We start from the raw sequence: 115343 nt of genomic DNA, 5'->3' as shown, positions 1-115343 counted from the left end.
ACCGCCGGAGTCCGCCTGGTCCGCGCCTCCGGCCGGATCCTGCTGGAGGCCGCGCCCTCCGGCGTCGAACCGGACGAGGTGGGGGACCGCCTGGTCGCCGACCCGAGGGTGGCCGAGGTCCACGACCTGCACGTCTGGCAGATCACCTCGGGCGAGGTGTCGCTGTCCTGCCATGTCCTGGTCGCGCCGGGCGGCGACTGCCACGCGGTGCGCGAGCGGCTGGAGCAGGTGCTGCGCGAGGAGTACGGCATCACCCACACCACCTTGCAGGTGGACCACGTACCCGACCAGCGGCACTGTGTGACGGCTCACGGCCGTGTGCACCGTGCCGCCCCGGCGATCGCTGAGTGACAGACGGACATGTCGGCGGCCCGGAGCGAACATCGCCGCGGGCCGCCGATACGTTTTTGCAGACTACGGAATCGGTGCGCCTGTCGGCATGCAGATGGCCAGTGCGGCGGTGGACATCAGGCAGGTGACGACGACCGTCGTGACGGCCACGGTGAGTACGGCGACCGCACTGCGAGCTCGGAACATGTGCTGAGGAAACCCTTCGACTTCGCGGGGGTATCGAATGACGTACCTGCTGCCGGGGCAGTCCTTGATCGCCCGCGTGCAGGGAGGTCATTTGATACCCATCACCGCTCGAAGATCAAGCTCTTGTTCGGGGTTCGCTCGGCACTTCGATCGAGATGATCGGGATGTATCGATCAGGCGCCTATCGCGCCATCCTTTGATCGATTGAGTCTGTTAATGATCGACTTGGCGTCTTGGCGCAGCGTTGCTGCCGTGTCGGCTCGATCGCGCCCCTCCCAGAGCTGAGCAAGAGCCTCAAGGGTCCTGGCCTCTTCGGCCGGGGCCTGGATACGTCGGGTCACGGCGAGCGCGGCTTCCAGGTGCTCGGTCGCCTTGAGCGTTCTTCCCGTCCGCAGTTCCACTTGGCCCAGGTCCCTGAGCGCCTGGGCCTCTTCCGCGGCGGCGCCGATGCGCTGCGCCAGTTCCAGCGCGGCCATGTGGTGCGCCATCGCCTCATCATCGCGTCCCGCGGCGGCCAGGGTGCGCCCCGCCTCGTTCGCCGCCACGGACTCGCTGCGTCTGTCGCCGAGTTCACGGAAGATGACCAGTGCCTCCTGGCATACGTCAAGGGCCCCGCGCAGGTCGCCGGAGCTGCGCAGCGTGTCCGCGAGGTTCATCTGGACCGTCGCCTGGTCCCAGCGGCTGCCGTTCGCGCGTGACAGGGCGAGAGCCTTCCGGTACGCGCGGCAGGCGTCATCGATACGGCCCGTCTCCCGGTAGAGCTCGGCCAGATTGTTGAGCGTGCGGCACTGACCGCGCGGATCGTCCATCTCGCGGAATCTGGTGAGCGCGTCGCGGAAGCACCCCAGCGCCTCATGATGCCGGCCGGCGCCGAGCAACATGATGCCCATGTTGTTCAGGCAGCGCGCCTGCTGCAATCGGTCCGGCTGGCCCATACGGATCGTCAGCGCCTCGTTCTCGAGCGGCAGTGCCTCCAGGCAGCGCCCCTCGTGCCAGTACGTGATGGCGAGCTGATGCAGTGCCTCGGCCTCGACCTCCCGGTCCCCCGAGGCCCGCGCGAGGATCAGTGCCCGGTCGGCGCAGGAGATGGCCGAGGGGTAGTCCCCGCTGAGCGCACGTACCTCGGCCAGGTCCACCAGGGCGTGGGCCTCGGCCCGTCCGTCGCCGACGTCATGCCAGTAGGCGACAGCCTCTTGGTGGAGCGGCGTGGCGATGTTCCAGTACCCCTCGGTCCCCAGGAAGCCGGCGAGTACGTTGGCGTAGTGGGCCTGCCGCCGCGGTGAGCCGTGCATCCGGACGTACTCCAGGACCGCGAGCAGATTGGCACTCTCCGCGCTGAACCAGTCCTGCGGACCGGCGCGGTCGAGCCAGACCGGAGACTCGGGCGGCGGGTGCGCGAGATCCAGGTCTGTGCGGCAGCGATGGGGACGCAGCATGTGGTCGGCCCGGTCGGCGGTGGCGGCGTAGAAGTCGAGCAGGCGCTCCAAGGCGAGGTCCCGGACCGTGCTGTCGTCCTCGGACATCGCCAGGATCTGGGCGTACTCGCGCAACAGGTCGTGAATCCGGTACCGATGGGGCGAAGGCTCCAGGAGGAGGTGGCAGTTGATGAGGTCTTCCAGGATCCGCTCGGTGTCCTCGAGTGACCGGCCGGTGAGCGCCGCGGCGGCGTACGCGCCGAACTCCGCGCCGACGTGCAGACCAAGACGGCGGAACGCGCTTCGCTGCTCGGCGGTCAGCGAGCGATAGGAGAACTCGAATGTGCGGGCGATCTCCCGGTATCCGTCGCGGATTTCGGCGAGCCGCCCTCCCTCGCGCGCCAGCCGCCGAATCAGGTCCTTCGCGCCCCAGGACGTACGTGCGGTGAAGCGGCTCGCGGCGATTTCGATGGCGAGGGGAAGACAGCCGCACAGACGGGCGATGTGAGCCCCCTCCTCCGGCGTGACCGAGCGCTCGACGCCGACGCGATGGTTGAACAGCGCCACCGCGTCGTGCAGCGGAAGCACATCGAGAAAGATCGGCCGTACGCCTGGGAGGCCGGTGAGACGGCGTCGACTGGTGATGATCACTACTGACGGGGAGGCGCCCGGAAGCAGCGGCCGCACCTGCTCCGGGTCGGCCGCGTCGTCGAGTATCACGAAGGCGCGCCGGTCGGTCAGCAGGGTGCGCCACATCGAGGTCAGTTCGTCGAGCCCGTGGGGGATCTGCTGCACCGGTGTACCGAGGAGGCGTAACAGCTGGTGCAGCGCGGCGGTTGGGCTGAGCGGTTCCTGGAACGACGAGTGCGCGTGCAGGTCGAGGTAGATGCGGCCGTCGGGGAAGCGTTCGCGCAACTGGTGTCCGATGTGCACGGCAAGCGATGTCTTGCCGACGCCGCCCATCCCGTCGATCGCCTCCAGCGTGACGACGGAACGCGGGAGGGTGGAAGACGCGGCCAGGGCGGCGGACAGTTGACGCAGCTCGGCGTCGCGGCCCACCCAGGGGACATCGCGCGGCAGATTGTCGGGCGCGCAGACCCGCCCCGCGCCGGTGCCCTTCGCCGCCTTCGGCGGTGACAGGAGTTCGGAGGCCGGCACGCCGTTCAGAACGCCCTGCTGCAGCCGTTGGAAATCCGCCCCCGGTTCGGTGCCGAACTCGTCGCGCAACCGGCGGCTGGTCCGCTGGAGGATACCGGTGGCCTCGGCGGTGCGACCGCAGCCGTGCAGCGCGAGCACGAGGTTTCCGATGATCGTCTCGTTCGTCGGATGCGCGTTGATCAGGGCGGACAGGTTCTCCACGACCTCCTCGAAGCGGCCGAGCCGCAACTGGATGGTGCTGTAGGTCGAGGCGGCGGCCAGGCTCCGTTCGGCGAAGGTGGCGCGGATGTGCTCGACCCACTGTCCGGACAGCCCGGCCAGCGGTTCGCCGCGCCACAACCCGGCCGCCTCGTCGAGGAGGCGAAGACACCGCAGGGGGTCGTCGCCCTCCGCGAGCGCGCGGGCCTCGGCCGTGAGCCTGAGGTAGTGGTGCAGATCGACCGCGTCCGCGTCGACTTCAAGGGTGTATGTATGCGCCTTTCGGACCAGCGGCGGCGCGTCCGGCCCGCCCACCTCCTGCAGCGCGCGGCGGATGCGGGAGGCGTAGGTGTAGAGACTCGCGTGGAACCGCCGCGGCGGGGAGTCGTCCCAGACCCGGCCGGCCAGAGCGTCGAAGCTCACCGGCCGGCCCGCGTCCCACGACAGCGCGGCCAGCGTGCACCGCTCCTTCTTGGAGTTGAGTTCGCTGCGCCGGTCACCGGAGCGCAGTTCGATCGTGCCCAGAATTCGGAACTCCACCAGCGCCCCCCGGCCGGTTCGGATCCCCGCGCTGAAATGATCATGCCATGACGCCAACTTGAACAGGGTAGTGCTCAGGACAGGGGTTGTCAGCGGGGGAGGAGGGCGGGGCTGGTGACGGAGCCTGAGTTCGTCGACGAGAGCCGGGCGAGGGTGGGGAGTCCAGTGGATTCCGAGACCTCGACGGCCGGTCACAGGAACGAGATCGGCGGCGGCCATTTCTGGGGCCCTGCCGTGCAGGCGCGGGACGTGGCGGGCGGCATCCACGTGTACCAGGGCACGGCCGCACCGCAGCGGATGCCGCTGCCACGCCAGCTCCCGCCCGTACCCGCGCACTTCACCGGCCGACGACGGGAGTTGGCAGAGCTGGAGGCGCTGCGGGCCGCCCGGCACCGCAGCGCGCCACAGGTGGTGATGGTCAGCGGGCCGGGCGGCGTGGGCAAGACCAGTCTGGTCCTGGTGTGGCTGCGGCAGATCGCGCACGAGTTTCCCGACGGAGAGCTGTACGTGGATCTCGGCGGGTACTCCCCGGCGGGCCCCATGAGCCCTGGCAGCGTGCTGGACCGCTTCCTTCGGGCGCTGGGTGTCTCGTCGGTGCCGACGGAGACGGCCGAACGAACGGCTCTGTGGAGGTCGATGACAGCCGATCTGCGGTTGATCGTCATGCTCGACAACGCGTTCACCGCCGCGCAGGTACGTCCGCTGCTCACCGGGGCTCCGGGCAGCCTCGTGGTGATCACGAGCAGGAGCCGGCTGAGCGGCCTCGTCACCGACGGTGCCGGCCTCCATCAGCTGGGTATGCTCGACCCCGCGTCCGCGGTGGAGCTGCTCTCACGGGCGATCGGCGTCTCCCGGATGTCCCAGGACCCGACGGCGGCCCGCCGGGTGGCGGAGCGCTGTGCGTTCCTCCCGCTGGCGCTGTCCCTGGCCGCCGCGCATCTGGCCGCCAGGCCCCGCCATCCGGTGGCGGCGGTCGCCGAGGCGCTGGCCCGGGGCGGCGGACCGCTGGAGGCACTGAAAGTGGAGGGGGAAACCGCTGTGGGCACGGTTCTGGACGCGTCCTACCAGCAGCTGCCCGATGACGCGGCCGGCGTGTACCGGCGCATGGGAGCGCTGCCGGTCGCCGTGTTCGACCTCTCGCTCGTCACCGCGGTGAGCGGTCTCGGCGAGGAGGAGACGGAACAGCTGCTGGATGTGCTGGTCGAGGCGAACCTCGTCGAGGACCTCGGTGTGGACGCCTACCGCTTCCACGACCTCGTACGGCTGCACGCGGCCCGGCGCGGCGAGACCGACGACGGTCCGGAAGCGCGCGACACCACCCTGCGCCGCTTCGTGGACTGGTGTCTGGCGCGGGCCACGTCGGCTGAGGAACTGCTCTCGCCCAGCCACCGCAACCTGGCGCGCACCTTTGCCCACCCGCCCTCGGTCCCGGTGGCCTTCCCGGACCAGGAGACGGCTCTGGCCTGGCTGGACGCCCGTCGCTTCGACCTCATGGCGGCGGTACGGCTGTCAGCCGGGAAGGGGTGGGACGCGAGCTGCTGGCAGCTGGTCGATGCGATGTGGCCCCTGTTCCTGCGGTTGCGCCCCTACGACCTGTGGGTCGAGGCACACGAGACAGGGCTCGCCGCCGCTCGTCGCGCGGGAGACCGCGCGGGCGAGGGCCGGATGCTCACCTCCGGCGGCAACGGCCTGTGCAACGCCGGACGTGCCGAGGAGGCCTCGGCCTGGTTCGCCGAGGCGTTCGAGCACGCGAGACGTGACGGGGACCTCCGGCAGCAGGCGCAGGCTCTGCACGGGCTCGGCAAGTCCTCCCTGGGAGCGGGTTCGCTGGACAGAGCCCGGGCGTACTTCGCCCGTGCCCATGTGCTGCGCGAGTCGATCGGCTACCGGCGTGGCGCGGCACTGTCCCGGCTCTGCCTGGGCGAGGTCGCCCTGACACAGGGCGATGTGACCGGGGCTGTGGACCACCTGACCTCCGCTCACGCCGCGCTGCTGGCCGAGGGCGATGCCTATGACGCGGCACGTGCCCTGGCCCATCTCGGCCGTGCCACCGTCGGCGCCGGGGACTACGCGACGGGCGCCGGGCACCTTCGCCGGGCACTGGCGGAGTTCGAGGCCGCGGGATCCCCGCACTGGCAGGCCCGGACGCTGGAACTCCTCGGGCAGTCCGCCCAGGACTGTGCCGACCACGCGGAAGCCCGGCGGTGTTTCGCACGGTCCCTCGAGATCTACGAGCCCATCAGCCCCGCGGACTCCCGGCGGCTGCGCGACCGGCTCCGCTCGCTCGACCCGGACACGCGGCCCGGGACCTGACCGGCATGGACGTTTCCCCGGTACGACCATCGGTTGTGCCGGGGAAACGCGAAGGCTCAGCGCACGGACCGCGCGGCGACGGCGCGACGCGGAACAGGAGCCGGCGGCCCGATGCGGAGCCTGCTCGCCGTACCCGCTCTCGCCACGACGGCCGCCGCCAGCGTCGTCAGCGGGCGACCCGCCACGAGCCACCCGTGGAGGAAGGACACCAGTCCCGCGCACCGACCTGCCTCGCCTGACGGGTTGGAGCCCGGCTCGGGCAGCGCCGCGACTATCTCACCGCTCCGGGCGCCGACCACGCAGCCGCCGCCCCGCACCGCCACCGAGGCGATCAGACAGCCGGGGTGGCGGTCGAGCAGCCACCGCACCCGGGCGAACGCGAGGCCGGGGGGCGAGGAGCGCGCCCAGTGGAGCACATCGGCGCATGCCGCCCAGGCGGGATCCTGCCGTACGCCGGGATCGACGCTCAGATGAACGTCCACCGCGCCCCCGGGGGCGGCTGCGACCTCGACCGACCAGCGGGACGGGTCCGAGAGCCGTACGACCGCGCTGTGCCGCCCGGTTTCGGACGTGACGGATACGGCCAGTGCCGGGGCGGGACCCCGGATGAGGGCCCGCGTATCCGCCGGCCGGCCGGTGACCGGCGCGACCACGGCCATGCGCCGTCCCGGATGCGAGGGACCGGTGAGCGTCATGCCACTGCCTCCCCGGTCCACGAGGAGAGGGGCGGCGGGGCGGGGAGCTGCCCGGCCGCGGGGAGATACGCGGGCTGGCCCAGCCGCAGGAGCCGGTACAACAGCGCGCGCATGTTCCGGTGGAAACGGCCGGGTTCGGAGGAGATGAGTCCCGCCACGCGCGCGTGCTCCTCCGAGCGGTACTCGGCTGCCGCGTACCGCAGCTGCTCCTCCAACGGGTGCAGCGGCGACAGGGCGGGGGCGGTGAGGGCCAGTGCGGCGGCGGGCGAGGCGGGATGCACTTCCCGGTCCGGGGAGCGGGCGAGGAGGATGGGCGCGCCGGCGAGCGTGGCGTACGAGGTGACCGAGCCGTGGTCGCCGATGACCCAGTCCGCGGCGATCAGGAGCGTCTGCCAGTCGGCCTCGGGAGGCACGACCGCGACGCCCCGGCGGCGGAGGGCGGCCAACCATGCCTGCATCTGCCAACTGCTGTGTCCGGCCCACACGTTCGGGTGGACCAGCAGCGCCGTACGGTACCCGTCCCGCGGCAGCTCGCTGAGCAGCCGGGGAAGCAGGGCGTCGAAGTGGCCGAACGATGACGAGCGCCCCCATGTGGAGGCGACGACCACCAGTCCCTGCCGGTCGCCGAGACCCAGGGCCCGACGGTACTCGGCCCGGTGCGGCAGGCTGGCCGCGATCCGGTCGTAGCACGGGTCGCCGACGACCGCGGCGACGGGCAGCGCCTCGGGACACGACTGCGCCAGCTGCTCCCGGTCCTGCTCGTGCCCGAGCGCGATGGCGGCCGGCACCACCCGCCCGTCACGGACCAGATACCGGCGACTGAGCATCCCGGGCGGCCGGATGGGGTCGGCCGCCTCTGGACTCTCCGTCTCACGCAGCAGTTTGATGTGCCCGGCTCCGTGGGACAGCCGCACGAGCGGGGCGCGCACCTGCTCGATGCCGCGCGATCCGGCCGCCAACGCCAGATCGAACTCGGTCCGCACCGCCTCCTCCCAGGGCAGCACGGCCGTTCGCAGGTCCTGGAGGAGGCGGCTGACGCCGTCACCGAAGACGTGCGGTGCGATCGTGAAGGCGACCTGGATCCGCAGATCGGACTCCAGCAGCGCGCACACCTCCCGCAGCCGCTGTGCATACGTCATCGTGTGGGCGACGACCAGGACCTGCTTGCAGTCCGGCAAGGTCAGCCAGTGCCCCCGGCGGATCAGTGCGGTCCCCGTCCGCCTGCTGGCAGCAGACATGACATCCCCCCATGTCTCTCGATGCCTCTCGGTGGATGCGACTCCGTCGAGCCGCTCAGGAGGGATGCCCCGCCGCCGGGACGGAAAGCTCGCCGGGTTCTCGACGAATTCTTGCAGGCCCCCTCGGTCCCGTTTCGGTCAGTCCTCAGCCCTCACCGGCAGCAGGTTCGCTCGCCCGGCGCCACGCCGACTCGCGGAGCAGCCGCAGCCCGTTGAGGCCCACCAGTACGGTCGACCCCTCGTGGCCGGCGACCCCCAGGGGCAGCGGCAGATGACCGGCCAGGTCCCAGACGACCAGCGCGCCGATGCACACGGACGCGATCACCAGGTTCTGCACGACCAGGCGGCGGGCCCGTCGGGAGAGGGCGACGACCGCGGGTACGGTGGCCAGTTCGTCGCGGACGACGACGGCGTCGGCGGTCTCCAGGGCGAGGTCGGAACCGGCCCGGCCCATCGCGATCCCGCTGTGCGCCGCAGCCAGCGCCGGCGCGTCGTTCACGCCGTCGCCGACCACCAGGACACGCCGGCCCGCGTCCGCCCAGCTGCGTACGGCCGCCACCTTGTCCTCCGGCAGCAGTCCGGCCCGTACGTCGGTGATGCCGGTCTCGGCGGCGAGCCGGGCGGCCGCGCGTTCGTTGTCGCCGGTCAGCAGGGCCGGGGTGGTGCCGGTCAGCCGACCGAGGGCGGCCACCGCCTCGGCGGCCCCCGGGCGCGGCCGGTCGGCGAAGGCCAGCACCGCGACGGGCACGCCGTCCGCCAGCACCACCACGGCGGTACGGCCCGCCTCCTCGGCCTCGGCGACGGCGCGGCGCGCCCGGGTGAGCCGTACCCGGTCCGTGCCCGTCCCGTCGGACAACAGCGCGTCAGGGCGGCCCACCTCGACGGTGACGCGCGCGACCCGCGCTCGGACGCTCCGGCCGGGCACCGAGGAGAAGTCGCGCGCCCGCTCCAGAGGCAGCCCCCGGTCGCGCGCCGCGGCGACCACGGCGCGTGCCAGCGGGTGCTCACTGCCGTGCTCGGCGGCCGCGGCGAGGGCGAGCACGCCGTCCTCGTCGAGGAGGGCCTTCTCGTCGACTACGGAACCCTCGTCGACCACGGACCCCTCGTCACGTGCGGAACTCTCGCCGAGCGCCCTGTCCCCGTCGGACGCGGATCCGGACAGCACCTGTACCCGCACGACGACGGGCGCGCCCTCGGTGAGCGTGCCGGTCTTGTCCAGCGCCACGTGGTCCACCGCGCCCAGCCGCTCCATCACCACCGCCGACTTGACCAGGACGCCGTGCCGCCCGGCGTTGGCGATCGCCGACAGCAGCGGCGGCATGGTGGCCAGCACCACCGCGCACGGCGAGGCCACGATCATGAAGGTCATGGCCCGCAGCAGCGTCGGCGTGAAGTCCGCGCCGAACGCCAGTGGCACCGCGAACAGCGCGAGGGTCGCGGCCACCACGCCGACCGAGTACCGCTGTTCGACCTTCTCGATGAACAGTTGCGTGCGCGCCTTGGTCCCGGCGGCCTCCTCGACCATCGCCACGATCCGCGCGAGCACCGACCCCGAGGCGTCGCGGTCGACGCGCACCCGCAGCGCACCGGTGCCGTTGAGCGTGCCCGCGAACACCTCGTCGCCGGCGCTCTTGGCGACCGGCAGCGGTTCGCCCGTGATGGTGGCCTGGTCCACCTCGCTGGCGCCGCCGACCACGGTGCCGTCGGCGGGCAGCCGTTCCCCGGGACGTACCAGCACCGTGTCGCCGACGCGCAGAGCGGCGACGTCCACCTCCTCCTCGCCGTCCGGTGCGGACAGCCGTACCGCCCGCGCCGGGGCCAGATCCAGCAGGCCGCGTACGGAGTCGGCGGTGCGCTCGGTGGCGAGCGCCTCCAGCGCGCCGGACACCGCGAAGATCACGATCAGCAGTCCGCCGTCGAGGAACTGGCCGATGGCCGCGGCCCCGAGCGCCGCGACGACCATCAGCAGATCGACGTCGAGGGTTTTGTCTCTCAGTGCGCACAGCCCGGCCCAGCCGGGCTCCCAGCCGCCCGCCGCGTAGGCCAGCGCGTACAGCGGGCCCCAGGTCCAGGCGGGGGCGCCCGCGAGATCCAGCGGCAGGGCCAGGAGGAAGGCGAGGGCGGACAGCGCCGCCCAGCGGACTTCCGGCAGCGCGGCCGCGCGGGTGCGGCGCGGGGCCACGGGCGCCGGGTGGCGCGGGACGGACAAGGGCCGGTCGTCGACCAGCTCGGAGGTCATCGAGGGGTACCTCTTCCTGGGTTCCTGGCAAGGGCGGGGGCATCCGTCGCCACGGGGCGACGGGACACCGCCACCATAGCGGAACACATGAAGAGGTCTTCAAGTGTTGCCATGGATACGATGACCTGCATGGGACATGGAGTAGACGGCCGCACCACCCCGGTCACGCTGCTGGACGCGGAGGCCGCCGCCACGATCGCGGCGACGCTGCAGGCGCTGGCCACCCCCTCCCGGCTGATGATCCTCACGCGGCTGCGCCAGGGTCCGTGCCCGGTCACCGAGCTGGCCGAGGCGGTCGGCATGGAGCAGTCCGCCGTCTCCCATCAGCTGCGGCTGCTGCGCGCGCTGGGGCTGGTCACCGGCTCCCGCCGGGGCCGCCGCATCGTCTACAGCCTCTACGACAACCATGTGGCGCAGTTGCTGGACGAGGCGGTCTACCACATCGAGCATCTGCGGCTCGGCGCCCGCGACCTGCCGGCGGAGAGGGACTGACGGGCCGTCGGCGTCATTCGGCCGCGTGCTCGCGCCGCACCGGCGGCAGGAAGTCGCGGATGAGCGTGCGGTGCCACCAGGCGCCGGTCGCGCGCAGCTCGCGCCAGGTGGTGAACCGGTACAGGTAGACGCGCGCGCGGACGTACCGCGGCGGAGCGCCGGGGAAGGGGTTCACCCGCAGCAGCCGCAGCGTCGCCCGGTCGTTCTCCAGCAGCCGCGCGACCAGCGGTACGAACCAGGAGCTCGCATAGACCGGGGAGAGCCCGGCGAACCACATCAGCCAGTCCAGCCGCAGGTGGTACGGGGCGAACTGGCGCGGCACCCGGCGCACGTCACCGGGCTTGCCCTTGAACTCGTACTCCTTCCACACCGTGTCCTCGGTGACCACCACCTCGTCGGTGCCCTCGATCACCACCTCCTGCCGGGTGCGGCTGATGCTGCCGAACGCGCCGTAGGCGTTGACCAGATGGAGCGGAGTGAAGGAGTAGTTCATCAGTTGGCCGCCGGACATCAGGTTGCGGGCGGGCCAGTAGCTGAGCACGAGCACGAACGCGGTGAGCGCGAGGACCAGCACCTCGTACCAGACCGGGGCGTCCGGCAGCCCCCGCGGCTCGGGCAGCGGCAGCACCTCGGCGGCGCGGCGGCCGTCGACGGCGGACAAGGCGAGCAGGATCGTCAGCCAGTTCAGCCAGGAGAAGTTGCCCGAGAGCACCAGCCACAGCTGCGTGACGACCATCAGCCCGGCCGCCACGCTCGCGACCGGCTGCGGAGTGAACAGCAGCAGCGGCATGCCCAGCTGCGCCACGTGGTTGGCGCCCGTCTCGACCCGGTGCAGCGGCCGCGGCATCCGGTGGAAGAACCAGCTCAGCGGGCCCGGCATCGGCTGGGTCTCGTGGTGGTAGTACAGGCAGGTCAGATCGCGCCAGCAGCGGTCGCCGCGCATCTTGATCAGCCCGGCGCCGAACTCGACGCGGAACAGCACCCAGCGCAGCAGCCACAGCACCAGCACCGGCGGCGCGACCTCGTCGTTGCCGAGGAACACCGCGAGGAACCCCGTCTCCAGCAGCAGCGACTCCCATCCGAAGGCGTACCAGACCTGCCCCACATTGACGATCGACTGGTACAGCGCCCACAGCGCCGTCCACATCAGCATCGACACCCACAGCGGCACGGCGTCGGCGGCGCCCGCCATGACGGCCGCGGCCAGCGCCGCGCCCAGCCAGGCGCACCCCGCGAACAGGCGGTCCGAGTACCGCAGATGGAACAGGCTGGGGGAGCGGCGGAACGGCGTGCGGCTCACGAAGTCGGGCACCGGCAGCATCCCCCGCTCGCCGATCAGCGCCCGGAACTGGAGGGCCGCCGCCACGAAGGCGACCACGTAGACGGCGGCCAGGCCCCGCTGGAAGACCAGCCGGCTCAGCCAGTAGTCGGATGACGTGAACCACTCCATGCCCTGGTGCCTACCATCCCCGCCGCACCGGGGGGACGCGGTGCGACGGGGCGGCAGGGAAGTTCATTCACACGGCTTCACACGGCTGCACACCGCTTCACGAGGCGGGGGCGCCCGGCTCCGGAAGTCCCGGGCCCTGGCAGCGCACATCGGCCGCCGGTACCGACCCGCCGACCAGGTACGCCGCCGCGGCGGCGTCCACGCAGACGTTGCCCCGGCTGGCGAAGACGCCGTGCGAGTAGTCGTCGTACAAGGTCACCAGCCGGGAGCCGGGCAGCGTACGGCGCAGCTCCCGGGCCCCCGCGATCGGGGTGACCGGGTCGTGCTCGGAGGCGATCAGCAGCAGCGGCGGCACGTCCGGGCCGCCGAGCGGGGTACGGCGCGCGGGTCGGTGCGGCCAGAAGGCGCACACCGACGCCTCGATGCCGGTGAGCACCGGCTGCGGATCGGCCCGGCGCAGCCGGCGGATGTCGGGCAGCAGCCGGTCCGGATCAGGGCCCGGCCCGTCGGCGCACTTCACCGCGCGGTTGGCCGCCTCGTACGTGCGTGAGTCGGGGCCGTCGAACGGCGCGGCCGGGCGCAGTCCGGCCACGGTGCCGTCCCGGAGGTAGGCGCGCAGGGCCTCCGCCAGCGGGGTCCAGCGCTCGGTCCGGCCCAGCGCCCGGTAGACCGCCCGGTCGAACCCGGCCGCGCCGAAGCCGTCCACCGGCCGGTCCGCGAGGCCGTCGCGCACCCGCTGGTACGCGGCGCGGACGGCGGCCGCGGTGCCGCCGAGCCCGAAGCGCTCGTGGTGTTCCGCGATCCAGCCGAAGAGGACCGCGCGCTGGTCCAGCAGCGCCCGGCTCTGCCGCAGGTCGAAGTCGTACCAGTCCCACGGGCCGACGACGCTGTCCAGCACCATCGCGCCGACCCGCCGCGGATACCGGGCCGCGTACGCCGCGCCCAGGTAACTGCCGTACGACACGCCCAGAAAGGCGATCCGGGGCTCGCCGAGGGCGGTGCGTATCGCGTCCATGTCGCGGACCGTCTCCGCCGTCGACAGATGCGGCAGCGCCTCGCCCGTTCCCGCCGCGCAGTCGGCGGCCATCCGGTGCAGCGCGTCGAGGTGGGCCCGCTCGGCGGTGCGGCCGCGCGGCACCGGATCGGCCCCCGGGCTGTCGAACAGCCCGCCCATCGGTCCGCAGTCCGCGGGCGCGCTGCGGCCGGTGCCCCGCGGGTCGAAGCCGATGACGTCGTAGGAACGGCGCACGCTCGCGGGCAGCTTGGCGCGCTTGGTGACGGCGTACGGCAGCCCCGAGCCGCCCGGGCCGCCGGGGTTGACCAGCAGGACGCCGCGCCGCTCGGCGGGGGTGCCGGAGGCGGGGACGCGCGAGACGGCGATGTCGATGTGGCGGCCGCCGGGGTGCCGGTGGTCCAGCGGGACGCGCAGGGTGCCGCACTCCACCCGGTCCGGCGGGGGAGGGGCGGGGACGGAGGCCGGGCAGGGCCCGAAGGCGATGGCGGGGGGCTGTGGTCCGGCGACGGCGGTGGGGGTGAGGACGGTCGCGCCGACGGCAAGTGCGCCCAGCAGGGCGGCGCGTCGGGTGGCGGTGGGGGTCACGGGTCTCGCAATCGGGGCAGGCATGGTCCAGTCAGATGACAATGAAAATGATTATCGTTAATGTGGGGGCTCGGTCAAAGCTTCGAAACGAAGCTCCGGGACCAATCCTCGAGACGAAGGAGAGTCGTGGGTCATCTGCTGATGGTCGAAAGCTGGGTCGGGTCGATGAGCAGGCTGCTCCCGCGGGCGCTGCGCGAGAGCGGCCACGAGTTCACCTTCCTCACTCGCGACCTGCACCACTACCTGCGCTCGGCCCCCGAAGGAACGGCCCACCCGCTGCTCTCGGCGCGCAACGTCCTCACCGCCGACACCAACGACCTCGACACGCTGCTGCCCCGCATCGGCGAGCTGCACAAGGTGCTGCGCTTCGACGGCGTGCTGACCTCCTGCGACTACTACCTGCCGACCGTCGCCCGCATCGCCGCGTACCTCGGCCTCCCCGGACCCGCTCCCGACGCCGTCGCCGACGCCTGCCGCAAGGACGCCACCCGCCGGGCCCTGGCCGCCGCGGGCGTGCCCGGCCCGCGCTTCGCGGTCTGCGACGACTGGGCGGCCACTGTCCGGTCCGCCCGCGAGATCGGCTACCCTCTCGTCCTCAAGCCGGTCGACCTGTGCGCCGGGATGTACGTACGCCGCGTCGACGACGAAGCCGCGCTGTCCGCCGCCTACCGGGCGCTCGCCGACTTCCCCGTCAACGCGCGCGGCCAGCGGCGCGCCCCCCAGGTGCTCCTCGAAGAACTCCTCGACGGACCCGAAGTAAGCGTCGAGACCGTCTCGTTCCGCGGCGCCGCGCACGTCGTCGGCGTGACCGACAAGAGCGTCGGCGGCGCCCCGGCGTTCATCGAGACCGGCCACATGTTCCCCGCCCCGCTCGCCGGGGCCGACGCGGCCGCGGCCGCCGACACCGCGCTGGCCGCCCTGGCCGCCCTCGGCCTGGACGACGTCGTCGCCCACACCGAGATCAAGCTCACCACCCGCGGCCCGCGCGTGGTCGAGGTCAACCCACGGCCCGCCGGCAACCGCATCACCGAACTCGTCCGGCACGTCACCGGCATCGACCTTGCCGCCGCCTTCGTGGACGTGGCCCTGGGCCGCGAGCCCGACCTGGCGGTACAGGAGACCGGCGCGCGCAGCGCCGCCATCGGCTTCCTGGTGCCCGCCACCGCAGGCGTGCTGGAGCGCATCGACGGCACCGGCGCCCTCGACGGCGCCCCCGGCGTGCTGGAGGTCCAACTCGCAGAGCCCGGCACGGATGTGAGGGCCGCGGGCAGCAACAACGAGTACCTGGGCCACGTCATGGCCACCGACCCCGCCGGCGGCGGCCGGGCCCGCGCCCACGTCGAGTCCCTCATAGCCGGTCTGCGGCCCTGTGTGGTGAGTCGATGAGTGCCTACGAGGACCTCATACGCCGGGTGCGGGCCGGGGCGCTCGGCCCCGACCCGGCCGGGACGTACGTCTCCGTCGCCTTCACCACCAGCCAGGCCGTACGCCACGAAGGCCGAGACGGCGGCTACCGCAACGAGGTGCTGAGCCTGCGGCTCGCCGAGGCCGTCGGCTCCTGCGCCGTCGAACCCGGCGAACTGCCCGCCACCACCCTCGACGACTGCGTCGGCACCGACATCGCCACCCTGCTCGACCATCCGCTGCCGCCGGTCAGGACCGCCGCCCTCGACGCGTACCTGATGCACGCCGCCCCGCACACCCGACCCGGCAGCGGCGCCCGCCCCTGGCCGCTGCCCGCCGGCAGCTCGCTGGAGAAGTCCCGCGCCCGCGCCCACGCCGTCGTCGGCCTGCTCGACCTGCCGCCCGGCAGCACCGTCCTCGTCGTCGGCGTCGTCAACTCCCTCCTCGAGGCGCTGCGCTCCCGCGGGCTGGCTTACGTGCCCTGCGACCTCAAGGGCGGAACCACCGAATGGGGCGAGCCGGTCCGCACCGACGCCGCCGCCGAACTCGCCCGCTGCGACGGGGTCCTCGCCTCCGGGATGACCCTGGGCAACGGCACGTTCGAGACCCTGCGCGCGCACGCCGCCCGGCACGGCACACCGCTGGTGATGTTCGCCCAGACCGGCAGCGCCGTCCTGCCGCACTTCCTCGGGGACGGGGTCACCGCCGTCTGCGCCGAGCCCTACCCGTTCTTCTGGCTCGACGGCGGCCCCGGCTTCGTCTACCGCTACGGAGGTGCCCCGTGACCGCCGCCGCGCCGACCGCCATCGCACCGTGTACCACCGCCAACCCCGACCTGCTCGCCCTCCTCGGCCGCACCCCGCTCGCCCGGATCAGCTGCGACCTGCCCTGCCCCCAGCCCGGCTTCTGGGCCAAGCTCGAAGGGCTCGGCGCCGGCGGCATGAAGGCGCGCGCCGCCGTCTCCATGCTGCTCGGCGCCCGGCGGCGCGGCGAATTGCGCCCCGGCGCGCCCGTGGTGGAATCCACCTCCGGCACCCTCGGCATCGGGCTCGCCTTCGCCGGACAGGCCCTGGGCCACCCCGTCGTCCTCGTCGGCGACGCCGAACTCGAACCCTCGATGCGGCGGTTGCTGCGCGCCCACGGCGTCCGCCTCGAACTCGTCGACCGCCCGGCCGCCGCCGGCGGCTGGCAGGCCGCACGCCTGGCGCGGCTGCGCGCCCTGCTCGCCGAACTCCCCGGCGCCTACTGGCCCGACCAGTACAACAACCCCGACAACGTCGCCGGATACGCCTCACTCGCCACCGAACTCACCCACCAGCTCGACCACATGGACATCCTCGTGTGCAGCGTCGGCACCGGGGGCCACAGCGCGGGCGTCGCCGCCCCGCTGCGCCGCCGCTGGCCCGCGCTGCGGCTCATCGGCGTGGACGCCACCGGCTCGACCATCTTCGGCCAGCCCGCCCGCCCCGCCTGATGCGCGGCCTGGGCAGCAGCATCCACCCGCGCAACGTCGCCTACGACGCCTTCGACGAGGTGCACTGGGTCGGGCCCGCCGAATCCGCCGACTGCTGCCGCCGACTGGCCCGCGACAACTTCGTCAGCGGCGGCTGGAGCACCGGCGCCGTCGCGCTCGTCTCGGCCTGGGCCGCCCGCGTGCACCCCGGCGCCGTCGTCGCCACCGTCTTCCCCGACGGCCCCCAGCGGTATCTCGGCACCGTCTACGACGACGACTTCACCGCCGCCCACGGCATCGGCCCGGGCAGCGCCGCCACCCGGCCGGTGGAGCTCCGGCACCCGCACGCCGCCGAGGCCGCCGGCTGGGCCCGCTGCGCCACCGTCGTCGACCCGCTGAGCGGCGGCGAGGTGCCGTACCCCCACACCGCACCGGAGTCCACCTGATGAAGACCACCCTGCGCACCGTACGGCTGGAGCTGACCGAGCCGCTGCGGATATCCCGCTCCACCATGGCCGCCCGCGACGCCGTCTGGATCAGCGTCGAACACGGCGGCCTGCGCGGCTGCGGCGAGGCCGTCGCCAGCGCGTACTTCGGCCTCGACGCCGCGACCCTGACCCGGTTGATGAGCGACGCCGCCGTCGAGCTCGGCCGCTTCCCCGACCCGGAGACGGCGCTGGCCGCCTTCCGCGACGGCGACCTGATCGCGGACGGCACCCCGCCCGCGGCCGTCGCCGCCGTGGAGTCGGCGCTGCTCGACCTCGTCGGCAAGCGCGCCGGATGCGCCGTCCACCAACTGCTCGGCGGCTTCACCGCCCCCGCCGCCGCGACCGCCCGCACCATCGGCATCACCGAGCGGGCGCGCGCCGCCGTCCAGGCCCGCTGCCTGGCCGACAGCGGCTTCACCCTGCTCAAGGTCAAGGCGGGCACCCCCGACCCGGACGACGACCTCGCCCGCGTGGCGGCCATCCGCGACGCCGCCCCGCACGTGAGGCTCCTGCTGGACCCCAACGGCGCCTGGAGCCCCGCCGACGCCGAGACCCTGATCCCGCGCTTCGCCGACCTCGGAGTCGAGGCCGTCGAGCAGCCCACCGCCCCCGGCGACCCCGAAGCCCTCGCGAAACTCGCCGAGCGCTCCCCGCTGCCCGTCATCGCCGACGAGGACGCGGTGGGTTACGAGGACGCCCGCCGCCTCGCCGGGCGCGTCCACGGCGTCAACGTCAAGCTCGCCAAGTGCGGCGGCGTCCACGCCGCCCTGCGGATCGCCGAACTCCTCGCGGGCAGCGGCACCGACCTGATGCTCGGCTGCCTCACCGCCAGCTCGCTGGGCATCGCCCCCGCCGTCCACCTCGCCGACCGCGCCCGCTGGACCGACCTCGACGGGCACCTGCTGCTCGCCCACGACCCGTGGACCGGCATCGGCGGCACCGACGGCACCGTACGGGCGAACGGCCGCGCCGGACTCGGCGTACGGCCCAGCGGCACCGGCCACCAGCACCAGCCCACAGCCCTCGGAAAGGCACCCAACCCGTGAAGACCTGGCGTGAGATGCGCGGCTTCCCGCTCGCCATCCGCCTCCTCCTGATCAACCAGCTCGGCGTCAACACCGGCTTCTACCTGCTCATCCCCTATCTCGCCACCCACCTCGGCGAGGACCTGGGGATGTCCGCGGCGGTCGTCGGGATCGTGCTCGGCGTCCGCAACCTCAGCCAGCAGGGCCTGTTCATCGTCGGGGGCTCGGCCGCCGACCGGCTCGGCGCACGCGGCGTCATCATCGCCGGCTGCGCGCTGCGCACCGCCGGCTTCGCGCTGTTCGCCCTCGGCGACGGGCTGCCGGTGCTGCTCGCCGCCTCCGTGCTCAGCGGACTGGCCGGAGCCCTGTTCAACCCGGCCGTCCGTGCCTACCTCGCCCAGGAGGCCGGAGACCGCAAGGCCGAGGCGTTCGCCCTGTTCAACGTCTTCGCCACCACCGGCGCGCTCATCGGCCCGCTGCTCGGCAGCGCGCTGCTCCTGGTGGACTTCCGGCTCTCCGCGCTCACCGCCGCCGCCATCTTCGCCGTGCTCACCGTCGCCCAGGCGCTCGTCCTGCCCGCCCGCGAGGTGCCCCCGGCCGGCGGCAGCGTCCTCGGCGACTGGCGCGAAGTCCTCGGCAACCGGACGTTCCTCGCCTTCTCCCTCGCCATGGTCGGCATGTTCACCATGGAGAACCAGCTGTACCTGCTGCTGCCCGACGGAGCCCGCCGCGCCACCGGCTGGGACGGCGCGGCCGGGCTGGTGTTCCTCGTCGGCACCGCCGCCAACCTCGCCCTCCAACTGCGCATCACGCGGGCGCTGAAGGAGCGGGGCAGCCGCGCCCGGTGGATCGGCGGCGGACTCGCCCTGATGGGGCTGGCGTTCCTCCCGCCGCTGCTGACCGCCGCCGGGAGCGGCGCACCGGACGGCACCACCGCCGCCGCCCTCGCCCTGCTGCCCGTCCTCGGCGGAGCCCTGCTGCTCTACCTCGGCGCCATGATCGCCCAGCCGTTCGTGATGGAGCTCATCCCCGCCTTCGGGCGCGCCGAACTCACCGGCACGTACTTCGGGATCTTCTACGTCGTCTCGGGCGTCGCCGCGGCCCTCGGCAACACCGCCGTCGGCTGGGCCATGGACGCGGGCGACCACGGCGGCGCGGCCTGGCTGCCCTGGCTGTGCTGCGCGGGCTTCGGGCTCGCCTCCGCCGCCGGGGTCGCCTGGCTGCACCGGCTGCGCGCCCTCCCGGCGCCGCCGGCCCCGGTCCCCGTACCGGCGACGGCGTGAGAGGAACCCCATGACCGCCACGCACCGCACGAACGGATCTCCCGTGACCGCGCCGAACGGATCTCCTGTGACCCCCCGGAACGGCACGAGCGGATCCCGCCTGACCGCCACGGACAACACGAGCGGAAACCTGCTCACCGACCACCCCGCCCTGTACGAGGCGCGCTTCCCCGACCCCGACCGGCTCGCCGCCCGCTGGGCCGAGGACCGGCTGCGGCGGTACGGCGCCGGGCCCCGCGTCCTGGACCTGGGCTGCGGCACCGGCCGGGACGCCGCCCATCTGCACGCGGCCGGACGGCGCGTCGTCGCCGCCGACGTCTCCGACGCCATGCTCGACCACGCCCGCGCCCACCACCCCGGGCCCGACTACCGCCACGCCGACCTGCGCGACTTCGACCTGTCCGAACTGGGCGGGCGCCCCTTCGACGCCGTCGTCTGCCTGGACAGCGCCTTCCTGTACTGCCACACCAACGACCAGCTCGACGGCATGCTGCGCAGCTGCCGCGCCGCGCTGGCCCCCGGCGGGCTGCTGGTGGCCGAAATGCGCAACGGGGCGTTCTTCCTCGGCAGCACCGAACTCCTCGACGCACCCGCCGTCAGCCGCTTCACCTGGCAGGGCACCGGCTACCGGTCCGTCACCACGCTGCGGGTCGACCGCGCCGCGCAACTGCTCAGGCGCCGGCGCGTGTGGACCGCCGACGACGGCACGCCGCCGGTCGAACAGCACTCCGCGTGGCGGCTGCTCTTCCCCCAGGAACTGCGGTACGTGCTGGCCGCGCACGGCTTCACCGTGCTGGCGCTGTACGACGGCCCCGGCCCGCGCACGGAACCGCCCTGGCGGCCGGGGGACCCATCGACGTCGTCCACGGCCGACGGAGACCGGCTGCATGTGATCGCCCGGCTGGCGCCGGACGGACCCAACCCCCTCTGAGGAGAACCCCGCATGAACACCACCCCCGACCACACCGCCCTCGACCACACCACGCGGTACCCCGGTCTGCGCCGCCGCGGCTTCCTCGCCGCCACGGGCGCCGTCGGTGCCGCCGGGCTCGGCGGCCTCGCGCTCACCGGGTGCGGCTCGTCCAAGCCGTCGGAATCCGGCGCGGCGGACGGCAAGCCCAAGCCAGGGGGCCGACTGCGGGCCGCCTTCGCGGGGGAGGAGCCGGCGAGACCCTCGACCCGCACATGACCAACCTGTTCGCCGACGCCGCCCGCGCCAAGGCCCTGTTCGACAAGCTCGCCGACTACGGCTCCGACATGGCCGCCGTCCCCCGGCTCGCCGCCACGTGGGAGCCGAACGCCACCCTGGACCGCTGGACGGTCACCCTGCGCGAGGCGACGTTCCACGACGGCAAGCCGGTCACCGCCGACGACGTCCTCTCCAGCTACCGACGCATCGCCGACCCGAAGCGGGCCTTCCGCGCCAAGGCGTCCCTGGAACCCATCGACCTCGCCGCCAGCCGCGCCAAGGGCAAGCGCGTGATCGAGTTCCGGCTCAAGCGGCCCACCGCCGAATTCCCCAACGTGCTCGCCGCGTTCGGCGCGTACATCGTGCCCAAGGGCGCCGAGGAGTTCGACAAGCACCCCATCGGGTCCGGGCCCTTCCGCTTCGTCTCCTTCGCGCCGGGCCGGTCCACCGTCCTCAAGGCGTACGGCGACTACTGGGAGGGCGCGCCCCACCTCGACGAGCTGGAGTTCGTCGTCGCCAACGAGGAGTCCGCCCGGATCAACGCGTTGCTCGGCGGCCAGATCGAGTACGCCCACGAGCTCAACCCTGCCACCGCCCGCGCCCACGAGGGCAACGGCCAGGTCGAGATCGTGCGCCTGCGCAACAGCGCCATGCAGGGCTTCGCCATGAAGACCGACCGCGCGCCCTTCGACGACAAGCGCGTCCGCCAGGCGTTCTTCCTCATCGCCGACCGCCAGGAGCTGGTCGACGGCGCCCTGTCCGGCGCCGGCGAGATCGGCAACGACCTGTTCGGCAAGGGGTACCAGTACTACGCCGACGGGCTGCCGCAGCGCGAACAGGACCTGGACCGCGCCCGGCACCTGCTCAAGCAGGCCGGAGCCGAGGACCTGCGGGTCACCCTCGACACCTCCGAGGTCGCCGCCGGGTTCACCGAGGCCGCGGCCGTCTTCCGGGACCAGGCCGCCAAGGCGGGCGTGAAGATCGAGGTCAGGACGGGAGCCAAGGACAGCTACTGGGCCGACATCCTCGACTCCGGCACCCTGTGCTGCTACCGCTCCGGCGCCATGCCCATCGAGTCGCACATCTCCCAGCGGCTGCTCACCGGCTCCACCACCAACGCCACCCACTGGAAGCACAAGGACTTCGACGCCCTGTACCAGCAGGCGCAGTCCACCAAGGACCCCAAGGCACGCGCCGCGGTGTACGAGCGCATGCAGCGCCGCCTGCACACCGAAGGCGGCTTCCTGATCTGGGGCTTCGCCGACTGGATCGTCGGCACCGCGCGCAACGTCAAGGGCGTGGCGCGCAAGGCCCCGGCCAACACCCTGGACTGGGCGCGCTTCGACAAGGTGTGGCTCGCGTGAGGAACCTGCGTTCCTGGCTCGTCCGGCGGCTGATCCTCGGGTGCCTGCAGATCGTGGCCGTCGTGGCCCTGGTCTTCGCGCTCACCGAGGCGCTGCCGGGCGACGCCGCCACCTCGCTGGCCGGCGACCAGCCCGACCCCGCACGGATCGCCGCCATCCGCGAGGCCATGGAGCTGGACCGGCCCGCCCTGGAGCGGCTGGCCGACTGGGCCGCCGGAATGCTGCACGGCGACTTCGGCACCTCGCTGGCCTCCGGTCGGCCCGTCACCACCTACCTGTCCGGCGGATTCGGGCCCACGCTGCTGCTCGCCGGGCTCACCCTGGCGCTGCTGGTGCCCCTCTCGGTGGGCCTCGGCGTGCTCGCCGCGCGCCGCGAGGGCGGCTGGGCCGACCGACTGGTCAGCTCGGCGACCCTGGGGATCTACGCCGTACCGGAGTTCGCCTTCGGCGTGCTGCTGGTCACGGTCTTCGCGCTGCGCCTGGACTGGCTGCCGCCGACCGCCGTCGGCTACGGCACGGACCTGGCGGGCCACCCGGCCGTCCTGGTGCTGCCCGTCCTGGTGCTGCTGTCCCGGCCCGTGTGCTCCATCAGCCGCCTCGTCCGCGCCGGCATGATCGACGCGCTGGCCTCGCCGTACGCCGCCCAAGCGCGCCGCTACGGCGTCTCCGGAGTCCGCGTGCGCTACACCCACGCCCTGCCCAACGCCGTCGTCCCCGCCGCCCAGCAACTGGCCCGCACCGTCGACTGGCTGCTGTGCGGAGTGATCGTGGTGGAGGCGCTGTTCGTCATCCCCGGCCTCGGCACGGTCCTGATGGACGCGGTCGCCGCCCGCGACGTGCCGGTGGTCCAGGGGCTCGCGGTGGTCTTCGGCCTGATCGCCGTCGTCCTCAACCTCGGTGCCGACCTGGTCGCCCACCGCCTCGCCCCAGGTCGGGGGTGGCGGCGTGACCGGCCGTATGTCTTCCGCGAGGACGCGTGGATTCTGGGCGAGGACGCCTACCACTGCCGCGGCGACACGTACGTCGTCCCCCGGCCCTGCCCGCGACGCGCGCGGCGCCGCGACGCGTACGTCTCCCGGCGCGGGCCGCGACGCGCGCGGCGCCGCGACACGCACATCTCCCGGCCCCGGCCGCTACGCGCTCGGCGCCGTACTCGCCGGTGTCCCCCTGCTGCTGGCCCTGATCGGCCCGCTGTTCGCGGGCGAGCCCGGCAGGCGCGCGCCGTCCTTCACCCTCGGCGGCGGGCACTGGCTCGGCACCGACTTCGTCGGCCGCGACGTGTGGCGCCAGGTGCTGCTCGGCGGACAGTCGGTCGTGCTCGTCGCGCTCGCGGCCACCGCGCTCGCCTACGCCGCCGCGCTGCCGCTCGGGCTGGGCGCCGCCCTCACCCACCGGCCGTGGCTGGAGGACCTGCTGATGCGTCCGCTGGATGTGCTGCTCGCCGTGCCCTCCCTGCTGGTGGTGCTGCTCGTCGCCTCCGTCTACGCACCCGGCGCCGCCGGACTGGTGCTGCTGGTCGCGGCGGTCAACGTGCCCGACGCGGCCCGCATCGCGCGCGCCACGGCGGCGGAGGCGGCCGCCCGCCCGGCTGTCGAGGCGCTGCGGATGCAGGGCGAGAGCTGGGCGCGGATCGCCCTCGGCTACGTCGGCCGCTCCACGCTGCGCACCCTCGCCGCGGACGCGGGCGTCCGGCTCACCGGCGTGCTCTACCTGGTGGCCACCGCCGCCTTCCTCGGAGTGGGCGTGGCACCCGACGCCGCCGACTGGGCGGTGATGGTGGACCGCAACCGCACCGGACTGTTCGTCCAGCCCTGGGCTGTCGTGGTGCCCGCCCTGCTGATCGTCGCCCTGTCGATGGGCACCAACCTGCTGTTCGACGCGGCCCTGGCGCACCGCGGACCAAGCCGGCGCCGGCGCACGGGAAAGGAGACACACCGGTGAGCGCGGTGGCCCGGATCACGGACCTGCGGGTCGAGGTCGACGGCAGCGCGATCGTCGACGGGGTGAGCCTCGCGGCCCGGCCCGGCGCGGTGACCGCGCTGGTCGGCCCGTCCGGCAGCGGCAAGACCACGACCGGCCTGGCGCTGCTCGGCGAGTACCCGGCCGGCGCCCGGGTCACCGGCGAGGTCCAGGTGGTCGACGGGCTGGTCGGCTACGTGCCGCAGCACCCGGCGGCCGTCCTCAACCCGGTCCGCCGCGTCGGCGCCCTCCTGCACGACATCGCCCGCACCCAGGTACGGACGCTGCCCCGCGGGCCGCGGCGGGCGGCCGCGCGCGAACGGGTGCTGCGCGCCCTCGAACTGGCCCAGCTCCCGGACGGCGCCGAACTGCTGCGCCGCTACCCGCACCAGCTCTCCGGCGGCCAGCAGCAGCGCGTCGTCATCGCCCAGGCGCTGCTGCTCGGCGCGCGGGTCGTCGTCGCCGACGAGCCGACCACCGGCCAGGACGCGCTCACCAAGCGGCGCATCGTCGACGAACTGGCGTCGGTCGCCGCCCAGGGCATCGCGGTCGTCCTGCTCAGCCACGACCTGGCCGTCGTACGGGAACTCGCCGACGACGTCGTGGTGATGAAGGACGGCCGGGTCGTGGAATCGGGCCCCGCCGACCGGATCTGGAACGCCCCACGGCACGCGTGGACCCGCCGCCTCCTGTCCACCGAGTCCCGACCCTTGCCGACGCCGCGCACGGACGAGCCCGGCGCCGAGGCCCGCCCGGAGCCGCACGCGCAGGAGCTCGGAGTTGAGGCCCGCCCGGAGCCGCCGCCTGCCGGGCTCGCCACTGACGCTCGGCCCCCGCTGCCAGCGCGCGCGCACCAGTTGGGCGCCGACGCCTGCTCTCGCGCGGAGGAGCTCGGGGCATCGCCCGCCCGGAGCCGCCGCGCGAGGAGCCCGCCACCGGCCCGCGCCCCCTGCTGACGGTGCGCGCGCTGACGGCCCGGCACGGCTCCACCGCCGTGCTGCGGGACGCGGCGCTCACGGTCGCCGCGGGGGAGTGCCTGGCCGTCGTCGGGCGTTCCGGGAGCGGCAAGACCACGCTCGCCCGCTGCGTCGCCGGGCTGCACCGGTCCTACGACGGCGAGGTGCTGCTCGACGGCGCCGTGCTGCCGCCCAGCCTGCGCGCCCGCGGCCGGGATCAGCTGGCGGCCGTGCAGTACATCTTCCAGGACGCGCGGGCCGCGTTCGACGAGCACCGCCCGGTGCTGGACCAGGTCGCGCGCACGGCCGTACGGCTCCGCGGCGCCGCGCCCGACGAGGCGGCCGCCGAGGCCCTGCGGACGCTGGCCGAGACCGGGCTGGACACGGGCCTGGTGCGGCGGCGGCCCGGCGAGCTCTCCGGCGGCGAACTCCAGCGCGCCGCGCTCGCCCGCGCCCTGCCGGCCAGGCCCCGGCTGCTGGTCTGCGACGAGATCACCTCCGGCCTCGACATGGTCACCCGCCGCGGCGTCCTCGACCTCCTGGCCGCGCTGCTCCGGGACCGCCGGGACATGGCGCTGGTGCTCATCACCCACGACCTGGACACGGCGGCGGCGCTGGCGGACCGGATCGCCGTGCTCGACGCGGGAGAGATCGTCGAACAGGGCACCGCAGCCCAGGTGCTGACCCGGCCCCGGCACCCGTTCACCACGTCCCTGATGGCGGCGGCCGCGCCCACACCGCCGTACGCAAGGACCCTGGGCGTGTCCACCAGGTGAGGGGGCGAAGCCCCTCAGTCGGTCCGCAGCAGGTGCCCGATCCCCGGATACGTCAGCACCAGCCCCTCCCGGCTGAACTCGATGTCCTCGGCGAAGTCGCCGGAGGTGAAGCGGACCCGGCCGCCGCGCGCGGTCGGGCCGATGTGGGTGTAGGTCTGGAGGGTCGGCCGCACCGTCAGGTCGGGCACCGACACCCACGCCATCAGGAACTCCCGCTCGCCCGGCCCGGTGTGCAGCTGATGGCGGAGCGCCGGCATCGTGTTCGTCAGCGGCGACATGCCCAGATCGCAGTCGAGCGCGCCGTCCAGTTCCGGGAGCGGCTTCCCGTCCGCCGTCCACTCACCACCGTCACGCCGCAGGTCCAGCCGGTACGTACCGTCGGCGGTCTCGGAGGTGACCTGGAGCCGCCGGGTCACATAGCCCTGGCCCGTCTCCAGCTCGTACGTCATCCAGTACGGACGCGGACGCAGTGCCATCACCCGGCCCCGCGCCCGCAGCCCGGTCCCCGACAGGGTGGCCCATGCCGTCTCGTAGCCGCCGGTGCCCGTGATCTCCCAGGTCAGAACGTGCTCATCGGACATCGGGTCTCCTCCTGGGAAACTCATGGCAACGCGCGGAAAAGGGATCAGTTGAGCACAGCCGGACATACCGCCACGGCGCAGGGTACCCGCATCGCCTAAGATCACCTGAATGCCACCGCATGACCCGTTCGTACGCGTCCGCGGCGCCCGCGTCCACAACCTCCGGGGCGTCGACGTGGACATCCCGCGCGACGCCCTCGTCGTGTTCACCGGAGTGTCCGGTTCCGGGAAGTCGTCGCTCGCCTTCGGCACCCTCTACGCCGAGGCGCAGCGCCGCTACCTGGAGTCCGTCGCGCCCTACGCCCGCCGGCTGATCCACCAGGCGGGCGCGCCCAAGGTCGACGAGGTCAGCGGGCTGCCGCCCGCCGTGGCGCTGGAGCAGCGCCGCTCCGCGCCCACCGCGCGCTCCTCCGTCGGCACGGTCACCACGCTGTCCAACTCCCTGCGCATGCTCTTCTCGCGGGCGGGCGGCTATCCGGCGGGCGCGGCGCGGCTGGACTCCGACGCGTTCTCCCCGAACACGGCCGCCGGGGCCTGCCCCGCGTGCCACGGCCTGGGGCGGATCCACGAGGTCACCGAGGAGTCGCTGGTCCCCGATCCGTCCCTGAGCATCCGCCAGGGCGCCATCGCCGCCTGGCCCGGCGCCTGGCAGGGCAAGAACCTGCGGGACATCCTCGCCACGCTCGGCCACGACATCGACCTGCCCTGGCGCGACCTGCCGCGCGAGGCGCGCGAGTGGATCCTGTTCACCGACGAGCAGCCCGTCGTCACCGTCCACCCCGAGCGCGAGGCCCACCGCATCCAGCGCCCGTACAAGGGCACGTACACCAGCGCCCGGCGCTATGTGCTGCACACCTTCGCCGACTCCAAGAGCCAGACGCTGCGCACCCGCGCCGAACGCTTCCTGGTCAGCACGGCGTGTCCGGACTGCCAAGGGCGGCGGCTGCGCCCCGAGGCGCTCGCCGTCACCTTCGCCGGGCAGGACATCGCGGCGCTGGCCGCGCTCTCGCTGACCGCCCTCGCCGACGTGCTGCGGCCCGCCGCGGACGGGGCCGACGAGACCGCCGCGACCCTCGCCCGCGACCTGACCGCGCGGATCGAGGTGCTCACCGAACTCGGCCTCGGCTATCTGTCCGTCGACCGGCCGACCCCCACCCTGTCGGCCGGCGAACTCCAGCGGCTGCGGCTCGCCACCCAACTGCGCTCCGGACTCTTCGGGGTGGTGTACGTGCTCGACGAGCCGTCGGCCGGACTGCACCCGGCCGACAGCGCCGCGCTGCTGACCGTGCTGGACCGGCTCAAGGCGGCGGGGAACTCGCTGTTCGTGGTGGAGCACCACATGGAGCTGGTCCGCCGCGCGGACTGGATCGTCGACGTCGGCCCGGCGGCCGGCGAAGGCGGCGGCCAGGTGCTCTACAGCGGCCCGGTGCCCGGCCTGGAGTCCGTCGCCGCATCGGCCACCCGCCCGTTCCTCTTCCCCGACGGCGCCCGGCCCGCGCCCCGCGCGCCGCGCACCCCCGCCGGATGGCTGCGGCTGCGCGGCGTCACCCGGCACAACCTGCGCGACCTGGACGCCGAACTGCCGCTGGGGGTGTTCACCGCCGTCACCGGCGTCTCCGGCTCCGGCAAGTCCACCCTCATCTCGCAGGTACTGGCCGGTGTCCTCGCCGAGCATCTGGGCCTCGGCGGTGAGGCGAGCGCGGACGAGGAGCCCGGCGGCGAGCGGAGCGCGTACGCCGCCCACCTCGCCGCGGCCGAGGGGCTGGCGGCCGTCCACCGGCTCGTGCAGGTCGACCAGAAGCCGATCGGCCGCACCCCCCGCTCCAACCTCGCCACGTACACCGGCCTGTTCGACGCCGTACGCAAGGTGTTCGCGGCCACCGATGACGCCCGCGCCCGCGGCTACACCGCCGGGCGGTTCTCCTTCAACGTCGCCGGGGGCCGCTGCGAGACCTGCCAGGGCGAGGGATTCACCGCCGTCGAGCTGCTGTTCCTCCCCGGCACCTACGCCCCCTGCGCGGACTGCCACGGAGCCCGCTACAACGCGGAGACCCTGTCGGTCACCTACCGGGGCGCGACCATCGCCGACGTCCTGGACATGACCGTGGACACCGCCGCCGGGTTCCTCGCCGACGTACCCGCCGCCGTACGGGCCCTGCGCACCCTGCGCGACGTCGGCCTGGGCTATCTGCGGCTCGGCCAGCCCGCCACCGAGCTGTCGGGCGGCGAGGCGCAGCGCATCAAGCTCGCCACCGAGCTCCAGCGCACCCGCCGCGGCCACACCGTCTACCTGCTGGACGAGCCCACCACCGGACTGCACCCGGCCGACACCGAACTGCTCCTGCGGCAGCTGCACGGGCTGGTCGACGCGGGCCACACGGTGGTGGTCGTCGAACACGACATGGATCTGGTGGCCGGCGCCGACCGGGTCATCGACCTCGGCCCCGGCGGGGGCGCCGAAGGCGGCCGGATCGTGGCCGCAGGCACCCCCGCCGAGGTGGCCCGCTCGGCGGCGAGCCGCACCGCCCCCTACCTGTCCGCAGCCCTCGCCGCACGCTCCGCCCTGGCCAGCTCCGAGCGCCGGTAGCCGTAGCCGAAGTAGACGACCAGGCCGATGGCGAACCACACCGCGAACCGCACCCAGGTCTCCCACGTCAGATACGTCGTCAGCCAGATCGAGGCGCCGACCCCGACCAGCGGCACGAACGGCATCCACGGGCACCGGAACTCGCGCGGCAGGTCCGGCCGCCGGTAGCGCAGCGCGATCACCGAGACGCAGACGACCACGAACGCCAGCAGAATCCCGATGTTCGTCAGTTCCGCCGCCTCGCCGATCTTCACGAACCCGGCGATGGCCGCGGAGCCGACCCCCACGATCCAGGTCACCCGGGTCGGCACATGCCGCGTCGGGTGCGTCTTGGCGAACCAGTGCGGCAGCAGCCCGTCGCGAGCCATGCTGAACCACACACGGGTGACTCCCAGCATGAACGTGAACATGACGGTGAGGATGCCGATGATCGCGCCGACGGCGATCACGTCGGCGATGCCGCTCAGGCCCGCCGCCTTGAAGGCGGAGGAGAACCCGCTCTCCTTGTCGATCTCCTTGTAGTCCTGCATCCCCGTCAGCACCAGGCACGCCAGTACGTACAGCACCATCGAGACGGCCAGCGAGTACAGGATCGCCTTCGGCATGTGCCGCTGCGCGTCCTTGGACTCCTCGGCGGCCGTGCTCATCGCGTCGTACCCGAAGACGGCGAAGAAGACCGTGGCCGCGCCCGTGAACGCGCCCCCCACCCCGTACGGGAAGAACGGCGAGTAGTGCCCGGTCTCGACGTGGAAGAAGCCCACCACGATCACCAGCAGCACGACCGCGACCTTCAGGGCCACGACCACCATCTCGAACCGGGCCGCGTTCTTGATGCCGAGATTGAGCAGGTACGCCACGAACAGGCACAGGACGACGGCGAACAGGTCCACCTTGTGCCCCTCGCCGGTGCCCGGCGCGCCCAGCATCCAGTCCGGCAGGTCCGCGCCCATCTCCTCCACGAGGAAGGAGAAGTAGCCGGAGATGCCGATGGCCACGACCGCGACGATCGCGGTGTACTCCAGCAGCAGGTCCCAGCCGATGAACCAGCCCGCGAACTCGCCGAGCACCGCGTAGCCGTAGGTGTACGCCGACCCCGCCTTCGGGATGAGGCCGGCGAACTCCGCGTAGGAGAACGCCGCCGCCGCGCTCGCCACGCCCGCGATGAGGAACGAGACCAGCACGGCGGGCCCCGCCGTGCCGTTGGCCACGGTGCCCGCCAGGGTGAAGATCCCGGCGCCGATGATGCCGCCGACGCCGATGGCGGTGAGCTGCCACAGCCCCAGCACCCGGGTCAGCCGCTCGCTCGCGGCGCCCTCCGGCTCCTCGATGTGTTCGATCGGTTTACGGCGCAGTACGCCCTGCCCGATCCGGAGTCCGGCCATGGTGTGTGTCCTCTCCGCCGACGGCGACTGCTGACGGCGGAACATGATGAAGCAGCACCGGGCGTGGGGGAAGCCGCCGCGCGGGACGGCCCACCCGCGGCCCGCCGCTGGACGCGATCGCCGGGCGCGGCGCGCGGTTGCCGCCCCCGCCCGCTGCGGCACACTGGTGCCATGCCGGAGCTGCCCGAGGTCGAGGCCCTCGCCGGATTCCTGGCCGGACACGCCGTCGGCCGGGAGATCGCCCGCGTGTACCCCGTCGCGGTGAGCGTGCTCAAGACCTACGACCCGCCGCTGACCGCCCTGGAGGGCCGCACGGTCACCGCCGCGGCCCGGCACGGCAAGTTCCTGGACCTCGCCACCGGCGGGCCGCATCTGGTCGTCCATCTCGCCCGGGCCGGCTGGCTGCGGTGGCAGGACGGCCTCCCGGCGGCCCCGCCCCGGCCCGGCAAGGGGCCGCTGGCGCTGCGCCTGCTGTTCACCGCACCGCCGGGCACCGGCTTCGACCTCACCGAGGCGGGCACCAAGAAGGGGCTTGCCGTGTACGTCGTCGACGACCCGCGCCAGGTGCCGGGCATCGCCCGGCTGGGCCCGGACCCGCTGGCCGAGACCTTCACCCAGGAGGCGTTCGCCGCGCTGCTGCACGGCGAACGGCACCAGATCAAGGGCGTGCTGCGCGACCAGTCCGTCATCGCCGGGATCGGCAACGCCTACTCGGACGAGATCCTGCACGCCGCCCGCATGTCGCCGTTCCGCATCGCCGCGGACCTGACGGAACACGAGACCGCCGTGGTGTACGAGGCGCTGCGCACCACCCTGCGGGACGCCGTGGAACGCTCCCGCGGGCTCGCGGCAGGAGAGCTGAAAGCGGAGAAGAAGACCGGCCTGCGGGTGCACGGGCGCACCGGAGAGCCCTGCCCGGTGTGCGGCGACACGATCCGGGAGGTGTCCTTCCGCGACTCCTCGCTCCAGTACTGCCCGACCTGCCAGACCGGCGGGAAACCGCTGGCCGACCGCAGGATGTCGCGGCTGCTGAAATAGCACGCGCCCACGGACACACCGCGCACAACCCGCGGACACCCCGCACAACCCGCGGACACACCTGCGGAATCCGGCGATGTGCTGTACGCGCCAGTGGCCGGACGGCACACTGGGACATCCCCACCGCGTCCCCCTTCACAGGGTGCTCGCGCATACCCGCTGCGGATCGATCGACGGCGCCGGCGATCAGAAGGGGAGATCGCCCAGGGGGAGACGACGATGGCATGGAACCCACTGTCCGGACACCAGATCGCGCGCTTGCGGCAGGAGAACGCCATGTTGCGTGCCGAGGCCGCAGAACTCCGCGCCGAGCAGGGCGCCTTGCGCGCCGAGGCGCGGCACCTCCACCCCGTCGTCGCCGAACTCCTGCAACTCGCCGACCGGTTGGCCGACCTCACCAAGGAGGGGGAGCCCGCCGACGCGGAGCAGGCCGCGTCGGCACTGCGCTGGCTCGACCAGCGGCTGACGCGGATCTTCGCCGCCTGTGACGTCGCCGACCTGCGGGACGAGGGGGCCGCCGACCCGGCGCGGCACGAGGTCGTCGGGGTCCGCCCCGCCGACGACGGGCGGCCGGTCGGCTGGATCGCCGAGACCGTCCGGCACGGCTACGTCTGGCGCGGCCAGATCCTGCGCCGCCAGCAGGTCATCGTGTACATCGAGCCCCCCGCGCCCTGAACCGCCCGCGTGCGCCCTCCCGACGCGGTATGGACGGCACCGCACCGGCCTTGACAGCGTTGTTCCGGCACCCGTACCCGCACCCCCACCGGGAACAGAGCGCTTGGAGCAGCATGTCCGACACCGTGATCATCGGCGGCGGTATCGCAGGAGTGGTGGCCGCCATCGCCCTGCGCAAGGCCGGGATCCGCGCGACCGTCTACGAGTCCCGTCCACCCGGAGCCGCCGACGCGGGCGCGTTCCTCGTGCTCTTCGCAGGCGGCCTGGAGGCACTGCGCTCCGTCGACGCCCACCGCGCGGTCCTCGCCCGGTCCTTCCCCGCCCACCGGGTCCACGTCGTCGGCAGCACCGGCAGGCGCCTGGGCTCACGGACGCTCGCGGGCGACGGGGGCGGCGCCCCGGCTCCGCGCACGCTCCGGCGCGCCGCCCTCGACGAGGCGCTGCGCGAGGAGGCGGCGCGGCGCGGCGTGCGCATCGAGTACGGCAAGCGGTTCGTCGCCGCCCACATCGCCCCGGACGGCCGGATCGTGGCCTCCTTCGCCGACGGCGGGCGGGCCCAGGCGGACGTGCTCATCGGCGCCGACGGCATCCACTCGGTCACCCGGAAGTTCATCGACGCGGCGTCGCCCCGGCCCCGGTACACCGGCCTGAACACCGTCTGCGGCTACACCCGCGACCTCGCCGCCGTGCCCGAGCCGTCCCGCCCGGAACCGGGCGCGTACACCATGGTCTGCGGCAAACAGGCGTTCTTCGGCTGCACCGTCGCCCCGGACGGCGCGATCTGGTGGTTCGCCCACGTCCCCGGTCCCGAACTCCCCAGGACCGGCCCTCCTTCCGGGACCGGCACCCTTCCCGCGCCCGGACCCGCCACCACCCCGGAGCAGTGGCGCGGACAGGTCGCCGGGTACTTCGACGACGACGGCACCGCCGGCGGCATCGTGCGCGCCGCCGCCGACGTCGCCGTCGGCAGCGCCTACGACCTGGCGGCCACCCCCGCCTGGTCCGGCGATGCCATGGTCCTCATCGGCGACGCAGCGCACGCGTCCGCCCCCGGTGCCGCCCAAGGCGCCTCCCTGGCCGTGGAGGACGCGGTGGTCCTGGCGACCTGCCTGCGCGACCTGCCCGCGCGCCGCGCCTTCGCGGCGTACGAACGGCTGCGCCGGCCGCGGGTCGAGCGCGTGGCGGCCGCCGGCGCGGCCATGGCCCGCCGGACGGCGCCGGGGCGAGTGGGGCGCGTCCTGCGCGACACGCTGCTGACGCGCCGCCTGGACCGGGGCGGCGCGGGCGCCGACGACTGGCTCACCGGCTACCGCGTGGACTGGGACGGACCCGTCCGGGACCGGCCCCTCCGCTGACGATCGCCCGAACGAGCGATCACAAGCGATCACCGTCGCGTACGCTGCTGTTCAGGCGCTGCGGCGCGCCGGACGGCGCGCGGGCGCACAGCACGGGGACACGGGGGAGACGAGAAGCGATGGCCCGAGGCGGACGCGGTGGCTGAGCCGTACTCAGCAGTGGCTCAGCCGTACGCATCAGGCGTCGGCGGCGCCGGAACCCTCCTCGACGTCCTCCAGGCGGAAGCCGACCTTCAACCCCACCTGGTAGTGCTCGGGCTTGCCGTCCAGGATCTGACCGCGGATCTCGGTGACCTCGAACCAGTCCAGATGGCGCAGCGTCTGCGTGGCACGGCCGATGCCGTTGCGGATGGCGTCGTCGAGACCATGGTGGGAGGTGCCGACGATCTCGGTCACCCGATAGGTGTGGTGGGACATGGCGGCTTTCCCGTTCCGTGCGAGGGTCCGGTGGCGCTTGCTCCTCCCACGGTGCCGCACCGTGCCGGGGTCCGCGAGCCGGACGCGACCACCCGACCGGCACCGACCGTACGACAGGAGAAACCATGGGCGGCACGCACAGGGGCGAGCTCCTCGCCATCAGCGACCTGCATGTGGCCTACGAAGAGAACAAGGCGATCGTGGAGCGGCTGCGGCCGGGCTCCGATGACGACTGGCTGATCGTCGCCGGGGATGTCGGCGAGCTGTACAGCGACGTCGAATGGGCCCTGGGCCTGCTCAGCGAACGGTTCGCCAAGGTCATCTGGTCACCCGGCAACCACGAGCTGTGGACCCACCCCAAGGACCCGGTGCAGCTGCGCGGCGTCGCCCGCTACCAGCATCTGGTCGAGATGTGCCGCGCCAAGGGCATCGTCACTCCCGAGGACCCCTACCCGGTCTGGGAGGGCAACGGCGGGCCGCTGACCATCGCACCGCTGTTCCTGCTGTACGACTACACCTTCCGTATCGACGGCATCCACACCAAGCAGGCGGCGCTGGCCCACGCGTACGAGGCGGGCGTGGTCTGCACCGACGAGCACGTCCTCCACCCCGACCCGTATCCCACCCTGGACGCCTGGTGCCGGGCCCGGGTCGCCGAGACCGAGGCCCGGCTGGCCGCCCGCGACCCCGAGCTGCCGACCGTCCTCATCAACCACTGGCCGCTGACCCGGCTGCCCACCCGGGTCCTGCGGTTCCCCGACTTCGCCCTGTGGTGCGGCACCTCACTCACCGCCGACTGGCATCGGCGCTTCCGCGCCGAGACCGTCGTCTACGGCCATCTGCACATCCCCCGGACCCACGTGGAGGACGGCGTCCGCTTCCAGGAGGTGTCCGTCGGCTACCCGCGCGAATGGAAGCGGCACGGCGGGCTGCCGGAGGACCCGCTGCGCCGCGTGCTGCGGGTCCCGGTGAGCTGATCATTCGACCGGAACCCTGTGGTGGGGCCGCCCGCCTGCCCGTAGCCTGAGGACACCAACCCCCCTGCCGAGGAAGGACGATGACGATGAAGGTGACGGTCGACGCCGAAGGGTGCATGGCCACCGGCATGTGCGTGTTCACCGCCCCGGAGGTCTTCGACCAGAGCGACGACGACGGGACGGTGGTCCTCCTGGCCGAGGCGCCCGCGGAGGACCAGCACGCCGCGGTGCGCGAGGCCGCCCGCGCCTGCCCCGCCCAGGTGATCTCCGTGATCAAGTAGGGGCGGCGCGATGAGCGCGCGTGACACCGGCCCCGTGGCGGTGTTCGACCCCGGGACCTACACCTCCGGCGTGCCGTACGACCTGTACCGCGAACTGCGCGCCACGGACCCCGTCTGCCGGATCGCCGAGCCCGCCGTCGGGCCGTGGCCCGCCGGCCCCGGCTACTGGGCGGTCTTCCGGCACGCGGACGTCAAGCACGTCCTGCGCACGCCGGAGGTGTTCTCCTCGCACCTGGGCGCCACCCAGATCCGCGATCCGGACACCCCGGCCGACCTGGAGTTCGTCCGGGCGATGATGCTCAACCAGGACCCGCCCGGGCACGCCCGGCTGCGGCGCATCGTGGCGGCCGCCCTCACCCCGCGCGCGATACGCGAGCTGGAGAGCGTCATCGAGGAGCGCGCCGAGCGGCTGGTCGCCGACGTCGCGCCGCACGGCCGGACGGACTTCGTGGAACTCGCCGCGGACCTGCCGGTGTGGACCCTGGCCCACATCATGGGCGTCCCCGAGGTCGACCGGCCGCTGCTGTTCGACTGGGCGAGCCGGGTGATCGGCTATCAGGACGCGGAGTACGCGGCGATCGCCACCGCCGACGCCGAAGCGCTCACCCCGATGGGGCGCGCCGCCCTCGCCCTGCGGCCCGCGACCCTCACCCGGCCGGACGGGCGGCCCATGAACCCGCGCTCCCGCCAGGCCCTCGGCGACATGTTCGCCTACGCCCACGCCCTGGCGAAGCGGCCGCGGCCCGGCAGCGTGATGGCCCGGATGCGCGAGGGCGGCCTCACCGGCGACGAGTTCGAGAACATGTTCTTTCTGTTCGCCGTGGCGGGCAACGAGACGCTGCGCAACGGCATTCCGGGCGGGCTGCTCACCCTTCTGGACCATCCCGAGAGTGACGCCCTGCTGCGCGAGCGGCCCGAGCTGACCGGCTCCGCCGTCGAGGAGATGCTGCGTTTCTGCCCACCGGTCATCCACATCCGGCGTACCGCCACCCGCGACGTCGAGCTCGGCGGCCGGCTCATCCGGCGCGGTGAGAAGGTCGTGGTCTACCACGCCTCCGCCAACCGCGACGAGACCGTCTTCCCCGACCCCGACCGGTTCGACATCACTCGCACCCCGAACGACCACGTCAGCTTCGGCTACGGGCCGCACTTCTGCATGGGCGCGCATCTCGCTCGAGTGCAGATGCGCGCCATGCTGCGCAGTGTGCTCGGCGGGCTGCCGGGGCTCCGGCGCGACGGAGCGCCCGTGCGGCTCACCTCCAACTTCCAGAACGGGCTCAAGCACCTCCCGGTCAGCTGGGGAACAGCGCCGTGAACACCTCGGCCGCATCGCCCCCCGACCGGCCGTAGGGGGCGTCGAAGTCCCAGACCAGGAACAGCAGGAACGCGATGAGCATGCTGAACAGACCGGCCAGCAGCAGCTCACGGGGCGACCGGCGGATCTGCAGTGTGAAGATCAGGCCGACCGTCATCACCGCGCCGAGGAGCAGGCCGAACCACACCACCCCCGGCATGGTCGAGCCCGCGCTCTGCTCACGGGCGCCGCGCGCGTCGGACGCGATCGCCACCTGGTCCATCAGCGGCTGGTACGTCTGCGCCTCCACCTCGGTGCGCGGCGCGTACCCCGCCACGTCCTGGCGGACCTTGCGCAGCAGCACGTCCCCCTGCTGGGTCAGCTCCCCATGGTCGGCCATCGCCTTCCATTCCTTGCCGACCACCTGGTTCACGTACGCGTCGACGTCCGCGCGGATCCTGTCGCGGACCGGCTCGGGATACACGGCGGCGCGCTCACTGATCTCGTACAGCGCCTGGGCCTCCACCCGGGCGCCGTCCTGCGCGGCGGAGCGGGCCTCCCAGACCCCGGCGATCGCCAGGCCCAGGACGATGGCGTACACCACGCCGACCATCATCGTCATGTACTCGATGACGTCGGGGGTCTCGGAGGGGTCGTAGTCCTCGCCCACCCGGCGCTCCTTGAGCACCGTGACGATGAGGACGACCGCGGACGCCGCGACCATCGCGAGGACCAGTACCAGCCATTCGGACAACGGTGACCTCCAAGGTCAGGAGCGCCGGCCGCCGCCGGCGACGCTCGAGCGGGGACGGAGAACGGCGGCCGCGAAGACGGCGGGCGCCGTGAGCAGCAGGGTGGAGGTGACGAGCGAGCCCCCGCTGTCGGGCTTCTTGTGGTGCGTGGGCCTGTAGTACGTCCGCAGCGCGACGGGGCGGGGCGGCGGCGGCTCCGGACTGCGTCGCGGCGTGTGCCGCGGGGGCGGCGGCACCGGGGGGACCGCCCGCACGGGGGGAGGAGGCGTGGGCCGCGGCGGGGCGCTCGTCGGCGGCGGGGTCGGGCTCGGCGTGGGGCTGGGCGTGGGGGAGGGGGTCGGGGTGGGGCTCGGCGTCGGGGTCGGGGTGGGTGTCGGTGTGGGGGTCGGCTTGTGCGTGGGCTTGTGCGTCGGCGTAGGGGTGGGCTTGTGTGTGGGCGGGTGCGTGGGGGTGTGTGTGGGCGGGTGCGTGTGGCACGAGCCCAGCCACGCCCACGACCCCCGCGGCCAGGCGGCCGCCACGGCGCACCGGCGCGGGCCATGCCCTACGCCGTCGTGCCCGTGCCCCCTGCCGCCTCCGTCGGCGACGGCTGTGGCTCCGGCCGATGCGACGACGAGCGCCGCGCCGACGACCCCCACACGCCCTGCGTGATTCCATCGGTTCACGTCGGAGATCTTGTACGGCGCTCAGTGCTCGCAGCCGTATGGTCCGGCTTATTCGCCTGAACGAGGGAACGTGCCACGGGGCAGGTGGGGGTCGGCCGGTGGCCGGGCGGCGCGGCGTCGCGGGAGAGCCCCGCCTCAGGCGTCCGGTTCGAAGAAGGCGCCGTGGCGTCCTGCTCCGGCCGCGAAGCGGGCCGCGCCGGTGAGCCCCTCGGCCAGCACCGCCTGACCGTGGCGCAGTTCGGCGGCCATCGCCCGCTCCTCCGGCAGCCCCTGCTGGTCGAGCAGCGAGGCCCGGTCGGCGCGCAGGCACGCCTGCGGGAAGCGGGCGAGTTCGGCCGCGAGCCGCTCCGCCTCCGCCCGCGCGGTTCCCACCGGTACGAGCCGGTTGACCAGGCCCATCGCGTACGCCTCGGACGCGGGCACGGGCCGCCCGGTCAGGACGAGGTCCATGGCGCGGCTCATCCCGATCAGCCGGGGGAGCCGCACCGTACCGCCGTCGATCAGCGGCACGCCCCAGCGGCGGCAGAAGACGCCCAGCACCGCGTCCTCCTCGGCGACCCGCAGGTCGCACCAGAGCGCCAACTCCAGCCCGCCCGCGACCGCGTGGCCGCTGACCGCCGCGATCACCGGCTTGGTCAGGCGCAGCCGGGTCGGCCCCATGGGACCGTCGCCGTCGGCCGCCACCCGGTTGCCCCGCTCGGTGCCCATGGCCTTGAGATCCGCGCCGGAGCAGAAGGTGCCGCCCTCGCCCCACAGCACCGCCACCCGCGCGTCCGCGTCGGCCTCGAAGGCGCGGAAGGCGTCGGCGAGCGCGGCGGCGGTCGTGCCGTCCACGGCGTTGCGCACCTCGGGGCGGGCCAGCACGACCGTGGTGACCGGGCCCTGCCGCTCCGTACGGACGGTGGCGGGCACGGTGCCGCGGCCGCCCGGCCCCGCGTCGGACCCCGGTGCCGTCACCGCGCGTCCTTCACGGGGAGCGCCCGCTCCAGGATCGGCCCGGTGTCGACGCCCGGCGGCAGCGTGCCGAACGCGTGCCCCCAGTCCCCGCCCAGCCGCGAGGCGCAGAACGCGTCCGCCACCGCCGGATGGCTGAACCGCACCAGCAGGCTGCCCTGCAGAACGAGCGTCATCTGCTCGGCGAGCCGCCGCGCCAGCACCTGCGCTCGCCGCGGATCGGCCAGCTGCGGCAGCAGATCGCGGAGCCGGGCCACCGCCGCGTCCAGCCGCGCGTCGGCACCGGCCGCGGCGTCCACCTCCGCCAGGAACGCCTCCAGCGCGCCCTGCTCGCGGCCGAGCGCGCGCAGGACGTCGAGGGCGGCGACGTTGCCCGAGCCCTCCCAGATCGACAGCAGCGGTGCCTCCCGGTACAGCCGCGGCATGCCCGAGTCCTCCACGTACCCGTTGCCGCCCAGGCACTCCAGGGCCTCCGCGGCGTGCGCGCTGCCCCGCTTGCAGACCCAGTACTTGCCGGCCGCCAGGCCCAGCCGGCGCAGCGCCGCCTCCGCCGCGTCGCCCGCCTCGGCCCGGTCCAGCGCGGCCGCGAGCCGCAGCGCGAGCGTCGTGGCCGCCTCGGACTCCACCGCCAGGTCGGCCAGCACGTTGCGCATCAGCGGCTGGTCGATCAGCTCCGCCCCGAACGCCCGCCGGTGCTCGGCGTGGTGCAGGGCCTGCCGCAGCCCGGCCCGCATGCCCGCCGCCGAGCCGATGACGCAGTCCAGCCGGGTGATGTTGACCATCTCCACGATGGTGCGCACCCCCCGGCCCGGCTCGCCGACCCGCCAGGCCACGGCCTGCTCGTACTCCACCTCGGAGGAGGCGTTCGAACGGTTGCCCAGCTTGTTCTTCAGTCGCTGCAAGCGCATCGCGTTGCGCGTCCCGTCCGGCAGGACACGCGGCACGAGGAAGCAGGTCAGCCCCTCCGCCGCCTGCGCCAGGGTCAGGAAGACGTCGCTCATCGGCGCGGAGGTGAACCACTTGTGGCCGGTGAGCAGATACGTCCCGTCCCCGGCCGGTGCCGCCGAGGTGGTGTTGGCCCGCACGTCCGAGCCGCCCTGCTTCTCGGTCATCGACATGCCCGCGATCAGCCCGTGCTTGCCCAGCGGCGGCCGCAGCCCGAAGTCATAATGGCGGGAGGCGAGCAGCGGCTCGTAGGCGGCGGCCAGCTCCGGCTCCGCGCGCAGCGCGGGCACCGCGGCGTACGTCATCGAGATCGGGCAGCCGTGGCCCGGCTCGGCCTGCGCGAAGGCGTAGAACTTGGCGGCACGCACCAGATGCGCGCCGGGACGAGGCTCGGCCCACGCCGCCGCGTGCTGGCCGCTGCCCACGGCGGCGGCCATCAACTGGTGGTAGGCCGGGTGGTATTCGACCTCGTCGACGCGGTGGCCGTAGCGGTCGTGCGTGTGCAGCACCGGCGGATGCTCCTCGGCCATCCGCGCCCAGTCCTGCACCTCGGCGGAGCCGGCGCGCGCGCCCACCTCCCGCACCTCGGGCTCGCCCCAGGCGCCGCCGTCGCGGCGCAGCGCCTCCAGCAGCGCGGCGTCGTCCGCCGTACTGAAATCGACCAGCGGCGGGGCCTGGTTGAGGACCTCGTGCGTTGTGCTCACGGCGACAACCTCCATACGGGCGGGCACGGCGGAGACGGACACGGTCTTACACTTCCATCATGCGTGATGAGGAACTGTAAGGGATAGGGTTCGGGACAGCCATGGACCACACCGCATCCGCCCCTGATACGGACACCGGCACGGGCACGGGCACGGGAACCGGCGCGGGAGCCGGTGCCCCGGCGCCGCGCCCGCTGACCGCCCGCTCCGTCGTGCTGAGCACCCTGCTGGGCCACCATCCGCCGCAGCTGCCGGCACGTGCCCTGGTGCGGGTCGGCGCGCTCTTCGGCACCGCCGAGGGAACCGTCCGCGTCGCCCTCACCCGGATGGTCGCCGCCGGCGAACTGGAGCAGCGCGACGGCATGTACCGGCTCACCGACCGGCTGCTGGCCCGCCAGGCCCGGCAGGACGACGCCCGGTCCCCGCGCACCCGCCGCTGGCACGGCGGCTGGGAGATCGCCGTGGTCACCTCCGAGCGCCGCCCGGCCGCCGAGCGCACCGCCCTGCGCTCCGCCATGGCCGACCTGCGCCTGGCCGAACTACGGGAAGGCACCTGGCTGCGCCCGGACAACCTGCTCCGCCCGCGGCCCGCCGTCGTCACCGAGCAGTGCACGCTGCTCTCCGGCGCCCCGGAGGGCGACCCGGCACGGCTCGCCGCGCGGCTGTGGGACCTGGACGGCTGGGCGCGGCAGGCCCGACTGCTGCTGAGCGAGATGGACGAGGCGGACGGACCGGCCGGCCGGTTCACGGTCGCGGCGGCGATCCTGCGCCATCTGCTCACCGACCCCGTCCTGCCCTCCCGGCTGCTGCCGAAGGACTGGCCGGGGGCCGGGCTGCGCGCCCGCTACGACGACTTCGAACGCGAGCTGCGCGCGCTGCTGCCCCGGCACACGGGCTAGCCGGCCCGGCAGCCGCGGGCCGGCTCAGGCCGACTCGCGGAGCACCAGCTCCGTCGGCAGCACCACCGACGGCTCGATCGCCTCGCCCGCCGCCAGCCGCAGCAACTGCCGCGCCAGTCGGCGGCCCAGCTCCGGGACGGGCTGCCGGACCGTGGTGAGCGGAGGCTCGGCGTACCGCACCGAGTCGATGTCGTCGAAGCCCACGACCGCCACGTCCTCGGGCACCCGCCGCCCCGCCCTCCGCAGCGCGCGCAGCACCCCCACCGCCATCAGGTCGGAGGCGACGAACACCGCGTCCAGCGCGGGCGCCCGCGCCAGCAGCCCGTCCATCGCCACCACGCCCGACTCCTGGGTGAAGTCGCCGACGGCGACGGTCTCCGGCAGGCCCGCGTTCCGCAGCTCCGCCCGGTACCCGGCCAGCCGGTCGATCCCGGCGACCATGTCCTGCGGGCCCGCGACGGTGGCTATCCCGCGCCGCCCGGCCGCGACCAGATGGCGCACCGCGGCCCGCGCGCCGCCCGCGTTGTCGACCCCCACATACGGCAGGGACGCGGACCCCGGCAGCCGTTCGTTGCACACCACGGGGATGCCCATACGGGCCAGCGTGGCGGGCAGCGGGTCGTCGCCGTGCATCGAGGCCATCATGACGCCGTCCACGTGCCGGGCCAGGGCGAACCGCTCGATCCGGTCCCGGCTGGCGGCGGACCGGGCCATCATCAGCACCAACTGCTTGTCGGCCTCCTCCAGCTCCTGGCTGACGCCGCGGACGATGCCGGGGAAGAACTGGTCGTCGGAGAAGACCCGCCCCGGCTCCTCGGGCAGCACCAGCGCGAAGGAGTCGGTGCGCTGCGTCACCAGGCTGCGGGCGGCCTGGTTCGGGACGTAGCCCAGCTCCCGGATCGCGCGCAGCACCGCCTCGCGGCTGCCGTCGGCGACCTTGGGAGATCCGTTGACCACGCGGGAGACGGTGGCGCGTGAGACGCCCGCGTGCAGCGCCACGCTCTCCAGAGTGGGCCGGGTCCGGTGCATGCGCACACACCTCACACTTCGTCGGGCCGCGTCGGAGCGGGCGTCGGTCGTCCGTGCTCCATGCTCCCACCATGGTCTGTCAGACCCCCCTGCCAGGATCAGTCCGTACAGCGTCGTCGGGTTCCGTCCCGTCACGGACGGATGCGGAGGGGAGGACCACATGGGCTTTTTCGACTCTGGTGCCATGCCGGACGAATCAGTGGAGCACGAGGGCGAGTTGACCGCTTTCGCCTGGGGCCCGGCGGATCCCTGGGCGGATGAGCCCAGGGGCGCCCCGCCCGCGGACCGGTTACTCCCGGCCGGGCTGCCGCAGGCTCAGGAGGCGGGCGCGGGCCCTGAGGCGCGGGTGATGTGCAAGGGGTGGTCGGTGTGGCCCGATGCGGCGACGCTGCACCTTGCGGTCTTCCGGCGACAGGCCCGTACGGATGAGGAGCCGCTGCTGGAAGAGTACCCAGCGGTGGGGGGAGGGCTGCGCGTCGGCCTGCTGCTGGCGGACGGGCAGCGGGTGACCACGGTGGACGACCCGTGGGAGGCGGCCGCCACGGGCGGGATCGCGCTGCGCCAGTACAGCGCCCGGGGCGGCCCGTACCACCACGACATCGACCTGTTCCTGACGGGCCTGCCCTCGCGGGGCGACACCTGGCTCGTCGTCGAGTGGCCGGACGAGGACGTTCCCGAGACCCGTACGGCCGTCGACGCCGCAGCGCTGCACGAGGCGGCGGGCCGGGCCGTGGAGATCTGGCCGGGCGATGAGCCCCCGCGGGTTGCCCGCGACGCCGCCGAGTGCGCCGACCTGCTGGTGGGCCCCGCGCGGCTCGCCCTCCGCGCCTCGTTGGAGGGCATCCCGTACGAGGAGTACGTCGCCTCGCTCCGGGAGGACCCGGAGCCCGAGCAGCCGCGCCCCGACTGGGGCCGGATGGGGTGGGAAACCTGGTCCGATCTCGACCAGGTGACGGCGCGGCTGGCCGCCGGTGCGGACCCCGACCGCCTCGACGACGACGGGACCGAGTCCCCGCTGCACCGCGCCGCCGAGCACGGCTCGGCCGAGGTGGTCGCCGAGCTGGCGGGCCGGGTCACGGACGTGGACACGCCGGACGAGGACGGATGCACGCCCCTGTGGCGCGCGGTCTGCCGGACCGACGAGGGGAGCGCCGCCGCGCTGCTCGCCGCCGGGGCCGACCCGTGGCGCCCATGTGTCGACGGCCGCTCACCGGGCCGCCTGGCCCTGACGACCTCGCTGGCGCCGCTGTTCGAGGCGCTGCCGGGGGCCGTGCCTCTGACACTCGAGGAGCGCGCCGCACAGGAGGAGGCGGACCGGCAGATCGCGGTCTTCGCGGACGTCATGACCGAAGGGCTCGGTGCCTTCTTCATCGCGGGCCTGGATGAGGACGAGGTGATCCGCAGGATCGGCGGGGACCCGCGCGCCTGCCCCGCCGTGGAACCGGCCCCGATCGCCTTCGAGCCCTACGACATGGACGGGTACGTCGGTGTGACCGGCGTGGACGGCGGCTGCGTCATCGCGGAATGGACCAGCGGGCTGCCCTTCGACGACGAGGTGCTGCGCCGGCTGTCGGCGGGCACGGTCGCCTACCGCGTCTTCTTCAACGTCAAGGGCGGCACGTTCGGCGATCTGGCCCGCGACGGTGCCGTGGAGCACGAGGAGATCGGCCTGGCGCCGGAGCTCGGGCTGTCCATCGGCGGGATCTGGCCCGAGGGGCACTGGCGGTACCGCTTCTGGCAGAGCGGCCCGGACGCCCCGTACGGAGCGGCGCCGCTCGCCTACGGCTGCGCCGCCGCCGGGCTGCGGCTGGCCGATTCCCGGCCGGTGACCGGGCCGCCCCGGCGGTGGGTGCCCGTGGAGTGAGAGGGGAGCCGGACTGCGGGGCGGACCTTCCTGTGGCAGGATCCCGCCCCGCACCCCGGGCTGCCGTCAGCCGACGGTGTCCAGGAGCGCCGCGTGGTGCCGGCGGGCGACGCCGGGGTGGGCGCGCAGCCAGCCCTTGAGCTCGTTGCGGCCGTACTCGGCGAACAGCGGGTTGGCCGGGTCGGCCGTCGCCCCGGGCGCCTGCTGGGCGTAGCGGAACGGCAGCGGCTCGATCCGCGCGTCCAGCCTCGGGTTGTAGAAGAACGGCACCGAGAAGCGTTCCCGGTCGCCCGGCGGGCTCACCACGCGGTGGTGGGTGGCCTTGAGGTAGCCGTCGGTGGCCACCTCAAGCAGTTCGCCGAGGTTGACGACGAACGCGCCCGGCAGCGGCGGCACGTCGTGGAAGCGGCCGTCGGACCGCTCCACCTGGAGCCCGCCGATGTCGTCCTGGAGCAGCAGGGTCAGGAAGCCGTAGTCCTTGTGCGCGCCCACGCCCTGGTCCGCGCCGTCGGGGGCGCGGCCCGGGTAGCGCACCATCTTCAGATGCAGATGCGGCTCGTCGCCGAACGCGGCGTCGTAGAAGTCCGGGGACGCGCCGATGGATGCCAGCAGCTCGTGCAGGAGCCGGTTCGCGACCGCGCTGAGCCGGTCGATCCACGCGAGGGCGATCGTGCGCAGTTCCGGAAGGGCGGCGGGCCACTGGTTGGGGCCTTCCAGCCACAGATAGGCGGGCTCGCCGGGGCCGGGGACGCGCGGCGGGCGCTCGGCGCCGATGTCGAGCTGGTCGCGCCAGTCCCGGCTGCCGCCGGTGTGCTCGTCGCCGATCCGCGTATAGCCGCGGAAGTGCGGGGACCGGAGGTTGGATATGGCGAGGCGGTCGGCCTCGGGGAGGGCGAAGAACGACCGCATCGCGCCGGTGAGCGCGGCGGTCTCCGCCGGGGTGATGCCGTGGCCGGTCAGTTGGAAGAAGCCGACGTCGTGCGCCGCCGAGTGGAGCTCGGCGTGCAGGCGGGCACGGTCCTGGGGGCCGCGGGAGGCGGCGGAGAGGTCGATCACGGGAAGCTGCTGCGACATGGGTACATCCGGCGAGGTGAGGACCCGGCGGGGCCCGGCGATGGCCGGGCACGCCCGCGACCGTGCCCGGGTAGGGCGGGCCGCGGTACCAGGTGAAGGCTGAAGGAGGGTGAGCGTTCCCGAGAACGCTAGGAACGCTAAGTCAGTGGATGCGGGTCAGCCAGTGCGCAAACAGGACATGCTCGTGACGCGGACGAAGTCCACGTGGCGACGGCGTACGAGCGGAATCATGCCTGCCAGATTACTGCGTCGGACGCGGTGCGTCGGTGACGCACGTCACCTCGCCGCCTCGTCGCCGATCGTGTGCCACACGCCGCCGACCTCCGGTTTCACGGGGTGGCGGGCGGCATGGGCGGCCAGTACGCGGGCGCGGCAGCCTGCCGGATCGCCCCACGCGGACCGCAGGGCGCGGGCCTTGCGCAGCCACAGCGACAGGTCGTACTCGGACGTGTAGCCGATGGCGCCGTGCAGTTGCAGGGCGGCCCGCGCGGCTCCGTACGCTGCCTCGCCCGCCGCGACCTTCGCGGCGGCGACCTCGGCCCCCGCGCCGGGCGCCCCACCCGCCAGCGCGACCGCGGCCCCGTACAGCAGCGGCCGGGCGAACTCCAGCTCGACCAGCACATCCGCGAGCCGGTGCTTCACGGCCTGGAACGAGCCGATCGCCCGCCCGAACTGGGAGCGCTGCCGGGTGTAGGCGACGGTCCGCTCCAGGAGCGCGAGCCCCACGCCCAGCGCCTGCGCGGCCGTGGCGAAGGCCGCCCAGTCGGCGGCCCGCGCGGCCGCCGCGGCCACCGCCGGACCATCCAGCCGCAGGCCGTCCGCCCGCGCCGGGCCGGCGGACGGCCCGGTGGCCTGTCCGGGACGGCCCACCTGTCCGGGGGCGTCCGCCCTCCCGGCCGCCGCCACCGCCGGATCGGGCCGGGGGCCAGTCGCCTGCGCCGGTCCCGCGCACACCGGCCGGAACAGTCTGCGGGCCGGGTCCTGGGAGGGCTGCACCGGGCCGTGGCCGGTGGCCTGCCGCAGTGCGTTCCCGCTGACCACGAACACCGCGTCGGCGGCGTCCGCGTCCAGCACGTACGGACCGGCCTGGGGGGCGCCGAGCGTGACCATCGCCTGCCCCGAGGCGATCCGCGGCAGCCACCGTCCGGCCGAATCCACCGGATCCACCGGATCCACCGGTGCCGCTGGGGCCGCCGGATCCGTCCCGCCCCGCTCGGCGAGCGCGCCGCCCCCTTCGACAAGGGTGCCGTCCCGCTCTGCGAGCGCGCCGAGCAGGACCGCGGTGGCGGCGGTCTCCACCACCGGGCCCGGTACGGCGTGCCGCCCCAGTTCCACGTACGCCACGGCCAGTTCCACCGGCAGCGGGCCCACACTGCCGTACGTCTCGGGGACGGCCAGCGCGAACACCCCGGCGTCGGCGAGCCGCCGCCACAGGGCGCGGCCGGGGCCCGGGTCTCCGGCCGCCCACGCCCGCGCCGCGCCCGGCGCGTCGGCGCCGCCCAGCATCCGGTCCAGCGTCCGGCCGAACGCGGTCTGCTCCCCGTCCAGCGCGAACATCATCCGCGGCGCCCCTTCGGCAGGCCGAGCAGCCGTTCGGCGATGATGTCCCGCTGGATCTCGTTGGTGCCCGCGTAGATCGGACCCGCAAGGGCGAAGGTGTAGCCGTCCGCCCAGCCGCCGCCCGCGGGCGCGTCGGGCGCGGTGTCGGACAGCTCGCCGTACGGACCGAGCAGGTCCAGCGCCGTCTCGTGCAGCGCGAGGTCCAGCTCCGACCAGAACACCTTGGTCAGGCTCGCCTCGGCGCCCGTCGAGCCGCCGGCCGTCGAGCCACCACCTGCCGGTCGGGCTCCCGTCGAGCCACCACCCGCCGGTCGGGCCCCCGCCGGGCCGGTCGCCCGCGTGTACGCGAACAACTGGTAGGCGCGGGCGCGGATCAGCGCGTCGGCGACCCGGTCGCGCAGGCCGCCGCCCGCGCCGCATGGATCCCCGCCGCATGGATCCCCTCCGCCGGGATCCGCCGCCGCGCGCTCCCGCCACAGGTCCGCCAGGCGGTGGGCGGCGGCCGTGAAGCGGCCGGGGCTGCGCAAGGTCAGCCCGCGCTCGTCCCCGGCCGTGCTCATCGCGACCCGCCACCCTTCCCCCGGCTCCCCGATCACGTCCTCGTCGGGTACGAACACCTCGTCCAGGAAGAGTTCGGCGAACCCCGGCCTGCCGTCGAGGCGGCCGAGCGGACGCACCGTCACCCCCGGTGCGTCCAGCGGAAACATGGCATACGTCAGCCCTTGGTGGGGCCGGTCCGCGCCGGGGTGGCTGCGGAACAGGCCGAAGGCGCGGTCGGCGAAGGCCGCCCGCGACGACCAGGTCTTCTGCCCGCTCAAGAGCCAGCCTCCCGTGTCCCGCCGGGCGGTGGAGCGCAGCGCGGCGAGGTCGGAGCCGGCCTCCGGCTCCGACCACGCCTGCGCCCAGACGACGTCGCCGCTCGCCATCGGCGGCAGGACCCGGGCGCGCTGCTCGGCCGTGCCGTGCCGCAGCAGGGTGGGCGCCAGCAGGCTGATCCCGTTCTGGCTGACCCGGCCCGGTGCCCCCGCCGCGTAGTACTCCTCCTCGAAGAGCAACCGGCGCAGCAGGGAGGCGCCCCGCCCGCCGTACTCCAGCGGCCAGGACACCACCGACCACCGGCCCGCCGCGAGCGTCCGCTCCCAGGCCCGGTGCGCGGCGAAGCCCTCGGCGGTCTCCAGCGAGGGCAGCCGCTCGCCGGGGACGTGGGCGGCGAGCCACTCCCGGGCCTCGGCGCGGAACGCGGCGTCCTCCGGGGAGAGTTCGAGGTCCATGGGCTCGCCCGCCTCCTTTTCTAACAAGTGTTTGGTAGGTTACCGTTCGGGTGTGACGGACAACAAGGCGACGGACCACAAGGCGCACACGGGGAACGAGGCGCACACGGGCAGCGAGGCGCAGGCGGACGCCACGCCGCGGTACGTCCCCGGGCACGGCCTGCTCACCGGCCGCACCGCCGTCATCACCGCCGCGGCGGGCGCGGGCATCGGCGGCGCCACCGCCCGCAGGTTCCTGGAGGAGGGTGCGGCCGTGGTCCTCGGTGACGCGCACGCCCGCCGCCTGGACGCCGCCGCCGCGGCGCTCGCCGCCGAGTTCGGCGCCGACCGCGTCGCCGCGGCGGCCTGCGACGTGCGGAACGAGCGGCAGGTCCACGCGCTGTACGACCTCGCCGAGCGGCGCCACGGCCGACTGGACGCCGTGGTCAACAACGCCGGCCTCGGCGGCACCGCCGAACTCGCCGACATGACCGACACCCAGTGGCACGAGGTCGTCGACGTCACGCTGAACGGCACATTCCGCTGCACCCGCGCCGCGCTGCGCCGGATGCGCGCCACCGGCTGCGGCGGGGTCGTGGTCAACAACGCCTCGGTCCTCGGCTGGCGCGCGCAGGCCGGGCAGGCCCACTACGCGGCGGCCAAGGCCGGGGTCATGGCCCTCACCCGCTGCGCCGCTGTCGAGGCCGCCGGCTACGGAGTACGGGTCAACGCGGTCGCCCCGAGCCTGGCCGCCCATCCGCACCTGGCCAAGGTCACCACCCCCGAACTGCTGGCGGAGCTCACCGCACGCGAGGCGTTCGGCCGCGCCGCCGAACCCTGGGAGGTCGCCAACGTCATCGTCTTCCTCGCCAGCGACTACTCCTCGTACCTGACCGGGGAGGTCCTGTCGGTCAGCGGCCAGCACCCGTGAGGCGAGAATGGCCGGGTGCCGAAGAACAGCAAGAAGACCCCGGTGAGGCCGTCGCCCGAGCGGCGCGAGGAACTGCTGGCGACCGCCGCCGAGGTGTTCGCCGCGCAGGGCTACAACGCGACCACCGTCCGCAGGATCGCCGACGCCGCGGGGATGCTCGCGGGGAGCCTCTACTACCACTTCGACTCCAAGGAGTCGATGCTCGACGAGATCCTCTCCACCTTCCTGGACGAGCTGTGGGCCCGGTACGACGCCGTGCTCGCCTCCGGACTCGGCCCCCGGCAGAAGCTGGAGGCGCTCGTCACCGAGTCCTTCCGGGAGATCGACCGGCACCGCGCCGCCGTCGCCATCTACCAGAAGGAGTCCAGGCACCTGCTGGACCAGCCGCGCTTCCACTACCTCGCCGACTCGCAGGTGAGGTTCGAGCAGGCGTGGCTGGGCACCCTGGAACGCGGAGTGGCCGACGGGGCCTTCCGCGCCGACCTCGACATCCGGCTGACGTACCGCTTCGTGCGCGACACCGTGTGGGTCGCCGCCTCCTGGTACCGGCCGGGCGGACAGCACAGCCCCGAGGAGATCGCCCGCCAGTACCTGTCGATGGTGCTGGACGGCATCGCCCTGCGGGAGTGACGACAGCGACGAAGGAGCGGCAGCCATGGCCGAGGCATACATCGTCGAAGCGGTACGCACCCCGGTCGGCAAACGCGGCGGCGGGCTCGCCGCCGTCCACCCGGCCGACCTCGGCGCCCATGTGCTGCGCGCCCTGATGGCGCGCTCGGGCGCCGACCCGGCCGCCGTCGAGGACGTCGTCTTCGGCTGCCTGGACACCGTCGGCCCGCAGGCCGGGGACATCGCGCGCACCTGCTGGCTGGCCGCCGGGCTGCCGCAGGAGGTCCCCGGCGTGACCGTCGACCGGCAGTGCGGCTCCTCCCAGCAGGCACTGCACTTCGCGGCGCAGGCCGTGCTCTCCGGCACCCAGGACCTGGTGGTCGCGGGCGGCGTGCAGAACATGTCGCAGGTGCCGATCGGCTACGCCAGCCGCCAGGCCGCCGTGCCGCTGGGGCTCGACCAGGGGCCGTTCGCCGGGTCCGCGGGCTGGCGCGCCCGGTACGGGGAAGCGCCGGTCAGCCAGTTCCACGGCGCCGAACTCATCGCCGAGCAGTGGCAGATCACCCGCGAGGCGATGGAGGAGTTCGCCCTCCGCTCCCACCGGCGTGCCGTCCGCGCCCGTGACGAAGGGCGCTTCGACCGGGAGCTGGTGCCGTACGGCGAGGTGACCGCGGACGAGGGGCCGCGCCGCGACACCTCACCGGAGAAGATGGCCGGCCTGCGCCCCGTGCTCGACGGCGGCCGGATCACCGCCGCGCTCTCCTCCCAGGTCTCCGACGGCGCCGCCGCGCTGCTCCTCGCCTCCGAACGCGCCGTGCGCGAGCACGGGCTGACCCCGCGCGCCCGCGTCCACCACCTGTCGGTGCGCGGCGAGGACCCGATCCGGATGCTGACCGCGCCGATCCCCGCCACCGCGCACGCGCTGCGGAAGACGGGGATGGCCATCGACGAGATCGACCTGATCGAGATCAACGAGGCGTTCGCCCCGGTGGTACTGGCCTGGCTGAAAGAGACCGGCGCCGACCCCGAACGCGTCAACGCCAACGGCGGCGCCATCGCGCTCGGCCATCCGCTGGGCGCGACCGGCGCCCGGCTGATGACCACCCTGCTGCACGAACTGGAGCGCACCGGCGGGCGGTTCGGCCTGCAGACCATGTGCGAGGGCGGCGGCCAGGCGAACGTGACGATCGTCGAACGGCTCTAAGGACTCCTAACGAAATGATCTTCAAGGTGGTTGGACCACTCCGAAACTGATGATCTGGGGGTGCTGGGTCGCTCGGCCGAAGCCATGGGAAGTCGACGACGAGCTGTGGGCGGTGCACGCTGCGCCGAGGAGAACGACCGCACCACTGCCGTGACCGTGCGCCCCGAGCCGGGCGGTGCCCTGAAAGGTCTGTACCGGCCCGCCCCGAACCGTGTGATCGGAGCCGGTGGAAGGTAAATGCGTCGACAGCGCCCCTCGGTACCCGGCAAAGTGGCCGCCCGTGACGAGCAGTGAGCTGTGGACCCGTGCGACCGCCGACCGCTACGACGCCGAGGAGGCCGAGACGTCTTCGGCCGCCGTTCTCGGACCGACTCTCGCCTTCCTCGCCGAGCTCGCCGGAGACGGCCGGGCACTGGAGTTCGCCATCGGAACCGGACGAGTGGGAGTCCCGCTCCGGGAACGCGGCGTGCCGGTAGTGGGCATCGAACTCTCCGAGCACATGGCAGCGGTGCTGCGGCGCAAGATCGACGAGGACAACCTCCCGGTAGTCATCGGGGACATGGCCACCACCGTCGTTCCCGGCGAGTTCACCCTGGTCTATCTCGTCTACAACACCATCACGAACCTGCTCACGCAGGACGAGCAGGTCGAGTGTTTCCGCAACGCCGCACGGCATCTGGAGCCCGGCGGCCGATTCGTCATCGAGCTGGGCGTGCCGCCGCTGCGGTTCCTGCCGCCCGGCCAGGTCGCGGTGCCGTTCGACGTCTCTGAGCGGCATCTCGGCTTCGACACCTTCGACCTGGTCGAGCAGATTCTCGTCTCGCACCACTTCACCCGCGACGGCGACGACGGCCGCTACCGCCGCGACAACTCCCGGCACCGGTACGCCTGGCCGGCAGAGCTCGACCTGATGGCACGGATCGCTGGGCTCGAGATGGAACGTCGCGTCGCGGACTGGGACGGGGCGCCGTTCACCCAGGACTCCGCGAAGCACATCTCCGTGTGGCGCAAGCCAACCTGAGGTCGGCCACCGGGCCGTCAACGTAAGCCGTGCCTGTCTTGAAACTCCTACCGGGAGTTCAGGCGTCGCCAGCAGATCAGTGCGCATCCGAGGGTGAGGAAGGCTTCGTGGATGTCGTCGCGGATCTCCCAGCGGATCCGCAGGCGGCGGAACCAGTGCAGTTGAGCGAATGCTCGCTCCACGACCCAGCGTTGGGCGCCGGGGCCGCCGACTCACCAACTGAAACGACGTGTTAGGCGCGACGCCGCCGCTGCTCGGCAGCATTTCGAAGCACCGCTCCTCGGCCGGCCCCTCGGCGTCGGGACAAGCAGCACCACGTCGCCCGGTTCCTCATCACCAGCCCCGCCACCGACCGTTGAACTTCCCGCGCCCGGACCGGGGATCAGGCTGCTTACACCTGCGAGAACAGCGCCCCGAAGAAGAACCCCAGTCCAATCACCGCGAAGAGCGCCCCAAGTCCGACGGCGAGCCACCACAAGCTGTTGCTCTCGGCCGGGAGTGTCCAGCGGGAGGGATCCGCTGGGTCGTAGCGGACCTCGACCCGGGCGCCGATGGCCAAGGTCTCGTCGAGGGGGCGGGCTATGTCCGACCTGGTTTCCATGGGCCGGTTGTCGGCCGTGGTCCAGGCGATGACCGGGAAGTACACGGTGGTCCCGGAGCTCCGGATGATGATCGTGGCATCCCCATGCCCCTGCATCTGGGTCGGTTCGTGGCGGGTCACCACGCCCTGCGCCCTGATGCCCGTCAGGACCAGTCGCCGAATCTGCCGGACCTTGAGGTACGCCGCCACGCCGATGACGGCTCCCATCGGGGTGAAGGTCAGGGAAAAGACCCAAAGGACGGCGGAATGGGACATGGAATCTGTTCCGATCAGCAGCGGTGGACAGCGGCAGGGTGCGACACGTTCCTATCGCACGACGCATCATCGGGAAGCCCCCGGGGGCGACCCGGCGCCCTCCTGCCATCGGTTCGTCCGATCTCTCGTGAGGGCTGATCCTGGGTTTGTCAGATGGTGCTGGATGCCCGTGGGTTATCAACGGTGTCCCGTGTGGCCTGGTCAGACGTGTGATGATCACGGTGTGGGTGTGGTGGTGTCCGCGTCGGGGCCGGGCTGGGTGGGGCTGTTCTCGGGCTGAGCGAGCGGCCGTTGCGCAGGCTCGTGGGGCTTGTCCGGGGTCGGGGTGGCGACGGGCCAGCCGCTCGCCGGCAGCCGCCGCGACGCCCGTGCCTACCGGGAGTCGGGCGTCGACCGCGTGGTGAAGAACGCACCTGTCCTCGGCGACGGCGGCCATCGCGGCCCCTCCGCTCTGATGCTGCACTGGCCACGGAAGAACCGGCCCTCACGCCGGAACAGGAAGCCGACAACGCGATACACCGCCGGGCACGGGCCCGCGTCGAGCACGCCTTCTCTCGGACGAAGACCTACGAGATCCTCCGCGACTGCCGCCTGCGCGGCGGCGGAGTCCACCAGGCCATGCTCGGTGTAGTCCGGCTGCACTGGGGGCCGCTGACGGGACCGAATCCGACCGATCGCGGCAAGAGCGGATCGAAGATCCACCTGATCACGGACCGGAACGGACTGCCGCCGTCGCTGGGGATCTCAGGCGCGAACATGCACGACAGCCTCGGCCTGGAGCCACTCGTACGCGGCATCCCGCCAGTCCGTTCCCGCCGCGGCCCCCGTCGCCGACGACCAGGGAAGCTGCATGCCGACAAGGGCTACAACTACGACCACCTGCGCCGATGGCTCCGCGAGCGAGGCATCCGTCACCGCATCGCCCGCAAAGGCATGGAGTCCTCACAGCGGCTGGGCCATCATCGCTGGGTGGTCGAGCGCACCGTGTCATGGCTGGCTGCCGACGCCTGCACCGCCGCTACGAGCGTAAGGCCGAGCGCTTCCTCGCCTTCGTCGGCATTGCCGCAGCCCTCATCGGCTACCGACGACTCACCAAGTGAAACGACGTCTAAAGGGTGTTGCAGAAGACTGTGTTCTGGCAGGTCAGGGCGGGGTTGTGGCTGTTCTGGTCATGCGGCGAGTGTGAGGTTGTGCATGTGGGCGACGGCCTGGACGGCGTGGTGGAGGCCGTTGCCGCGCTGTCGGCAGTCACGCAGGATCTTGTAGTTCTTCATGCGGGCGAAGGTGTGCTTGACGCGGGCGCGGACTCTGCGGTGCTCTGCGTTGTCGTCCTCCTCGCCCGGCAGCAGTGGCCGGCCGGGGCGTTTGCGGTGCGGGGCGATGAGCCCGGTGTTGATGTAGGCGCCGTCGCCCAGCACCGTGACTCCTTCGCAGTGCCGGGCAAGGCCGGAGTTCCGCCAGACATGGGCGTCGGCCCTGATACCCGGAGCAGGGCGGCGGTGCCCACCACGAGCTTCGTGTCGGCGTCGATGATGACCTGCACGTTCGCCGAGAAACGGTAGTTACGGCTGGAGGCACCGACGGTCCGGTCGCGGACCGGGATCAAGGTGCCGTCCACGATCCACAACCGATCCGCGGCATCGGCGGGCGGGGAAGCCGGTTCGAGGGCAAGGAGGGGAGGCAGTCGCTGGATGACGCGGCAGACCGTCGCGGGCGAGACTCCGAACAGCGGCGCGAGCTGTCGCATGGTGAGGTTCGTGCGGTAGTAGACGGCCACCAGCAGCACCCGATCCGCCAGCGGCAACCGCCACGGCCGTCCACCACCGGGACCGTTGCCACCCCGCTCCCGCACCACCCGCACCAGGCCCTCGAACTGTCGCATCCGCAGCCCGGTGAACATCTCCACCCACAACGGTGCAACCCTCAACACTCCAGCCATACACGGGAAATGCCCGGATCACAGCCTTCTGCAACACCCTTAAGGCGGACACAGGCCCGCCGCCTTGCCTTCCGGCCAAGCCCCTCGGCGCTACGGGGCGGGCAGCGCGGCCAGGGCCGCCCGCGCCTCGTCCATCACCCGCCCCACCAGCTCCGCACACGACGGCAGGTCATCGATCCGCCCCACCACCTGGCCCGACGCCATCACCCCCAGATCGGTCCTGCCGTCCACCATCGACGCCTTCAGCAGCATCGGCGTGTTGGCCGCGAGCAGCACCTGGCTCCAGGTCAGTTCCCTGTGGCGTTTGAGCGCCAGGCCGTCGCGCAGCAGCCGCGGCCAGCTCAGCCCGGACAGCCGCCGGAAGGCCGCGGCGTGTCGCACCGCGTGGCCGAGCGCGGCGGCGCGCCCGGACCGCTCCAGCGCCTCGACCAGTTCCCCGCGCAGCATCCGGTGCGGCATGCCGTCGACCCGGGTGGTGACGGCGGCGTCGGCGGCGGACGCGGCCAGATAGCGGGCCTTGACGGCGTCGGGGACGGTGCTGTCCGACGTCAGCAGGAAGCGCGTGCCCATGGCGATCCCCGCGGCCCCGTACGCCAGCGCCGCCACCAGCCCCCGGCCGTCGCAGAAGCCCCCGGCGGCCACCACCGGGATCCCGACGGCGTCCACGACCTCCGGCAGCAGGACGGTCGTGGCGACCTGACCGGTGTGCCCGCCGCCCTCGCCGCCCTGCACCACCACCGCGTCCGCGCCCCAGGCCGCGACCTTCTCGGCGTGTCGCCGCGCGCCGACCGTGGGGATGACGACGACGCCCGCGTCCTTGAGCCGGGCGATCAGCTCCCGGGAGGGCGCCAGCGCGAACGAGGCGACCGCCACCTTCTCCTCGATGACGACGCGGACCCGGTCGGGCGCGTCGGCCGCGTCCGCCCGCAGGTTCACGCCGAACGGCGCGCCGGTACGGGACGCGACCTCCCGTACCGCCGCGCGCAGCCCGTCCACGGTCATGGTCGCGGAGGCGAGGATGCCCAGGCCCCCGCGTTCGCGACGGCCGACACCAGCCGGGGCCCGGCCACCCAGCCCATGCCGGTCTGCACGATCGGGTGCGACACGCCCACCAGCCGGGTCAGCGCGGTCTCCATCAGCCCGCCACCTCCCGCTCGCGCAGCCCCTCCGGATCGAGCACCTCCCGGATCAGCCGCAGCTCGTCCGCGGTCGGCTCCCGGGTGACCGGCACGGCCTGCGGCATCCGCAACGCGAACCCGGTCGCCGCCCGCACCTGATCGGCCGTCACCCCCGGGTGCAGGGACCGCACCCGCATCGTGCGGTCCGGCGTCTCGAAGTCCAGCACCGCCAGGTCGGTGACCACGCGCGCGATGCGGTGGAACCGGGTCGCGGACGGCCCGGCCGCCGCGGCCCGGTCGTACCCCACCCCGCAGACCATGTCCACCCGGGGGACGAACACCCGGGGACTGTGCCGCGGAATCCAGTAACTCGTCGGGTTGTTGAGCGTGTTGACCGGCGCGCCGCGCACCCCCAGCAGCTGCCGCGCGGGTCGCCGCCAGTCCCCGATGCAGGAGATGTTCTGGTTGCCGTACCGGTCGAGCTGGGCGGCGCCCATCATCACGTGCCGCCGGCCGCCGGTCACCAGCGACAGATGCGCGCGGTACGGTAGCCAGCCCTCGGTCTCGCCCGCCGCGTCGACCAGCACCGCCTCCCCGTCGGTGAGCAGCAGCCCGGGGGAGAAGGTCAACCGGGCCAGGCGCGCCGCGATAGCGGGCACCGTGCCCATCGGGCTCGCCAGCACCTCCCCGGCGCCGCGCCACGCCTCGGCGCAGGCCACCACACAGCACTCCGCCCGCGTCGCCGTCATGCCCCCTCCTCCGCCTGCTCCATGGCGAATGCCGCCACCGCGGCCTGGTAGTCGCGCTCGTCCCCGGACAGGAACCGGGCGGTGAACTCCCGCCAGGCGGCCGGATCGGCGGCGGCCCGCACGTAAGCGCGCTGGAACGCCTCGTCGCGCCCGTAGTCGGGGCGCAGGAGGTGAAGTGCGCGCCGTGCGGCGTCTCGATCACCCCGGTCACCGTGTGCCGCTTGACCAGCAGCGTCTGCGGGCCGCCCGCCACGGCCAAGTCGGCGGTGGGCACGACGCGCTCACACGACATGTACGCCTCCGCCGCCGCCTCGCAGAACAGGTCGTCGAAGTACGGGTCGGGCCCCAGGTACTGGCCGTTGCCGCGCGCGTCCGCCCGGTTGAGGTGCACCAGCGCCGCGTCCAGCCGCAGCGCGGGCACCGCCACCAGCTCCTCCCGGCCCGGATACGGGGACCTGACCGTGCGCAGCCCGGGGTTGACGGCCATGACGTCCGAACCGAGCCCGGCCCGCACCGGCATGAACGGCAGCCGGTGCGCGGCGGCGGTCAGCCCCCACATCACCATGGCCTCGTCCAGCTCCGTCAGCTCCAGGCCGCCGCGCTGCCGCGCCGCCCGGAACCACGGCTCCAGCGCGATCGAGTCCAGCGTCGCGAACGCCGCGACGAGCGTGCGGATCTTCCCGGCGGCGGCCAGCAGCCCGACGTCGGGGCCGCCGTAGGAGACGACGGTCAGATCGGTCACATCCGACCGCAGCAGGGCCCGGACCAGGGCCATCGGTTTGCGCCGGGAGCCCCAGCCGCCGATGCCGATCGTCATCCCGCTCGCCAGCTGGGCGACGGCCTGATCCGCCGTCATCCTCTTGTCCCGCGAAGCATCGGAGGCCGTCATTGACCCGGGGGAGGCCGTCATGTCCGCTCCTCTCCGAACGTGTCGCGGACCCGCCGCGCCACGCCGTCCAGCCCCGCCTCGAAGGTGAAGCCCTGCTCGTAGCGGTAGCTGCGGCGCACGTCCACAGTGTCGATGCCGTTGAGCGCGGCCTTGGCGAGCCGCAGGAGCGTGCCGTCCTTCGCCGCGATCTCCCGGGCCAGCGCGACGGCCGCGCCACGCAGCTCGCCCCGGGGAACGACCGCCCAGACCGAGCCGTGCCGGTGCAGCTCGGCCGCGCTGACGGTGCGCGAGGTGTAGTACAACGCGCGCATCAGGTGCTGCGGCACCAGCCGGGCCAGGTGGGTGGCCGCGCCGAGCGCCCCCCGGTCCAGCTCCGGCAGCCCGAACGCGGCGTCGTCACTGGCCACGATCGCGTCGGAGTTCCCGGCCAGACCGACCCCGCCGCCCAGGCAGAAGCCCTGCACGGCGGCGACCACCGGCACCTCGCAGTCGTACACGGCCGCGAAGGCGGCGGCGCAGCCCCGGTTGGCGCCCAGCAGCGCCGTGTGCCCCGGGTCGCGCCGCAACTCCTTGAGGTCCACACCGGCGTTGAAGCCGCGTCCGGCGGCGGCCAGGACGACACAGCGGGTGCCCGGCTCGGCGCCCGCGCCGCGCACCGCTTCCGCCAGGTCGTACCAGCCCCGTACCGGCACCGCGTTGACCGGCGGGAAGTCCACCGTCACGACGGTGACGCCCGGTTCGGGGACGGAGGTGGAGACACCCATGACTGGATCAGCTACCTTTCCACCAAACGTTTGTTAGGCGTACGGGTACGGAGAAGGTAGCAGCGACCGGCCGCGCGCGGGAGGTGCCAGATGGCCGTCACCATCGATCTGAGCGGACGAGTCGCCCTCGTCACCGGCGGCACGCGGGGCGTCGGCGCGGGCGTCAGCCGCGCCCTGCTCGCCGCCGGGGCCGAGGTGGTGGTCTGCGCGCGCCGCCCGCCCGAGCGCCCCGTCGAAGCCGCCGGGCGCGCCGCCCGGTTCCTGCCCGCGGACGTGCGCGACCCGGACGCCGTGCACCGCCTCCTGGAGCGGGTGCGCGCCGACCACGGCAGGCTGGACACGCTGGTCAACAACGCGGGCGGCACCCCGTACGGGCTGCTCGCCGACGCAGGTCCCCGACGCGCCGCCCGCATCGTCGAACTGAACCTCACCGCGCCGCTGATGGTCTCCCTCGCCGCCTTCCCGCTGCTGCGCTCCGGCCCCGGCGGCGGATCCGTCGTGATGATCGGCAGCGTCAGCGGCACCCGCCCGTCGCCGGGCAGCGCGGCCTACGGCGCGGCCAAGGCGGGACTGGAGAACCTCGCCCGGTCCCTGGCCGTCGAATGGGCCCCGCGCGTCCGGGTCAACACCGTCGTCCTCGGCATGGTCCGCACCGAACGCACCGGGCCGCACTACGGCGACGACGCCGGGGCGGCCGCCGTCGCCCGCACCGTTCCCCTGGGCCGCCTCGCCGAACCCGCCGAGGCGGGCGACGCCTGCGTCTTCCTCGCCTCCCCGCTCGCCGCGTACGTCAGCGGCGCGCGCCTGGAGGTCCACGGCGGCGGCGAGCGCCCGGCGTTCCTCGACGCGGCCGCCGCCCACCTGCCCGTCACCGGCACCGGCCGGGAACAGAAGGAGGAGTGAGATGGCGGGACTGTGCCAGGGCCGGGTGGTGGCCGTCACCGGCGCCGGCCGCGGCCTGGGCCGCGCGCACGCGCTGGCCTTCGCGGCCGAGGGCGCCCGGGTCGTCGTCAACGACCTGGGCGCCGGCCCGACGGCGCGGGGCGCTCGGCCGACCCCGCGCAGCGGGTCGCCGACGAGATCCGCGCCCGTGGCGGCGAGGCGGTCGCGCACGGCGCCGACATCACCACGGCGGAGGGCGCCGCGTCCCTGCTGGCCACCGCCCTCGACGCCTTCGGCCGCCTGGACACCCTCGTCAACAACGCGGGGTTCCTGCGCGACCGGATGCTGGTCAACCTCGGCGAGGACGACTGGGACGCCGTCGTACGCGTCCACCTCAGGGGCCACTTCCTGCCGCTGCGGCACGCCGCACGGCACTGGCGCGCCGAGGCCAAGGCGGGCCGCACCCCGGTGGCCCGCGTGGTCAACACCAGCTCCGGCGCCGGGCTGCTCGGCAGCGTCGGCCAGAGCGCCTACTCCGCCGCCAAGGCCGGGATCCTCGGCCTCACCCTGGTCGCCGCCGCCGAACTCGGGCCGTACGGCGTCCAGGTCAACGCCCTCGCACCGGCCGCCAGAACCCGGATGACCGAGGACACCTTCGCCGCCGAGATGGCCGCCCCCGACCGGCCGGACGCCTTCGACGCCATGGCCCCGAGAACGTCTCCCCGCTCGTGGTCTGGCTCGGCTCGGCCGCCTGCGACCAGGTCACCGGACGGGTCTTCGCGGCGGAGGCCGGCCGGATCACCGTGATGGAGGGCTGGCGCCCCGGACCGGCCACGGACAAGGGCGCGCGCTGGACCCCGCGGGAGGCGGGCGCCGCGGCCACCGCCCTGCTCGCGGCGGCCGCGCCGCCACAACCGGTGTACGGGGCACGCTGACGCCGGCCGCCGCGCCCCGCGGGCGGGAGCGGCGGCCGGCGTCAGCCGCTCAGCCCGCGGGGAGGGTGAGGCGCTGCCCGGGGAAGATCACGTCGGGCCGCGGGCCGACGGTCTCGCGGTTGGCGTCGTACAGCGCGCGCCAGCCACCGCTGACCGACAGACGCAGCGCGATGCGTGACAGGCTGTCACCGCTGACCACCGTGTACGTCCCCGATGCGCGGCGCGGCCCGTCGCGGTGGGGGCGCGCCGGTGCCGGTGCGGGTGCGGACGCGCGGGGGGTGGCGCTGGGTGCCCTGTCGGGTGTGGCGGGGGCGGTCCGCGGGGCGGCGGGAGTGGTCCGTGGGGCGCCGCCCGCGGTCCGCGTCAGACCGGCCCGGACCGAGCACGTCGGCCACGCTCCGGGACCCTGCCGGCCCAGGACCGCCTCCGCGATGGCGATCTGCTGGGACTTGGTCGCCAGGTCGGCCCGGGCGGCGAACCTGGTGCCGCCGTACGCCTCCCAGGTCGCCTGGCTGAACTGCAGCCCGCCGTAATGGCCGTTGCCCGTGTTGCTGCTCCAGTTGCCGCCGCTCTCGCACGCGGCGACCCGCTCCCAGGTGTCGGCCGAGGCCGCCGCCGCGCTGCCGGCGCCGGCGCCGAGTATCGGAAGAGCGAGCCCGGCTCCCCACGCGGCGAGAGCCGCGCTCAGCGGAAGGACGCGGTGGCTGGGCGATGCGGGACGGCGGTGGATTCCTCGTACGGCCATAGGACCCGTTCCTCTCGGCTGCGGTATCGGATCGCCCACCCGTCCTCGGGCGGGCTGCCACGAGTACGGCAGCGGAGCGGCGCAGGTCACAAGGCGCAACCGCGCTCGCGGACCGCCTCGCGCCGTCGTGCGCCATCGGCTGGTGTGCTGATGCCCCGTCACTTATGGCGGGTGGGCGCACGGCGAGAGGGCGGGCGCACGGAGCGGCCGGGCCCGGCGGGCCGGCCGGCCGCCCGCGTCCCTGACGAGCGGATTCCCGGACGGCCGGGGAGGTCCACGGCGGTACGCGGAACGGGTGGATGGCCGACCGGGGGCGCACACCGCTCGGCACCCTGCGATGAGACGCCCGGCGAGCCACCCCCGGTCCACCCCCCCGCCGCGCTCTCCCCCGCCACCGTCGGCCGATCGGGCGCCCCGGCGCGCCGGATGCCGACCGGCGCTGCGCTCAGGGCCCTCGCCGCGCCGGATGCCGACTGGCGCCGCGCTCGGAGCCCTCGCCGCGCCCCTAGCCCTCGCCGCGCCCCTAGCCCTGGTCGCGTTCGGCCCGGACCAGCCGCAGCGTCACGATCTCGAACGGCCGCAGGTTCAGCGCGACCCGGCCGCCGGCGTGCTCGGCCGGTCCCGTCGGCCGTTCCAGCAGGTCGCACACCGACGCCGACGCCAGCGGGAACCCCGCCACGAGCCCGCTGCGGACCCGGCCGCCCCGGGACTCGTACAGCCGGACCACCACATCCCCGCTGCCGTCGTCCGCGAGCTTCACCGCGCTCAGCACGACCGCGTCGTCGCCCGCCGTGACCAGCGGAACCACCTCCGCGTCGCCCGGCACCCGCCGCTCCGGAAGGTTGATGCGGTAGCCCTCGCGCACCGCGTCCCCGATCCCGGCGCCCGGTACCAGCGCGTACCGGAACCGGTGCCCGCCCTGGTCGGTCCGCGGGTCGGGGAAGCGCGGCGCGCGCAGCAGCGACAGCCGCACCGTCGTCGTGGTGCCGCCCGCTCCCGATGTCACAGCCTCGGGGCGGACGGCGCGGGTCACGTCGTAGCCGTACGTCGAGTCGTTGACCAGCGCCACGCCCCAGCCCGGCTCCTCCAGATGCACGAAACGGTGCGCGCACGCCTCGAACTTCGCCGCGTCCCAGCTGGTGTTGGTGTGCGTGGGCCGGTACAGATGCCCGAACTGGGTCTCCGCCGCCGTCCGGTCGGCGTGCACATCCAGCGGGAACGCCACCTTGAGGAACTTCTCCGTCTCGTGCCAGTCCACCGTCGTCCTGAACTCCACCCGCCGTTCGCCCGCGGGAAGCGTGATCAACTGCGCGACCCGCGACGAGCCGAAGGCCCGCACCACGTACACCGAATCCTCGTGCAGGGGATCCAGCGACTCCACCCCGTCCGTCAGATCGGTCACCGTGTTGCGGTAGAAGTGGTCGACGTCCCACGCGTCCCACATGTTGGGGAAGTCGGGGTGCAGCTGGAGCAGGTTGCCCACCTGGTCCGGAGCGAGCGTCTCCCGGTCCGCCGTCACGTCGTACACCGACACCAGCAGCCCGCGGCCGTCGATCTCCACCCGCAGCAGCCCGTTGTCCAGGACGAAGCCGCCGCCGTCCCGGGGAACCCTCGACACGGCACCCGGGTCCGCCCCCGCCCCCGGCACCGCGCCGCCCGCCGGCACCCCGCCCCGCTCGTGCGGCGCCGCGTTGAAGACGACCGACCCGCCCGCCGCGCCGTCCCGGCCAGCGCCGCCTGCGCGGCGCCGATGATCCGCTTCAGCTCCTCGGCGACCGCCGCGTACGTCGCGGCCGCCTCCCGGTGCACCCAGGCGATCGACGAACCGGGCAGGATGTCGTGGAACTGGTGCAGCAGCACCGTCTTCCACAGCCGGTCCAGGTCCTCGTACGGGTACGGGAAGCCGGTCCGCACCGCCGCGGTCGCCGCCCACAGCTCCGCCTCGCGCAGCAGATGCTCGCTGCGCCGGTTGCCCTGCTTGGTCTTCGCCTGGCTGGTGAGCGTCGCCCGGTGCAGCTCCAGATACAGCTCGCCCACCCACACCGGCGCGTGGGCGTACTCCGCGTGCGCCTTCTCGAAGAACGCCGACGGCTTCTCGAAGACGACCCGTGCCGACCCCTCCAGATCCGCCAGCCGCTTGGCGCGCGCCAGCATCTCGCGCGTCGTACCGCCGCCACCGTCACCCCATCCGGTGGGCGCCAGCGACCGGGTCGCCGCCCCCTTCTCCTGGAAGTTGCGCACCGCGTGGGCCAGCTCCGCGCCCGACAACTGCGCGTTGTAGGTGTCGATCGGCGGGAAGTGCGTGAAGACGCGGGTGCCGTCCAACCCCTCCCACCAGAACGTGTGGTGCGGGAACTTGTTGGTCCGGCTCCAGGAGATCTTCTGCGTCAGGAACCACTTCGCGCCCGCCAGCCTCACCAACTGCGGCAGCGCGGCCGAGTAGCCGAAGGTGTCCGGCAGCCACACCTCCTCGGTCTCGATCCCGAACTCCTCCAGGAAGAACCGCTTGCCGTGCACGAACTGCCGGGCCAGCGCCTCCGACCCCGGCATGTTGGTGTCCGACTCCACCCACATGCCGCCGACGGGCACGAACCGGCCCTCCGCGACCGCCTTCTTCACGCGCGCGTACACCTCCGGCCGGTGCTCCTTGATCCACGCGAACTGCTGCGCCTGCGACATCGCGTACACAAACTCCGGCTCGTCCTCCAGCAGCGCCGTCATGTTCGACGTCGTACGCGCCACCTTGCGCACCGTCTCCCGCAGCGGCCACAGCCACGCCGAGTCGATGTGCGCATGCCCCACCGCGCTGATCCGGTGCGCCGAGGCGTGGGCGGGCGCGGCCAGGACGTCCGCGAGCAGCGCCCGGGCGCGGGCCGCCGTACCGCCCACGTCCTGGAGGTCGACCGCGTCCAGCGCGCGCTCCACCGCCCGCAGGATCTCCCAGCGGCGCGGGGAGTCCCCCGGCAGCTCAGGCATCAGCTGACCCAGCACCTCCAGGTCCTGGACCAGCTCCCACACCTCCGTGTCGAAGACGGCCAGGTCCATGCGGGCCAGCCGGTACCGCGGCTCGCGGCCCGCCGTCTCCTTGTCGCCCAGCTCGGTCGGCCGGAACGGGTGGTAGTCGAGGATCACCGGATTGGACGCGGCCTCGATGTGCAGCACCACCCGCTCCCCGCCCGCCACCGGGGCCCCGACCCGCACCCACTGGTTGCGCGGGTTGAGCCCCTTCACCGGTGAGCCGTCCGGCCGGTAGACCAGCCCCTCGCACTGGAAGCCGGGCATGTTCTCGTCGAAGCCCAGGTCCAGCAGGGCCTCCACGGTGCGGCCCGCCCAGCCCTCGGGCACCCGCCCGCTGACGGTGAACCAGCTGGTGCCCCACGGCGGCCCCACGCGTCGCCCACCGTGATCGGGGTCCGCGGGGCGGCCAGCCCCTCGGCGACGGGCACGGGCTCGTCCGGCGCGTTCCAGACCCCGACCTCCAGCGGCACGGACTCGGGGTGGACGGCCGGGAGGATCCTCTCCTCCAGCACACGCTTGAGACGGGCTTCGGTGACGTCGCGGTCGCTGTGCATACGGCTCCTTGGGTGGGCTACCAGGTGTACGTGGCAACGGACGGCGCGGACGGGGCGAACAGCTCGTCGACAGCCCGCACCTCGATCCGGGTCACCGCTTCGCCGCGCGTACGGCGCAGCGCGGGGACGTAGAAGGCGGTGCCGCACGTGCCGCCGAGGAACCGGCGGCCCCCGCCGGGCAGCACCTGACACAACTCGTAGTGGCGCAGCGGACCGGGGGAGCGGCCCCAGACCAGCCGCAGCGCGGCCGACCCGTCCGCATTCTTCCCCGCCGCCGCCACCTTGCACGCACCCGGACGCGCCGGGCCGGCGGGGGCGGCGTCACGCACCGCCAGCGCGCCCAGCCGCCAGCGGACGGCGCCGCCGCCGGGCGCGGTCAGCCGCACGCCCAGCGCGTGGACCGTGACGGTGCGCGGGTCGCCGAGCGGGCCCCGCAGCCGCCGCCCCGGCCGCAGTGTCACCGAGGTCCAACCGTCGCCCGCCGCCAGGGTCCCCGCCGGTACGAAGGCGAACCGGTACGGCTCCCCGGGGGCGCCCGGCTCCTCCAGCGCGACCGCCAACTCCACCCGCACCGCCGCCGAACCGGCGTCGGCGCGGTGCGTCAGCTCCACCACCGTCGCCTCCGACAGCGGCAGCCGCACCGCATGCAGTTCGACGGTGGCGGGGGCGGCCAGCGCGCCGTCCACCAGCAGACTGCTGCCGCCGCGCCACGCGTCGGCGAAGTCGAAGCCGACCCGCGGCCGGGTGCCCGCGGTCCGCACCACCCAGCGGCGGCCGGGCAGCCGGTCCTGGAGCCCCAGATGGTTCCACGGGGTCTCGGAGAGCACCTTGCCGCGCTCGTACCAGCGCAGCCCGTGCCCGGTGTTGAAGGCGCACGCGAACGGCAGCGCGGTCACCGTGGACCGGTCGGCGACGGAGAGCGCGGGCGCCCGCCAGGACGCGCCTGCGTCGGGCGCGGACGGATCCAGCGACGGCCCGGTCCAGAACCGGTCGTCGCGGGCGTGGAAGGCGGCGGGCGTGCGCTGGTCCGACGGCAGGCCGGTCCAGGTCCACTCGGGCCGGTAGAAGCCGTACGACACCACGTGCGGCCCGTCCGGCGGGACGATCGCGTCCCAGTCGACCGGGGTGTCCCAGCCGCGCGCCTCGGTGTCGATCCCGGCCCACAGCTCGTAGCGGTCGCGGCCCATGTCCGTGGCCAGCCCGGCGGAGGCGGCCAGCCCCGACCGGCTCCAGCCGAAGTTCACGAACATGCTGTCGGACGCCCGGAAGAAGTCGGCGTTGCGCTCGTTGAGCCGGTTCTGCCAGCTCACCGCGCCGGTGTCGATCATGGAGTCGTACCAGGTCACCCGCAGCCCGCCGGACCGCTCCCGCAGATGGCGCAGGAAGCCGCGCATGTCGGCCGCGAGCGCCGCGTCCCCGCCGCCGGTCTCGGCGTTGACGAACCAGCCGTCGAACCCGTACGCCCGCGCCACCGCGATCAGCTTGTCCGCGACCGGGAACCCGCCGTCCGCGCCGCGCCGCACCAGGTCCCGGGTCCATCGCAGCTGCCCGCCGTACGCCGCGGGCGGCAGAAACACGGTGCCCAGGACCGGCACCCCGTTGCGGTGCGCGGCGTCCACCACGGGCGCGTTGGGCGCCAGGATCAGGCCCTCACCGGAGGAGCCGCCCCAGAAGACGAGCTCGTCGAGGTACGCCCAGTGGGTGAGCGCGTAGCAGTCCGCTGTCGGCGCGCCCTGGGAGGGGTTGCGCGAGGTCGGCGCGAACGCGGCGAGCGCCTGGACGCGGGCCTGCCCGGCGCGGGCGGTGGCGTTCGGGGGTACGGGCGCGAAGCGATCGGCCAGGGGCACGGTCGCCGTGTTGTACGGCAGGTCCCCGTCGGACTCGGGCGTCCATTCCTTGAGGCTGCGCCAGACGACACCGGGGTCCGGGGTGCCGCTCGGCAGGCTGCCGGGGAACCAGTACGAGGCGTACGGCTGGAGGTCGGCGGCAGTCCGTGCGGGTGCGGGTGCGGGTGCCGGTGCCGCGCCGACCGCGGCCGCGCGGCCCGCCGCGAGGCCGAACGCCGCGGTGGCCGCCCCGGCGGCGAGCAGGCCGCGCCGCGCGGGGCCGGTCGACGGGCGGTGTGCGTGGGGTCTGTCGCTCACGGGGTGCTCCTCTGCTCGGGGTTGGCGAGTGCGGGTGGGACGGCCGCGCGCGGTGCTCTCACCCCCACCCCGCCCCTTCCCGTAACCGGGGCAAGCCCCCGGGCCCCCAGCGCCCTCCAGGCGGCCCTTGGCGGAGCGCCCCGCATCAGTGTCGGCCGTCCGGCGCTTGGGAGGCCCCTGCGGGCGTGGGGACCCCAGCGCGCTTCCGAGGGGGTCGGGGCCTCGGCCTCCTCGGACCCGGGGTCCGGGGCGGAGCCCCGGTATCGGGAAGGGGCGGGGTGGGGGAGGGGCCCGCCGTGGGCGGCTGCGCATGCGGCTAGCCGACGCCGTCCGGGGTGACCAGCTCCGTAACGCCGCGCGCGGCCAGATACGCGGCGTCGCCGATGCGCTCGGCCAAGACGCAGGCCGGCCGCCCCCCGGCCCCCGCCAGCCGCATCCACGCCTCGAAGTACGCGCCGCCCGGCGCGCACACCGCCCGCCCCGCCCCCGGCTCCAGCACCAACGCCGTCGTGCGCGGCTCCGGCCGCGGCGGGCGGTCCCGGTACGCGCGGACGACCGCCGCGATGGCCTCCCGGCGGGCTTGACGCGCCGGTCGTTGGTGAGCAGGCCCAGGCCGTACTCCAGCTCGGGGAAGTCGGCCAGTGCACGGTCGACGTCATGCGAGCACCACCACGTCACTCCCCACACGTCCGGGCAGTCCAGCGCGTGCCGCACGGTCGCCTCCGTGAAACGCGCCGCTCGGTCGGGCGGGATGTGCGGGGCGGGGGCGCCGACCTCCTGGAGCCAGACGGACCGGTGCGGATCGTCCGCCCACGCCTTCGACAGCTCGATCAGGTACGCGGCGTGCAGCTCGGTGGCGGCGCCGTCCGCGCCGTGCCGCTGGGCGGTGCCGTTGAAGACCCAGGAGTGCACGGCGGTGACCGCTCCGATGCCCGCCGAGTGCGCCGGGGTGAAGGGGTGGCCGTCCCGGTACCAGGCGACGTCGTACGAGGCGTGCACATGCCGCCGACCGGGCGCGCCCCGCTCGCACGCGTCCAGCATCCGCCGCAGCCACGCCCCGGCCTGGTCCGGCGTGACCGGGTCGGGGTCGGGGTGCGGGGCGCCGGAGAACTGGTTGAACTCGTTGCCGACGGTCATGCCGAGGAAGTTCGGCCGGTCGGCCAGCGCCGCCGCGAGCGTGCGCAGGTAGTCGGCCTGGGCCTCGACCACCTCCGGGTCGGTGAAGAGGTTGCGGCGGTGCCAGGTGGTGGTCCACGACGGTACGAAGTCGAAGCTCGACAGGTGGCCCTGGAGGCCGTCGACGCCGACGTCCAGCCCGCGTTCGGCGGCCGCGTCGACCAGTCGGCCGAGCTGGTCGACGGCACGCGGCCGGATCAGCGTCCGGTTCGGTTGGAAGAGCGGCCACAGCGGGAAGACCCGGACGTGGTCCAGGCCGAGCGCGGCGACGGAGTCCAGGTCGGCGCGGACCGCGTCGAGGTCGAAGTCCAGCCAGTGGTGGAACCAGCCCCGGGTGGGGGTGTAGTTGACGCCGAAACGCAACGTAAGGTCCTTTCCTTCTCGGCCTGACGGTCGGCACGGTCAGCCCTTTCGGCAGGGTCAGCCCTTGACGGCGCCCTCCACGACGCCGCGGAAGAAGTACCGCTGGAGGCAGAGGAACAGCACGAGCAGCGGGGCGACGGCGATGATCGTGCCCGCCGCGACCAGCCGGGGGTCGCCCGCGAAGGTGCCGTGCAGATAGGTGAGGCCCACGGTCAGAGTGAACTTGTCGGAGTCGGAGAGCACGATCAGCGGCCACAGGAAGTCGTCCCACGCCCCCATGAAGGCAAAGATCGCGACCACCGCGAGCGTGCCCCTGACGGACGGCAGCGCGATCCGGGTGAACCGCTGCCAGACGTTCGCGCCGTCGATGACCGCGGCCTCCTCGGTCTCGTACGGCACGGCGGCGAACGCGTTCCGCATCAACAGCACGTTCAGCGCGCTGACCGCGCCCGGCAGCACCACGGCGATGAGCGTGTTGTTGAGCTCCAGCTCCCGCATGGTGGTGAACTGCGCGATGACGATGGACTCCAGCGGTACCAGCAGCGCCGCGACGAACGCCAGCGTGGCGGCTCTGCGGCCGCGGAACCGCAGCCGGGCGAGGGCGTACCCGGCCAGGGACGCGCCGACGCAGTTGGTGACGACGTTGGTGACCGCGACCTTCAGCGAGTTCAGCGCGTAGTCCCACACCGGGACGATGTCCGCGACGCCGGAGTAGTTGGCCAGGGTGGGGTCCTCGGGCAGGAGGCGCGGCGGCGAGGTGTAGATGTCCTCCGTGCCGCCCTTGAGCGAGGTGGACAGCTGCCACAGAAACGGGCCGACGGTCAGCGCCAGGACCGCGAGCAGCAGCAGATAGCGGATGGCGGTCCCCCAGCGGGTCGGGCGTGTCACCGCTCCTCCTTCCGGTCCGCGCGCAGCACCACCAGCATCAGCAGCAGGGTGAGGGCGAAGACGACCAGCGAGATGGCCGACGCGTAGCCGACCCGGCCGTTGAGACCGGTCCCCACCCGCTGGACCAGCATGACCAGCGTGGTGTCCTGCCCCGCGGGGCCGCCGCTGGGCCCGGCCAGCAGATACACCTCGGCGAAGACCTTGCACGCGGCGACCGAGGACAGCGCCCCGACCAGCACCATCGTCGACCGGACCGCGGGCACGGTGACATGGACGAACCGGCGGACCGCCCCCGCCCCGTCGACGGCGGCGGCCTCGTGCAGCTCGCGCGGCACGTTCGCCAGCGCCGCGAGATAGATGACCATGTAGTAGCCGAGCCCCTTCCACACCGTCAGCGCCATGGCGCTGAACAGCAGCAGCCACTGGTCGCCGAGGAAGTTCACCGGCCCGGCCCCGAAGAACTCCAGGAGCGCGTTGACCAGGCCCCGGTCGTCCAGCACCCACTCCCAGATCAGCGCGACCACGACGACGGAGGCCACCACCGGGGTGTAGAAGGCGGACCGGAAGAACGACACGCCCGGGATCTGCCGCCGCACCAGCAGCGCCAGCAGCAGCGGCAGGACCACGGTGAACGGCACCACCAGCGCGACGTACAGCAGACTGTTGCGCAGCCCCACCCAGAACTGCTCGTCGTCCAGCATGGTCCGGAAGTTCTCCAGACCCACCCACCGGCCTTCCGACAGCGTCCGGGCGTCGGTGAACGCCTGGTAGACGGTGGTGAGGAACGGACAGAGCGTGAAGGCGGTGACGACCGCCAGCCCAGGCAGCAGGAACAGCCAGGGGCTGGCCGCCCGGTGGGTGCGCACCGGCGCGGCGGGGCGGCCGCGCACGGGTGTGGCGGGACCGCTGTCCACCGGCGCGGCGGGGCGGCGCCGCATCAGCTCTGCCGCAGCAGCTTGTTGCTCTGCTCCACGGCGTCGTCAAGGGCGTCCTGTGGCGACTTCTTGCCCTGGAGCGCCTTGGCCACCTCGTTCTGCAGGATCGTCTTCATCTCGTCGCTCATCACCACGGGCGTGTAATTCACCGCGCCTTTCAGCATTCTCGCGGCCGCCACCCGGACCCGGCCCTCGTCGGTGCCGTCGTCCTTCGACCAGTACGGCTTCTCCAGAGATCCCTTGGTGCTCGGAAAGATCGCCACCTCGTGCGCGAAGGACTCCTGGTTCCGCTGATCGGTGACGAAGTGCGCGAACGCGACGGCCGCCGCCTTATGGCCGCTCCGTTCGTTGACCGCCAGGCCCATCACGTACATGTTCGGCTTTCCGTTGTCGGTCGGCGTGTCCGTGATACCGAGATTCCGGTACAGGCTCGGCGCGTCCCGTTTGAAGGTCTCCAGGTCGTGGGCGCTGCCCGGATTCATCGCGACCTTCTGGGACAGGAACTTCTGCCCGGCCTTCTCCGGAGTCATCGTCAGCACCTGGGAGTCCAGACCGCCGTTGTCGTACAGCTCCTTGTACCGGGTCAGCAGCTCGACGCCCTTGGGCTCGTTGTACGTGAACTCCGTCGCGTCGTCGTTGACCAGCCGTACGCCGTAGCGGCCGAAGTCCTCGACGGCCGGCGTGCCCGCCAGGGTGGCGATCTTCCCGTCGGACGCCTCGGCCATCTCGTTGGCGGCGGCGAACAGCTCGTCGAACGTCCGCGGCGGCTTCTCCGGGTCGAGGCCGGCCTTCCTGAACAGCGCCTTGTTGTAGAACAGCGGCCCGGTGTTCAGATACCAGGGGAAGGCGTAACTGCCGTCCAGGCCGGGCAACGCGGTGCCCTGCCACGCCTCCGGGGTGTACTCCCCTTTGAACCTGTTACTGGCCCGCTCCTTGTCCAGATTCATCAGCAGCCCGGCCTTGGCCAGGGGATACGACAGGTCGGGCGAGACATTGACGACATCGGGCAGGGCGCCCGCACCGGCGTCGGCGCTGAGCTTCTCCGCGTAGTTCTCGCCGGGCTGGTCCCGCCATGTGACGTGGACGTCCGGGTACTTCGTCTCGAATTCCTCGATGAGGCCGTTGAAGTAGTCCTTGAAGTTCGCCCGCAGATTCCAGGTCTGGAAGGTGATGTCGCCTTCGATCTTCCCGTCCGCGCTGCTGCCGCCGCCGTCGCCGGATCCGCCGCACGCGGTGAGCGTGACGGCCGAGAGGACAAGGGGAAGGGCGGCGGCAACGGATCTCCAGGACATGCGCATGGCTGCGAGCTCCTTCGATCGGTCCAGCGGGGCCGCTCAAAAAGCTGCACCTTTACGGCGTGTTGCGTCAAGGGTTCCGCCAACACACTCATGCGCTTTAGTCTGTTGACGCTCAAGCGCTTTAGCGCACGCACCACTCCGGGAGGAACCATGCGCCGGACCCCGGCCCGACGCCCGACCATGAAGGACATCGCGCGCCGCGCCGGGGTGTCGGAGAGCGCGGTGTCCTTCGCGCTGAACGGCCGACCCGGAGTCTCGCCGGCCACCCGCGCCCGGGTGCGCAGGGTCGCCGAGCAGCTCGGCTGGCAGCCGAGCACGGCGGCGCGGGCGCTGTCCGGCGAGGGCTCCGCCACCGTGGGCCTGGTGCTGGCCCGTCCCGCGCGCACCCTGGGCGTCGAGTCGTTCTTCCTGCACCTCGTCTCCGGCATTCAGGAAGCGCTTTCGCACCGGCGGCTGGGACTGCTCCTCCAGGTGGTGGAGGACATGGACGCCGAGGCCGCGGTCTACCGCCGGTGGTGGGCGGAGCACCGGGTCGACGGGCTCCTCGTCGTCGATCCGCGCCGCGACGACCCGCGGCCGGACCTGCTCGACGAACTCGGTCTCCCCGCGGTGGTGATCGGCTCGCTGAACGAGGAGCCCGGTCCCGACCAGGGCTTGACCCCGGAACAAGACCCGAGCCCGGACCAGGACCCGAGCCCGGACCAGGGCCCGAGTTCCACTGCAGGCGCGGCCCCGGGGCGCCCCGCCATCTCCAACCTCTGGGCGGACGACGCCGGTGCGATGGCGTCCATCGTCGGCCATCTGCACGCCCTCGGCCACCGCCGCATCGTGCACATCGCGGGGCTGCCCGAACTCACCCACACCCGCCGCCGGATGGACTCCCTGCGCGCCGAGGCCGCCCGCCGCGGGCTCGCCGACGTGCGCTCGGTGCCCACCGACTACTCCGACGCCCAGGGCGCCGAGGCGACCCGCCGGGTGCTGGCCGAGAACCGGCCGCCCACCGCCATCGTCTACGACAACGACGTGATGGCGGTCGCCGGGCTGGCCGCCGCCGCCGAACGGGGCCTGGCGGTCCCGGCCGACCTGTCCATCGTGGCCTGGGACGACTCGGTGCTGTGCCGCAGCACCCACCCCTCCCTCACCGCGCTGGTCCGCGACACCGCGGCCTTCGGCCGGCGCGCCGCCGAACTGCTCATCGCGCTGCTGGACGGCGGCCCGGCGGTGCGGATCCAGGACGACCTGCCGCGGCTGGTCCCCCGGGGCAGCACCGCCGGGCCGCCCGGTTCACATCCGGACCGCCAGTGACAGCGCGAAGCGGCCCGCGCCGTCGGTCCACCACTGCCGCAGATCCAGCTCGGCGGCGGCGAGTTCGGCCCGCACGCGTTCCCAGCGGAACTTCGCGGACACCTCGGTGCGCAGTTCCTCCCCGGCGGCGAAGTGCACCGCCAGATCCAGCGCCGGGACCTTCACGGTGAGCTCGGTGCGCGCCCGCAGCCGCATCTCGATCCACTCGTGTTCGCTGTCCCACAGCGCGACATGGTCGAAGTCGGCGGGGTCGAAGTCGGCCTCCAGCTCCCGGTTCAGCACCGACAGCACGTTCTTGTTGAACGCCGCCGTGACGCCCTGCGCGTCGTCGTACGCCGCCACCAGCGTGGCCTCGTCCTTGACCAGGTCGGTGCCGAGCAGCAGCGCGTCGCCCGGGGAGAGGAGTTCGGCCACGGAGGCGTAGAAACCGGCCCGTTCGGCGGGCAGCAGGTTGCCGATCGTCCCGCCGAGGAAGGCCACCAGCCGGGGGCCGGGCGGCTCGGGGACGGTCTCGGGGAGGGCGAGACCGGCCTGGAAGTCGGCGAGCAGGGCGTGCACGGCCAGGCCGGGGTGCTCGGCCACCAGCGCGTGACCCGCCTGGTCCAGGGCGCTTTCGCTGACGTCCACCGGGACGTACACCGCCAGCTCCGGCAGCAGCGCGCTGATCAGATGGCGGGTCTTCGCCGAGGAGCCGGAGCCCAGCTCCACCAGCGTACGGGCCTGGGTGAGGGACGCGATCTCGGCGGACCGCTCGATCAGGATCTCCCGTTCCGCGCGGGTCGGGTAGTACTCGGGCAGCTCGGTGATCCGCTCGAACAGCTCGCTGCCGCGCGCGTCGTAGAACCACTTGGGCGGCAGCTGCTTGGGGGAGCTGGTCAGCCCATGGGAGACGTCGGCGCGCAGGGCAGCGGCGGTGGCGTCGGGGGGAAGGGTGCGGGACAGCTGGTACGGGCTCACGCTGAGGGCTCCTTGAGCGGGGTGAGAAGGACTTCCGTGCGGCTGGCGGTGAGCAGGGTCTTGTCGGGAACTTCCGTCCAGAGCGGATCGTCGTCGTACGGTTCCGAGGCGACGACGACGCTTGCCCGACCGGGGTCGGGGCCGGAGTCGGGGCCGGGCTCCGCGCGGTACCAGAGGGTGTCGCCCCAGGCGGTCGCGCTGATCGTCGCGCCGTCGGTGAGCAGCAGGTTCAGGCGCGAACCGGGCGCGGCCGCCGCGAGCGCCAGGACCGTCTCGGCGAGCGCCGCGGGCTCCTCGTAGCCGTCGCGCAGCCGGCGCAGCACCAGCGCCCACACCAGCGCCGCGTCGCAGCGCGCCTCCAGGGTCAGCAGGTCGCCGGGCGGCAGCCCGGCGGCGAGCCGGGCCGGTGCGTGCGGCCAGCCGCACACCGCCCCGTTGTGGCTGAACAGCCAGTCGCCCGTGCCGAACGGCGCGGCGGCGGCCTCCCCGTCCGGATCGGCGGCGGTGGCGTCCCGCACCGCGCCGAGCAGCGCGCCCGTCCGCACGACGCGTGCGAGATCGGCGAAGGACCGGTCGGCCCAGATCGGCCCGGCGCGCCGGTAGCGGGCGGGTACGGGGTCGCCCGGCGCGTACCAGCCGACGCCGAAGCCGTCGGCGTTGACGGTGCCGTGCGCCTGCCTGCGGGGGCCCAGGACTGCCGGTACAGCGCGTGCGGCGGCCGGACGAGGACCTCGCCGATCGGGACGGAAGGGCCGAGATAGGCCACGTGGCGGCACATCACGACCACCTCGTCCCGGTGGTCCGCGGCCCTGCCGCGACGGGTACCGGCGGCGCGGCCATCACGCGTCCTCCGGGTCGCGTGCGGTGCGGAACCCCGAGAAGATCTGCCGCCGGATCGGCAGGTCCCAGTTGCGGAAGGTGCCCCGGCAGGCGACCGGGTCGACGCCGAAGGAGCCGCCGCGCAGCACCTTGTACGTGCCGCCGAAGAACACCTCCGAGTACTCCCGGTACGGGAACGCCGCGAACCCGGGATACGGCAGGAAGTCGCTCGCCGTCCACTCCCACACGTCGCCGATCAGCTGCCGCACACCCAGCGGTGACGCGCCGTCCGGATAGCTGCCGACGGGCGCGGGCCGCAGGTGCCGCTGGCCGAGGTTGGCGTGCTCGGGCGCCGGGTCCGCGTCGCCCCAGGGGTAGCGGCGGGACCGGTCGCTTTCCGGGTCGTACCGGGCGGCCTTCTCCCACTCCGCCTCGGTCGGCAGCCGGCGCCCGGCCCAGCGGGCGTAGGCGTCGGCCTCGTACCAGCTGACGTGCAGGACCGGTTCGCCCATCGGTACGGGCTCGGTCACCCCGAACCGCCGGCGTAGCCACTGGCCGCCCTCGCGCCGCCAGAACAGGGGGGCGCTCAGGTCGTGCCGCCGCACGTGGTCCCAGCCCGCCTCGGTCCACCAGCGCGGCTCGCGGTAGCCGCCGTCCTCGATGAACCGGAGGTACGCGCCGTTGCCGACCGGCACGGTGTCGATGAAGAACGCGGGCAGCAGGCGGCGGTGCGCGGGGCGCTCGTTGTCCAGGGCCCACGGCTCGGTGGAGGTGCCCATGGTGAACGGCCCGGCGGGGACGAGCACTTCGGTCGGCAGGAGGCCGGCACCGGGGTCCGAGGGCGGTTCGGGCGCGGTCAGCACGGCCGGGCCGCGGCGGAGCTGATGGGTGATGAGCATCGTCTCGTCGTGCTGCTGCTCGTGCTGCGCGATCATGCCGAAGGCGAAGCCCGCGTCGACCAGCGGGGCGCCCCGCAGGGGGCTGCGCTCCAGCACGTCCAGGGCGCGCCCGCGTACGTCGGCCACGTAGCGGCGCGCCTCGGCGGGCGGCAGCAGCGGCAGCGCGGGGCGCTCGGCGCGCGGGTGCTCGAACGCGTCGTAGACCGAGTCGATCTCGGGACGCAGCGCGTCGAGCCCGCCGACGGCGCGCAGGAGCCACTGCTCCTCCTGGTTGCCGATGTGGGCGAGATCCCAGACGAGCGGTGACATCAGGGGGGAGTGCTGGGCGGTCAGGTCGTGGTCGTCCACGCAGCCGGTGAGGGCGCGGGTGCGGTCCCGGGCGGTGCGCAGCGCCTGCTCGGCGCGGCGCCGCAGCAACTCGGGCTCGGGTCCGGCGAGCGCGCCGGCGGAGCCGGCGCGGCGGGGGAAGCCGGGGGCGGTCATGGCTGGTGCTCCTTCCCGGTGGGGGCAGGGGCCCCGGAAGCGGTGCGGACCTCCGTACCGGCGTGGTCGAGCAGATCGTCGGCGGGACATCGGCCGCGGGCGACGTACCGGTCGGTGAAGGCGGCGACGGCGTCGGTGACGGCGGGGGAGGCGCCGAGCCGGGGCAGCGCCTCCTGGGCCGCGGCGAAGCACTGCACGGCCGCGGCGTGCAGTTCGGGGTCGGTGAGGGCGTCTCTGGCGGCCCTCCGCCACAGCGGGTTGCGCGGCGCGGGCCGCTGCCCGGCGGTCTCCGCGAGCGGCTTCACCGTGCGGTAGGCCGTCTCGGCGGCCTGGGGGTCGTCGAACAGCGCCACCGTGACGGCGAGCGGCACGATCCAGCCCGCGTCTCCGGCCTGGGCGTCGATCATGCGCAGTTCGAGGTGGCCGCGGGGCCGGACGGGCGGGAACAGCGTGGTGATGTGGTAGTCGAGGTCCTCACGGGTGGGTCTGCGGGGCAGCCCGGTGCGGACCCAGTCGCGGAAGGTCAGGCCCTCGGGCACCTGCCACGGCCCGTCCTCGGACCGGATGCACATCACCGGCGCGTCCAGCACGTAGCCCGCCCAGGACGCGCGCGGATCCGGGCCGCCGGGCGGCGCGAGCGTCCGGCCCGGGTCCATCGCGGCCCACAGGGCCTGCCGGGTGGAGCGGTAGCCGGTCGGGGCGCCCTCGCTCAGCGGCGAGTTGGCGAACGCCGCGCACAGCACGGCGCCCAGCAGATGGGCCAGGTGCCAGCGCCGTCCGGTGCCCAGCGGCCCGGGTTCGGCGTGTCCGGCGTCGACGCACACCTGCACCGAGGCCGTACGGCACATCATGGAGCGCCCGGCCGGGCCGAAGCGGTCGAGGTACCGCTCCATGGCGGTGTAGCGGTGGTCGGTGAGGAACCGGCGCGGCGGGTGCCAGGGGTTGTGGCCGTGCCCGGTGATCCCCAGGCCCGATCCGGCGAGGAGACCGCGTACGAGGGCGAGATCGGCGGCGGTCGACTCGATGCACGCGGTCAGGGAGTCCGCGGGCCGGGAGCTGAGCTCCACCTGGCCGCCGGGTTCGAAGGTGAGGGCGGACCGCAGGGGCAGCCCGCGCAGTGCGGTGGCCGCGGCGTCGAGCCGGGCCGGGGCGACGGGGGTCGCCGGGTCGTTCAGGTCGTGGACGAGCCACTCGAGCTCGACTCCGATGAGCCGCGGGGGGCCGTTCTTGAAGCAGATCCCGCGCAGATGGGCCTCGAGCTCGGCCTCCGCCTCGGTGATCGTCTCCTGCTCGGTCGCCTTGTGTTCGGGCACAGCTGTCATCTCCTGTCCCGTCGCGGTGACCGGCCCGTCGTGACACGGACCGGTATGCCGCCGTCCACCTAACGTGCTCAGGTCACCGGGCTCAAGGGTGCCTACAGAGTTACACAAGAGTTCACTGTGCGCAGAGTGGCCCGGTCACGCCCCGCGTACGGCCCCGTGCGGGGAGTCGACCGGGTCCGGCACGTCGGTCCGCCGGATACGGTTCCCTCACCGCCGACCGACCGCTTAGTATGCCGCGAGGGCGGGACCGCGCCCGACCTCACGACACCTGTGGGAGGCCACCGCATGCAGGCATGGCGAGTGCACCGGAACGGCGAGCCGCGCGAGGTGATGCGCCTGGAGGAAGTGCCGGAACCGGTCGCAGGACCGGGCGAGCTGCTGCTGCGGGTCCGGGCCGCGGGCGTCAACTTCCCCGACGCGCTGCTGTGCCGCGGCCGGTACCAGGTACGGCCGCCGCTGCCGTTCACCCCCGGGGTGGAACTGTGCGGCGAGGTCCTCGCCGCGGGCGACGGCGTCCGCGCCCGGGCCGGCGCCCGCGTCCTGGCCACCGCGGCCCTCCCGGCGGGCGGCTTCGCCGAACACACGGTCGTGCCCGCGGCCGCGGTCCTGCCCGCCCCCGACAGTCTGGACGACGCCCAGACCGCCGCCCTGCACATCGGCTACCAGACCGGCTGGTTCGGACTCCATCGCAGGGCGCGGCTGCAAGCGGGCGAGACCCTGCTGGTGCACGCCGCCGCGGGCGGGGTCGGCAGCGCCGCCGTCCAGCTCGGCAAGGCGGCCGGGGCCACCGTCATCGGCGTCGTCGGCGGCCAGGACAAGGCGCGTACCGCCCGGGAACTGGGCTGCGACGTGGTGATCGACCGCCGCGCCGACGACGTCGTCGCGGCCGTGAAGGAGGCGACCGCGGGCCGCGGCGCCGACGTCGTCTACGACCCCGTCGGCGGCGACGCCTTCACCCAGTCCACCAAGTGCGTCGCGTTCGAAGGCCGGATCGTGGTCGTCGGATTCGCCAGTGGCGTCATCCCCAGCGCGGCCCTGAACCACGCCCTCATCAAGAACTACGCGATCCTCGGCCTGCATTGGGGCCTGTACAACACCCACGACCCGGCCGCCGTGCGCGCCTGCCACGACGAGCTGACGAAACTCGCCGCCCAGGGCGCCGTCTCACCGCTGGTCAGCGAACGCGTCCCGCTGGCCGGGGCCGCCGACGCCGTCCAACGGGTGGCCGACGGCGCCACGACCGGGCGCGTCGTCGTCGTACCGGGACTCGTGGCCGACACGCGGAAGGAAGGCGTGGTCGACACGCGCGAGGAACGTGGGGCAGGGGCAGCCGGCGGCGGCACGCGCGGGGAAGGGGAAGCCCGATGAGCACCGTCGACGCCGCGGACCTGCGCCGTCGGGTCGCCGACCTGCTGGCCGCGCACCCGCCCGCCACCACCGACCGACTCGACTTCCTGCGCGCCCGGTTCGACGCCGGCCTCGCCTGGGTGCACTACCCCGTCGGGCTCGGCGGGCTGGACGCGCCACGCTCGCTGCAAGCCGTCGTGGACGCCGAACTGGAGGCCGCGGACGCCCCCGACAACGACCCCCGGCGCATCGGCATCGGCCTGGGCATGGCGGCCCCGACCATCCTCGGCTTCGGCACCGAGGCACAGCGCCGGCGCCTGCTGCGCCCGCTGTGGACCGGCGAGGAGGTGTGGTGCCAGCTGTTCAGCGAACCGGGCGCCGGCTCCGACCTGGCCGCGCTCGGCACCCGCGCCGTCCGCGACGGCGAGAACTGGGTCGTCGACGGCCAGAAGGTCTGGACCTCCAGCGCGCACCTCGCCCGCTGGGCCATCCTCATCGCCCGCACCGACCCCGACCAGCCCAAGCACCGCGGCATCACCTACTTCGTCTGCGACATGACCGACCCCGGCGTCGAGGTCAGGCCGCTGCGCCAGATCACCGGCGAGGCCGAGTTCAACGAGGTCTTCCTCACCGGCGTACGGATCCCCGACAGCGCACGCCTCGGCGAGGTCGGCGACGGCTGGCGCGTCGCCCAGACCACCCTGATGAACGAGCGCGTCGCCATCGGCGGCGGCAGCGCCCCGCGGGAAGGCGGCATGATCGGCCTGGTCGCCGAAACCTGGCGCGACAGGCCGGAGTTGCGCACCCACGACCTGCACCAGCGGCTGCTGCGCCTGTGGGTCGACGCCGAGGCTGCCCGCCTCGCCGGGCTGCGACTGGGCCAGCAACTCGCGCTCGGCCAGCCCGGCCCCGAGGGGTCGGCCATGAAGCTCGCCTTCGCCCGGCTCAACCAGGAGATCAGCGGCCTGGAAGTCGAACTCCTCGGGGAGGAGGGCCTCGGTTACGACGACTGGACCCTGCGCCGCCCGGAACTCGTCGATTTCACCGGCCGCGAGGCGGGGTACCGCTACCTGCGGGCCAAGGGCAACTCCATCGAAGGCGGTACGTCGGAGGTGCTGCTGAACATCATCGCCGAACGCGTCCTCGGCCTGCCACCGGAGCCGCGCACGGACAAGGACGTCGCCTGGAAGGATCTGCCGCGATGAGCGCACCGGACCTGCTGTACTCCGAGGCCGAGGAGGATCTGCGCGCGGCCGTGCGGTCCCTGCTCGACCACCGCTGCCCGCCGTCCGCCGCGCTCGCGGCGGCCGAGTCCGGCCGCCCCTACGACGAGCGGCTGTGGCAGGCGCTTTCCGCCATGGGCGTCGCCGGGCTGCTGGTGCCCGAAGCGCTCGGCGGCCAGGGCGGCACCGCGCGCGAGACGGCGGTCGTCCTGGAAGAGCTCGGCCGGGCCGCCGCCCCCGTGCCCTTCCTGACCAGTGCCGTCCTCGCGGCCGAGGCGCTGCTCGGCTGCGACACCGCACAACCCGCCGTACGGGAAGCGCTTGCCGCGCTCGCGGCGGGGGAGAGCGTCGTGGCGCTCGCGCTGCCGTTCTCCACCGGGCCGGACACCGCGCCGTACACCGGGCCGGACGCCGGACCAGGCGCCGGAGCGGAGGCGGGGCCGCACGCCGGGCTGCCGGCCACCGTGGCCGCCGACGCCGACGGCACCCTGCGCGGCCGGGTCACCGGTGTGGCCGGAGCCGCGGGCGCTGACGTGTTGCTCGTCCCGACCGACGACGGACTGTACGCCGTCGACGCGGCCGCCGACGGTGTACGGATCACCCCCGCCACCTCCCTCGACCTCACCCGGCCGATCGCCGCCGTCACCTTCGACCGAGCCGCCGGACGCCGCCTGGCCGACACCGCCCGGTCCCGCACCGCCGTCGGCCGCGCGCTGCTCACCGGCGCCGGGCTGCTCGCCTCCGAACAACTCGGCATCGCGGAGTGGTGCCTGGCCGAGACGGTGCGGCACACCACCCAGCGCACCCAGTTCGGCCGACCCGTCGGCTCCTTCCAGGCGCTCAAGCACCGGATGGCGGCTCTGTGGCTGGAACTGGTCACCGCGCGCGCCACCGCCCGGCACGCCGCCGACGCGCTCGCCACCGGCTCCGACGCGCCCGTCGCGGTCTCCGTCGCCCAGGCCTACGCCGCCCAGGCCGCGGTCCACGCGGCCCACGAGTGCGTCCAACTGCACGGCGGCATCGGCATGACCTGGGAGCACCCCGCGCACCTGTACCTCAAGCGCGCCAAGAGCGCGGAGATCGCCCTGGGCACCCCGGGACGGCACCGCGCCCGGCTGGCCGACCTCGTCGGCCTCCCCGCTCCCACCAGCTGAAACACCGGGGCCGCGGCATGCCCACCCCCTGACGTGCGGTTTAATGGCGACCGTAATTGCGAATGGCTCGCAACAACGCTTTTTCAGCAACAGGGGTGTGGGCATGACGGCCCGGACGATACGGACGCTGGCCGCCGCGACCGCCGGCACGCTGCTGGCGGGCACCGCGGCCTGCTCCGCGCCGAGCGACGGCAAGAGCGGCACGAACGGCTCCGACACCCTCGTCGTCGGCATTGCCAATGAGCCCGAGACCCTCAACCCGCTGCTCGGCTACGGCAAGGACGGCAACTCCAAGATCTTCGACGGGCTGCTGCGGCACGACGCCGACATGAAGCTCGTCCCCGCCCTCGCCGCCGCGCTGCCCAAGGTCGGCGACGGCGGCCGCACGTACACCTTCACTCTCCGCGACGGCGTGCGGTTCAGCGACGGCAAGCCGCTCACCGCCCGCGACGTGGCCTTCACCTACCGGACCATCCTCGACAAGAAGACCAACAACCCCTCCAAGGGCGAGCTGGACGCCGTGGCGAAGGTCACCGCCAAGGGCGACGACACCGTCGTCTTCTCGCTCAAGTACCCCTACGCGGCCTTCGCCGAGCGCACCGTGCTGCCCGTCGTCCCCGAGCACGCCGCGGGCGGCCAGGACGTCAACACCGGCCGGTTCAACACCCACCCGGTCGGCACCGGCCCGTACACCCTCGTCCACTGGAGCAAGGGCGAGAAGATCACCCTCAAGGCCAACCCCGGGTACTGGGGCGGCGCGCCGAAGGTGAAGAAGCTCACCATGGCGATCATCAAGGACGACGACATCCGCGCCACCCGGCTGCGCTCCGGAGACCTCGACGGCGCCATCCTCCCGCCGAACCTCGCCAAGACCTTCAAGGGCGACGAGGGCAGACGGACCATCGCCGCCAAGACCGCCGACTACCGTGCCGTCACCCTGCCCACCGGCAACCGGGTCACCGGCGACCGCGCGGTCCGGCGCGCCCTGGACGTCGCCGTGGACCGCGGCACCATGGTCGACGCCATCCTCGAAGGCGCGGGCAAGGAGGCGTACGGGCCGGTCCCCACCGACAGCCCGTGGTTCACCAAGGGCACCGAGCGCCCGCACGACCTCGCCAAGGCCAAGCGCATCCTCGACGAAGCCGGCTGGCGGCCCGGCGAGGACGGCGTCCGGGCCAAGGACGGGCGCCGCGCCTCCTTCACCCTCTGGTACCCCTCCGGCGACAAGCTCCGCCAGGAGCACGCCCTCGCCTACGCCGCCGACGCCAAGAAGGCCGGCATCAAGGTCACCGTGCAGAGCGGCACCTGGGAGGTCATCGAGCCGCAGATGAAGCACGACGCGGTCCTCGCGGGCGGCGGCAGCCCCGCCGACCCCGACTTCGACCTCTACAACCTCCTGCACTCCTCCCTCGCGGGCGACGGCTTCAACAACATGGCCCGCTACCGCAACCCGGACGCGGACAAGGCCCTGGACGAGGCCCGCCGCTCCGCCGACACCGGCGACCGCAGGCTCGCCTACGACCAGGTCCAGCGCGAACTCGCCGACGACCCCGGCTACACCTTCCTCACCCACATCGACCACGTGTACGTCGTACGCGACGCCTGGGACGGCCTCACCACCCAGGTCGAACCGCACGACCACGGCCTGGGCGCGGGCCCCTGGTGGAACGTCGAGGACTGGCAGCCCGAGAAGTGAGCAGCCGTCCGCCCTGGGGGCCGATGGCGCGGATGGCGGGACGTCGGCTGCTCTTCGCCGTCCCCGTGCTCATCGCCGTCACCTTCGGGGTCTTCGCGATCGCCGCCGCCTCACCGTTCGACCCCGCGCGCGCCTACGCGGGCTCCGCCGGGCTCAGCGCGGGAGAGGAGACCCTGGACCAGCTCCGCGCCAACCTCGGCGCCGACGACCCGTTCACCGTCCGCTGGTGGCACTGGCTGACCGACGCGCTCCACGGCGACCTCGGCGACTCCAGCAGCCTGCGCCAGCCCGTCTCCCAGGTCATCGGCGAACGCCTCGGCTGGTCGGTCCTGCTGTGCGCGGTCGCCTTCACCCTGGCCGTCGCCGTGGGCACCGCGCTCGGCGTCCTCGCCGCACGCCGCCGCGGCGGCCCGCTCGACCGCGCCGTGACCGCCGCCGCCTACACCCTCGAAGCGGCGCCCCCGTTCTGGACGGGCCTGCTCGCCGTCTGGTTCTTCGCCGTACGGCTCGGCGTCCTGCCCGCGGGCGGGCTCACCGACACCGGCAGCGACGTGGTGACGGCCGACCAGGTCGCTCGCCACCTGGTGCTGCCCGCGGCCGTCCTCGCCGTCTCCCAACTGCCGTGGTTCGTGCTCTACGTACGCCAGGGTGTCGGCGACGCGCTCGACGAGGACCCGGTGCGCGGCGCCCGCGCCCGCGGCCTGCGCCCCCGCACGGTGTTGCTCGGCCACGCCCTGCGCGGCGGCCTGCTGCCCGTCCTCACCCTCATCGGCTCCCGCGTCCCCGAACTGATCACCGGCGCGCTGCTCGTCGAGACGGTCTTCAGCTGGCCCGGCATCGCCTCCGCCACCGTCCAGGCCGCCACCAGCGTGGACTTCCCGCTGCTGGCCGCCCTCACGGTGCTGGCCACCGCCGCCGTACTGCTGGGCAACCTGCTCTCGGACCTGCTGTACGGACTCGCCGACCCCAGGGTGGGATTCGATGGCTGACACCACCCGGCGCGCCCGCAACCGCACCGGTGCCCGCACGCTCCGGGTGCGCGCCGGCGCCGCCGTGCTCGCCGCCGTCGTGCTCACCGCGCTCGTCGTACCGCTCCTGGTGCCCCTGGACGAACAGGCCGTCGACCTGAGGGCCAAGCTCCTGCCGCCGTCCCTCGACCACCCGTTCGGCACCGACGACGTGGGCCGCGACCTGCTGCTGCGCTGCGTCTACGGGCTGCGGGTCTCGCTCCTGGTCGGGGTCGTCGCCGCGCTCGTCGCCACGGTCGTCGGGACCGCCGTCGGCGCGCTGGCGGGCGCCCTCGGCGGCTGGACCGACCGGTTCGTGATGCGCGTGGTCGACCTCTTCTCCTCCGTGCCCCACCTGCTGCTCGGCATCTTCGTCGTCGCGATGTTCCGCCCCGGCGTCTGGCCCGTGATCGCCTCCGTGGCGCTCACCCACTGGCTGTCCACCGCCCGGATCGTGCGCGCCGAAGTGCTGACCCTGCGCACCCGCCCCTACATCGACGCGGCCGTCTCCGGCGGCGCCTCCCGGTGGCGGATCACCGTCCGCCACCTGCTGCCCGGCGTCCTGCCGCAGGCCGGACTCGCCGCCGTCCTGATGGTGCCGCACGCCATCTGGCACGAGTCCGCGCTGTCCTTCCTGGGGCTGGGACTCCCGGCGCACCGGGCGAGCCTGGGCACGATGGTCGACGGCGCCCGCGGGTCCCTGCTGGCCGGGGCCTGGTGGCCCACCCTCTTCCCCGGCCTGTTCGTCATCGTGCCGACCCTCGCCGTCGCCGGACTGGCCGGAGCCTGGCGGGCGCGCCTGAACCCGCGCCGCCGATCGGAGCTGACACTGTGACGACGCGGACGACACTCCGGGAGCCGACGACGCGAACCGCACCCGTCCTGCGCGTGCGCGGGCTGTCCGTCGCCTTCCGGATGCGCGGCGGACGGGAGATCGCCGCCGTCACCGACGCCACCTTCGACCTGGCGGCGGGGAGTGCCTGGCCCTGGTCGGTGAGTCCGGCTGCGGCAAGTCCGTGCTCGCCTCGGCGCTCCTCGGCCTGCTCCCCGGCAACGCCCGCACGGCGGGCAGCGCCCTGCTGGCCGACGGACTCGACCTGCCCGCCGCCGACGAGCGCACCCTCGCCCGCACCGTCCGCGGCCGCCGCGTCGGCCTGATCCCGCAGAGCCCGGCCGCGCATCTCACCCCCGTACGCACCGTACGCTCCCAACTGGAGGAGACCGTACGGGAGCTGACCGGCACCCCCCGGAGCAGCCTGCGGACCGCCGCCGAGGCCGCCGCCGCCCGCGCCGCGTTCCCCGCCGACCACCTCGACCGCTACCCGCACCAGCTCTCCGGCGGCCTCGCGCAGCGCGCCGCCACCGCGCTCGCCCTCGTCGGCGACGCGCCACTGCTCCTCGCCGACGAGCCGACCACCGGACTCGACCGCGACCTGGTGGAGCGCACCGTCGACGAACTGCGCCGCCACACCGACGACGGCCGGGCACTGCTGATCATCACCCACGACCTGGCGGCGGCCGAGCGCATCGCGGACCGGGTGGCCGTGATGTACGCGGGGCGGATCGTGGAGATCGCCCCCGCCGCCGCGTTCTTCGGCGCGCCCGGCCCCCGGCATCCGTACGCGCGCGGCCTGCTGGCGGCGCTCCCCGACCGGGCCTTCACCCCGATCCCCGGCATGCCGCCGGAACTCGGTGATCTGCCGACGGCTGTGCCTTCGCCGCGCGCTGCGACCGCGCCACCGAGACCTGCGCCACCCGCCCCGCGTTCGTCGGAGGCGTGGCCTGCCACCACGCGCCGGAACCGGCCCGGCAGTGCGCTGAGGAGCCCGCCCCGGAGGCCGCCGAGGGACCCGCCCCGGACTCTGCCGAGGAGCGTGCCGATGCTTGAGCTGCGCGGTATCACCGCCGGGTACACCCCCCGCCGGCCCGTCTTCCACGGCGTGTCCCTGACCGTACGCCCCGGTGAGGCCGTCGGGCTGCTCGGGCCGAGCGGCTGCGGCAAGTCCACCCTGGCGCGGGTCGCCGCCCTGTTGCACCGGCCCGACGCGGGCACCGTCGTGCTGGACGGCGAGCCGGTACGCGGCTGGCGGCACCGCGCGCCACGCGCCCAGCGCACCGCCTGCGGTGTGGTGTTCCAGCAGCCACGGCTCTCCGCCGACCCCCGGCTGCGGCTGCGCGACATCATCGCCGAGCCGCTGCGCGCCACCGGACGGCGGACCGACGCCGCCGACGCCGTCCGCGTCTGGGCCGAGACCGTCGGCCTCTCGGACGACCTGCTGGCGCGACGGCCGCACGAGGTCAGCGACGGGCAGTTGCAGCGCGCCTGCCTCGCGCGGGCGCTTGTCCTGCGTCCCCGCTGGCTGATCTGCGACGAGATGACGGCGATGCTGGACGCCTCCACGACGGCCGCGCTCGTCGCCGTGGTGGAGGACTACCGCCGCGACAGCGGCGCCGGCCTGCTCACCGTCGGCCACGACCGGACGCTCCTGGAGCGCTGGTGCGACCGTACGGCGCACTGGGCGGAGCTGACGGCCGACGGCTCCACCACTGCCGCGCACGACGCCTGACGGCAGGGACCGGAGCACGGACCGGAGGCCGGGGCCTCCGCCGCATGGGCCTGACGCGCCCGGTCTGTCGGCGTGTCCGGGGCGTTCGAACCGACGACCTTCACCCGTTCGGAGCACCCTGATTGCCCAGGTGGCGGCCCCGCCGTGGGTGAGACTGGCGGCCCGGTCCCGATCAGCCGAAACGGCCCGAGGAGGCTCGCCATGGTCATTTCGATCTCCGTGGTCCTACTGCTCCTGATCCTGGCGGTGCTCTTCCTGCGCAACGGTGGTCTGCGGTTCAGTCACGCCCTGGTCTGCTGCCTGCTGGGCTTCTGCCTCGCGGGCAGCAGCGTCGCGCCGACCATCTCGCAGGGCATCGCCGCCACGGCGGACGTGGTCAGCGGGGTGCGGCCCTGACCGCCGGACCGCACCCCGCCGACCCGTACGAGGGCCGGGACTACCGTCCGATCTCGACGTCCTCCAGCACGCCGAGCGCGTCCGGCACCAGCACCGCGGCCGAGTAGTAGGCGCTGACCAGGTACGACGTCACGGCCTTGTCGTTGATGCCCATGAACCTGACGTTCAGGCTCGGCTCGTACTCATCGGGGATGCCGGTCTGGTGGAGGCCGATGACGCCCTGGTTCTCCTCGCCGGTGCGCAGCGCGACGATCGAGCTGGTCCCCGTCTCGCTGATCGGGATCTTGTTGCACGGCAGCAGCGGCACACCGCGCCAGGACCGCACCGAGGACCCCAGCACCTCCATGCCCTGCGGATACAGCCCGCGGCTGTTGCACTCGCGGCCGAACGCGGCGATCGTGCGCGGATGCGCCAGCAGATACTGCGTCTTGCGGCGCCGCGACAGCAGTTCGTCCAGGTCGTCGGGGGTCGGCGGGCCGCTGCGGGTGTGGAGGCGCTGCTTGAGGTCGGCGTTGTGCAGCAGTCCGAACTCGCGGTTGTTGACCAGCTCGTGCTCCTGGCGCTCGCGCAGCGCCTCGACGGTCAGCCGGAGCTGCTGCTCCACCTGGTTCATCGGGTCGTTGTAGAGGTCCGCGACCCGGGTGTGCACCTGAAGCACCGTCTGCGCCACGCTCAACTCGTACTCGCGCGGGGCGAGTTCGTAGTCCGCGTACGTCCCCGGCAGCGTCGGCTCGCCGACATGGCCGGAGGTCACGGCGATGTCGGCCTCCCCGCGCCGGTTCTGCGGCGGTTCGGGCTGGTCCGCTGCGGCCTCCAGGTGGGCCCGAAGCGCGGCGGACCGGTCGGCCAGTTCCGCGAAGGCGCTGCGCGACAGGGCGAGCACCGTGGTGCGGGTGACGGCCTTGACCGTGAACTCCCAGTCCCGCTCCGGACCGGTCAGCACGTCGTCGCCGAAGTAGTCGCCGTCCGCCAGCACGCCGAGCGAGGCGGTCTGGTCGTACGCGCCGGGGCCCCGCATGTCGACCTTGCCGTGGGCGATGAGGACGACCTCGCCCGCGGGCCGCCCGGCCTCGACGATCACGTCGCCCGGGGCGTACTGCCGCTGGATGAACCGGTCGGCGAGGCTCTCCAGCGCGGCGGTGTCCGTGAAGCCGCGCAGCAGCGGCAGTTCGCCCAGCTCCGGTGGGATGACCCGCACCTCGGAGCCGGTCGAGACGAACTCCACCCGGCCGTCGCCCAGGGTGTAGCTCAGCCGCCTGTTCACCCGGTATGTACCGGCCTGCACCTGCATCCAGGGCAGCACGCGCAGCAGCCAACGGGAGGAGATGGCCTGCATCTGCGGGACGGACTTGGTGGTCGTCGCGAGATTCCGGGCCGCAGGGGTACCGAGGCTCAGCTGCGGCTCAACGGAGTCCACTGACGTGGTCATGGCAGGTATTCACCCGATTTCTGTACGTGAAGGACGTGGGGGGCGGTGATGCGCCGGCGTCAGTGGCCGACTTCGACGTTCTCGAGAATTCCCAACGCGTCGGGCACCAGCACGGCGGCGGAGTAGTAGACGCTGACGAGATACGAGATGATGGCCTTATCGCTGATCCCCATGAAGCGGACCGAGAGCCCCGGCTGGTATTCGTCGGGAATTCCGGTCCGGTGCAGTCCGACGACGCCCTGCTGCTCCTCCCCGGTGCGCAGCACCAGCAGCGAGCTCACCCCGCTCCGGCTCACCGGGATCTTGTTGCACGGGAAGATCGGCACACCGCGCCAGGCCGGCAGTGCGTGTCCGCCCACATCGACGCTCTGCGGCACCAGCCCGCGGCTGTTGAACTCGCGGCCCATGGCGGCGATCGCCCGCGGGTGGGCCAGGATGAACTCCGGGTCCTTCCATACGGTGGCCAGCAGTTCGTCCAGGTCGTCGGGGGTCGGCGGGCCGCTGCGGGTGTGGAGGCGCTGCTTGAGGTCGGCGTTGTGCAGCAGTCCGAACTCGCGGTTGTTGACCAGCTCGTGCTCCTGGCGCTCGCGCAGCGCCTCGACGGTCAGCCGGAGCTGCTGCTCCACCTGGTTCATCGGCTCGTTGTACAGATCGGCGACCCGGGTGTGCACCCGCAGCACGGTCTGCGCCACACTCAGCTCGTACTCCCGCGGAGCCAGGTCGTAGTCCGCGAAGACGCCCGGCAGGGCCGGCTCGCCCGCGTGTCCCGACGCGACGTCGATGGCCGCCTCACCGTGCTCGTTCTGCGCCGGCGACGGCGCCGCGCGGAACGCCTCCAGGTGCGCCCGCAGCCGATCGGAACGGGCCAGGAGTGCCTCGAACTCCGCCCGGGCCAGCACCAGCACCGTGGTCGACGTCGCCGCCCGAGCCGTGAATTCCCAGGTGCCGGGGTCGGCCGCGGCCAGGGCCCGGTCGCCCAGGTAGTCGCCGTCGGCCAGGGTGCCCAGCACCGTGGGCTGGTCATACGCGCCCGGCCCGAGCCTGTCCACCTTGCCGTGCGCGATGAGCACCAGCTCGTCGGCCGGCAGGCCCGCCTCGGTCAGCAGCTCCCCGGGAGCCAGCTCCCGCTGCCGGAACCGGTCCGCCAGCGACTCCAGGACGTCCCCGTCCGTGAAGTCCCGTAGCAGGGGCAGCTCACGCAGCTCCACCGGAATGACCCGCACCTCGGCCCCGGTCGAGACGAATTCCACCCGGCCGTCGCCGAGGGTGTGCGTCAGCCGCCGGTTCACGCGGTACGTACCGCCGGAGACCTGCACCCACGGCAGCAGCCGCAGCAGCCACCGCGAGCTGATCCCCTGCATTTGCGGGACGGACTTGGTCGTGGTCGCCAGATTCCGTGCGGCCGAAGTCCCCAGACTCAGCTGCGGCTGCGGACCCGCCGCGTCGGAACGGGATTCCACCGAAGTCGTCATGAAGAATGTCCACCCACCCTGTACGGACAGCTGATTGGAATTGCGCGTGCGCAACTCCGAAGCTACCAGCGGTATTTGAAAACCGCAGTCACTCAAATGGGTGGCATGATCGCGTAGTTAAGTTCGGGTGAATACTCCGATGCCATTGGGGACGGGCCGCTCGGCGCCGGCCGACGGATGGTTCCGTACGGTGACCTCCGCCGAGCCCGGGTCGCGGGTGACGAGCGTCGAGGAGCCGCCTCCGTCGAGGTTGACCGCGTCCCTGGCGCCGAAGCGGCGCATCACCTCCGCCAGTTCGCTCATCGTCAGCCCGGAGCGGTACTCCGGCCCGCCGTCCAGGACCAGCAGATAGAACCGGCGCCCGCCCGCGCCGACGCCCGCGCAGGTGCGCACGGCGGCGGTGCGCTGGTCCAGCCCGTCCAGCGGGCGGCCCTTGCGGACGATGGGGAAGCCGCCGACCGCGAACGCCAGCGGTACCCGCTCGGTCGCCACCAGCCGGTATCCCAGGTGGATGCGGTCCCCGACGCGCAGCTTGCGCAGTGCCCGGGCGCCCGCCTCCCGGCCGACCAGCACCACCGTCTTGGGGGCGATCCGCCCCTGGCCCGGCGTCTCGGACACCTTCGCGACGCGGCCCTTCCGGACCGTCACCTCGTAGGTCTCCGTGCTGCACGGGGCCGCCCGGTCGGTGTCCGTACCGCAGGTCGCGCGCACCCGGGACGTCGTGCCCCAGTCCGTGGTGAACGCGCCGACGCCGCCCACGGCCACCGCGTACTGGTTCAGCCCGCGCAGCGGCAGCGTGCCCCGCGGGGTGCGCACCGTACCGCGCAGCGACAGCCGGTCCACCCGCGCCCGGCGGTTCATGCCGATCCCGATGACGTTCTCCGTGCCGGTGCCCGGGGGCAGCGCGGGGCCGAAGCGCTGGCCGTCGGGCACGGCCGCCTTCAGCCGCTGCCCGCCGGCCACCGCCGGGCCGACCGGCGCCCCGGTCGCCTGGACCCCCGGGTGCTGTGTCTCGGTGAGGTGGAAGAAGTCGCCGTTGACGGCGGCCACCGCGCCGCGGGCGTCGGCCAGCCGGGAGACCGGGGCGCGGGCGCCGACCGCCCCCGGGTAGACCAGGTCCAGCCCGACGCGCGGGTTGCCCAGGTCGACCGTCAGCAGATGCCCGTACGCGTCGCCGCGCGGGGTGGACAGGGTGAACCCCTCGTACTTCACACCCGGGGCCGGCGCCGACCGGGTGATGAACTGCGGGTCGGTGGGGGCGCCTTGGGCGGCGCGCGCCCCGGTCAGCTCGACGCCGAACAGCGCCGCCCACGCGGTGATGACCGCGACCGTCGCACGCGCCCGGCCGCCGTAAATGCGTCGTGTCACGTTCCCTCCAGAGGGCCCGGTAACCATCGATAACTGCCAGCCGCCGCCCGGACTTCACCACGGGGCGCGGGAACGAGGGGGAAATGGCCGGGGACCGGCGGCGGAACTCTGCATACGCCTCTGCCCATCGCGCCCCGATGCCCCGATACTCACTGGCGTCCGCCGCGTACAGCCCAGTGCGGCCCCGGCCCCTGCCGGGCCGCCGACCGGGAGGTCCCCATGGTCAGCCGCAGCCGCCGTTCCTTCGTCGTCGTCCTCGGAGCCGCCGCGGCCGGCGGAGCGGTCGGCGCGGTGGCCGCCCCCGCGCACGCCGCCGGAGCGGCGCGGGGCCTGCCGCCGCTGGCGCGGGCCCACGCCCACAACGACTACGAGCACCCGCGCCCGCTCGCCGACGCGCTCTCCCACGGCTTCGGCAGCGTCGAGGCCGACATCTGGCTGGTCGACGGGCAACTGCTCGTCGCCCACGACGAGGTCGACCTCGACCCGGCCCGCACGCTGGAAGCGCTCTATCTGGACCCGCTGGCGCGCCGGGTGAGAGCGAACCACGGCCGCGTCTACCGCGGCCACGACCTCTCCCTCCAACTGCTCATCGACATCAAGACCGCCGGCGACCCCACCTATCGGGAACTCGCCAGGCGGCTGCGCCGCTACGGCCCGATGCTGAGCACCGCCGTCGGGGGCAAGGTGTGGCGCGGCGCGGTCACCGCCGTCATCTCCGGCGACCGGGCCGCCCGGGGCCCGATGGAGGCCGAACGCGTGCGCCGGGCCTTCTACGACGGGCGGCTGGAGGACCTCGGCAGCGGCGTCCCGGCCTCCTTCATCCCGCTGATCAGCAGCAACTGGACGCAGAGCTTCACCTGGCGGGGCGTCGGCCCGATGCCGCCGGCCGAGCGGGACACGCTGCGGCGGATCGTCGGCGCGGCGCACGCGGAGGGTCAGCGGGTCCGCTTCTGGGCCACCCCCGACCTGGCGGGGCCGGCGCGCGAGGCTGTCTGGCGGGAACTGCTGGCGGCGGGTGTGGATCATCTCAACACGGACGATCTGGCCGGACTGGAGGACTTCCTTCGAAACGTAAGGTAATCAGTCATATGCTTATCGTAAAGTGATGGCGGGTTGGCTGATCCGATGCCATGCTGGCGCCATGCTGATCAGGACCGTGACTGACGACGACTGGCCCGCCATTTGGCCGATACTGCGTCAGATCACCGCGGCGGGCGAGACTTTCACCTATCCGCGAGAGATGGACGAACGGTTCGCCCGCGAGATCTGGCTGCCCGCCGCGCCGGGTCGCGCCGTCGTCGCCGTCGACGAGCGGGGCACCGTGCTCGGCACGGCCAAGATGAACCCCAACCAGATGGGTCCCGGCGCCCATGTCTCCAGCGCCAGCTTCATGGTGGCCCCGAACACCAGGGGCGCGGCGTCGGGCGGGCGCTGTGCACGCACGCGCTGGAGTGGGCGCGTACGGAGGGCTACCGGGCCATGCAGTTCAACGCGGTGGCCGAGACGAACACCAACGCGGTCGCGCTCTACCGCTCCTTGGGCTTCGAGGTGGTCGGGACCGTTCCCGAGGCGTTCCATCACCCGACCAAGGGATTTGTCGGACTGCACGTGATGCACATCCGGCTGTGAGCCGCGGCCCGGTAACGGGCCGGTGACGCGACGGCGCCGTGGGGGGCAGGCGCAAGGCCCCGGCCGAGCAGGCGCGTGACCGTGTACGGGCCGTCCCGGCCCAGCCCTCACCCGTGCCGCAGCAGCCCCTCGGCCTCCGCCAGCACCGCACCGATCCGCGCCAGCGCCTCCTCATCGCGCTCGACGGCTTCGTGGACCGGGCCGTCCGCCGTCCCCCAGCGCCGCGCCACCGCCGCCGGGTCCTCACCGAGCAGCAGGCCCGCGGCCTGCGCCGCGGCGCCGAGCGCCACCGGCTCCCCGGCGTCCGGCACGACCACCGGCCGCCCGGACAACCGGCGCACCGTCTCCCGCCACGCCGTGCCCCGCGCGCCGCCACCGATGAGCAGCAGCGGCACGGCGGGGTCGGCGTCCGCGCCGAGGACCCGGTCGAGCGCGCCGAGGAGCGTGCGGGTGGCCCCGTCGTAGGCGGCCTGGAGCACCTGCCCTGGGGTCGTGCCGTGCCGCAGTCCGTACAGCAGGCCGGCGGCGACCGGCAGATGAGGAGTGCGTTCGCCGTCGAGGTACGGCAGCAGCACGGCCGTCCCGCCCGGTTCGACCGCCTCCCGGTCGCGGCCGAGGAGGCCTGCGATCCGGTCGACGGCGAGCGTGCAGTTCAGCGTGCAGGCGAGCGGCAGCCATGCCTCGCGGGCGTCCGCGAACCCCGCGACCACCCCGGTGGCGTCGGTCGGGCGGCGGGTCGCTACGGCGTAGACGGTGCCGGACGTGCCGAGGCTGAGCACCGGCTGCGCCGGGCGCAGCCCCAGCCCGAGCGCGGCGGCCATGTTGTCGCCCGTACCGGTGGCGACCAGCGCGCCCGCCGGCAGCGCGAGACCGGGCAGCCGCCGTACGGTGCCGGCCGCCTCGCCGTGCCGCAGCACGCGCGGCAGCAACGCGGGGGAGAGCCCGATGTGCTCCAGGACCCGGTCGTCGTACGCCTCGACGGCCGACGCCCACCAGCCGGTGCCCGAGGCGTCGCCCCGGTCGGTGACGCCCTGGCCGGTGAGCCGCTCGGTGAGGTAGTCGTGGGGGAGCCGTACGGCGGCGGTGGCGCGGGCCGCCTCCGGCTCGTTCTCCCGCAGCCACGCCCACTTGGTCGCGGTGAACGCGGGCGCGGGGACGCTGCCGATCCGCTCGGCCCAGGCCGCGGGCCCGCCCAACTCCGCCACCAGCCGGTCCCGCTGCGGGGCCGAGCGCACGTCGTTCCACAGCAGTGCGGGCCGTACCGGACGGCCGTCCGCGCCGAGGGTGACCAACCCGTGCTGCTGACCGGCGACGGACACCGCGGACGCCTCCCGGACCCTCGGCCCGCAGCGGTCCAGGGCCTCGCAGAGCGCCTGCCACCACTGCTCGGGGTCGCTCTCCCTGCCGTCCTCGCCCGGCCCGCCGCCGACCACGGCGTGCGGAGCCCGGCCGCGCGCCATGACCTGGCCGGTCGCGGCGTCGACGACCAGGACCGTCGTGGACTGCGTGGAGCTGTCCACGCCGACGACCAACGGTCCTTCGGGCGCGGGCAACGGGGCTGCGGCCATCGAGCTCTCCTCTGCGCGGCTGCGGTGCCTGAGGGTCCGGAGCACGGAAGCAGGGTCCGGAGCACGGAATCCTTGCCCGCCCCGCCCCTTCCCCTAACGGGGCTCCGCCCCGGACCCCGCCCCGCCACTTCCCCTAGCTGAGGCTCCGCCCCGGACCCCGGCCCGAACGGTCCGTGACACGCCGATCGGCGTCGGCGACGACCGTCTTCGCGGCGTCACACCCCGCGGAACACAGCCGAAGGGGGCGTCGGCCGTCCACAGTCCGGCCGACGCCCCGTGACCTGGTCACCCGGTCAGCAGAGCCGCCATCGCCGCCGCCGGGTCATCGTCCGACGCGCCCGCCGGCCACCAGCGCCCCTGTTCCTTGCGGTACGGCCACCAGCGCCCGTCCCGGCCGTACCGCACCTGTACGTCGCCACCCGCCGCCGTCCAGCGGTTGCCGGACGCCCGCAGTACCGGCGGCCGGTCGTCCTCCGCCCAGGCGGCGGCGAGCCGGGCGCGAGCGCGGGCCAGCGCCTCCGGGTCGGGCGTCCACTCCTCCTCCAGTACGGCGAGCCCGGCCGGGCCGCCGTGTTCCCAGGCCCGCGCCGCGCGCGCCAGATCCCCGCGGTTGCGTCCACACCCCTCGGCGAGGCGGCCACCGATCAGGTCGGTCAGCGGGACCTCGGGTCCGGCGGTGGCGGCCATCCGCACCGCGTCCTGCCACACCGTCAGCCCGGCCGCCACCGGCGCCGTCGCGTGGTCCGGTGCCAGCGCCTCGGCGAGCATCCGCCGGGCGCGCGCGGCGGCGTCGGCGATCAGGAACTCCAGCCCGGCCGGGTCGAGTCCGGGGCCCGGCTCCGTACCGCCGTCCAGCGTCGGCGGCCGGGCCGGGGCCGCCACCGGGGGAGGCGGGCCGGGCAGCGGCGGCAGCGCGGCACGCCCCGCGAAGGCCGCGACCGCCTCGACCCCCGCCGGCTCCGGCGCGCCGCCCCCCGCGCCCACGGGCACCCCGTGGGCGCCGTCCGCCCCGTCCGCGCCGTCCGCACCGGGCGTGTCGCCTGTATCGCGCTTCACCTGCCTGGCGCCGCGCGCGGCGCTGCGCGCCTGGAGCTCCTCCAGCAGTTCCCGCTCGCCGCGCCCGCGCATCAGCAGCAGGACGAACGGGTCCTCGTCCAGCAACCGGGCCACCTGGTAGCAGAGCGCGGCGGTGTGGGGGCAGTGGTCCCACGCCTCGCACGCGCACTCCGGTTCCAGGTCGCCGATGCCGGGCAGCAGTTCGACACCCGCCGCCTCCGCGTCCTCCACCAGATGCGGCGGCATGTCACGGTCCAGCAGGGCGGCGATGTGCCCGGAGCGGTCCGCGACCATCTCCAGCAGCTGGTCCCACGCGCCCTCGCCCAGCTCCTGCAGCAGCACGTCCGAGCGGTACGCCGCGCCGTCACGGTCGCGCACCACCGCGGTGATCCGGCCGGGCTGCACCGAGACCGCGCCGACGGCGCCCTCGCGGGCATGCCTGCGTCCCCGCTTGAGCTGTTGGCCGTCCAGCGCCGTGTCCTCCAGCGCCTTCAGCCACGCCTGCCCCCACCAGGTGCGGGCGAACCCGCGCCCTTGGGCGGGCGGCAGCGCGGCGAAGGTGCGCTCGGGCCGCACCGCTCCGCCGGCGCCCGCCGCTTCGTCGTCCTCGTACGCGTCTGCATGCGGATCCGCGTACGGATCTGTGTGCGGATCTGTTTGCGTATCGATATACGGATCGGTGTACGGATCGGTCATCGAGCGGGCCCCCTCAGCTCCACCAGTTCCGCCAGCTCGGCGTCGGTCAGTTCGGTCAGCGCGGCCTCGGCCCCGTCCGGGCCGAGGACCGCGTCCGCCAGCCGCTGCTTGCGTTCCAGCATGGCGGCGATCCGGTCCTCCACCGTGCCCTCGGTGACGAACCGGTGCACCTGCACCGGCCGGGTCTGCCCGATGCGGTAGGCGCGGTCGGTCGCCTGCGCCTCGACCGCCGGGTTCCACCAGCGGTCGTAATGCACCACGTGCTCGGCGCGGGTCAGGTTCAGCCCCGTGCCCGCCGCCTTCAGTGAAAGAAGGAAGACGGGCACTGCCCCGTCCTGGAACTCACGCACCATCACCTCCCGCCGCGCCACGGGCGTACCGCCGTGCAGGAGTCGCGTGGCCACCCCGCGCGCCGCCAGATGCCGCTCCAAAAGGCGCGCCATCTGAACGTACTGGGTGAACACCAGGACGCTCGCGCCCTCCGCGAGGATGGTGTCCAGCAGCTCGTCCAGCAGCTCCAGCTTCCCCGAACGGCCCGGGATCCGCGGGGCGTCCTCCTTGAGGAACTGCGCCGGGTGGTTGCAGATCTGCTTGAGGCCGGTGAGGAGCTTGACGATGAGGCCGCGGCGCAGATGCGCGTCCGCGCCGGAGATCTCCGCGAGGATCTCGCGCACCACCGCCTCGTACAGCCCCGCCTGCTCCGCCGTGAGCGCCACGGCGCGGTCCGTCTCGGTCTTCGGCGGCAGCTCGGGCGCGATCCCCGGGTCGGACTTGCGGCGGCGCAGCAGGAACGGCCGGATGAGTTTCGCCAGCCGTGCCGTGGCCTCCGGGTCGGCCGTACCGCCCTCGACGGGCGCGGCGTAGTGCCTGCGGAACGCGCCGAGCGTGCCGAGCAGCCCGGGGGTGGTCCAGTCGAGGATCGCCCACAGTTCGGTGAGATTGTTCTCGACCGGCGTGCCGGACAGCGCGACCCGCGCCTTCGCGCCGATGGTGCGCAGTTGCCTCGCGGTCGCCGAGAGCGGGTTCTTCACATGCTGCGCCTCGTCGGCCACGACCATGCCCCACGGCCCCGCCTCGGCGAGCCGGTGCGCGTCCAGCCGCATGGTGCCGTACGTGGTGAGGACGAACTCCCCGTCCTTGAGGGCCTCCAGTTCGCGCGCCGGGCCGTGGTAGCGGCGCACCGCCGTCCCCGGTGCGAACTTCTCGATCTCCCGCTGCCAGTTGCCCATCAGGGACGCCGGGCACACCACGAGGGTGGCCCGGCGGACTCGGGGGAGGTCTGCCGGTGCAGATGGAGGGCGATCAGGGTGATGGTCTTGCCCAGCCCCATGTCGTCGGCGAGACAGCCGCCGAGGCCCAGCGAGGTCATCCGGTGCAGCCAGGTCAGGCCGCGCAACTGGTAGTCGCGCAGGGTCGCGGCGAGTCCGGCGGGCTGCGGCAGCAGGCCCTCGCCGGGCTGCGGCGCCGGGCCGCCGCCGGGCCGCGCCCCCTGGTCCTCGCCGGACTGCCCGCCGCCGTCCCCGTCCGGTTCCGCGGGGCGGGCGAGCCGGTCGCGCAGGGCGGCCAGCCAGCCGGACGCCTCGACCGCGACGGTGGTGCCGTCGGCTTCCGTACGGCCGGTGAGGGCGGCGCCGAGCGCCTCGACGGGTGTGAGTTCGTGCCGGCGGCCGGCTCGTTCGCGGGCCCGGCGGGCCGCCTCCGGATCGACGACGACCCACTGGTCGCGCAGCCTCACCAGGGGGCGACCGGCCTCGGCGAGCCGGTCGAGTTCGGCGCGGGTGAGGTCGCGGTCCCCGACCGCGAAGCGCCAGTCGAAGCGCAGCAGCGCGTCGGCGGACAGGAACGACGGCAGCCCGGACGCGGGCAGCTCCCGGCTGCCGCTGCCGTCGCCGTCGACGCGGCCACCGCCGTCGTCGGCGTCCCCGCACGGGCCGACGACGGCGCGCGCGGTGAGGCCGCGCACCAGGTTCTTCGGCCAGTGCACCCGCACGCCGGCGGCGTCCAGCGCCGCCGCGGCCGGCCCCAGCAGCTCGGTGACCTCCTCGTCCGCGAGATCGATGGCGTCGGGGACGGCGGCGGACAGCAGCGGGGCCAGCGGCGGCCAGGCGCGGGCGGCCCGGCGCAGGGTGAGCAGCGCGTCCATCCGGGCACGCGGGCCGAGCGCGGTCGCCGCGGGTGTGGCCCCGGCCCAGACGTCGGCGGCGTCCGCGACGAAGGCCGGGCCGGCGAGGCTGTGCAGTTGGACGACGGCGCGGAAGCCGGGCGTGGTCGCGTCGGCGTACGGGTCGGTGTTCGCGTACGGGTCCGCGCCCGTGTCCGTGTACGTATCGGTGTGCGGCCCGCCCTCTGCGGGCGTGTCGGCGGCGGGCGGCGCGGGATTGGCGTCCAGGCCGGTCATCTCGATCCGCAACGAGACCTGTACGCCCGCGTCGTGACCGGCCGCGATGTCCGCCGCCCAGGCACGGTGCCCGGGCACCCGCCGCGGCGCGGGCGCGGCGAAGTCCGGCCCGCCTGCGGCGTGTGCCGCCGCGGGGGAGCGCGGCAGTCCGTCGGCGACGGCGTCGAGGAAGGCGCGCAGCAGCCCCTCAGGCTCGGGGATCAGCGGCGAACCCGGCGATTCAGGTGACCCTGAGTACTCCGGTGATCCCGGTGATCCCGGTGATCCCGTCGGCAACGGCACCGCGTGCGCGTCCGGCGGCATCGCGGCGGCCAGGTCGCGGATCCGTGTCCGGTCCTCCGGGGTGAGCGGGCCGACCCGCCAGACGTCGTGATCGGTAGCGCTGAGCCCCGGCAGCAGCCGCCCACGGGCGGCGAGTTGCAGGGCCAGTACGGCGGCGGCCCCCCAGAACGCCGCGGCGGGGTGCGCGCGGGCGGCCCGCGCCCGCGTGAGCACGGGCAGCGCCTCGCGGACGGGGAGCAGGAGAGCCGGTACCTGTCGGGTGCGTACCCCGGCGCCGTCGGGGACGACGACGGTCAGGTCCTCGACAAGGCTGGCACCGGCACCGGCATCGTCACTGACCGGTGCCGGACCGTCCGGCCGCCAGAAGGCGACGCGGCCCTCACGGGCCGGGTCGGCGGGCAGGAACACGGCGGCACAGCCGACGAGTTCGCCGATCTCGAAGGGCGTTGCCGCGAAGCGTGATGTCACAGCGATGACGCATTCCTCAAATTTGACTAGTTGAGTCGGAGTCGCCGAGGGTACAGCACCTCCGCGCCGCCCGGACGGCACGGCGACGTGATGCGCATCACTTCGCTGCGCGCGCGTACGTGACAGAGTGGCGGCGGTTTTGACGACTGCGAGGAGGGGGAAGCGGCGACATGGGCGCGACGGTCGTGGCGGTGTGCACCAGCGGGGAGCACACGTTCAGCAAGCCTGTCCGGGACGGCATCACACTGCTCGCGGGGCTCGGCGTCGAAGGCGACGCCCACCTGGGGGTGACGGTGAAGCACCGGTCGCGGGTCGCTCAGGACCCGACCCAGCCGAACCTCCGGCAGGTTCATCTCATCCACGAGGAGTTGTTCGCGGAGGTGGCCGAGGCGGGCTTCACAGTCGCCCCCGGACAGCTGGGCGAGAACATCACCACCGCCGGCATCGACCTCCTCGCGCTGCCGGAGGGCGCCCTGCTGCACATCGGCGACGACGCGGTCGTCGAGATCACCGGACTGCGCAACCCCTGCCTGCAGATCGACCAGTTCCAGGGTGGGCTGCTCAAGCAGGTGGTGGGCCGCGCCGCTGACGGCGCACTCATCCGCAAGGCCGGAATCATGGGGGTCGTCCGCGTGGGCGGCGAGGTCCGCCCCGGCGACCGGATCCGTGCGGTGCTGCCGGAAGGCGAACACCGCCCGCTGGAGCGCGTCTGAGCAGCACCGGGTCCCCGGATCACAGCACCCGAGGAAAGATCCGTTATCGTGCGTTGCGCATCCCGAGAATGTATGTCGCGGTAAGCGCAACGGCACGGTCTTCGTCATGTGACAGATCTTCGAGGGCACGTGACGTTGTGATTCCCGGGATATCCGCGAGCGCCTGTGTCAGCCGTCGACGTGCAGACGATTCAAGGGTGCCGTGGGCGAGGCAGTCAACGAGCCTGGTGGCGATCCGGTCCGCCAACGCGGGATCACTCGCCAGCGCGCTCAGCGCATCGGCTGCATCGACGTCGTTCGTGTCCTCGACGATCATGTCGATGAGCGTGGGGACCGCGTCGGCGACTCCACGTGCCCCGAGCGCCAGAGCCGCATACCTGCGGACCACGACGTCGGGGTTCGCGAGGGCGTCCTGCAGCCGTGCGGTCGCCTCACCGTTCGGAATCTCAGCGATGGACTGGACGGCACGTTTCCGCACCTCGGCTACTGGTGAGCCGAGGCCCTCCGCCAGCAGCGCCAATCCGCCCTCGCCCGATCGCGCCAAAGCCCATCGAAGGGCTCCGGCGACGATCGGGTCCGTCTCGCTCAGCGCTGCCTCGACCAGCGCCTCCACGGGCACCGGAACCTCTTCAACTGAGGACAAGGCCGCGCGCTGGCGCGTCCCAGCGCTCTTTGACCCCAACGCCTGGAGGAGTGCGACGATCTGGAGGACGTCCTCCCAGCCCGCGGGTTCCGCGGCACCGATCCGACTCAGTCGCGTGAGCAGCTCCGTCTCACGTGCAATGCGTTCTCGCGTCTGGCGGATGAGATCGTCGACGAGCTCTGCGGGCGTGAAGCCGGGATCATCGAGCGCGCGCCTGACGTCACGCAGCGACAGCCCCAATGACCTCAGGCTCTCGATATGGAAGATCCGCCGGATGTCCTCGCCGGAGTACTCTCGATAACCGGCGTCGGTACGACCCGTTGGCCGCACCAGGCCGAGCGAGTCGTAATGCCTGAGCATGCGGGCGGTGACCCCGGACCGGCGTGCCACATCACCGATCAACACGGCCCATCACCCCTCCTGCTGGGTTCTGCCGAGGGCTACGACGCGCTTCGCCTCCTCGATCGCGAACCCGAATCCGGCATCCGGGTCGCGCAACAGCCGTTCCGTGGCGATCGCGTGCGCGCGCACGCGAGGGTCGAGATCCGTCATCGCAGCGCGCAGAATTGGCAGAATGACCTCACCGAGCGCGATCAGCGCCCGACTGAGGCTCAGCTGCGTCTCATGTTCGCCGCGCCCGAGCTGTGTCGACAACACTGCGGCCAGTTCGGGCTCTTCACCTTCAGGAACGAGCACGACCGCTGCCCGCCAGGCGCTCCGCGCCACCTCATCGTCGGCGTCGGACAGGAGCGCCCGTGTGATCGCCGGCCACGCTTGCCGATCCCCGATCTTGGACAGCGTGTGCAACGCCTGGCTTCGGGCCTGCGCACGCTCCGAGCGGACTTCATTGAGAAGCTCGGGGACCGTCGTTGAAGGTGAGTGGCGGGTGAGTGCCCACGTAAGCATTTCACGCACGTAGAACTCGGGCTCGATCGCGCATCGCTCGATGAGCTTGCCGATGAACCGCGGGTCAGGCGTCGTACCGACCGCCAGCGCTGCCCGCAGCCGCACTGACGAGAGGCCGTCCTCCAGCCCCTGGAGAGCTCGCATCGTATCCGTGTCCTGTTTCGGCATGGCCATCGGGACCACCTCCTTGGCTCCAGTGAAGACCTTGTCACTGTGTCAAGGTCAAGCAGGATCACGCCGCGAGGCCCTGAGGCGATTGCGTTTCGGCGGTCAGGGGCAAGACCGCCCGCTAGCCTCTGACCATGGCTGATCCACATCCCCCCGTCTACGAAGTGCACTTCACCCGCACCCCCTTCCAGCTCCTGGCAGGTGCGGGCTGGAAGCGTCTGGTGGCGTTCCGCGTCGACAGCGCGGGCATACTGCTCGGCGGCGCGCCGGCCCGCTACGAAGCCCAGACAGCGTTCGTGCCGTGGGAGGACATCACATCGGTGGTCCTGTGGCAGCAGCAGATGGCCGGTCCGTCAATGAACTACGTGGGCGTCCACCGCCGCCCCGGAGCACCGCCGCTACCCGGCATGAACAGCAGACTCGGACCGGACCAGACGGCCGAACTCGCTCCCCACGTCGAGCATGAGCTCTTCCTCGCCAGCCGGCCCATCAACCTCTGGCGCCTCGACCCCGAACGCCTGCAAGCCGCCGTCGACACATTCGCTCCCCGGGTGCCGGTTCTCGCGTACCAGCAAAAGGAGACCCGGTAGGCACCACAGGGCAAGGTCAGTAGTACTGGCGCATCAGCTCGGTCGACCAGCCTGGCTGGACCACGTCGCCACGCGGCCCGAACTCCGCCATGTACGGCTTGATGTCGAGCACCGGCGTGCCGTCGACCGCGTCCAGGCCCTCGACACGCACCTCCAGCCCGTCGACGGCCAGCAGGCGGCAGCGCGAGACGCCGAGCCGGTTCGGGCGGTTCTTGCCACGCTGAGCGAAGATCCCGACCAGGGGCCAGTCGGGGTTGCCGCGCGGATGCCTCGCGCCGAGCTGGATCCTGTCCTCCGGCACGCGGTCGAAGTGGTAGACCACCTCCAGGTGGGAGAAGTCCTCGAGGCCGTAGAGCGCCTCGGGGCCGAACCGGGCCTCGTCCAGCCGGATCACCGCCGTGACCGGCCCCCAGTCGTCGTCCGCGACCGCCGCCCGCCCGCCGATCACCCGGCCGATCGGCACCGCCACCACGGCGCCGTCTGCCGACAAGTCCCTGTCCCCCACGACGTCTCCCTCTCCAGGCCCGGTCGATCATGACGGGTCGATGATGGCACGGGCGACGTGCCAGGCAGACGCTGGGAGCCGGAAAGGTCCACGGCCCACGCAAGTCCGCGCCGCGGCTCAGCGCGGGCGTACCGCCAGTCCGTCCAGCGCCGCCAGCAGGCCCGGCAACTCCGGCCCCCGCCCGACCGGCAGCACTTCCCCCGGCGCGTCGTCCAGCAGCACGAAGGCAATGTCATCGGTACGGGCCACCATGCTCCACCCCGGACCGTCGGCCCGGAGCGTACGGGCGTCGCCCGAGGCGAAGGCGGAGCGCACCCGGCCCAAGGGCGGCGGCGTGTCCACGTAGGCGCGCGCTTCCTCCAGCACCCGCCGCACACCGCCGTGCGGCTTCTCCCCAGGGGAGACGAACGTGACGTCGTCACCGACCTGGTCCCGCCAGGTCGCCCACTGGAGCGCGATCTCGTCGGCGCCGAGGCGGCGTTGCGCCGGGCCCCAGGACTCCGCGTCCGGCGGCGCGAGCACAGGCAGGGCCGCGCCCTCGCCCTCCTGGCCGGGTTCCGGGTCGTGCGGGGCCGGGACGCCGGGGGCGGCCACCGCGACCGCCAGCGGCCAGCCCGGCAGCGAGGCGACCACCGTACGGTCGTGGGGGGACAGGTCGTACTCCATGCCGCAGTCCCACGCCGCGATGGCGCAGGCGACAAGGGACACGTCATCGATCGCCACCGTCCAGCGCGCCCCGTCCCCGTCCTGGCCGAGGACCAGTCCGTAGCCGGCCTCGTACGGCGCGAGCCCGAGGACGGCGCACGCCTCGGGGTAGTCGTCGCCGAGAACGCTCGGAAACTGCGCGGGCGTGAGCAGGACCGCTGTGAGCACATACAGCGCGTCCTCGCCGGACTCGTCATCCGGCTGTGCCGGGGGTGTTCCCACCGTCGCGGGCACGGCAGCCTCCTCCTCCGGAACCGATCCTCGTGCGGCCGCACCTTAACCAGCGGGTAGCTTCGCCGTCGAGAGGTTGGAGGACGCGAAAGGGCAACGGAGGCGACCCGCCCCCACATGCCTGGTCAGGCCACCGGGAGCCCCATCAGGGACCGCGCCACCTCCTGCGGCGACTCGTCACGCTCCCGGGCGAGCGCGATGACGGCCCGGCACGCCAGCTCGTGCACACCGAACGCCAGCGCCTCCGGGGACACCCACTCCGCGGCCTCGGCGCTCCGCTGGTCGTCGGCGTCCGCGCAGGCGGCTATGTGCACGGCCGCGGCCTCGAACAGATTGGGCCGATGGGCGCGCGACTTCGCTCCTGCTGCGCGCCGCCCCTGCTCCGGGGAGCCGGGCGGTCCGGGCGCGCGCAGCCGTTCGCCGATGCGTCCACACAGCCGGCGGGGACCGTCGAACACGCGGATCACCTCTCCTCGGATCGGATGAAAGCGCGGTCCTGCCGAGTGTCCCCCGCTCGCACGCGGTTCGAACATGATCCGACGAACGGATGGCGCCCACATGAGGCGCCACTGGGCGGTCAGCCGGCCGCGGAGGCACGCAGTGAGTCCAACGTGCGGCGCAGCCAGGCGAGTTCCGCCTGACTGGTGGCGCGTGCGATGGTCAGCACGCCGCGCCGGAACGGGTCGTCCACCTCTTCCGCGCTCAGCGGCCGGTCGCCCTCGTAGAAGAAGCTCGTGGGGCGCCGAAGGAACTCCAGCCGGCGCTCCAGTACGCGCGCCTGCGCGGCGGGGTCCGCCAGGTGGCGCAGGAACGCGAGCAGCGTGAACCAGCGGTTCTCGTCCGTGATGTCCGGATCCGCCGGCTCGGCGAGGCGGTGCCGCAGTTCGGTGCGGCCGGCCGCGGTGAGCGACAGGACATGCCGGGGCGCGGCGCCCGTGCCCGGCCGGGTCTCACGGGCCAGCAGCCCGGCCTTCTCCAGGCGCTTGATCGCCGGGTACAGCGTGCTCTCGGCCACCGGCTTGACGTGGCCGGTCAGCGCGCTGATGCGCTTGCGCAGCTCGTAGCCGTGCAGCGGCGTGTCGTAGAGGAAACCGAGGAGCGCGAGTTCGAGCATCCCCGCATTCTGCCGCACCGCCGCTATACATCGCCCCATCTATACATCGGGATCGATGTATAGTCGCCGTGTCCAGGACAACAGTCGGCGAGTCGGCCGGCTGACAGGACATGACGTGAGGGGAGAGGTCATGCGCCACACCGAGTTCGGCCCGGACGGGGCACGTATCGTCTGGACCGAGGCCGCAGGGGACGGGCCGCCGAGGGTCTACGTCCACGGACTCGGGGCGGCCTCCGCCCCGTATCACGCGCACATCGCGGCCGCCCCGGTGCTCGCCGGCCGGCGCTCGCTCTTCGTCGACCTGCCGGGCCACGGACTCAGCGACCGGCCGAGGGACTTCGGGTACGGCCTGGAGGACCACGCCGGAGCGCTGGCCCGGGCGCTGGACGCGGCGGGGGCCCACGGCACGGAGGTCGTGGGACACAGCATGGGCGGCGCGGTGGCCATCGTGCTCGCACACCGGCGGCCCGACCTCGTCTCCCGACTGGTGCTGACCGAGGCCAACCTCGACCCGGACCCGCCGGTCACCGCCGCGAGCAGCGGTATCTCCACCTGTACGGAGGAGGAGTTCGTCACGGGCGGCGGCTTCGCGCGGACCCTGGAGAAGGTGGGCCCTGTATGGCGCGCGACGATGCGGCTCGCCGACCCGACCGCCCTGCACCGCAGCGCCGTCGGCCTGGTCCGGGGCACCCGGCCGACGAAGCGGCAGATGCTGACCGGCCTGGCCGTGCCCCGCACGTACCTCCAAGGTGAGCGCAGCGGGGAGCTGGCGGGGCGCGCGGCGCTGGAGGATGCCGGGGTCCGGGTCGTCACGGTCCCCGGGGCGGGGCACAACGTGATGTTCGACAACCCGCCCGCGTTCGCCGCCGCGGTGGCGTCCGACCGCCGCTGAGCCCCGGCCGTCTCTGCCTCGTCCCCATCGTGTGCCAACCCGCTCACATCGGCAGGCCGACCGGCCCGGCGGGTTGCCCGGAGCGCGGCAGTGAGAAAGGCTGGCACGGCAGCTTGGGGATAGCCGGGGACGGGGAGGCAGGACATGGCACTCAGCAAGGGACTCGACTGGCTGCTGGACGACCTGACGGAGCGGATCGAACACATACGGCACGCTTTGGTGCTGTCCAACGACGGTCTGGTGACGGGGGCGAGTTCGTCGCTCGTGCGACAGGACGCGGAGCACCTGGCCGCCGTCTCGTCCGGCCTGCACAGCCTCGCGAAGGGATCCGGACAGCACTTCGGGACGGGACAGGTCCGGCAGACGATGGTGGAGTACGAGGAGGGGGTGCTGTTCGTGACGGCCGCGGGCGACGGCAGCTGCCTGTGTGTCCTCGGCGGCCCGGAGAGCGATGTCGGCCAGATCGCCTACGAGATGGCGTTGCTGGTCAACAGGGTGGGGGAGCACCTGGGCGTGGAGGCACGGCAGCAAGGCAGCGCGACCAGCCATCTGTGAGATCCGCGAGATCTGTGAGACCGCGCTCCGAGGTTATCCACAGGTCTGACCGGCGTCCGCCCGACGCCGCTACAGTCGTCACTGTCAGTGATCGATGTGTCGCGGGGGAGGACTGTCATGGCGGTACGGGAACAACAGCGGCGGGGCGCGGAGGCGGCCGTGGGGGCGGGGGAAGGGGAGCCGCCCACAGGCACGGTCAGCCTCAGTCGGGCGGCTCGGGAACTCCGCCTGAAGCCAAGGGAATTCGCGCTCGCCGTGCAGTTGGGGGAGGTGCGCACAGTGACCGGCGGCCTCGGGGAACGCCCCCGGGTGCCCCGAGCGGAGCTTGCGCGGTTGACGGCCACCGAAGAGCTGCCCCGGGCCTTGGCCGCGCGGCTGCGGGTGGTCGGCACGGCGGAGGGGGCGGAGCTGCTGGGCGTCGGCCCGGCCAGGTTCGCCCGGCTCGCCAAGGGTGGCGGTTTCCACCCCGTCAGCTTCTACATCAACCGCTACCGAGCCGTGGTCTGGCTCTATCTGGCGGTCGAGCTGGAGGAGTTCGCCGACCGGGAGCCCGGCCTGCTGCGCGGGCGTACACCGGAACGGCTGCGCGCGGCCGAGGCGTCGGGGGAAGACCTGCGGGCGCGCACCTGGCGCGCCCGCAGGGTCGGTCAGCTGCTGAGCCGGGCGGACGGCCCCTGGGAGCGGGCCGCGGTCACGGCGGCGGTGCTCGCCCCCGAGGACCTGGAGTCGGCCGTGCCGGACCCGCGCGAACGAACCTGCCTCGTGCGGCTCGCACCGCCGCTGGTCGTGCCGCGCGCCGGGAGCCCCGCGTACCACGACGCCGTCGACGGCCTGCTGACCGCGGAGGACCCGGACGAGATCCGCGACTACCGCCGCGACCTGGACACCGCGCTGTCGCAGGCGCGCCGCCATGGGCCCGTGCCTCCGCTCCCGCCGCAGTCACCAGGCCGGGAGGCCATGGCCGAGCCTCCCGGACCCGACAGGGCTGATTCCGCCGGACGCGCTGACGACGAATCCGCTGGACGCACGACGGCCGGACCGGCGGCGCGCGAGCCCTTCCGGCTGCCGGATCGCGCCCGCTCGCGGTGCTCGCCGCGCGCGGCGACCCCAACCCGTCCGGGGCACGCGCGCCCGCTCTGGCGGCGGCTGCTCGGCCGGAGCTGAGCTCCCGTCATCCGCCGATCTTGCGGAACAGGCCCTCTTGCATCACCGACACCAGCAGCTTGCCCTCACGGTCGAAGATCTGACCGCGCGCCAGGCCCTCGCGCCCGTGGCGATGGGTGACTCCTGCTGGTAGAGGAACCACTCGTCCGCGCGGAACGGACGGTGGAACCACATGGCGTGATCGAGCGAGGCCATGTCGAAACCGCGCGGCCCCCACAGCGGCTCGACGGGGATGCGCACCGCGTCCAGCAGCGTCATGTCGCTGGCGTAGGTCAGCGCACAGGTGTGGATCAGCGGATCGGAGCCGAGCGGCCCCAGTGCCCGCATCCACACCGCGCTGCGCGGCTCCGCACCCTCCAGTTCCCGCTCCGACCAGCGCAACCGCTCGACATACCGGATGTCGAACGCCTGCCGCCGCTCCATACGGCGCAACGACTCGGGCAGCTCGCCGAGGTGCTCGCGCAGTTCCTCACCGATGCGCGGCAGGCTCTCCGGCTCCGGCACCTCAGGCATCGGCAACTGCTGCTCGATCCCCGGCTCCGGCTGATGGAAGGAGGCCGTCAGATTGAAGATCGTCCGGCCCTGCTGGACGGCCACCACCCGCCGGGTGGTGAACGACCGTCCGTCGCGCACCCGCTCGACCTGGTACACGATCGGCACCCCGGGCATGCCCGGACGCAGGAAGTACGCGTGCAGCGAGTGCACCGGCCGCAACCCGTCCGTGGTCCGCCCGGCGGCCACCAGAGCCTGGCCCGCCACCTGCCCGCCGAACACCCGCTGCAGCGACTCGTCGGGGCTCTGGCCGCGGAAGATGTTCAGCTCGATCTGCTCCAGGTCGAGCAGATCGACCAAGCGCTCGGCGGGACTGGTCATCGCTGGTGCCCTTCTGCTGGTGGTGCTCGCCGTGGGGGTGGCCTTTCGGAGACTACAGCTGACCCACGTCCGTGACCCGGACGACCGCGCGGCCCTCCTCGTCGGACGCCGCGAGATCCACCTCCGCCGAGATGCCCCAGTCGTGGTCGCCCTGAGGGTCGGCGAAGGTCTGCCGCACCTTCCACAGTCCGTGCTCCGGCTGCTCCTCGATGCGCAGCAGCTTCGGCCCGCGCGCGTCGGGGCCGGTGCCGAGGTCCTCGTACTCGTCCCAGTAGGCGTCCATGGCCTCGGCCCACCGGGCCTCGTCCCAACCGGACTCCTCGTCCATATCGCCCAGCTCCGCGACCTTGTCCAGCGCGGCCAGCTCGACCCGGCGGAACATCGCGTTGCGCACCAGCACCCGGAACGCGCGCGCGTTCGCGGTGACCGGCTTGACCTGGTCCGCGCGCTCCTGAGCCTCCTCCGCCGACTCCTCCTCCGGATTGGCCAGCTGCTCCCACTCGTCCAGCAGACTCGAGTCGACCTGGCGCACCATCTCGCCCAGCCAGGCAATCAGATCCTCGAAGTCGTCCGACTTCAGGTCGTCGGGCACGGTGTGGTCCAGCGCCTTGTAGGAGCTGGCCAGGTAGCGCAGCACGATGCCCTCCGTCCGTGCGAGGTCGTAGAGGGCGGTGAACTCCGTGAAGGTCATCGCCCGCTCGTACATGTCGCGGATGACCGACTTGGGGGAGAGCGGATGGTCGCCCACCCACGGGTGGCTCTTGCGGTAGAGCCCGTAGGCGTGGAAGAGCAGCTCCTCCAGGGGCTTGGGGTACGAGACGTCCTGGAGCCGCTCCATCCGCTCCTCGTACTCGACGCCGTCCGCCTTCATCGCGTTGACCGCCTCGCCGCGCGCCTTGTTCTGCTGCGCCGCCAGGATCTGCCGCGGGTCGTCCAGCGTCGACTCCACGACGGACACCATGTCCAGGGCGTACGACGGGGACTCGGGGTCCAGGAGCTCGAAGGCCGCCAGGGCGAAGGTGGACAGCGGCTGGTTCAGCGCGAAGTCCTGCTGGAGATCGACCGTCAGCCGCACGATGCGGCCCTCCGCGTCCGGAGTCTCCAGCTGCTCCACGATGCCGCCGTCCAGCAGGGAGCGGTAGATGGCGATGGCGCGCCGGATGTGCCGCAGCTGGTTCTTCCGTGGCTCGTGGTTGTCCTCCAGCAGTCGGCGCATCGCCGCGAAGGCGTTTCCGGGCCGGGCGATCACCGACAGCAGCATCGCGTGCGTGATCCGGAACCGGGAGGTCAGCGGCTCGGGTCGGAGGCGATCAGCTTCTCGAAGGTGTTCTGACCCCAGTTGACGAAGCCCTCCGGCGCCTTCTTGCGGACGACCTTCCGGCGCTTCTTCGGATCGTCTCCAGCCTTGGCGAGCGCCTTCTCGTTCTCGACGACGTGCTCGGGCGCCTGGGCGACGACGAAACCGGCGGTGTCGAAGCCCGCCCGCCCGGCGCGGCCCGCGATCTGGTGGAACTCCCGCGCCCGCAGCGTGCGGACCCGCTGCCCGTCGTACTTGGTCAGCGCCGTGAACAGCACGGTGCGGATCGGGACGTTGACCCCGACGCCCAGGGTGTCGGTCCCGCAGATCACCTTCAGCAGACCGGCCTGTGCCAGCTTCTCCACCAGCCGCCGGTACTTCGGCAGCATCCCGGCGTGGTGCACACCGATGCCGTGCCTGACGTAACGGGACAGGTTCCGTCCGAACTTGGTCGTGAAGCGGAAGTTGCCGATGAGCGCCGCGATCTCGTCCTTCTCGGCCCGCGTGCACATGTTGATGCTCATCAGTGCCTGCGCCCGCTCCACCGCGGCCGCCTGGGTGAAGTGCACGATGTACACGGGAGCCTGGCGCGTGTCCAGCAGCTCGGTCAGCGTCTCGGTCAGCGGCGTCGTGCGGTACTCGTAGCTCAGCGGCACCGGACGGGTCGCCGACCGTACGACGGCGGTGGGCCGCCCGGTGCGCCGGGTCAGGTCCTGCTCGAACCGGCTCACGTCACCGAGCGTCGCCGACATCAGGATGAACTGCGCCTGCGGCAGTTCCAGCAGCGGGATCTGCCAGGCCCAGCCGCGGTCCGGCTCGGCGTAGAAGTGGAACTCGTCCATCACCACCTGGCCGATGTCGGCGTCCTTGCCGTCGCGCAGCGCGATGGACGCCAGGACCTCGGCGGTGCAGCAGATCACCGGGGCGTCCGCGTTGACCGACGCGTCGCCGGTGAGCATGCCGACGTTCTCGGTACCGAACAGCTTGCACAGCTCGAAGAACTTCTCCGAGACCAGAGCCTTGATCGGCGCGGTGTAGAAGGTGACCTGGTCGTTGGCCAGTGCGGTGAAGTGGGCGCCCGCCGCCACCAGGCTCTTACCGGAGCCGGTGGGCGTGGACAGGATGACATTCGCGCCCGACACCACCTCGATCAGTGCTTCCTCCTGGGCGGGGTAGAGCGAGATACCCCGTTCCTCGACCCAGGTCGAGAACGCCTCGAAAAGCGCATCAGGGTCGGCGTCGCTCGGCAGCTGATCAATAAGAGTCACATCCCTATACTGCCTGCTTTTCCGCGCGGCCCGGGAACCGGCCGTGCGTTCGAAGATCACTCGCCGCTAGGCTGTGCCGGGCCGAGCAGACCAACTCCCGCGCTGGCGCGGGCACGAGCAGGGGCGGGGAACGACCATGATGGGACCGGCGCACTCGCTGTCCGGGGCGGCGGCCTGGCTGGGAGTAGGGGCGGCGTTGTCGGCGACGGGCCACGAGATGCCCTGGCCGGTGCTCGTCGTCGGCGCGCTGATCTGCGCCGGAGCGGCGCTCGCGCCCGACCTCGACCACAAGTCGGCGACGATATCGCGGGCCTTCGGTCCCCTCTCGCGCGGTCTGTGCGAGGTGATCGACAAGCTGTCCCACGCCGTGTACAAGGCGACGAGGAAGCAGGGCGATCCACGCCGCTCCGGCGGCCATCGCACGCTGACCCACACCTGGGTGTGGGCGGTGCTCATCGGCGCGGGCGCCTCGCTGCTGGCGGTGGTGGGCGGCCGCTGGGCGGTGCTCGGCATCCTCTTCGTCCACATGGTGCTCGCCGTCGAGGGCCTGCTGTGGCGGATGGCGCGGGTCTCCAGCGACGTCCTGGTCTGGCTGCTGGGCGCGACGAGCGCATGGATCCTCGCCGACGTGCTGCACCAGCCGGGGAACGGTTCGGACTGGCTGTTCGGCGGGGCGGGCCAGGAGTACCTGTGGCTCGGCCTGCCGATCGTGCTCGGCGCGCTGGTGCACGACATCGGGGACGCGCTGACCGTCTCCGGCTGCCCGATCCTGTGGCCCATCCCGATCGGACGCAAGCGCTGGTACCCGGTGGGACCGCCGAAGGGCATGCGGTTCCGTGCGGGCAGCTGGGTCGAGCTCAAGGTGCTGATGCCCGCCTTCATGGTGCTCGGCGGAGCCGGCGGGCTGGGCGCCCTCGGCTACCTCTGAGCCGTCGCCCCGCACCTCGTACTCTCACCCTCGACTTCAGGGTGAGAGTACGGGGTGCCGGGCCCCCGGACGGCGGCGCGGCGCCGGGCCGCGCTACTGCTGCCAGGAGCGCCACAGCGCCGCGTAGGCCCCGTCGGCCCGGACGAGCTCGTCGTGACTGCCCAGCTCGCTGATCCGGCCGTCCGCGACCACGGCGATCACATCCGCGTCGTGGGCCGTGTGCAGCCGGTGCGCGATGGCCACCACCGTCCGGCCCTCCAGGACCCGCCCCAGCGACCGCTCCAGATGCCGGGCCGCGCGCGGGTCCAGCAGCGAGGTGGCCTCGTCCAGCACCAGCGTGTGCGGATCGGCGAGCACCAGCCGGGCCAACGCCACCTGCTGGGCCTGAGCCGGGGTGAGCGCGACACCGCCCGACCCCACCTCGGTGTCGAGCCCCTCGTCCAGGCCCCGGGCCCACTCCTCGGCGTCCACCGCGGCGAGCGCCGCCCACAGTTCGGTGTCCCGAGCCGAGGTACGGGCCAGCAGCAGGTTGTCGCGCAGCGAACCGACGAAGACGTGGTGCTCCTGGTTGACCAGCGCCACATGGCGGCGCACCCGCTCCGCCGGCATCCGCGCCAGCTCGGCACCGCCCAGCGTCACCTCACCGGTCCTCGGCTCGTAGATCCCGGCGAGCAGCCTGCCGAGCGTCGACTTGCCCGCGCCGGACGGGCCGACCAGCGCCAGCCGTGTGCCCGGCCGCACATGCATCGACACCCCGTGCAGCACGTCGCTGCCCGGCCGGTACCCGAACCGCACCCGCTCCGCCCGGACATCCCGGCCGTCGGGCACCACCGCGCCGTCTCCGGTACCCGCCTCGATCTCCCGCACCCCGACAAGCCGGGCCAGGGAGACCTGGGCCACTTGCAACTCGTCGTACCAGCGCAGGATCATCCCCACCGGCTCGACGAGCATCTGCGCCAGCAGCGCCCCCGTCGTCAGCTCGCCGACCGTCATCCAGCCCTGCAGCACGAAGGTGCCGCCGATCATCAGGACCGAGCCGGTGATCAGCGTATACGTGCCGTTGACCACCGGAAAGAGCACACAGCGCAGCCACAGCGTGTACCGCTCCCAGGCCGTCCACTCGCGGATCCGCTGCTCGGACAGCGCGACCCGGCGCCCGCCCAGCCGGTGCGCCTCGACGGTCCGCCCGGCGTCCACGGTCTCGGTGAGCGCGGCGGCCACGGCCGCGTATCCGGCCGCCTCCGAGCGGTAGGCGGCGGGGGAGCGCCGGAAGTACCAGCGGCAGCCCACCACCAGCAGGGGCACCGCGACCAGCACGGCCAGCCCCAGCGGCGGCGCCGTCGCGGTCAGGGCGCCGAGCAGCAGCCCGACCCAGACCACGCCGATCGACAGCTGCGGCACCGCCTCGCGCATCGCCTCCGCCAGCCGGTCGACGTCGGTGGTGATGCGGGAGAGCAGATCACCGGTGCCCGCCCGCTCCAGCACGCTCGGTGGCAGGCGCACGGACCGTACGAGGAAGTCCTCCCGCAGGTCCGCCAGCATCCGCTCGCCGAGCATCGCGCCCCGCAGCCGCACCTCGCGCACGAACACGGCCTGCACGGCCAGCGCCACCGCGAACAGCGCGACGGTGCGCCCGATATGCAGGTCCTCGGCCCCATTGGCGAGGTCCTCCACCAGACCGCCCAGCAGATACGGGCCGACCATGGACGCCACCACGGCGGCGGTGTTCACCGCCAGCAGCACGGCGAACGCCGCGCGATGCCGGTGCAGCAGCTCGCGCACATAGCCCCGTACGGTCGCGGGGCTGCCCACCGGCAGCGTCGTCGCCGACTCCGGTGCGGCGGGGTCGTGCGCCGGTGGCGCCACGCCGATCATGCCGATTCCCCGATCTGCTCGATGTCCATGTCCACGTCGCCCATGTCCGCGCCTTTGTCCGCGGCCTCGGCGATCCGTTCCGCGGCCTCGCCGATCGGGTCCGCGGCCTCGCCGATACGGTCCGCGGTGGTGCCCGCGCCGTCCCGCGGTCCGCCGCCGGGCTGCCCCGCACGGTCCTCCCGCGCCGGCTCGGTGGCACGGGTCACCACCGCCTCATAGCCCGACTCGCCGTGCAGCAGCTCGCGGTGTGTGCCGGTGGCCGCCACCGCGCCGTCGTGCAGGAACACCACCCGGTCGGCGCGGTCCAGCAGCAGTGGACTGGAGGTGAACACCACGGTGGTCCGCCCGCGCCGCAGGCGGCGTACCCCCTCCGCGATCCGCGCCTCGGTGTGCGAGTCGACCGCCGACGTGGGCTCGTCCAGCACGAGCACTTCGGGATCGGTCACCAGCGAGCGGGCCAGCGCCAACCGCTGCCGCTGCCCGCCCGACAGCGACCGGCCGCGCTCGGTGATACGGGCCTCCATCGGGTCCGGTGCGCCGCCGTCCGACACGGGGACCGTCCGCGCGAGCGCGTCCAGGACATCGCCGCACTGCGCGGCGTCGAGCGCCGCGGACACCGCGACCGCGCCCGAGGAGGGCACGTCCAGCAGCTCGGCGAGCGTGCCCGAGAGAAGCATCGGGTCCTTGTCCTGCACGAGGACGGCGGTGCGCGCCACCTCCAGCGGTATGTCGTCCAGCGCCACTCCACCGAGCAGCACCGACGGCGCGGCCGCCGCGTCGGGCGACTCCCGCCCGGCCTCGGACGGCTCCCGTGTCGTCTCCGCCGCGTCCTGCGCGGGGTGGCCGCCGAGCCGCTCGGCCAGCAGGCCCGCCGCGTCCGGGTCGCCGCACACCACCGCCGTCAGCGCACCCGCCGGTGCGAGAAGCCCGCTCGCGGGGTCGTACAGGTGGCCACCGAGGGGTTCGCCGCTCCACTCGTCCGCACGTCGGTCAGTGCGTCCGTTCGCATGTCCGTCAGTACGCTCGTCCGCACCTTGCGCGGGGAGCGCGGACCGGCGCAGTGCGAGCACCCGCGCCGCGCGCCGCGCCGAGGGTCGGGAGAAGGAGTACGCCATCGCGATCTCCTCGAAGTGCCGCAGCGGGAACAGCAGGAAGGTGACCGCGCTGTAGACGGTGACCAGTTCACCGACCTCGATCCGGCCCTCATGGGCCAGCCGCGCCCCGTACCCCACCACACCGATCAGCAGCAGACCCGGCAGCACCACCTGTACCGCCGCGATCAGCGCCCACATCCGGGCGCTGCGCACCGCGGCCGCCCGCACCTCCTGCGAGGCCTGGCGGTAGCGGGACAGGAACAGCTCCTCGCCGCCGATGCCGCGCAGCACCCGCAGTCCGGCCACCGTGTCGGCGGCCAGCTCCGTGGCCCGACCCGCCTTCTCCCGCTGCTCGTCGGCCCGCCGCGTCGCCCGTGGCAGCAGCGGCAGCACGGCCAGCGCCAGGGCGGGCGCCCCGAGCGCGACCACGACGCCCAGCGCCGGCTGGTAGAGCACCAGCGCCACACAGACCCCGACCACCGTGACCAGGGCGGCGGTGAAACGGGACAGCGCCTCCACGAACCAGCCGATCTTCTCCACGTCACCGGTGGAGACCGCCACGACCTCGCCCGCGGCGACCCGGCGGGTCAGGGCCGCTCCCAGCTCCGCCGTCTTACGGGCGAGCAACTGCTGCACGCGCGCGGCCGCGGTGATCCAGTTCGTGACGGCGGCCCGGTGCAGCATCGCGTCGCCGAGCGCCGACGCCCCGCCGAGCAGCGCCATCAGCCCCCCGGCCAGGGCGAGCCGCGCCCCCGAACGGTCCACCACCGCCTGTACGGCGAGACCGACGGCGATCGGGAAGGAGGCGACCGCCGCCATGTGGAGCAGCCCCCAGGCCAGCGCCCTGAGCTGCCCGCCCAACTGATTCCTGGCCAGCCACACCAGGAAGCGCGGTCCGGACCGCACATCCGGCCGTCCCGGATCGGCGTACGGAAGATCACGAATCTGCATGGTGTCCCAGAGGCTCGAATGACGAAGACGACAAGGCGGAGGGAAGAAGCACGGCAGGCGGGAGGGCGAGCGGCGCGCTGGGCTCGGCCGTGAAAGGTTCGCGTCGTCAGGTCGTGGAATTCAACTGGTTTTACGCGAGGCCGCGCGGAACACGCCAATGCCGCGTACCCGGCCGCCGCACGGGAGTGCGACCATGGCGGACATGCGTATCTCCGGCACGATGTGCACTCGTACGGCCGCCCTGACCGCCATGACCG

General features: G+C 73.5%; 83 protein-coding genes and 19 pseudogenes (2 of these 102 only partly in view). 49 read left to right on the top strand and 53 right to left on the bottom strand.

What is annotated here, in order from left to right; all coding sequences use genetic code 11:
* A protein-coding gene (locus tag Q3Y56_RS01650) for a cation diffusion facilitator family transporter (protein WP_304460197.1) crosses the window boundary here: on the top strand, positions 1 to 351 show its 3' end. It extends 618 nt beyond the left edge of the window; only the last 351 of its 969 coding nucleotides appear in the window; its start codon lies beyond the left edge, outside the window; it ends in the stop codon at positions 349 to 351.
* A 63-nt stretch (positions 352 to 414) separates the two neighbouring features.
* Here Q3Y56_RS01650 and Q3Y56_RS01645 read toward each other — a convergent pair whose 3' ends face one another.
* On the bottom strand, positions 415 to 537 hold the full coding sequence (locus Q3Y56_RS01645) for a hypothetical protein (protein WP_304460196.1): 123 nt from the start codon (positions 535 to 537) through the stop codon (positions 415 to 417).
* 173 nt (positions 538 to 710) lie between these two features.
* A complete protein-coding gene (locus Q3Y56_RS01640) occupies positions 711 to 4067 on the bottom strand; it encodes a tetratricopeptide repeat protein (protein ID WP_304460195.1) in 3357 nt (1118 codons plus the stop codon).
* Between Q3Y56_RS01640 and Q3Y56_RS01635 the strand changes: the two genes are divergently transcribed.
* Positions 4014 to 6161 carry an ATP-binding protein gene (locus Q3Y56_RS01635; RefSeq protein WP_304460194.1) on the top strand — a complete coding sequence of 716 codons (2148 nt, stop codon included), beginning with the start codon at positions 4014 to 4016 and terminating at the stop codon, positions 6159 to 6161. The genes Q3Y56_RS01640 and Q3Y56_RS01635 overlap by 54 nt on opposite strands.
* 56 nt (positions 6162 to 6217) lie before the next feature.
* On the opposite strand, the gene Q3Y56_RS01630 is transcribed toward Q3Y56_RS01635, so the two are convergent.
* The 3 genes from Q3Y56_RS01630 to Q3Y56_RS01620 form a co-directional block, all read right to left on the bottom strand.
* Positions 6218 to 6856 carry a hypothetical protein gene (locus Q3Y56_RS01630; protein WP_304460193.1) on the bottom strand — a complete coding sequence of 213 codons (639 nt, stop codon included), beginning with the start codon at positions 6854 to 6856 and terminating at the stop codon, positions 6218 to 6220.
* Entirely contained in the window at positions 6853 to 8094 is a 1242-nt protein-coding gene (locus Q3Y56_RS01625) for a hypothetical protein (protein ID WP_304460192.1), read from the bottom strand. Before Q3Y56_RS01625 ends, Q3Y56_RS01630 begins: the two co-directional genes overlap by 4 nt.
* 145 nt (positions 8095 to 8239) lie before the next feature.
* The gene (locus Q3Y56_RS01620) at positions 8240 to 10333 is read right to left on the bottom strand and encodes a heavy metal translocating P-type ATPase (RefSeq protein ID WP_304460191.1); all 2094 of its coding nucleotides are present in this window, start codon (positions 10331 to 10333) and stop codon (positions 8240 to 8242) included.
* A 129-nt stretch (positions 10334 to 10462) separates the two neighbouring features.
* Between Q3Y56_RS01620 and Q3Y56_RS01615 the strand changes: the two genes are divergently transcribed.
* Positions 10463 to 10825 (top strand): metalloregulator ArsR/SmtB family transcription factor, encoded by a 363-nt coding sequence (locus Q3Y56_RS01615; protein WP_304460190.1) that lies wholly within the window; start codon positions 10463 to 10465, stop codon positions 10823 to 10825.
* A gap of 13 nt (positions 10826 to 10838) precedes the next feature.
* Here Q3Y56_RS01615 and Q3Y56_RS01610 read toward each other — a convergent pair whose 3' ends face one another.
* Complete coding sequence (locus tag Q3Y56_RS01610; protein WP_304460189.1) at positions 10839 to 12275, bottom strand: lipase maturation factor family protein; 1437 nt, start codon at positions 12273 to 12275, stop codon at positions 10839 to 10841.
* A 97-nt stretch (positions 12276 to 12372) separates the two neighbouring features.
* A complete protein-coding gene (locus tag Q3Y56_RS01605) occupies positions 12373 to 13875 on the bottom strand; it encodes an alpha/beta hydrolase (RefSeq protein WP_304460188.1) in 1503 nt (500 codons plus the stop codon).
* A gap of 126 nt (positions 13876 to 14001) precedes the next feature.
* On the opposite strand from Q3Y56_RS01605, the gene Q3Y56_RS01600 reads away from it, so the two are divergent.
* From Q3Y56_RS01600 to Q3Y56_RS01550, 11 genes and pseudogenes are all read left to right on the top strand, one after another.
* A complete protein-coding gene (locus tag Q3Y56_RS01600; protein WP_304460187.1) occupies positions 14002 to 15261 on the top strand; it encodes an ATP-grasp domain-containing protein in 1260 nt (419 codons plus the stop codon).
* Positions 15258 to 16064, top strand: coding sequence for a Rossmann-like domain-containing protein (locus Q3Y56_RS01595; RefSeq protein WP_304460186.1), 807 nt, complete (start codon positions 15258 to 15260; stop codon positions 16062 to 16064). The genes Q3Y56_RS01600 and Q3Y56_RS01595 overlap by 4 nt, the downstream gene beginning before the upstream one ends.
* A gap of 20 nt (positions 16065 to 16084) precedes the next feature.
* A pseudogene (locus Q3Y56_RS01590) lies at positions 16085 to 17178 on the top strand (PLP-dependent cysteine synthase family protein).
* Positions 17178 to 18266, top strand: a complete 1089-nt coding sequence (locus tag Q3Y56_RS01585) for a mandelate racemase/muconate lactonizing enzyme family protein (RefSeq protein WP_304460185.1) — start codon at positions 17178 to 17180, stop codon at positions 18264 to 18266. The pseudogene Q3Y56_RS01590 and the gene Q3Y56_RS01585 overlap by 1 nt, the downstream one beginning before the upstream one ends.
* Positions 18263 to 19528, top strand: coding sequence for an MFS transporter (locus tag Q3Y56_RS01580; protein WP_304460184.1), 1266 nt, complete (start codon positions 18263 to 18265; stop codon positions 19526 to 19528). Before Q3Y56_RS01585 ends, Q3Y56_RS01580 begins: the two co-directional genes overlap by 4 nt.
* 67 nt (positions 19529 to 19595) lie before the next feature.
* Entirely contained in the window at positions 19596 to 20459 is an 864-nt protein-coding gene (locus Q3Y56_RS01575) for a bifunctional 2-polyprenyl-6-hydroxyphenol methylase/3-demethylubiquinol 3-O-methyltransferase UbiG (RefSeq protein WP_304460183.1), read from the top strand.
* Between the two features lie 12 nt (positions 20460 to 20471).
* A pseudogene (locus Q3Y56_RS01570) lies at positions 20472 to 22081 on the top strand (ABC transporter substrate-binding protein).
* Positions 22078 to 23010: pseudogene (locus tag Q3Y56_RS01565) on the top strand (ABC transporter permease); the annotation flags it as partial. The pseudogenes Q3Y56_RS01570 and Q3Y56_RS01565, both read left to right, overlap by 4 nt.
* A gap of 16 nt (positions 23011 to 23026) precedes the next feature.
* On the top strand, positions 23027 to 24022 hold the full coding sequence (locus tag Q3Y56_RS01560) for an ABC transporter permease subunit (RefSeq protein ID WP_304465435.1): 996 nt from the start codon (positions 23027 to 23029) through the stop codon (positions 24020 to 24022).
* Positions 24019 to 24735, top strand: a pseudogene (locus Q3Y56_RS01555) (ATP-binding cassette domain-containing protein); the annotation flags it as partial. The gene Q3Y56_RS01560 and the pseudogene Q3Y56_RS01555, both read left to right, overlap by 4 nt.
* A gap of 251 nt (positions 24736 to 24986) precedes the next feature.
* A pseudogene (locus tag Q3Y56_RS01550) lies at positions 24987 to 25772 on the top strand (ATP-binding cassette domain-containing protein); the annotation flags it as partial.
* Between the two features lie 14 nt (positions 25773 to 25786).
* Here Q3Y56_RS01550 and Q3Y56_RS01545 read toward each other — a convergent pair.
* Positions 25787 to 26353 carry a putative glycolipid-binding domain-containing protein gene (locus Q3Y56_RS01545; protein ID WP_304460182.1) on the bottom strand — a complete coding sequence of 189 codons (567 nt, stop codon included), beginning with the start codon at positions 26351 to 26353 and terminating at the stop codon, positions 25787 to 25789.
* A gap of 109 nt (positions 26354 to 26462) precedes the next feature.
* On the opposite strand from Q3Y56_RS01545, the gene Q3Y56_RS01540 reads away from it, so the two are divergent.
* Positions 26463 to 28940: an excinuclease ABC subunit UvrA gene (locus tag Q3Y56_RS01540; RefSeq protein WP_304460181.1), complete on the top strand. Its 2478-nt coding sequence runs from the start codon at positions 26463 to 26465 to the stop codon at positions 28938 to 28940.
* Here Q3Y56_RS01540 and Q3Y56_RS01535 read toward each other — a convergent pair.
* Positions 28883 to 30322, bottom strand: a complete 1440-nt coding sequence (locus tag Q3Y56_RS01535; protein ID WP_304460180.1) for an amino acid permease — start codon at positions 30320 to 30322, stop codon at positions 28883 to 28885. The genes Q3Y56_RS01540 and Q3Y56_RS01535 overlap by 58 nt on opposite strands.
* A 171-nt stretch (positions 30323 to 30493) precedes the next feature.
* On the opposite strand from Q3Y56_RS01535, the gene Q3Y56_RS01530 reads away from it, so the two are divergent.
* The 3 genes from Q3Y56_RS01530 (at position 30494) to Q3Y56_RS01520 (ending at position 33390) form a co-directional block, all read left to right on the top strand.
* A complete protein-coding gene (locus Q3Y56_RS01530; RefSeq protein WP_304460179.1) occupies positions 30494 to 31360 on the top strand; it encodes an Fpg/Nei family DNA glycosylase in 867 nt (288 codons plus the stop codon).
* 219 nt (positions 31361 to 31579) lie between these two features.
* Complete coding sequence (grpE, locus tag Q3Y56_RS01525; protein WP_304460178.1) at positions 31580 to 32035, top strand: nucleotide exchange factor GrpE; 456 nt, start codon at positions 31580 to 31582, stop codon at positions 32033 to 32035.
* A gap of 113 nt (positions 32036 to 32148) precedes the next feature.
* Positions 32149 to 33390, top strand: a complete 1242-nt coding sequence (locus tag Q3Y56_RS01520; RefSeq protein ID WP_304460177.1) for an NAD(P)/FAD-dependent oxidoreductase — start codon at positions 32149 to 32151, stop codon at positions 33388 to 33390.
* A 177-nt stretch (positions 33391 to 33567) separates the two neighbouring features.
* On the opposite strand, the gene Q3Y56_RS01515 is transcribed toward Q3Y56_RS01520, so the two are convergent.
* Positions 33568 to 33807 (bottom strand): dodecin, encoded by a 240-nt coding sequence (locus Q3Y56_RS01515; RefSeq protein WP_304460176.1) that lies wholly within the window; start codon positions 33805 to 33807, stop codon positions 33568 to 33570.
* Positions 33808 to 33932: 125 nt separating this feature from the next.
* On the opposite strand from Q3Y56_RS01515, the gene Q3Y56_RS01510 reads away from it, so the two are divergent.
* The 3 genes from Q3Y56_RS01510 (at position 33933) to Q3Y56_RS01500 (ending at position 36380) form a co-directional block, all read left to right on the top strand.
* Positions 33933 to 34784, top strand: coding sequence for a metallophosphoesterase (locus Q3Y56_RS01510; protein WP_304460175.1), 852 nt, complete (start codon positions 33933 to 33935; stop codon positions 34782 to 34784).
* A gap of 86 nt (positions 34785 to 34870) precedes the next feature.
* Positions 34871 to 35065 (top strand): ferredoxin, encoded by a 195-nt coding sequence (locus tag Q3Y56_RS01505; protein ID WP_304465434.1) that lies wholly within the window; start codon positions 34871 to 34873, stop codon positions 35063 to 35065.
* A gap of 10 nt (positions 35066 to 35075) precedes the next feature.
* Positions 35076 to 36380 carry a cytochrome P450 gene (locus Q3Y56_RS01500; protein WP_304460174.1) on the top strand — a complete coding sequence of 435 codons (1305 nt, stop codon included), beginning with the start codon at positions 35076 to 35078 and terminating at the stop codon, positions 36378 to 36380.
* Here the strand turns inward: Q3Y56_RS01500 and Q3Y56_RS01495 are convergent.
* From Q3Y56_RS01495 to Q3Y56_RS01480, 4 genes are all read right to left on the bottom strand, one after another.
* Complete coding sequence (locus tag Q3Y56_RS01495) at positions 36358 to 37113, bottom strand: DUF4239 domain-containing protein (protein ID WP_304460173.1); 756 nt, start codon at positions 37111 to 37113, stop codon at positions 36358 to 36360. The genes Q3Y56_RS01500 and Q3Y56_RS01495 overlap by 23 nt on opposite strands.
* Before the next feature lie 15 nt (positions 37114 to 37128).
* The gene (locus tag Q3Y56_RS01490) at positions 37129 to 37365 is read right to left on the bottom strand and encodes a hypothetical protein (RefSeq protein WP_304465906.1); all 237 of its coding nucleotides are present in this window, start codon (positions 37363 to 37365) and stop codon (positions 37129 to 37131) included.
* A 546-nt stretch (positions 37366 to 37911) separates the two neighbouring features.
* The gene (locus tag Q3Y56_RS01485; RefSeq protein WP_304465433.1) at positions 37912 to 38688 is read right to left on the bottom strand and encodes a crotonase/enoyl-CoA hydratase family protein; all 777 of its coding nucleotides are present in this window, start codon (positions 38686 to 38688) and stop codon (positions 37912 to 37914) included.
* A gap of 41 nt (positions 38689 to 38729) precedes the next feature.
* Positions 38730 to 40379 carry an acyl-CoA dehydrogenase family protein gene (locus Q3Y56_RS01480; RefSeq protein ID WP_304460172.1) on the bottom strand — a complete coding sequence of 550 codons (1650 nt, stop codon included), beginning with the start codon at positions 40377 to 40379 and terminating at the stop codon, positions 38730 to 38732.
* Between the two features lie 101 nt (positions 40380 to 40480).
* Between Q3Y56_RS01480 and Q3Y56_RS01475 the strand changes: the two genes are divergently transcribed.
* Positions 40481 to 41278, top strand: coding sequence for a PaaX family transcriptional regulator C-terminal domain-containing protein (locus Q3Y56_RS01475; protein WP_304460171.1), 798 nt, complete (start codon positions 40481 to 40483; stop codon positions 41276 to 41278).
* Positions 41279 to 41302: 24 nt separating this feature from the next.
* Here the strand turns inward: Q3Y56_RS01475 and Q3Y56_RS01470 are convergent, their stop codons facing one another.
* Positions 41303 to 42307, bottom strand: coding sequence for a LacI family DNA-binding transcriptional regulator (locus Q3Y56_RS01470; RefSeq protein ID WP_304460170.1), 1005 nt, complete (start codon positions 42305 to 42307; stop codon positions 41303 to 41305).
* Positions 42308 to 42491: 184 nt separating this feature from the next.
* On the opposite strand from Q3Y56_RS01470, the gene Q3Y56_RS01465 reads away from it, so the two are divergent.
* Positions 42492 to 44171, top strand: a complete 1680-nt coding sequence (locus Q3Y56_RS01465) for an ankyrin repeat domain-containing protein (protein ID WP_304460169.1) — start codon at positions 42492 to 42494, stop codon at positions 44169 to 44171.
* Between the two features lie 66 nt (positions 44172 to 44237).
* On the opposite strand, the gene Q3Y56_RS01460 is transcribed toward Q3Y56_RS01465, so the two are convergent.
* The 3 genes from Q3Y56_RS01460 to Q3Y56_RS01450 form a co-directional block, all read right to left on the bottom strand.
* Positions 44238 to 45245, bottom strand: coding sequence for an isopenicillin N synthase family oxygenase (locus Q3Y56_RS01460; protein WP_304460168.1), 1008 nt, complete (start codon positions 45243 to 45245; stop codon positions 44238 to 44240).
* Between the two features lie 276 nt (positions 45246 to 45521).
* Entirely contained in the window at positions 45522 to 46805 is a 1284-nt protein-coding gene (locus Q3Y56_RS01455) for an acyl-CoA dehydrogenase (RefSeq protein WP_304460167.1), read from the bottom strand.
* Entirely contained in the window at positions 46802 to 48076 is a 1275-nt protein-coding gene (locus tag Q3Y56_RS01450; protein ID WP_304460166.1) for an acyl-CoA dehydrogenase family protein, read from the bottom strand. The genes Q3Y56_RS01455 and Q3Y56_RS01450 overlap by 4 nt, the downstream gene beginning before the upstream one ends.
* A 52-nt stretch (positions 48077 to 48128) precedes the next feature.
* Here Q3Y56_RS01450 and Q3Y56_RS01445 point away from each other — a divergent pair, with 52 nt between their 5' ends.
* The 4 genes from Q3Y56_RS01445 to Q3Y56_RS01430 all read left to right on the top strand — a co-directional run bounded on the left by Q3Y56_RS01445 (position 48129) and on the right by Q3Y56_RS01430 (position 51820).
* Positions 48129 to 48986, top strand: a complete 858-nt coding sequence (locus Q3Y56_RS01445; RefSeq protein ID WP_304460165.1) for an SDR family oxidoreductase — start codon at positions 48129 to 48131, stop codon at positions 48984 to 48986.
* Positions 48987 to 49001: 15 nt separating this feature from the next.
* Positions 49002 to 49616, top strand: a complete 615-nt coding sequence (locus tag Q3Y56_RS01440) for a TetR/AcrR family transcriptional regulator (RefSeq protein WP_304460164.1) — start codon at positions 49002 to 49004, stop codon at positions 49614 to 49616.
* 25 nt (positions 49617 to 49641) lie between these two features.
* Positions 49642 to 50799: an acetyl-CoA C-acetyltransferase gene (locus Q3Y56_RS01435; RefSeq protein ID WP_304460163.1), complete on the top strand. Its 1158-nt coding sequence runs from the start codon at positions 49642 to 49644 to the stop codon at positions 50797 to 50799.
* 280 nt (positions 50800 to 51079) lie between these two features.
* On the top strand, positions 51080 to 51820 hold the full coding sequence (locus Q3Y56_RS01430) for a class I SAM-dependent methyltransferase (protein ID WP_304460162.1): 741 nt from the start codon (positions 51080 to 51082) through the stop codon (positions 51818 to 51820).
* Between the two features lie 47 nt (positions 51821 to 51867).
* Here Q3Y56_RS01430 and Q3Y56_RS01425 read toward each other — a convergent pair.
* Positions 51868 to 52011, bottom strand: a pseudogene (locus tag Q3Y56_RS01425) (IS5/IS1182 family transposase); the annotation flags it as partial.
* 200 nt (positions 52012 to 52211) lie between these two features.
* Positions 52212 to 52676 (bottom strand): DUF3592 domain-containing protein, encoded by a 465-nt coding sequence (locus Q3Y56_RS01420; RefSeq protein ID WP_304460161.1) that lies wholly within the window; start codon positions 52674 to 52676, stop codon positions 52212 to 52214.
* Between the two features lie 645 nt (positions 52677 to 53321).
* On the opposite strand from Q3Y56_RS01420, the pseudogene Q3Y56_RS01415 reads away from it, so the two are divergent.
* Positions 53322 to 53776, top strand: a pseudogene (locus Q3Y56_RS01415) (IS5 family transposase); the annotation flags it as partial.
* A gap of 69 nt (positions 53777 to 53845) precedes the next feature.
* Here Q3Y56_RS01415 and Q3Y56_RS01410 read toward each other — a convergent pair.
* From Q3Y56_RS01410 to Q3Y56_RS01390, 5 genes and pseudogenes are all read right to left on the bottom strand, one after another.
* Positions 53846 to 54615 (bottom strand): annotated as a pseudogene (locus tag Q3Y56_RS01410) (transposase family protein).
* Positions 54616 to 54705: 90 nt separating this feature from the next.
* Positions 54706 to 55751 (bottom strand): annotated as a pseudogene (locus Q3Y56_RS01405) (NAD(P)H-dependent flavin oxidoreductase).
* Positions 55751 to 56482, bottom strand: a complete 732-nt coding sequence (locus Q3Y56_RS01400) for a CoA-transferase subunit beta (RefSeq protein ID WP_304460160.1) — start codon at positions 56480 to 56482, stop codon at positions 55751 to 55753. The pseudogene Q3Y56_RS01405 and the gene Q3Y56_RS01400 overlap by 1 nt, the downstream one beginning before the upstream one ends.
* Positions 56479 to 57371, bottom strand: a pseudogene (locus Q3Y56_RS01395) (CoA transferase subunit A). The gene Q3Y56_RS01400 and the pseudogene Q3Y56_RS01395 overlap by 4 nt, the downstream one beginning before the upstream one ends.
* Positions 57372 to 57388: 17 nt before the next feature.
* On the bottom strand, positions 57389 to 58135 hold the full coding sequence (locus Q3Y56_RS01390) for an enoyl-CoA hydratase family protein (RefSeq protein WP_304460159.1): 747 nt from the start codon (positions 58133 to 58135) through the stop codon (positions 57389 to 57391).
* 90 nt (positions 58136 to 58225) lie between these two features.
* Between Q3Y56_RS01390 and Q3Y56_RS01385 the strand changes: the two genes are divergently transcribed.
* A complete protein-coding gene (locus Q3Y56_RS01385) occupies positions 58226 to 59038 on the top strand; it encodes an SDR family oxidoreductase (protein WP_304460158.1) in 813 nt (270 codons plus the stop codon).
* Position 59039: 1 nt separating this feature from the next.
* Positions 59040 to 59952, top strand: a pseudogene (locus Q3Y56_RS01380) (SDR family oxidoreductase).
* Between the two features lie 49 nt (positions 59953 to 60001).
* On the opposite strand, the gene Q3Y56_RS01375 reads toward Q3Y56_RS01380, so the two are convergent.
* From Q3Y56_RS01375 to Q3Y56_RS01345, 7 genes and pseudogenes are all read right to left on the bottom strand, one after another.
* Positions 60002 to 60697 carry a transglycosylase family protein gene (locus tag Q3Y56_RS01375; protein WP_304460157.1) on the bottom strand — a complete coding sequence of 232 codons (696 nt, stop codon included), beginning with the start codon at positions 60695 to 60697 and terminating at the stop codon, positions 60002 to 60004.
* Between the two features lie 523 nt (positions 60698 to 61220).
* Positions 61221 to 64269, bottom strand: a pseudogene (locus tag Q3Y56_RS01370) (alpha-mannosidase).
* Between the two features lie 17 nt (positions 64270 to 64286).
* A complete protein-coding gene (locus Q3Y56_RS01365; RefSeq protein WP_304460156.1) occupies positions 64287 to 66413 on the bottom strand; it encodes an endo-beta-N-acetylglucosaminidase in 2127 nt (708 codons plus the stop codon).
* Between the two features lie 316 nt (positions 66414 to 66729).
* Positions 66730 to 67952, bottom strand: a pseudogene (locus Q3Y56_RS01360) (glycosyl hydrolase).
* 57 nt (positions 67953 to 68009) lie between these two features.
* The gene (locus tag Q3Y56_RS01355) at positions 68010 to 68840 is read right to left on the bottom strand and encodes a carbohydrate ABC transporter permease (RefSeq protein WP_304460155.1); all 831 of its coding nucleotides are present in this window, start codon (positions 68838 to 68840) and stop codon (positions 68010 to 68012) included.
* Positions 68837 to 69778, bottom strand: a complete 942-nt coding sequence (locus Q3Y56_RS01350; RefSeq protein ID WP_304460154.1) for a carbohydrate ABC transporter permease — start codon at positions 69776 to 69778, stop codon at positions 68837 to 68839. Before Q3Y56_RS01350 ends, Q3Y56_RS01355 begins: the two co-directional genes overlap by 4 nt.
* A complete protein-coding gene (locus tag Q3Y56_RS01345; RefSeq protein WP_304460153.1) occupies positions 69778 to 71073 on the bottom strand; it encodes an ABC transporter substrate-binding protein in 1296 nt (431 codons plus the stop codon). Before Q3Y56_RS01345 ends, Q3Y56_RS01350 begins: the two co-directional genes overlap by 1 nt.
* A 150-nt stretch (positions 71074 to 71223) precedes the next feature.
* Here Q3Y56_RS01345 and Q3Y56_RS01340 point away from each other — a divergent pair, with 150 nt between their 5' ends.
* On the top strand, positions 71224 to 72378 hold the full coding sequence (locus Q3Y56_RS01340; protein WP_304460152.1) for a LacI family DNA-binding transcriptional regulator: 1155 nt from the start codon (positions 71224 to 71226) through the stop codon (positions 72376 to 72378).
* Here Q3Y56_RS01340 and egtD read toward each other — a convergent pair.
* The 4 genes and pseudogenes from egtD to egtA all read right to left on the bottom strand — a co-directional run bounded on the left by egtD (position 72358) and on the right by egtA (position 76858).
* Positions 72358 to 73335, bottom strand: a complete 978-nt coding sequence (egtD, locus tag Q3Y56_RS01335) for an L-histidine N(alpha)-methyltransferase (RefSeq protein WP_304460151.1) — start codon at positions 73333 to 73335, stop codon at positions 72358 to 72360. The genes Q3Y56_RS01340 and egtD overlap by 21 nt on opposite strands.
* Positions 73332 to 74113 (bottom strand): annotated as a pseudogene (gene egtC / locus Q3Y56_RS01330) (ergothioneine biosynthesis protein EgtC). Before egtC ends, egtD begins: the two are co-directional and overlap by 4 nt.
* A 61-nt stretch (positions 74114 to 74174) precedes the next feature.
* Positions 74175 to 75536 carry an ergothioneine biosynthesis protein EgtB gene (gene egtB / locus Q3Y56_RS01325; RefSeq protein WP_304460150.1) on the bottom strand — a complete coding sequence of 454 codons (1362 nt, stop codon included), beginning with the start codon at positions 75534 to 75536 and terminating at the stop codon, positions 74175 to 74177.
* Complete coding sequence (gene egtA / locus Q3Y56_RS01320) at positions 75533 to 76858, bottom strand: ergothioneine biosynthesis glutamate--cysteine ligase EgtA (RefSeq protein WP_304460149.1); 1326 nt, start codon at positions 76856 to 76858, stop codon at positions 75533 to 75535. The genes egtB and egtA overlap by 4 nt, the downstream gene beginning before the upstream one ends.
* Positions 76859 to 77143: 285 nt before the next feature.
* On the opposite strand from egtA, the gene Q3Y56_RS01315 reads away from it, so the two are divergent.
* From Q3Y56_RS01315 to Q3Y56_RS01275, 9 genes and pseudogenes are all read left to right on the top strand, one after another.
* Positions 77144 to 78226, top strand: a complete 1083-nt coding sequence (locus Q3Y56_RS01315) for an NADPH:quinone oxidoreductase family protein (RefSeq protein WP_304460148.1) — start codon at positions 77144 to 77146, stop codon at positions 78224 to 78226.
* A complete protein-coding gene (locus tag Q3Y56_RS01310; protein WP_304460147.1) occupies positions 78223 to 79410 on the top strand; it encodes an acyl-CoA dehydrogenase family protein in 1188 nt (395 codons plus the stop codon). Before Q3Y56_RS01315 ends, Q3Y56_RS01310 begins: the two co-directional genes overlap by 4 nt.
* Positions 79407 to 80582 (top strand): acyl-CoA dehydrogenase family protein, encoded by a 1176-nt coding sequence (locus tag Q3Y56_RS01305; RefSeq protein ID WP_304460146.1) that lies wholly within the window; start codon positions 79407 to 79409, stop codon positions 80580 to 80582. The genes Q3Y56_RS01310 and Q3Y56_RS01305 overlap by 4 nt, the downstream gene beginning before the upstream one ends.
* A 103-nt stretch (positions 80583 to 80685) precedes the next feature.
* The gene (locus tag Q3Y56_RS01300; protein ID WP_304460145.1) at positions 80686 to 82278 is read left to right on the top strand and encodes an ABC transporter substrate-binding protein; all 1593 of its coding nucleotides are present in this window, start codon (positions 80686 to 80688) and stop codon (positions 82276 to 82278) included.
* A 23-nt stretch (positions 82279 to 82301) separates the two neighbouring features.
* On the top strand, positions 82302 to 83267 hold the full coding sequence (locus Q3Y56_RS01295; protein ID WP_304465432.1) for an ABC transporter permease: 966 nt from the start codon (positions 82302 to 82304) through the stop codon (positions 83265 to 83267).
* Complete coding sequence (locus tag Q3Y56_RS01290) at positions 83260 to 84120, top strand: ABC transporter permease (protein WP_304460144.1); 861 nt, start codon at positions 83260 to 83262, stop codon at positions 84118 to 84120. Before Q3Y56_RS01295 ends, Q3Y56_RS01290 begins: the two co-directional genes overlap by 8 nt.
* A gap of 80 nt (positions 84121 to 84200) precedes the next feature.
* A pseudogene (locus tag Q3Y56_RS01285) lies at positions 84201 to 85173 on the top strand (ABC transporter ATP-binding protein).
* Positions 85166 to 85852 carry an ABC transporter ATP-binding protein gene (locus tag Q3Y56_RS01280; protein WP_304460143.1) on the top strand — a complete coding sequence of 229 codons (687 nt, stop codon included), beginning with the start codon at positions 85166 to 85168 and terminating at the stop codon, positions 85850 to 85852. The pseudogene Q3Y56_RS01285 and the gene Q3Y56_RS01280 overlap by 8 nt, the downstream one beginning before the upstream one ends.
* Before the next feature lie 201 nt (positions 85853 to 86053).
* On the top strand, positions 86054 to 86248 hold the full coding sequence (locus Q3Y56_RS01275; protein ID WP_304460142.1) for a hypothetical protein: 195 nt from the start codon (positions 86054 to 86056) through the stop codon (positions 86246 to 86248).
* A 40-nt stretch (positions 86249 to 86288) separates the two neighbouring features.
* Here the strand turns inward: Q3Y56_RS01275 and Q3Y56_RS01270 are convergent, their stop codons facing one another.
* The 3 genes from Q3Y56_RS01270 to Q3Y56_RS01260 form a co-directional block, all read right to left on the bottom strand.
* On the bottom strand, positions 86289 to 87677 hold the full coding sequence (locus Q3Y56_RS01270) for a family 2B encapsulin nanocompartment shell protein (RefSeq protein ID WP_304460141.1): 1389 nt from the start codon (positions 87675 to 87677) through the stop codon (positions 86289 to 86291).
* Between the two features lie 59 nt (positions 87678 to 87736).
* Complete coding sequence (locus tag Q3Y56_RS01265) at positions 87737 to 89149, bottom strand: family 2B encapsulin nanocompartment shell protein (RefSeq protein WP_304460140.1); 1413 nt, start codon at positions 89147 to 89149, stop codon at positions 87737 to 87739.
* A 117-nt stretch (positions 89150 to 89266) separates the two neighbouring features.
* Positions 89267 to 90517 (bottom strand): phosphodiester glycosidase family protein, encoded by a 1251-nt coding sequence (locus tag Q3Y56_RS01260; RefSeq protein ID WP_304460139.1) that lies wholly within the window; start codon positions 90515 to 90517, stop codon positions 89267 to 89269.
* A 219-nt stretch (positions 90518 to 90736) separates the two neighbouring features.
* Between Q3Y56_RS01260 and Q3Y56_RS01255 the strand changes: the two genes are divergently transcribed.
* Both Q3Y56_RS01255 and Q3Y56_RS01250 read left to right on the top strand, forming a co-directional pair.
* Positions 90737 to 91597, top strand: a complete 861-nt coding sequence (locus Q3Y56_RS01255; protein ID WP_304460138.1) for a phosphatidylinositol-specific phospholipase C/glycerophosphodiester phosphodiesterase family protein — start codon at positions 90737 to 90739, stop codon at positions 91595 to 91597.
* Positions 91598 to 91658: 61 nt separating this feature from the next.
* Positions 91659 to 92146, top strand: a pseudogene (locus tag Q3Y56_RS01250) (N-acetyltransferase family protein).
* A gap of 107 nt (positions 92147 to 92253) precedes the next feature.
* Here the strand turns inward: Q3Y56_RS01250 and xylB are convergent.
* The 4 genes and pseudogenes from xylB to Q3Y56_RS33295 form a co-directional block, all read right to left on the bottom strand.
* Complete coding sequence (gene xylB, locus Q3Y56_RS01245; RefSeq protein ID WP_304460137.1) at positions 92254 to 93714, bottom strand: xylulokinase; 1461 nt, start codon at positions 93712 to 93714, stop codon at positions 92254 to 92256.
* Positions 93715 to 93999: 285 nt separating this feature from the next.
* Positions 94000 to 95466 carry an SWF or SNF family helicase gene (locus tag Q3Y56_RS01240; protein ID WP_304460136.1) on the bottom strand — a complete coding sequence of 489 codons (1467 nt, stop codon included), beginning with the start codon at positions 95464 to 95466 and terminating at the stop codon, positions 94000 to 94002.
* Entirely contained in the window at positions 95463 to 95930 is a 468-nt protein-coding gene (locus tag Q3Y56_RS33300) for a DEAD/DEAH box helicase (RefSeq protein ID WP_369696841.1), read from the bottom strand. The genes Q3Y56_RS01240 and Q3Y56_RS33300 overlap by 4 nt, the downstream gene beginning before the upstream one ends.
* A 165-nt stretch (positions 95931 to 96095) precedes the next feature.
* Positions 96096 to 97609, bottom strand: a pseudogene (locus tag Q3Y56_RS33295) (DEAD/DEAH box helicase); the annotation flags it as partial.
* A 1175-nt stretch (positions 97610 to 98784) separates the two neighbouring features.
* On the opposite strand from Q3Y56_RS33295, the gene Q3Y56_RS01230 reads away from it, so the two are divergent.
* On the top strand, positions 98785 to 99327 hold the full coding sequence (locus Q3Y56_RS01230) for an MOSC domain-containing protein (protein WP_304460135.1): 543 nt from the start codon (positions 98785 to 98787) through the stop codon (positions 99325 to 99327).
* A gap of 43 nt (positions 99328 to 99370) precedes the next feature.
* On the opposite strand, the gene Q3Y56_RS01225 is transcribed toward Q3Y56_RS01230, so the two are convergent.
* The gene (locus Q3Y56_RS01225) at positions 99371 to 100375 is read right to left on the bottom strand and encodes a MerR family transcriptional regulator (RefSeq protein ID WP_304460134.1); all 1005 of its coding nucleotides are present in this window, start codon (positions 100373 to 100375) and stop codon (positions 99371 to 99373) included.
* Positions 100376 to 100381: 6 nt separating this feature from the next.
* Entirely contained in the window at positions 100382 to 101050 is a 669-nt protein-coding gene (locus tag Q3Y56_RS01220) for a HEAT repeat domain-containing protein (protein WP_304460133.1), read from the bottom strand.
* A gap of 128 nt (positions 101051 to 101178) precedes the next feature.
* Between Q3Y56_RS01220 and Q3Y56_RS01215 the strand changes: the two genes are divergently transcribed.
* Positions 101179 to 101634 carry a hypothetical protein gene (locus tag Q3Y56_RS01215; RefSeq protein WP_304460132.1) on the top strand — a complete coding sequence of 152 codons (456 nt, stop codon included), beginning with the start codon at positions 101179 to 101181 and terminating at the stop codon, positions 101632 to 101634.
* Positions 101635 to 101650: 16 nt separating this feature from the next.
* Here Q3Y56_RS01215 and Q3Y56_RS01210 read toward each other — a convergent pair whose 3' ends face one another.
* From Q3Y56_RS01210 to Q3Y56_RS01195, 4 genes are all read right to left on the bottom strand, one after another.
* A complete protein-coding gene (locus Q3Y56_RS01210; protein ID WP_304460131.1) occupies positions 101651 to 102139 on the bottom strand; it encodes an SAM-dependent methyltransferase in 489 nt (162 codons plus the stop codon).
* Between the two features lie 117 nt (positions 102140 to 102256).
* Positions 102257 to 103078, bottom strand: a complete 822-nt coding sequence (locus Q3Y56_RS01205) for a hypothetical protein (protein WP_304460130.1) — start codon at positions 103076 to 103078, stop codon at positions 102257 to 102259.
* 122 nt (positions 103079 to 103200) lie between these two features.
* The gene (locus Q3Y56_RS01200) at positions 103201 to 103533 is read right to left on the bottom strand and encodes a hypothetical protein (protein WP_304460129.1); all 333 of its coding nucleotides are present in this window, start codon (positions 103531 to 103533) and stop codon (positions 103201 to 103203) included.
* A gap of 119 nt (positions 103534 to 103652) precedes the next feature.
* Positions 103653 to 104189: a PadR family transcriptional regulator gene (locus Q3Y56_RS01195; protein WP_304460128.1), complete on the bottom strand. Its 537-nt coding sequence runs from the start codon at positions 104187 to 104189 to the stop codon at positions 103653 to 103655.
* A 130-nt stretch (positions 104190 to 104319) separates the two neighbouring features.
* On the opposite strand from Q3Y56_RS01195, the gene Q3Y56_RS01190 reads away from it, so the two are divergent.
* The 3 genes from Q3Y56_RS01190 (at position 104320) to Q3Y56_RS01180 (ending at position 106800) form a co-directional block, all read left to right on the top strand.
* A complete protein-coding gene (locus tag Q3Y56_RS01190) occupies positions 104320 to 105081 on the top strand; it encodes an alpha/beta fold hydrolase (protein ID WP_304460127.1) in 762 nt (253 codons plus the stop codon).
* A gap of 144 nt (positions 105082 to 105225) precedes the next feature.
* Positions 105226 to 105636, top strand: a complete 411-nt coding sequence (locus Q3Y56_RS01185) for a roadblock/LC7 domain-containing protein (protein WP_304460126.1) — start codon at positions 105226 to 105228, stop codon at positions 105634 to 105636.
* Between the two features lie 159 nt (positions 105637 to 105795).
* Complete coding sequence (locus Q3Y56_RS01180) at positions 105796 to 106800, top strand: DUF6397 family protein (protein WP_304465431.1); 1005 nt, start codon at positions 105796 to 105798, stop codon at positions 106798 to 106800.
* Positions 106801 to 106807: 7 nt separating this feature from the next.
* Here Q3Y56_RS01180 and Q3Y56_RS01175 read toward each other — a convergent pair.
* A pseudogene (locus tag Q3Y56_RS01175) lies at positions 106808 to 107673 on the bottom strand (acyl-CoA thioesterase).
* 52 nt (positions 107674 to 107725) lie between these two features.
* Positions 107726 to 110112: pseudogene (locus Q3Y56_RS01170) on the bottom strand (DEAD/DEAH box helicase).
* Between the two features lie 262 nt (positions 110113 to 110374).
* Between Q3Y56_RS01170 and Q3Y56_RS01165 the strand changes: the two are divergent.
* Positions 110375 to 111166: a metal-dependent hydrolase gene (locus Q3Y56_RS01165; RefSeq protein WP_304460125.1), complete on the top strand. Its 792-nt coding sequence runs from the start codon at positions 110375 to 110377 to the stop codon at positions 111164 to 111166.
* 93 nt (positions 111167 to 111259) lie between these two features.
* Here the strand turns inward: Q3Y56_RS01165 and Q3Y56_RS01160 are convergent, their stop codons facing one another.
* Together Q3Y56_RS01160 and Q3Y56_RS01155 are read right to left on the bottom strand one after the other, a co-directional pair.
* On the bottom strand, positions 111260 to 113041 hold the full coding sequence (locus Q3Y56_RS01160) for an ABC transporter ATP-binding protein (protein WP_304460124.1): 1782 nt from the start codon (positions 113039 to 113041) through the stop codon (positions 111260 to 111262).
* A complete protein-coding gene (locus tag Q3Y56_RS01155) occupies positions 113038 to 115086 on the bottom strand; it encodes an ABC transporter ATP-binding protein (RefSeq protein ID WP_304460123.1) in 2049 nt (682 codons plus the stop codon). Before Q3Y56_RS01155 ends, Q3Y56_RS01160 begins: the two co-directional genes overlap by 4 nt.
* Positions 115087 to 115288: 202 nt before the next feature.
* Between Q3Y56_RS01155 and Q3Y56_RS01150 the strand changes: the two genes are divergently transcribed.
* On the top strand, positions 115289 to 115343 hold the 5' portion of the coding sequence (locus Q3Y56_RS01150; protein ID WP_304465430.1) for a L,D-transpeptidase family protein. Its footprint extends 710 nt past the window's final position; the window shows 55 of its 765 coding nt (coding positions 1–55); its start codon is at positions 115289 to 115291; its stop codon lies beyond the right edge, outside the window.

The sequence above is a fragment of the Streptomyces sp. XD-27 genome, from assembly GCF_030553055.1.
Taxonomy (GTDB): Bacteria; Actinomycetota; Actinomycetes; order Streptomycetales; family Streptomycetaceae; genus Streptomyces.
Note: the sequence above shows the minus strand (reverse complement) of the source record. Positions and strands in the feature narration are given on the sequence as shown.

Coding starts and splice junctions, on each gene's coding strand:
- Q3Y56_RS01620 (WP_304460191.1), bottom strand. CDS start 10,333: ATGACCTCCGAGCTGGTCGACGACCGGCCCTTGTCCGTCCCGCGCCAC.
- Q3Y56_RS01435 (WP_304460163.1), top strand. CDS start 49,642: ATGGCCGAGGCATACATCGTCGAAGCGGTACGCACCCCGGTCGGCAAA.
- Q3Y56_RS01155 (WP_304460123.1), bottom strand. CDS start 115,086: ATGCAGATTCGTGATCTTCCGTACGCCGATCCGGGACGGCCGGATGTG.
- Q3Y56_RS01295 (WP_304465432.1), top strand. CDS start 82,302: ATGGCGCGGATGGCGGGACGTCGGCTGCTCTTCGCCGTCCCCGTGCTC.
- Q3Y56_RS01300 (WP_304460145.1), top strand. CDS start 80,686: ATGACGGCCCGGACGATACGGACGCTGGCCGCCGCGACCGCCGGCACG.
- Q3Y56_RS01270 (WP_304460141.1), bottom strand. CDS start 87,677: ATGACCACGTCAGTGGACTCCGTTGAGCCGCAGCTGAGCCTCGGTACC.
- Q3Y56_RS01515 (WP_304460176.1), bottom strand. CDS start 33,807: ATGTCCCACCACACCTATCGGGTGACCGAGATCGTCGGCACCTCCCAC.
- Q3Y56_RS01520 (WP_304460177.1), top strand. CDS start 32,149: ATGTCCGACACCGTGATCATCGGCGGCGGTATCGCAGGAGTGGTGGCC.
- grpE (WP_304460178.1), top strand. CDS start 31,580: ATGGCATGGAACCCACTGTCCGGACACCAGATCGCGCGCTTGCGGCAG.
- Q3Y56_RS01545 (WP_304460182.1), bottom strand. CDS start 26,353: ATGTCCGATGAGCACGTTCTGACCTGGGAGATCACGGGCACCGGCGGC.
- Q3Y56_RS01465 (WP_304460169.1), top strand. CDS start 42,492: ATGCCGGACGAATCAGTGGAGCACGAGGGCGAGTTGACCGCTTTCGCC.
- Q3Y56_RS01505 (WP_304465434.1), top strand. CDS start 34,871: ATGAAGGTGACGGTCGACGCCGAAGGGTGCATGGCCACCGGCATGTGC.
- Q3Y56_RS01195 (WP_304460128.1), bottom strand. CDS start 104,189: ATGCTCGAACTCGCGCTCCTCGGTTTCCTCTACGACACGCCGCTGCAC.
- Q3Y56_RS01385 (WP_304460158.1), top strand. CDS start 58,226: ATGGCCGTCACCATCGATCTGAGCGGACGAGTCGCCCTCGTCACCGGC.
- Q3Y56_RS01275 (WP_304460142.1), top strand. CDS start 86,054: ATGGTCATTTCGATCTCCGTGGTCCTACTGCTCCTGATCCTGGCGGTG.
- Q3Y56_RS01625 (WP_304460192.1), bottom strand. CDS start 8,094: ATGTCTGCTGCCAGCAGGCGGACGGGGACCGCACTGATCCGCCGGGGG.
- Q3Y56_RS01265 (WP_304460140.1), bottom strand. CDS start 89,149: ATGACGACTTCGGTGGAATCCCGTTCCGACGCGGCGGGTCCGCAGCCG.
- Q3Y56_RS01340 (WP_304460152.1), top strand. CDS start 71,224: ATGCGCCGGACCCCGGCCCGACGCCCGACCATGAAGGACATCGCGCGC.
- Q3Y56_RS01305 (WP_304460146.1), top strand. CDS start 79,407: ATGAGCGCACCGGACCTGCTGTACTCCGAGGCCGAGGAGGATCTGCGC.
- Q3Y56_RS01345 (WP_304460153.1), bottom strand. CDS start 71,073: ATGCGCATGTCCTGGAGATCCGTTGCCGCCGCCCTTCCCCTTGTCCTC.
- Q3Y56_RS01595 (WP_304460186.1), top strand. CDS start 15,258: ATGAGTGCCTACGAGGACCTCATACGCCGGGTGCGGGCCGGGGCGCTC.
- Q3Y56_RS01315 (WP_304460148.1), top strand. CDS start 77,144: ATGCAGGCATGGCGAGTGCACCGGAACGGCGAGCCGCGCGAGGTGATG.
- Q3Y56_RS01190 (WP_304460127.1), top strand. CDS start 104,320: ATGCGCCACACCGAGTTCGGCCCGGACGGGGCACGTATCGTCTGGACC.
- Q3Y56_RS01535 (WP_304460180.1), bottom strand. CDS start 30,322: ATGGCCGGACTCCGGATCGGGCAGGGCGTACTGCGCCGTAAACCGATC.
- Q3Y56_RS01585 (WP_304460185.1), top strand. CDS start 17,178: ATGAAGACCACCCTGCGCACCGTACGGCTGGAGCTGACCGAGCCGCTG.
- Q3Y56_RS01290 (WP_304460144.1), top strand. CDS start 83,260: ATGGCTGACACCACCCGGCGCGCCCGCAACCGCACCGGTGCCCGCACG.
- Q3Y56_RS01400 (WP_304460160.1), bottom strand. CDS start 56,482: ATGACGGCGACGCGGGCGGAGTGCTGTGTGGTGGCCTGCGCCGAGGCG.
- Q3Y56_RS01460 (WP_304460168.1), bottom strand. CDS start 45,245: ATGTCGCAGCAGCTTCCCGTGATCGACCTCTCCGCCGCCTCCCGCGGC.
- Q3Y56_RS01615 (WP_304460190.1), top strand. CDS start 10,463: ATGGGACATGGAGTAGACGGCCGCACCACCCCGGTCACGCTGCTGGAC.
- Q3Y56_RS01500 (WP_304460174.1), top strand. CDS start 35,076: ATGAGCGCGCGTGACACCGGCCCCGTGGCGGTGTTCGACCCCGGGACC.
- Q3Y56_RS01530 (WP_304460179.1), top strand. CDS start 30,494: ATGCCGGAGCTGCCCGAGGTCGAGGCCCTCGCCGGATTCCTGGCCGGA.
- Q3Y56_RS01280 (WP_304460143.1), top strand. CDS start 85,166: ATGCTTGAGCTGCGCGGTATCACCGCCGGGTACACCCCCCGCCGGCCC.
- Q3Y56_RS01420 (WP_304460161.1), bottom strand. CDS start 52,676: ATGTCCCATTCCGCCGTCCTTTGGGTCTTTTCCCTGACCTTCACCCCG.
- Q3Y56_RS01630 (WP_304460193.1), bottom strand. CDS start 6,856: ATGACGCTCACCGGTCCCTCGCATCCGGGACGGCGCATGGCCGTGGTC.
- Q3Y56_RS01390 (WP_304460159.1), bottom strand. CDS start 58,135: ATGGGTGTCTCCACCTCCGTCCCCGAACCGGGCGTCACCGTCGTGACG.
- Q3Y56_RS01475 (WP_304460171.1), top strand. CDS start 40,481: ATGGACCACACCGCATCCGCCCCTGATACGGACACCGGCACGGGCACG.
- Q3Y56_RS01240 (WP_304460136.1), bottom strand. CDS start 95,466: ATGACCGATCCGTACACCGATCCGTATATCGATACGCAAACAGATCCG.
- Q3Y56_RS01610 (WP_304460189.1), bottom strand. CDS start 12,275: ATGGAGTGGTTCACGTCATCCGACTACTGGCTGAGCCGGCTGGTCTTC.
- Q3Y56_RS01350 (WP_304460154.1), bottom strand. CDS start 69,778: ATGCGGCGCCGCCCCGCCGCGCCGGTGGACAGCGGTCCCGCCACACCC.
- Q3Y56_RS01455 (WP_304460167.1), bottom strand. CDS start 46,805: ATGATGTTCGCGCTGGACGGGGAGCAGACCGCGTTCGGCCGGACGCTG.
- Q3Y56_RS01220 (WP_304460133.1), bottom strand. CDS start 101,050: ATGGCCATGCCGAAACAGGACACGGATACGATGCGAGCTCTCCAGGGG.
- Q3Y56_RS01510 (WP_304460175.1), top strand. CDS start 33,933: ATGGGCGGCACGCACAGGGGCGAGCTCCTCGCCATCAGCGACCTGCAT.
- Q3Y56_RS01165 (WP_304460125.1), top strand. CDS start 110,375: ATGATGGGACCGGCGCACTCGCTGTCCGGGGCGGCGGCCTGGCTGGGA.
- Q3Y56_RS01645 (WP_304460196.1), bottom strand. CDS start 537: ATGTTCCGAGCTCGCAGTGCGGTCGCCGTACTCACCGTGGCCGTCACG.
- egtB (WP_304460150.1), bottom strand. CDS start 75,536: ATGACCGCCCCCGGCTTCCCCCGCCGCGCCGGCTCCGCCGGCGCGCTC.
- Q3Y56_RS01470 (WP_304460170.1), bottom strand. CDS start 42,307: ATGCACCGGACCCGGCCCACTCTGGAGAGCGTGGCGCTGCACGCGGGC.
- Q3Y56_RS01230 (WP_304460135.1), top strand. CDS start 98,785: ATGGGCGCGACGGTCGTGGCGGTGTGCACCAGCGGGGAGCACACGTTC.
- Q3Y56_RS01310 (WP_304460147.1), top strand. CDS start 78,223: ATGAGCACCGTCGACGCCGCGGACCTGCGCCGTCGGGTCGCCGACCTG.
- egtA (WP_304460149.1), bottom strand. CDS start 76,858: ATGACAGCTGTGCCCGAACACAAGGCGACCGAGCAGGAGACGATCACC.
- Q3Y56_RS01215 (WP_304460132.1), top strand. CDS start 101,179: ATGGCTGATCCACATCCCCCCGTCTACGAAGTGCACTTCACCCGCACC.
- Q3Y56_RS01160 (WP_304460124.1), bottom strand. CDS start 113,041: ATGATCGGCGTGGCGCCACCGGCGCACGACCCCGCCGCACCGGAGTCG.
- Q3Y56_RS01185 (WP_304460126.1), top strand. CDS start 105,226: ATGGCACTCAGCAAGGGACTCGACTGGCTGCTGGACGACCTGACGGAG.
- Q3Y56_RS01640 (WP_304460195.1), bottom strand. CDS start 4,067: ATGGCCGCCGCCGATCTCGTTCCTGTGACCGGCCGTCGAGGTCTCGGA.
- Q3Y56_RS01450 (WP_304460166.1), bottom strand. CDS start 48,076: ATGGACCTCGAACTCTCCCCGGAGGACGCCGCGTTCCGCGCCGAGGCC.
- xylB (WP_304460137.1), bottom strand. CDS start 93,714: ATGGCCGCAGCCCCGTTGCCCGCGCCCGAAGGACCGTTGGTCGTCGGC.
- Q3Y56_RS01375 (WP_304460157.1), bottom strand. CDS start 60,697: ATGGCCGTACGAGGAATCCACCGCCGTCCCGCATCGCCCAGCCACCGC.
- Q3Y56_RS01255 (WP_304460138.1), top strand. CDS start 90,737: ATGGTCAGCCGCAGCCGCCGTTCCTTCGTCGTCGTCCTCGGAGCCGCC.
- Q3Y56_RS01540 (WP_304460181.1), top strand. CDS start 26,463: ATGCCACCGCATGACCCGTTCGTACGCGTCCGCGGCGCCCGCGTCCAC.